Consider the following 99,408-nt stretch of genomic DNA (forward strand, 5'->3'; position numbering starts at 1 on the left):
TACTGATCGTCGCCTTGGTAGGCTTTTACCCCACCAACTAGCTAATCAGACATCGGCCGCTCCTGTCGCGCGAGGCCGTTACCGGTCCCCCGCTTTCACCCTCAGGTCGTATGCGGTATTAGCTAATCTTTCGACTAGTTATCCCCCACGACAGGGCACGTTCCGATGTATTACTCACCCGTTCGCCACTCGCCACCAGGGTTGCCCCCGTGCTGCCGTTCGACTTGCATGTGTAAGGCATGCCGCCAGCGTTCAATCTGAGCCAGGATCAAACTCTTCAGTTCAATCTCTGTGTGGACCCTCGCGGGTCCTCGCTCTTTCGAGCGGTCGCTCACTCTCAGAAAACTGACTGACCAGATCCGAAGACCCAGTCACGTTTTGCTGTGCGAGCACTGTATAACTTGTAAAGCTAAAAGACCGAAGTCTTCCGCATCCGTTATCAAGCGCCCACACTTATCGGTTGTTTGATTGTTAAAGAACCTGCCCTTTCGTTACCGATCCGGGCCGCATCCGGCTTTGCCGTTTGCGTTGCTGCGTTTTGTTTGCAGCGGAGAAGCAAGACTATAAAGAAGTTTCTGCGATTAATCAACCATTTTCGAGAAATTCTTTATTCTGGAAGGCACACTCTTTCGAATCGAGTTAATCCTTGCAGGTCTTTTCCCACCCCCGTTGCGCGGTGCCTTGCGAACGAGGGGGCGAATATTAATGCCTGGCTGCCTGCCTTGCAAGCGTTTTTGAAAAGAACTTGAAAGAGCCTCTTTTGTCACTTGGCCACGCCAACCCACGACCTGCGGGATGGATGATGCGAAGGCATGGCGTTTCCTCCTTGCTCGGATGTATGGCGGCCCGCTCAGCACCAACTACTTCACCGGCCTGAATTGACCTGGCAAGGTGTCGTGGCAGCCGGAATAGTCCTTCGCGATGAAATCACTCCAGACTTCCCTCACGGCACCTAGACTAGTGCAGTCGTACCTTTCTCGATGCGATCGTGCGAAACCCGGGGCCAATCAATGGAGGGCTGAATCATGCACTCTGTCATCAGAACCTATTCCGGAAGCGGCGCCAAGGAACTGTTCGACCTGCTGGAAAAGCGCACCCCTGAAATCGAATCCCTGATGCGTTCGGTCCAGGGTTTTGTCTGCTACACGCTGGCGCGGACTGCCGATGGCGGCTTCTCTGTCACAACCTGCAATGACAAGGCGGGCGTGGACGAGAGCATCCAGAAGGCAAAGGACTGGATCGCTGCGAACGCTGCCGGCACCAGCGCAAGCGCGCCGACGATCTCGGAGGGGACCGTCATCCTGCACGCAAAATAGCCGCATGGCCTGGCATCGTTTCCGCGCATTGCCTCAGCCGCCGCTGCGCGAGTAACTTGCGTCAGTACCCTGGGGCCCTGCCGACGAGGGCGAACGCCTCATTGCGCTTGCCGGCGCTGCAACTCGGACAGGATCTGTTCAGCGAGGAAGTCACAAGGCGGCCGCTTCGACTTTGCGCTGCGCGCCAGCACCAGCTCCAGCCCGGCTAGCTCGGGCAGCCCCTGGGCCTGGGCAAGGATGGTGAAACGGGCCGGAACGGCACATCGCGCGAGCGGCGCCACCGCCAGTCCCGCTTCGACCATGCTGAGCAGGCCGAGCAGGCTGGGACTTTCATAGGACATGCGATAGGCGATCCTGGCCTGCTCCAGGCTGCGGATCGCAATGTCGCGGGCGACGCTGCCCGACTGGAACACGGCAATGGGCAGCGGCCGCTCGTTCCAGATTTCGTGCGCCGCCGGCGATGCGGCCCACACCATCGGTTCCAGCCGGATGAACTCCCCGGACAACCCCTTCACTCGCGTTGCACAGACCAGGTCGACCGATCCGTCCTTGACCATGGGCGCCAGTGCCACGCTCGGCAAGCCAATGACCTGGATCTCGACCTTGGGATAGGTCGCCGAGAATTTCTTCAGGATCGCGGGCAGCAGGGATGAGGCATAGTCGTCCGGCATGCCGAGTACCACGCGCCCGGTCACGTCGGGGCGGACCACGGCCGCCCAGGCCTCGTCGCGCAGGGCCAGCATGCGGCGCGCGAAGCCCAGCAGTACTTCGCCTTCCTGGGTCAGCACCACGTTTCTAGGCTTGCGCACAAACAGTGGCTTGCCCAAAGCCTGTTCGAGCGCCTTGATCTGCATGCTGACCGCCGACTGCGACCGGTGCACGAGTTCCGCGGCACGGGAAATATTGCCCGTATCGGCAACCGCCACCATCATGGCCAGCACATCGAGGTCAAGGGCTTTCATTGGTATCAGAAAAACTGAAGCAACAGATCAATATTACGCGTTTTTCTTAATCGTTGGCTCGGGCATACTGGCCAAAAACGTTGACGACCTATGCCACAGCCGATCATGGACCACCCCTTGCGCGACAGCCTTGCGCGCGAACTGCATGCCCGCCCCTTCCTGCGCATCGGCGGCTCCGCCTCGCTGACGCACTTCGCCATCTATGCCGACGGCGATACCGCCGTCCACCATACCTTGCTGGCCTCCTTGTGCCGGCTGACCGGGCTGGAAGACCCGGCCGACGGCGTAACCCACTATTCAGGACGATGGGGCGATGACAAGCAACTGAAGTGGGAGCGGCACACCGAGTTCTCCACCTTCACGTTCGTGGCGCGGCGTGGTGACGCGGACTACTTCTCCGACCTGGCCACCTCCCATATCCCAGCCGACTGGTTCGACAGCTTCGCCGGCAAATGCCTGGTGGCGCTGCGCATGGAACTGGTCTCGGGCGAGGCCGCGGCCCATGCCCGCGACAACGTGAGGCAATGGATCGACGGCCCCATCCTGGCGGGCAGCCACGTGCTGGGCGGCGGTGAGGTGTTCTGCGACTGGACCATCCCGCCCGACGGCTTTTCGCGCTTCCTGGTCATCGACAACGGCTTCCGTGAAGTGCAAGGCGGACGGCTGCTGCAGCGGTTGTATGAAATCGAGACCTACCGGATGATGGCGCTGCTGGCCTTGCCGGTGGCGCGTGACCTGGGCCGCAGCGTGGACAACCTGCAGCGCTCGCTCGCGCCGCTGATGCGCAGCATGGACACGAGCCAGGGCGGCCGCCACGATGCCGAGTTGCTGGAGCGGCTGACGCACCTGGCGGTCCGCATCGAAGCACTGGCGGAATCCGGCAACCGCTTCAGCGCGTCGCGCGCCTATGAGAAGCTGGTGCTGGCGCGCATCCAGGAATTGCGTGAAGAGCGCATCGAAGGCATACCGACCATCGCCGAATTCATGGAGCGCCGCTTCGCGCCTGCCATGGATACGTGCAGGTCGGTCTGGGCGCGGCACGAGCAGTTTGCCGGCCGCGTGGCGCGCGCGCTCGACCTGCTGCGCACGCGCGTCAACCTCGCGCAGGAGCAGGACACCACGCGCCTGCTCGAAGGCATGGACCAGACCGCGCGCAGCCAGCTGCGGCTTCAGCACGCGGTCGAAGGCCTGTCGGTCGCGGCCATTTCCTACTACGTACTGTCGCTGGCGGGTACGGGGCTCAAGGCGCTGCATGCGGTGCATCTCCCGCTGGACCCGGAACTGGTCAAGGGCGTGTTGATCCTGCCAGTGGTGCTGCTGGTGCTGCGTGCAACCCGGCGCAGCAAGCATGCCGGGCAAAAAGCGGCAACGCGGCAGCCGGCTGCGAATCAGGCTGCGTAGGGTCACGTCAGGGGCCGCTAGCCGGCTGCCCCGCCCCGCCCCGCAGCTGCCGCCGCCGCTCGCCGCAGGAGACGCATCGGGCCAAGGCCCTCAATGGTCCGCATCTGCGCCGCATCCCGGACAAAAAGCGAACCGGCGAACGCCAGCGCGTTGACCGATATGCCTTCCACGCACTCCCTGGATCTCGGCACCAGCAACAGCCCTGCGGGCATGACCAGCAGGTTGTACGGCGCCGACTGGCGCAGCCCGCCCTCGACCTCGACCGCCCGCACCCCAACCGCATCAAGCAGCGCGCGGTAGCGCTCGCACGCCGTGCGCGCCACCTCTTCGATGGGCCCCGCAAACAGATCCAGCGGCGCGAACGCATGCGCAAATGCCAGGCCGGGAACGGCGCCGATGGCGCCGGCGATCCGTGCCGACGCCAGCAAGGGGTCAATCGGCAGCGGCGGGCCAGTCTCGGCGAACGGCAACGGCACGATCTGCAGGTGTTTGTGGCCCTGGCTCGCCCCCGCGGCTGCCCCGCCATTGTAGAAACCCAGGCTCGGGAACTCCGCCATGCAGGCCAGCAGCGCTTCAAAGTCCGCCACGGTCAGCAAGGATTCCTGCGCTTCGAAGCGGCGGGTGACGATGAGCAGGTGATGCTCGATGACATTGAACTTGTTGAGCAAGGCAACATGGGTGTCGGAGATATCCGCAACGAACAGTTCCGGGTCACAGGGCAGGAATGGATTGCTCCCGGCACTGCTCGTCGTGCGTGCCTTGTCCTTGCGAGCCAGGCTCGATACCTTGCGGACCAGAAACGGCACGCCACCGTCCTCGATCACCGCCTCGGTGGTTTCGATCGGGCACAACGCCCCACTCTGCAAGGCGTGCGCCGTCCGCTGCAAGATCGCCGGCCACAGCGTGCCGGGCTGAAGGTGTCGATGGTGCATGGTTGGCTGTCACCAGGGTCAAGCCTGCTCGCGCAAGAGCATCGCCACGTTACGCTCCGCGAGCGCGGCGATGGTTCGCGAAGGGTTCAGGCCGAGCGGACGCGGGACGATCGCACCGTCCATGACATACAGTCCCTTGTAGCCAAACACCCGGCCCCATGCATCGACGACTCCGTCTGCCGCGCAGGTCCCCATGTTGCAGCCTCCCAGCGGGTGCGGTGTGATCAGGTTGTGCCACCGTCGCCAGGTGAGCGGTATCCACGGATCCCCGCCGGTCGCTGCCGAGAGCTGCGTATGCGCTGCAATCATGGCCTCGATGACGGCCACCGATGCCTGATAGGACCAGTCGAGCCGCAGCACCCGACGCCACGGCGCGTACCACGTGCGGCCCAGCCTCAGCTGGCCATCGCCAGGGTCCACGCCTTGCCCGAACCAGGGCATCATCCGCTCGACCGGATCGCCGTCATCAAACAGTCCTCCGATCTCCTTCCACACAGCGCGCAGCTTGCGGGAACGCGTTCTCTTCATATGGCGCCGGATGAAGTTGCCCGCGAGGTTCGGGATTCCGCCGTCCTCCACGAAGAGCGCCTGTCCGTTCGGGCCGCTGTGGTCCAGCAGGTCGATCGCGGCGGAGATGGTTACGCCATGAGAAGGAGAGATCGTCCTGTGGCCATAGTAGGCTGGCGTCACGAAGTCGCCATTGTGCGCCCACCCGTATCCCAACCGTGGCGAAAGCCTGGGAAGCGTGCGATGTTCGTCCCGGCAGCGCAGCAGAAGCTCGGTGCTGCCGATAGAGCCGGCGGCCAGTATCACCCTGGCGGCCGTGACTGTGCCAGGGCTCGTCGTTTCGTTTTCCGGGTCGATTTTCCTGAAGCATACCTGCCAGCCCTGCTGCAGCGGCTCGAGCCGGTCTACCAGGTGCAACGGAAGAATCTCGGCGCCATTGTCTTCAGCCACCGCCAGGTAATTCAGGTCCAGCGTATTCCTGGCCGATACCTGGCACCCCACGTCGCAGTTGCCGCAATGGACACAAGTGCCCTGCCATCTGCCGTGCTGGTTCAGAAATCTCTCTGAATGACGGTCATTGCGGGCGTCGTGCCGTGCGGGGTCCCAATGCTCGGAGAATGTCACCGCCAGCGGCAATTTGCGGAAGCGCCCGCCCCATCCGCAGGCTTGCGCCCCCTCGCGCAATAGCCGGGTCCGCTCGCTCAACTGATTATCCGGCACCTCGCTCACTGCGAGCATGCGCCCGACCTCTTCATAGTGCGCCTGCAGGTCGGCATAGGTAACCTCTTTCGGCCAGCCCTGCTCGAAGGCTTCCGGCTTCGCCTCCACGGAAACGTTGGCGTAAATCAGCGAGCCGCCACCGACTCCGGCCCCGGCGATGACCCATACATCAGAGAATGTCCGGATATCGGCCCAGCCATTGAAGCGATTGGCGCGCTCCTGGTTCCACAGCCAGGGGTCACTCTCGTCGCGCGGGTAAGTCGCGGGGCTCCAGCGCCGGCCGCGCTCCAGCACCAGCACTTTGCGGCCCGCCTTCGCGAGCCTGCAGGCCGAGACCGCACCACCAAAGCCGCTGCCGATGATGACGACGTCGTAGGCAAGCGCATTGCTCATCATGACGCTCCCTGTCGTTGGATGATGATTGCCTTCTCCTCAATCATCCGCACCGCCTCCGGCGGCGATACCTGACCGTCTGCCGGCACGAAGCGCGGGCCGCTCGCACCGGGCTGGGCGCGCACGCGCCAGGTGTTGCTGACCTTCGCCAGTTGCCTGACGCCCTCGCCCAGCTTCCAATGGCGGCAAACCTTGTCCAGCTTGAGCGGGTAGATCGTCAATTGCCCACCCTCGAACCGCATCCGCAGGAAGCACTTGTAATCGGCGATGCGCTGGGAAGAGAACACCTCCTCGGCGTGCAGACGCCACAGGGCGTTGCCCAACACCATCCAGACGCCACACAGCAGGCCGCCAAGGGCGCCGCCCAGCAGCATGGCCTCGACCACGAACAGCAAAACAGGGGGCGCATTGTCCGCGCCAAAGACCTGGAAGTTGACGCGCAGAATGAGCCATAGCAGCGCGACCGCCAGTGCCAGGTGCAGCAGCCCGTGCAGCGCGCCGACAACACACGCCAGCCGGACGCCGCGCCTGACATCCCTGGTCGACAGCGCAGCACAGCAAAAGACAATGGCCGCAGCGAACACCACCGACGCCGGACTGTGCGCCATGACCCGGAACAGTTGGTGAATCATCTCGCCGATATTCCCGAATGTCACGTCGAGGTCGGCCAGTCTGTCCACGAAGCTGCGTTGATCGCGCCCGGGAACAGATACCAGGCTCGCGCTTTGAATGATCCAATCGAACAGCAAGTACAGGATCGCCACCAGCGCACAGAATGAGAGGTTGCGCACAGGCAGTTGCCACGCGCGATTGCGCAATTGCCGCGAGGCCGCCATTTCCGGATACGCTGACTTCAGCTCGTAGCACTGTTTGGACGGGCCCACCACGATAGGCCTCGGCGGATCTGGCAGCAGGTGTGTGCCGTGAAGAAATGCACCACCGCCGCCGCAGGTGATGCGATGCGGTCCCGCCGTTCCCTCTCGCGGCACGTAGTGCGCGTAATGGTGCGAGTTGCCGGCGAGCACCACTGCGAGCCGATCGCCAAGCATCCCCTCGATCTCGCTCAGGCTTCGAAAGCGCGGCGTCTTGGTCTCGATCGAAGGCATGGCCCGCCGCTCGCCGCGGCGCACACGCTCCATCTCGTCAATCCAACTTGCCTCGGGCGCGCACAATACGACGCGGTCACCGGGCTGCAGCGCCATGCACATCTTCTGGAAGTACTCGCGCTGCGGCCGGTCGATTTCCGACTCCAGTTGCAGGTCCAGGCCCCAGATCCACCAGCCGCCGGGCAACTGCAAGGCATAGTAGCCGGTGCGCTGGCGTGTCTCCCAGCCGCCCACGGGCTTGCCGCTGCAGAACAAGCGGGCGAAGCCGCGCAAGCCATCGTACCAGTCATGATTGCCCGGCGTGGCGACCATCCACGGCGCATCCGCCAGCTTGATCGGCTGGTCGCTGTATACGGGGTGCACGGTCTCGACTGGCGCAGGAAACGCCGCCCGGAAAGGATCGACGAAGCGAGTCCGATAGCCATCATGAGCAGGTGTCGGATACACCTGGTCGCCGCCGAGCAACAGCACCTTTGCGCGCGGCAGCGTCATGCCTTGCTCGCGCAGCGTCACTGCGTGGCTGACGCACAACGCCATGGAGTAGGTCGAGTCCCAGCCGTCGCCCGTGTCGGCCATATAGTCGACCCAGACACCGCCGTGCTCGTCAGCGGGCACCGGGAGCGCAGGGTTCGGATTCAGTGTGGTGAGTGCCGCCTGCACCATGCGCTGGTCGGCAAAGGCGCCGATTGCCATCGCCACGGCAACGCGCATGGCGGTGAACGGCAGCTGTAGCGGGCTCAGCCAGTTCACCATGGTTCTTTGGGTGTAGAGTTCCACGCGCCCGGTCGCAGCAGACGCGGAAGGGATCGCCGCCGAGCCTATCGTATCGGTCGCAGCTTGCGAACCACCCGGATATAGCGACTCTGGTGCTGACCCGGAATGTTTCATTGCCTCACCCCCTCAACATCGCCGCCGCTTCCGCAATCGCCCGCCTGATCCGCGTATACGTGCCGCACCGGCAGATCACGCAGCTCATCTGGTCGGCGATCTCCGTCTCCTTCGGATTCCGTGTGCGCTTGAGCAGTGCGCTCGCTGCCATCAGTTGCGCGCTCTGGCAGTAGCCACACTGCACCACCTCGTGCTTCAGCCAGGCCGCCCGCAGCGCGCTCACCTCCGGGCCGTCGAGTCCTTCGATGGTGACGATCTTCTTCCCTTCCATCTCGCTCGCCTGGTGCTGGCACGACAGCACCATCTTGCCATTGACATGCACCGCGCAGGCGCCGCACACCCCCACGCCGCAGCCGAACTTGGTGCCCGTCAGCTTGAGCTCGCAGCGCAGCACCCACAACAAGGGCGTGCAGCCGTCAGAGCGGACTTCGACGCTGTTACCGTTGACACTGATCTGATTGTCTGGCATCGCAGGCTCCGGAAGGCGGCAGGGTCTTCAGCAGCGGCAGGTCGCGCAGGCGCTCGCCGGTCGCATGGAACAAGGCGTTCGCCACCGCCGGCGCGATCGGCGGCGTGGTGGACTCGCCCACGCCCTGTGGCGGGCGCATCGAGGGCATCACGTGTACCTGGATGTCCGGGCAGTCGCGCAGGCGCATGGCCGGAAAGGCGGTGTAGTAGTCCTCCTGCACCTTGCCTTCTTTCAGCGTGATCTTCTGCCACAGCGCCGCCGACAGCCCGAACACGATGCCGCCCTCGACCTGCTGCTCGATCAGGGTCGGGTTGACCGGGATGCCGCAATCGATGGCGCAGAAAACGCGATCCACGCGGACCTGCCCCGCGTTGTCCACCGACACCTCGGCGACCTGCGCCACCACGCTGCCGAACGACTCGTGCAGGGCCACGCCGCGCCCCACCTTCACCACGCCGGGCTTCTTGCGCAAGGGCTGGCCCCAGCCCGACATCTTCCTTGCCTGCTCCAGCACCGCACGCTGGCGATCATCCCTGAGCAGGCTCATGCGGTAGTCGAGCGGGTCCGCCCCGACCGCCGCCGCCAGCTCATCGACGAAGCTCTCCATGAAGAAGGCGTGGTGCGAGTGCCCCACCGAGCGCCAATAGCCCACGGGGATGGCGAGGTCCACGGTCTGGTGGCCGACCCACACGTCCGGCCAGTCATAAGCCTGGTCGAAGGCCCCTTCCACCGTGGACTTGTCCAGCCGCGACAGGAAGATGTCGGGCAGGCCAAAGTTGCGTTTCGCGACGCCCTCCAGCACTGACTGGCTGGCCGAAATATTGCGCACGGCGATGACCTTGCGGCTACCGTCGAGCCAGGCCTCGAAGCGCGACACACTGGCCGGGCGGTAGAAGTCATGCCGCATGTCCTCGGGGCGCGACCAGATCGTCTGCACCGGCACGCCCTTGCGCTTCGCGGCAATGGCGGCCGCCTGGCAGATGAAATCGACTTCGAGCCGGCGCCCGAAGGCACCGCCGATGGATTGCTGGCGCAGTTCGACCTTGTCCGTGTCCAGCCTGAGCGTCTTCGCCACGCAGTGACGAGCCAGCCCGGGCATCTGCGTGGCTGCCCACACGATGGCGCGGTCCTCCTGGACCAGTACCGTGCAGTTGACCGGCTCCAGCGCGGCGTGTGCGAGATAAGGCGCCGTGTACAAGACCTGGATGGCGGGCTTGCCCTGCTTCATGGGGCGCCCGGCACCATGCTCGTACCAGACGCGTGGGTTGGAGGCGTCAAGCGCCTTCACCAGCGTGTCGCGGATGCCGTCGCTCGACAGCTTCGCCGCCTGCCCCTCGTCCCACTTGCACTGGACCTTCTCCACCGCCTGCATCGCGATCCACGCATCGCTGGCGATCACCGCCACGCCGCCGCTGCCGCCCTGGAGCGCAGGCAGCGCGACCAGGTCGAGCACGCCGGGCAACTTCCTGACGTCGTCGGGCGGAGATCCCTGCAGCGTGCCGCCCAGCGTCGGACACATCTGCACGCTGGCGTAGACCATCGCGTCCGCCACCACGTCGATACCGAAACTGGCTGTGCCGTGGAGCTTGGCAGGGGCATCAAGGCGCGCGGCGCGGGTGCCGACGAGCGTGTAGCTGGCCGGATCCTTCAGCTCGGGCTTGCGTGGCAAAGGCTCGCGCGCGGCGGCCGCGGCCAGTTCGCCGAAGGTGGCACTGCGCCCCGACGGATGCACCACCTTGCCGGCCTGCGCGCGGCACGCTTCGGCCTTGACGTCCCACTGCTTCGCCGCTGCCGCGCACAGCATCATGCGCGCAGCGGCGCCGGCCTCGCGCATCGGATTCCACAGGTCCCTGATGCTGGTAGAGCCGCCGGTGAACATCAGGCCCGCCTCGCGCACGCCCTTGCGCGTGAACCATTCCGCGGCGCGCCTGGGCCACCCCTTGTCGTCCGGCCGGAACGGCAGGTTGGCGACCACGCCCTCGATGTTGTTGTACAGGTTGTCGACGGGCGACGGCTCGACGCGGATCTGCGACCAGTCGGCCTCCATCTCCTCGGCCAGCAGCATGGCCGCGCCGGTATGCACGCCCTGCCCCATCTCGGCCTTGCTCATGACCACCGTGACGGTGTTGTCGGACGCCACCTTGACCCAGCCGTTCAGCGCGAACTGCCCGTCGCGCGCTGCCAGCGGCCCGCCGCCCTCCAGGCGCTGGCGCGGCGGCAACCAGGCCCATCCGATCACCAGCGCACCGGCAGCGCCCGCACCGCCGAGCAGGAAGGCTCTGCGCGTCAACATGGCAAGACTGGCGGATCGATCATCATAGGAAGGCCCCGTGCCGCCGATGGCATGGCCTATATTAGGTCGGGAAGTGCCGCAGCGCGAATGCGAACACGTGGTTGGCGCTATCGCGCAACACTTGCCCCGCTTCCCCGGGCGCCATCGCGGGTCCGGCACCAGGATTGGCTGTGCAACGAATCAGGCCACCGACGTTCGTGTCGATGCTCGCGCGACGGCGCACGCTGGCAGCGCCGTCCGGCGCGTCAGGTTGGTGCGGCGCCTGCCGTAGACGTATCGGCGCGCTTGCCGGTCGGGCCGTGCCAGCCGCCGCCCAAGGCCTTGTACAGGTTGACTTCGCTGGTCAGCTGCTCGAGCCGCGCCTGGATCAGCAGTTGCTGCGCGTTGTAAAGCGAGCGCTGCGCGTCCAGCACGGCAAGGTAGCTGTCGACACCCGTGCGGTAGCGTCGGTCGGCCAGCCCATAGGCGTCCTGGGCGGCTTCCACGAAGCGGATCTGGGCCTGGAGCTGGCTGGTGTAGGTGCCGCGTGCCGCCAGCCCATCGGCGACCTCGCGGAAGGCGGTCTGCACCGTACGCTCGTACTGGGCGACGTTGACGTCCTTCTGGATGGTGGCGAAGTCCAGGCTGGCCCGCAGACTGCCGGCGGTAAACAGCGGCAGGTTGATCTGCGGCTGGAACAGCCACGTGCCGGAGCCTGCCGCGAACAGGCCCGAAAGCTGCCTGCTGGCGGTGCCCGCCGATGCGGTCAGGCTGATACTGGGGAAGAACGCCGCACGCGCGGCGCCGATGTCGGCGTTGGCGGAGCGCAGCCGGTGCTCGGCCGCGAGCACGTCCGGACGGTTCTGCAGCAGGTCTGAGGGCAATCCGGCCGGCACATCGGCAAACAGCTTCTGCTCCAGCGGCAGGCCTTCCGGCAGGTCCGCGGGCGGGGACGTGCCGAGCAGCAGCACCAGCGCATTCTGGTCCTGTGCTACCAGCCGGGTGTAACGCGCAAGGCTCGCGCGTGCGGTTTCCACGGCGGTCTGCGCCTGGCGCAGGTCCAGCCGGGAAGCGATCCCTTCCTCGTAGCTGCGCCGGGTCAGGCCATAGCTGCGCTCGTAATTGGCCAGCGTTTCACGGGTGAGCTGCAGCAGGGCTTCATCGGCGCGCTGGGTCAGGTAGGCGCTGGCAACGCTCGCCACCAGCGAGATCTGGGCGCTGCGGCGCGCCTCATCGCTGGCGAAATACTGCTCGAGCGCGGCTTCGCTAAGGCTGCGCAGGCGGCCGAACAGGTCGATCTCCCACGCCGTGGTGCCCACCGACACGCCGTACTGGCTGCCGATCGTCCGCTGCCCGGTGGAGGACAGGTCGGCGGGAATGCGCTGGCGCGTGCCCTGTGCGGCCACGCCGACGGCGGGAAACAGGTCGGCGCGCTGGATGCGGTATTGGGCACCGAACGCTTCCACGTTGAGCGCGGCCACGCGCAGGTCACGGTTGTTCTGCAGCGCCAGTTCGATGAGACGGCGCAGGCGCGGATCGGCGAAGAAATCGTGCCAGCCCAGCTCGACCGCGGGCACCTGGCCGGCATCGGCGGCGGCATCGGCAGGCAGGTAGGCCGGGCCCTGCGGGTAGGCTGCCTCCACCGGCGAGGCCGGCCGCTCATACCTGGGGATCAGGCTGCAGCCGGCCAGCATGGCCATGGCGGCAGCGCAGAGCAAGGTCTTCTTCATTCCAGCGCCTCTTCTTCCAGGGAGGCCACATGCGGCCCCGGCGGCTCCGGCCTGCGCTTGCGCCCGAACATGGAGGTGACGACGACGAAAAACAGCGGCACCCAGAAGATCGCCAGTACCGTGGCAGTGATCATGCCACCGATCACGCCGGTGCCGATGGCGTGCTGGCTGCCGGCACCGGCGCCGGTCGACACGGCCAGCGGAAACACGCCGAGCATGAACGCCAGCGAGGTCATCACGATGGGGCGCAGGCGCATGCGGCACGCCTCCACGGTGGCCTCGACCAGGCCCCTGCCCTGTTCGTACTGGCTCCTGGCGAATTCCACGATCAGGATGGCGTTCTTGGCGGACAGGCCGATGGTGGTCAACAGGCCCACCTGGAAGAACACGTCATTGGACAAGCCACGCCCCAGCGTGGCGAGCAGTGCGCCGATCACACCAAGTGGCACCACCAGCATCACCGAGAACGGGATCGACCAGCTCTCGTAGAGCGCTGCCAGGCACAGGAACACCACCAGCAGCGAAAGCGCATAGAGCGCCGGCGCCTGCGAGCCCGACAGCCGTTCCTCATAGGACAGGCCGGTCCAGGCATAGCCTACGCCCGGCGGCATCTGCTTCATGATCTCCTCGATCGCCGCCATGGCCTCGCCGGAGCTGCGCCCGGGCGCGGGCTCCCCCAGCAGTTCCACCGCCGCCACGCCGTTGTAGCGCTGCAGCTTGGGCGAGCCATAGGCCCACTTGCCGTCGGCAAAGGCGGAGAACGGCACCATCTCGCCCTTGTCGTTGCGCACGAACCACTTGTCGATATCGTCCGGGTTCATCCGGGAATCCGCGCGGCCCTGCACGTAGACGCGCTTGACCCGGCCGCGGTCGATGAAGTCGTTGACGTAGCTGGAACCCCAGGCGATCGACACCGTGCTGTTGATGTCAGCCAGCGAGACGCCAAGCGCGCGCGCCTTCTCATCGTCGATCACCAGCTGGTACTGCGGCTGGTCATTCAGGCCATTGGGGCGCACGCGCTGCAGCACCGGGCTTTGCGAGGCCAGCGCCAGGAACTTGTCACGCGCGTTCATCAGCGCCACGTGACCAATGCCGGCCTGGTCCTGCAGGTAGAGGTCAAAGCCGATGGCATTGCCCAGTTCCTGCACCGCGGGCGGGGCGAACGCGAATGACATCGAATCGCGGAAGCTCATGAACTTGCGCTGCGCGCGCGCGGCCAGGTCGAACACGCTGGTGCTGTCCCCGCTGCGCTGCTCCCATGGCTTGAGCAGGATGAAGGCCAGGCCCGAATTCTGGCCGCGGCCGGCAAAGTTGAAGCCGTTGACGGTGAACAGCGACTCCACCACGCCGCCCTCTTCCTTCAGCAGGTATTCGCGCATCTGGTCGAGTACCTTCTGCGTGCGCTCGGCCGTGGCGCCGGCCGGCGTCTGCACCTGTGCGTACAGCACGCCCTGGTCTTCTTCCGGCAGGAATGATGTGGGGATGCGCGTGAACAGGAAGCCCATCCCCACCAGGATGGCCACGTAGAGCAGCAGAAAAGGCAGCCGGCGCTTCAGGATGCCCGACACGCTGCGCTCGTAGCCCTGGGTGCTCGAGATGAACTTGCGGTTGAACCAGCCAAAGAAGCCGCCCTTGTTCTCGCCATGATCGCCCTTTTCGATGGGCTGGAGCATGGTGGCGCACAGGGCCGGCGTCAGTATCAGCGCGACCAGCACGGACAGCACCATGGACGAGACAATGGTGATGGAGAACTGCCGGTAGATCACGCCGGTCGAGCCACCGAAGAACGCCATCGGCAGGAACACCGCCGAGAGCACCATGGCAATACCCACCAGCGCGCCCTGAATCTGGCCCATGGAGCGCCTTGCGGCCTCCCTGGGCGGCAGGCCTTCCTCGGCCATCACGCGCTCGACGTTCTCCACCACGACGATGGCGTCATCCACCAGCAGCCCGATGGCCAGCACCATGCCGAACATGGTCAGCGTGTTGATGGTGTAGCCGAACGCCGCCAGCACGCCGAAGGTGCCCAGCAGCACCACCGGCACGGCGATGGTGGGGATCAGCGTGGCGCGGACGTTCTGCAGGAACAGGTACATCACCAGGAACACCAGCACGATGGCTTCCATCAGCGTCTTCACCACTTCGTGGATGGAGCCCGCGATCACCGGCGAGGTGTCATACGGGAAGACCACCTTCATCCCGGGCGGGAAGAAAGGCTCCAGCCCGTCCAGCGTCTTGCGGATGGCGCGCACGGTTTCCAGCGCGTTGGCCCCCGCGGCCAGCCGCACGGCAATGCCCGAGGCCGCCTGGCCGTTGTATTGCGCATTGATGTTGTAGTCCTGCCCGCCCAGGCCCACCTGGGCCACGTCCTTCAGGCGCACCTGGGAGCCGTCGGGGTTGACCTTGAGCAGGATGTTGCCGAACTGCTCGCTGGTCTGCAGCCGGGTCTTGCCGATCACGCTGGCATTGAGCTGCTGGCCGCGCACCGCCGGCAGGCCGCCAAGCTGGCCGGAGGCCACCTGGACGTTCTGCGCCCGGATGGCGCTGCTCACGTCCAGCGGCGTGAGCTGGTAGCTGTTGAGCCGGGCCGGATCGATCCATACCCGCATCGCATACTGGGCGCCGAACACTTGGAAGTCGCCCACGCCGTAGGTGCGCGAAAGCGGGTCCTGGAGATTCGAGACGATGTAGTTCGACAGGTCTTCCCGCGTGACCTTGGGGTCAGTGGAAATCAGGCCCACGATGACCAGGAAGTTGCGCACCGACTTGGTCACGCGGATGCCTTGCTGCTGCACTTCCTGCGGCAGCAGGGGCTGCGCCAGTGCCAGCTTGTTCTGCACCTGCACCTGGGCAATATCTGGATTGGTGCCCTGCTCGAAGGTCACCGTGATCGTCATGCTGCCATCGGCGTTGCTTTCCGAGGAGATATAGCGCAGGCGGTCCAGGCCGTTGAGCTGCTGCTCGATCACCTGTACCACGGTGTCTTGCACCGTCTCAGCGGAGGCGCCGGGGTAGTTGACCGAGATCGCGATGGTGGGCGGCGCGATGGCCGGATACTGGCTGATGGGCAGCGCGCGGATCGACAGCACGCCGGCCAGCATGATGACCAGGGCGATCACCCACGCGAAGATGGGCCGGTCGATAAAGAAATTGGACATGGCTACTCCCTCGCCCTGGCGGTGTGCTCAGGGCTTGGCCGCGGTCGTGGCGGACGGGGCGGACGCGGCGGCCGCCGGCGCGCCGGCGCCGGTCCCGGCCTGGGCTACGCGCACTTTCGCCCCGGGCCGCACGAACTGCAGGCCCTCCACGATGACGCGGTCGCCGGCCCCGAGCCCCTCGGAAACCAGCCACTTGTCGCCAACGGCGCGGTCGGTGCGGATCTGCCGCAGTTCCACCTCGTCCCTGGCATTGACCACCAGCGCCGTGGCCTGGCCCTTGAGGTCGCGCGTCACACCCTGCTGGGGCACGAGCAGGGCATCGGTCTTCACGCCTTCACGCAGGCGGGCATGGACGAACATGCCCGGCAATAGGTCATGGCGCGGGTTGGGAAACACCGCGCGCAGCGTCACCGAGCCGGTGCCCTGGTCCACGGCCACTTCGGAGAACTCAAGCCGGCCGGTTTCGGGATAGCGGGTACCGTCTTCCAACACCAGGCTGACCTGGGCCGCGTTGACGCCGGCACTTTGCAGTGCACCATTGGCCAGTTCGCGCCGCAGCCGCAGCAGGGACGACGAGGGCTGGGTCACGTCGACGTAGATCGGGTCAAGCTGCTGCACCACCGACAGCGCGGTAGCCTGGCCATTGGTGACCAGCGCACCTTCCGTCACATTCGAGCGCCCGATGCGCCCGGAAATCGGCGACAGCACCCTGGTATAGCGCAGGTTGATCTGGGCGCGGTCCACCGCCGCCTGCGCCTGCAGCCAGGCGGCCCTGGCCTCGTCATACTGCTGCTTGCTGACCGCCTCGTCACCGACCAGGCGCCCGTACCGCTCTGCCAGCAGGCGGGTGGATTCCAGCGTCGCCCTGGCGCTCTTGTAGGTGGTCTCGTAGGTGGATGGGTCGATCTGGTAGAGCTGCTGGCCCTGCGTGACGTCGCTGCCCTCCTTGAACAGGCGGCGCAGGATGATGCCGTCCACCTGCGGCCTGACTTCGGCAATGCGGAACGCCGTGGTGCGCCCGGGCAGTTCGGTATCCAGCGTCAGTTGCTCGGTCTTGAGCGTGACCACGCTCACTTGCGGTGGCGGCGGCGCTGCGGCCTCTTTCTTGTGACCGCATGCGGCAAGCATTGACATGGCGATGGCCAGCGTGACCGGAACCCAGGCGCTGCAGCCGCGTGATCGTTGCATTGCGATTTCCTGCGTAAGAATCAAGGCCGAGTCAAAATGTCACCGGCAAGCCGGTTGACCTGTGCCAGCGCGGAGCAGCAGGATGAAGCAAGGGCCATGCCCGCCGTCGCGCTAGCGCCAGTTGCGGAAGACGTAGCCGAGGAAGTCTATCCCGACTCGAAGAAATGGTTCGGCCGATTATCGGCTACCCATATTTCAAGAACTTACATCGCGATCCGACGTGAGCCGCGCAACCCGGGAAAGCGCAGGCACGAGGCGCTCCGCGATCACGGCACACCCAGCGCCCGGCTATTGCGGGAACAGCGACGTCTGCCCAGCCAGCAGCGTCTCGAAATCATCGTCCAGGAACGGCAGGATCGCATCGGCGATCGGCTGCAACTGCTTGTTGACGTAGTGGTCATAGTCGATCGGGGCCGACCGGGTCTCAAGCGGCTCCGGCCCTGAAACGGTCATCACATAGCTGATCCAGCCGCCGTGCTGATACTGGCGCGGACGCCCCTGGCGCTCGTTGTAGGCATCGGCGATACGGGCGGCGCGGACGTGCGGCGGCACGTTGCGCTGATAATCATCGAGCTTGCGGCGCAGCCGCTTGCGATAGACCAGTTGCTCGTCGAGCTCGCCGGCCAGGGTGCGGCGCACGATGTCCCGCACATAATCCGCGTACGGTTCGCGGTTGAAGATCTTTTCGTAAAGGGTCTGCTGGAAACACTGGGCGAGCGGTGACCAGTCCGTACGCACCGTCTCAAGCCCCTTGAACACCATCTCGACCGTCCCGCCAGGCCGTTCGACCTGGCCGGCATAGCGCTTCTTGCTGCCAAGGTCCGTGCCGCGGATGGTCGGCATCAAGAAGCGCCGGAAGTGCGTTTCGAACTGGAGTTCCAGCGCGCTTTCCAGTCCATAGGTCTGCCAGAGGTGGTCGCGCCACCAGTCGTTGACGCAGGCGACGAGGCTGCGGCCGATCTGGCTGGCATCGGCTTGCGTTCGCGCGCGGCGCAGCCAGACGAAGGTGGAATCCGTGTCGCCATAGATCACCTCATAGCCGCGGGCCTCGATCAGCGCGCGGGTCTGTCGCATGATTTCGTGCCCGCGCATGGTGATCGACGACGCCAGCCGCGCATCGAAGAACCGGCAACCGCTGGACCCGAGCACGCCGTAGAACGCGTTCATGATGATCTTGAGCGCCTGGGAGAGCGGCTGGTTCCGGTCACGCTTGGCGGCCTCGCGGCCTTGCCAGACCCTGGCGACGATCGCCGGCAGGCAGTGCTTGGTCCGGGAAAACCGCGCACCGCGGAAGCCGGGCACCGAATCGGCATCGTCCGGCTGCGCAAGGCCCTCGACCAGGCCGATCGGGTCGATCAGGAAGGTCCGGATGATCGACGGGTAGAGGCTCTTGTAGTCCAGCACGAGCACCGATTCGTAGAGCCCCGGCCGCGAGTCCATGACGAAGCCGCCAGGGCTGGCCTCGGGCGCCTTCTCGCCGAGGTTGGGCGCGACATACCCCTGGCGGTGCATCAGCGGCATGTAGAGATGCGTGAAGGCGGCGACCGAGCCGCCGCTGCGGTCGGCCGGCAGGCCCGTGACCGTGGCGCGCTCCAGCAGGAACGGCAACAGCTCCGTCTTTTCGAAGATCCGCGTCACCAGTTCGCAATCGCGCAGGTTATAGCGGGCCAGCGCCGGCTTGTCCTGCTCGAACATGCGATCGATGGCGTCCATGCGGTCGTACGGGTTGTCGACCGCCTTGCCCTCGCCGAGCAGGGTCTGCGCCACCGATTCCAGGCTGAACGAGGGGAAGCTCCACGTGGCGGAACGCAGCGCCTCGATGCCGTCGATGATCAACCGGCCTGGTGCGCTGGCGAAATAGTGCTGCTGGGCGTTGTGCTCGCGCCATTCCATCTCGGCTCCGCCGCGGCCGAGACGCAGCGGAATCTGGAACTTGCGCGCATGCTCGTGCAGCACGCGCAGGTCGAACTGAACCAGATTCCAGCCGAGGATCGCGTCGGGATCATGATCGGCCAGCCACCGGTTCAACTGCTCCAGCAACTCGGGCCGCGTGGCGCAGTATTCGAGCGAGAAATCGACGTCGGCGGGCATTTGCGGCGCCGCGCCCAGCATGTAGACCTGGCGCTGACCGCAGCCTTCCAGCGCAATCGAATAGAGTTCGCCGAACGCGTTGGTTTCGATATCGAGCGAGGCCAGGCGCAGCGTGGGCCGGTAGTCCACCGACGGCTTCATCTGGGCATTGCGCAGCACATCGCCGGGGCCCGGCCCACCTTCGAACCAGACCGGGGCGGTGATGAAACGCTCCATCAGGTAGCGTTCGGGCGGGCGGATATCGGCTTCGTAGACATCCACGCCGGCGTCGCGCAATGAGCGGCTGAGCTGGATCAGCTGCCGATGCTGGCGGCAGTACAGGCCGAGTACGGGCCGGCGCTGGAAATCCCGGAGCTTGAGCGGGCGCAGCTCGACATTGCGCTCGCGGCACAGCAGCGCCTCGGCACGCTCACGCTGGGACTCGGGGATAAACGCGACTGACGGCTGACAGGACAGGTGCAGGTGGCGCGGACCATTATCGGTCGCCAGCCAGAATTCGACTTCGGTGCCGGCCGGCGTATCGCGCCAATGTCGGGTCAGGATGAAACCCTGCTGAAGTGCCACGTTAAGAACATTGGGAAACGGCTACCGGCCGGGATTCTAGCGCAGACATGGGCCGGGTGCGTGAGCCGCGTAAGCCACCCCGAGGCATCTCCGGTTCACACAAAGCGGTCGTGCAGGATGGAGGCGGTCAATTCGCGCTTCTTCCAATACATATGGTGGATGCGCTCCTGCAATTTGCCCAGCACCATGACGTCGAGGTTGCCATAGGTCAGCAGCACGGCAGGCTGCGAGCCATCGCCTTCCTCGTGTTCGAGGCTGTCGAACGGGGGGAAGCCGTACTTTTCCAGGAAGGCCGCGATTTCCTCGTCCGAGGTGCCAGGTTCGATGTTGCCGAGCAGCAAACGACTCATGATTGTCTCTCCCAGTCGATGGAGAAGTGGCCCTGCCCCAGCCCCCATTGAGGTTGGCACTGAGACACGTTACATCAATTCTAGGATGGGCTGCTGCCCTGCCGTGCCGCCTCTATCGCGGCGATATCAATCTTTTTCATCGTCATCATGGCGTCGAATGCGCGCTTGGCCGCCGCGCGGTCGGGATCGGTTATCGCCGCGCTGAGCGCGCGCGGGGTAATCTGCCATGACAGTCCCCACCGGTCCTTGCACCAACCGCATTCGCTTTCCTGGCCGCCATTGCCGACGATCGCATTCCACAAGCGGTCGGTTTCGGCCTGGTCGTCCGTCGCAATCTGGAAAGAGAAAGCTTCGTTGTGCTTGAAATGCGGGCCGCCGTTCAGCCCGAGGCAGGGAATGCCGGCGACGGTGAACTCGACCGTCAGGACATCGCCCTGCTTGCCGTCGGGATAATCGCCCGGCGCACGGTGGACGGCACTGACAGCGCTGTCGGGAAATGTTTCGGCATAGAAGTTTGCGGCATCAAGGGCGTCGTGGTCGTACCACAAGCAGATCGTGTTCTTGCTATGCATAATGTGTCTCCTGGAAAGTCGAGCACCGGGATTCCATCACCATCAAGACAACGCCAATCGTCCACATCGCCTGACCTTGGTCTGTCGGATGCACCGGATGCCGTCGTCGGACTCCAATGTCTCACATTCCGGTGGCGGGCGCAGGCTGCGCAAAGGGTGAACTGAAGCCGCCTGCGGCCGCTGTCACATGGACTCGAACCGGACATGCTGCAGCGCGTCAGCCTCGACTTTTCCGTGGCGACGGACCTGGCCGACGGGCTTGTGGCCGAGGCAGGACTGTCGCGAGCGTCTCACTGGGCCTGCGCCGCACGCACGAACGCGTCGCGCGCAGTAATCCGCTTGATGTAGTCCTGGATGCGCGGGCTCTCGCTGATGCGGGGCGCGCCGAATCGCCCCGCCCATGCCAGCGAGGCACCAAGATAGACATCCGCCGCGCTGAAGGTCGCGCCGAGCACGAAGGGGCCGGGAGTCAGGGCTTGCTCGATGGCCTCGATCACATCGTCATAGTCGCCCCAGCCGACCGCCTGCTTCGGCAGCGGCGCCTCTTTGCGCATCATCCGGTCGGTCAGCGCGGGTTCGAAGCAACCGCCGCAGAAGAACAGCCACCGCAGCACCGTGGCGCGCGCGGACGAGCCTGCAGGCGGCATCAGCCCGGCCTGCGGAAAGGCATCCGCCAGCCAGGCGATAATCGCGCCGTTCTCGGTCAGGACCGTGCCGTCCTGCAAGACCAGCGTTGGAATCTTCCCCATCGGATTGATCGCCAGGAACTCCGGCGAGCGGCTCTCTCCCTTGGTGAAATCGATGTGCTGCAACTTGTAGTCAGCCCCGACCTCCTCCAGCATCCAGCGCGCCACCGAGGCGCGGCTTTGGGGGTTGTAGTAGAGCGTCATGGTCATACTGTCCTCCTGCCGCGTTCGGCCGTGTGGTTTCGACCGCAGCAGGATAGCATCCGCCGGCTGCCACAAACCGCTTCCGTTGTGGGAACCCTCACCCGGCCCGCGCAACCGCCCGCGCGAGCCGTGCGACGCCCTCGCCGATCTGCGTCAGGTTCGCGCTCGCGAACGACAGCCGGAGTGCGGCGCGCTGGCGCCGCTCCACATAGAATCCGGCACCCGGGACGAACAGCACCTTTTCCGCGATCGCGTGCGGCAGTAGTGCGGCGGCATCGTCGATGCCATCCAGCGCGGCCCAAAGGAACATCCCTCCCGCCGGCGATGCGAAGCGGATGCGCTCACCAAAGGCCTGGCGCAGCGCCGCCGCCAGCAGGTCGCGCTTGTCACGATAGGCCGCGACTTCCCGCGCGACCTGTGCCGGCAGCCGGCCCGCTTCCAGGTACTGCGCCGCGGCCAGCTGGATCCACGGCGGCGTGCAGAGGTCGGATACCTGCTTGGCAATCACGGCGCGGCGCACGATCTCGGGCGCGGCGACCATCCAGCCGATCCTCAGGCCGGGGGCCAGCGTCTTCGACAGGCTGGCCAGGTGAACGAGCCACGGCCGCGCCTCGGGTACCGACGCGCAAAGCGCCAGCAGCGAAGGCGGCGCTGCGCCATCGAAGCTCAGCGCCCCGTAGGGATCGTCCTCGACCAGCACCACGCGGTGCCGCGCTGCCAGCCTCAGCAGCTGCAGCCGGCGTGCGGGCGACAGCGTTGCACCAGTGGGATTGGCGAAGGTTGGCACCGTATAGATCAGCCGGGGGCGCAACGATGGCTCGGCCAGCATGGCTTCGAGTGCTGCCACGTCCATGCCGTCGTGATCAGACGGCACGCCGCGTATGTCGGCGCCGGCCAGCCGCAAGGCCTGCAGCGTCGCGGAATAGGTCGGCTCCTCGACCAATACCACGCTGCCGGGTTCGACCAGCGCACGCACGAGAAAATCGAAGCCCTGCTGCGAGCCGCTGGTCACGAGCAGCTCGTCCTGGGTCACCGGCGCGCCGCGCCCGGCCATCAACGACGCCAGGGCATGGCGCAGCGCCGGCGCGCCTTCGGTAGCGCCGTACTGCAGGCATTCGGCAGGCCGCTCGCGCAGCACGCTTGCCGACGCTGCGCCAATGCCGTCGACATCGAACAGCGTGGGGCACGGATAGCCGCCGGCGAACGAGATCATCGCGGGATCGGACAGGTACTTGAACAGTTCCCGGATCGGAGAGCCCGCCGGGTCGCGCAGCGCGGGAACGAAAGGATAGGCGGCGTCGGAAATCATGAGCGGATGCAGCGCGTGCTGGACATGGGAAAGGGCTGGCGTGCTTCAGTCCACCGAAGCACCGGACAGGCGAACGATCTCGCCCCACTTCTGGCGATCCTTCTTCAACACGTCGGCAAACGCCTCCGGTGAACTGGGCGCGGGCTCCGCGCCCAGTTCGCGCATTTTTGCCTGCACGCCTGGCTCGCTGAGCACGCGCGTCAGGTCCTGGCTGATTTTCTGCGCCACTGCGGCGGGCACCCCGCGCGGCGCCAGCAGGCCGAACCATGGGCTTGCATCAAAGCCGGGGACGGGGCCCGCGGCGGCGACCGTCGGCACATTCGGCAGCGCCGACGAGCGCGCCGGCGTGGTCACGGCCAGCGGCTTGAGCTTGCCCGAGCGGATAAACGGCAGCGACGCCGGCAGGTTGTCGAACATCACGTCAACGCTGCCGCCCATCAGGTCGGAGATGGCCGGGCTGCTGCCCTTGTAGGCGACGTGGCTCATCTCCGTGCCGGTCATGCGCTGGAACAGCTCGCCCGCGAGGTGCGTGGACGTGCCGTTTCCGGCCGACGCCATGTTGACGCGCTTCGGATTGGCTTTCAGGTAGGCGATGAACTCGGGCAGCGTCTGCACGCGGGCGCGTTCCGCAAACGCCGGCGAGAGCACCACCACGTTGGGTACGCGCGCCACCATCGCGACCGGCGCGAAGTCGGCGTCGGCATCATAGGGCAGCTTCTTGTACAAGGCCGGGTTGATGCCGAACTCGCCCACCGAGCCCATCAGCAAGGTGTAGCCGTCCGCCGTGGACTTGGCGGCCGTGCCGGTGCCGACGATGCCGCCCGCGCCGGGGCGGTTGTCGACCACCACCGATTGCTTCCATTGCGTGGCAAGTTGCTCACCGATCAGCCGGGCCACCATGTCAGTGGTGCCGCCCGGCGGGTATGGCACGATGATGCGCACCGGCTTGGCCGGGAACTCGAGTGCACCGGCGATGCCGGGCATGGTCGCGCCGAATGCAAGGGTGCCGGCGGCGAGCGCGCTGAACAAGCGTTTCATGCAGTCTCCTGTCTACCTGATGGTTGTCGTTATGAGGTTGTCGTTATGACGATGCCGGGAAGGGGCGGCAACGCAAGGATCGAATCATTTCTCATCAACTCCAAGCTTTCAAGCGAGATTTCCGTATAGGATGATGACCTAAAATCATCAACTCAGCCCTCCCCCCAATGCGGCAACGACTCCCCAGCCTGTCCAGCCTGCGCGCCTTCGAGGCGGCCGCGCTGCACCTGAACCTGCGCCGTGCGGCGGCGGACCTGTTTATCACTGAGAGCGCGGTGTCGCGCCAGATTGCGTCGCTGGAAGGGCTGCTGGGCGTGCAGCTGTTCCACCGCGCCAACCAGCGCATCACGCTGACGGCGGCCGGCTCGCTCTACAGCGGACAGGTGCGGGAGTTGCTGCGCAAGCTGCAGCGCGACACGCTCGACCTGATGGCGCACGAGGGCGCGGGCGGCACCGTCGAGCTGGCCTGCGTGCCCACGCTGGCGGTCGAGTGGCTGATACCGCGGCTGCCGGCCTTCTATGCACGCCATCCGGGGATCGTCGTCAATATCAGCGCGCAGTCAGACATCTTCCTGTTCGATGGCACGCCCTACGACGCGGCGATTCACTTTGGCGAGGCCGTCTATCCCGGCGCGCGTGCCGACCGGATGTTTGACGAAGAATCAGTGGCGGTCTGCCATCCGGACTATTTCGGCGGCAGAAAACGGATCACCCCGCATGACATCGCCCTGTCCCCGCTGCTGCACCTCGCCACGCGCATTCTCGGCTGGAAGCAATGGATGGAAGCGGCCGGCATCGACGACGTCAACGCCATGCGCGGTGCACGCTTCGACCACCATTCCATGGTCATCGCCGCCGCACGCACCGGGCTGGGCGTTGGTCTCGTGCCGCGCTTCCTCGTGGGGGAATACCTGGCAAACCGCCAACTGGTAATGCCCCTCGCCCATTCGCAGCGCTCCACGAGCGCATATCACCTGGTCTCGCCGGATACACGGCCGATGAGTGAGGCGATGCAGCGGCTACGCGAGTGGCTACTGGAAGCCGCGGGCGAGTTTGCGACAAGGCAGGCTGCGCCTGCGGACGATGCCGCCAAGCAGCAAGCCGGCGCACGCCGCGGATGACGTCCGACTCGGCCGGCCAGCACGGCGGGCCACGTCGACCGCGATCATGGATCCGGGCTAACCGAACTCACACCACCATTTCCAGATCCGGCGTGGGCCGGCGTTCCAGCAATGCCGCCAGCCTGCGCAGCGCAGCCGATAACTGCGCGCGGTCCTCCACGCCACCGAGCGAGATGCGGATGGCATTCGGCGCGTTGGGCCCCTCCCAGAAGGCGTCAGATGGCGTCACGCGCAGGTCCTCCGCCAGCGCGGCCCTGGTGAGCTGCTGCGCCGACCAGTGCTCCGGCAAGCGATGCCATGCGTGGATGGCGCTGGGTGGGAGCTGGCCGATCCCGCTCAGCCATCGGCTTGCCAGCGCGCATCTCGCCAACGCTTCGGTCCTGATGCCGTCGAGCAACTGCATGGCCGAGCCATCGTGGATCCATTGGGTCGCCAGGGCGGCGGTCATCGGTGCCGCCATCAGGGCGAAGGCCCGCAGCGATGCCAGCAGATCGTCGCCGCGCCTGCCCTCGGGCAGCATGACATACGCGGTACGCAGCCCCGGACTGAGCGTCTTGGACAGGGTCGAGACATAGTACGTGCGCTCGGGAGCGAAGCTGGACAGCGGCGGCGGCGCTGACGGCGTCAGCAGCCAGTAGGGATCATCCTCCAGCAAGGTGACATCACAGTGCGCCGCGGCCTTGGCAATGGCCTCCCTGCGTGAGGCCGGCATGGTGTGCGTAGTGGGATTCTGGGCGGTCGGATTGAGGTAGGCCAGCGTTGCACCGTCGGAGCGGGCCGCTTCGAGGGCGTCGGGGAGCATCCCGTCGGCATCGACCTGCGCGATGATCACACGCCGTCCGAGTTGTGCCGCGGCCGCGCGAATACCGGGGTAGGCCAGCGGCTCGCTCACGATCGCATCGCCCGGCCGGGTCCTGGCCAGGATCACGGCGGCCAGCGCAGCCTGGGCGCCCGGGCACACCACCAGCCGCCCAGTGGCGATGGGCCCGAATATCTGCGCGAGCCAGAGTGTTCCGGCCGATCGGTCGGCAGCACTGCCGCCGCCGAGCTGGTAGGTCATCAGCAGGTGCGGGTCGCTATGCAGCAACACCTGCGACAGGCCGCGCCGCAACAGGTCCTGGAAATCCAGCCGCGCCGGTGGCGGCGGCACGTTCATGCTCATGTCGATCACCCGCGCCAACTCCGCCCGCGGCGCGGCAATGAAGGTGCCGAGCGCCCCGCGGGCATCGATCAGGTGCCGCCGCTTGGCCTCGTTGTAGGCACGCGTGACCGTGGTCAGGTCCACGCGGAGGGTTTTGGCCAGACTGCGCTGCGGCGGCACGCGGTCGCCCGCTACCAGCCGGCCTTCGCCGATCGCGCGCTCGATAAAGTCCACGATCTGCAAGTAGCGCGCACCGCTACCTGTTGTGATCTCCAGATCCCATTTAGCACTTTCTTCGGCGCCGACATCGATTCCTTGCATGGATTTCATCGGGTAGATTTCTTCGATGTATGGGTTTTGTCTTGCATTAGCATGCCAGACATCACCGAGGGAATCCATACAAACCACTCCCGCGCGGAGCTGAGCCAGCACTTGAATCGGAGCGCGTGGCCGGAAACCTTCGGTGATCCGTAACCAAGGTGTCCGAAATGCTCAAACCTATTGCCGGGCCGGCAGACAAGAATCAACAAGGCCCGCTCCCCCGCCCATCCCCCGGCCCGAAGCGCCGCCTTCCCACACTGTTGCTGTGCGCCTGCCTGACCGCCCTGCTGAGTGGCTGCAACCTGGAACTGCTCAACCCCAAGGGCAGCATCGGGGAACAGGAAAAGTCACTGATCCTGATTTCCCTGTTCGTCATGCTGATGGTCGTCATCCCCGTGATCGTCCTGACGCTGTGGTTCGCGTGGCGCTACCGTGAAACCAATACGAGCGCCACCTATGCCCCCAAATGGGCGCACTCCACCAAGATCGAGGTCGTGGTCTGGGGCATACCCTGCGTGATCGTGGCCTGCCTGGCGGTGCTGATCTGGGACTCGACGCACAAACTCGATCCCTATCGGCCCCTGGAATCGCAGGTCAAGCCGATCCAGGTCGATGTGATCGCCCTGAACTGGAAATGGCTGTTCATTTATCCGGACTACGGCGTCGCGTCGCTGAACCAGCTTGCGATCCCGGTCGGCACGCCGGTCAATTTCCGGCTGACCGCGGAATCGATGATGAACTCGTTCTTCATCCCGCAGCTCGGCAGCATGGTCTACGCCATGGCGGGGATGCAGACGCGCCTGCACCTGATCGCCGACACCCCCGGCATCTATCTCGGCCAGTCCGCCGCCTACAGCGGCCCGGGCTTCTCGGACATGCATTTCAAGACCCTGGCCACCTCGCGCGAGGAGTTCGATGCCTGGATCCAGGTTGCCCGCGCTTCGTCCCAGGCGCTCGACCTGAACACCTACCGCACGCTTGAACTGCCCAGCAGCAAGGACCCCGTGACGCTGTATGCCACCGTCGCGCCGAAGCTGTTCGACCAGGTCGTCGACAAATACATGCTGGCAAACGGCCAGATCTGCCGCGCGGACACCCCCGAATCTCTGCAGGCCTTCCAGCGCGTCCCGTCGGCGCCCGCTGGCCGCATGGAGCAATAAGAATGCTTGGAAAACTCAACCTGGACGCCATCCCCCTCCATGAGCCGATCATCATGGGGACGCTGGCCGCCGTGATCGTGCTGGGCATGGCACTGATGGGCGCCATCACGTACTACGGCAAGTGGAAGACCCTGTGGAGCGAATGGATCTGCTCGGTCGACCACAAGAAGGTCGGCGTGATGTACATCATCCTGGCGCTGGTGATGCTGCTGCGCGGCTTTGCCGACGCCATCATGATGCGCGCCCAGCAGGCGATCGCCTATGGCGATGCCGCGGGCTACCTGCCGCCGCACCACTACGACCAGATCTTCACGGCGCACGGCGTGATCATGATCTTCTTTGTCGCGACGCCGCTGGTGCTCGGCCTGATGAACGTGATCGTGCCGCTGCAGATCGGCGCGCGCGACGTCGCCTTTCCGTTCGTCAATTCGCTGAGCTTCTGGATGTCGGCAATGGGCGCGGTGCTGGTGATGATGTCGATGTTCGTCGGCGACTTCGCGGCCACCGGCTGGGTCGCCTACCCGCCGTTGTCCGAGCTCGGCTACAGCCCCACGCCCGGCGTTGACTACTACATCTGGTCGCTGCAGATATCCGGGCTTGGCACCACGCTGACGGGCATCAACTTCATCGTCACCATCCTGCGCATGCGCGCGCCGGGCCTGAACCTGATGAAGATGCCGGTCTTCACCTGGACCGCCCTGATCACCAACATCCTGATCGTGGCGATCTTCCCGGTACTGACCGCCACGCTCGCCCTGCTCACCGCCGACCGCTACCTCGGCATGCATTTCTTCACCAATGAACTCGGCGGCAACGCCATGATGTACGTGAACCTGATCTGGATCTGGGGCCACCCGGAGGTCTACGTGCTGATCCTGCCGGCGTTCGGCGCCTTCTCCGAGATCATCGCCACGTTCTCGCGCAAGCCGCTGTTCGGCTACAAGTCGATGGTGTACGCCACCTCGTCGATCGGCGTGCTGTCGTTCTTCGTCTGGCTGCACCACTTCTTCACCATGGGCTCTGGGGCGAACGTCAATGCCTTTTTCGGCATCATGACCTCGATCATCTCGATCCCCACCGGCGTGAAGCTGTTCAACTGGCTGTTCACCATGTATCGGGGCCGGATCCGCTTCCATACCGCGACCATGTGGACTATCGGCTTTATGGTGACGTTCGCGGTCGGCGGCATGACCGGCGTGCTGCTCGCCATTCCCGGGGCCGACTTCGTGCTGCACAACAGCCTGTTCCTGGTCGCGCACTTCCACAACGTGATCATCGGCGGCGTGCTCTTCGGCTGCCTGGCCGCGATCAGCTTCTGGTTCCCGAAGGTGTTCGGCTTCAGCCTGAACGAGTTCTGGGGCAAGGTCTCGTTCTGGTGCTGGCTGACCGGCTTCTTCCTGGCCTTCATGCCGCTCTACGTGCTGGGCTTCAAGGGCATGACCCGCCGGATGAACCACTATGCCAATGTCGACTGGCATCCCTACCTGGTGGTGGCGCTGGTGGGTGCCTTCGTCATCGGCGCCGGCATCCTGGCGATGATGGTGCAGTTCGCGGTCAGTATCCGCGACCGCAAGCAGAACCAGGACCTGACCGGCGACCCGTGGGATGGCCGCAGCCTGGAGTGGTCGACGGCCTCGCCGGCGCCGTTCTACAACTTCGCCCACGTGCCCCATATCACCTCGCTGGAGCAGCACTGGGACGACAAGGAAGCCGGGCGCGCATGGCGCCAGCCCGCCCGCTACGAAGACATCCACATGCCCCGCAACACCTCGGCTGGCTTCATCGTGTCGGCGTTCGGGCTGCTGTGCTGCTTCGCACTGGTCTGGCACATGTGGCTGGTTGCCGTCGCCGGCCTGGTCGGCGCCATCGCGACCTTCGTCGTGCGCAGCTATGACCGCGATGTCGACTATTACGTGCCGGCCGCCGAAGTCGAGCGGATCGAACGCGCGCGCTTTGCACAACTGCAGGAAGCTGCCTGACCATGACTCCGACTCTCTCCCCTACCCTGCACCATCCCGGGCACGAGGCGGCCCATGACGCCGCGCACCACCATCACGAAGCCGGCGCGCACACCCCGCTGGGGTTCTGGCTTTACCTGATGAGCGACTGCCTGATCTTCGCGGTGTTGTTCGCCACCTTCGGCGTGCTGTCCGGAAACACAGCCGGCGGCCCCGGCGGGCGGCAACTGTTCGAGCTGCCGTTCGTGTTCGCCGAAACCATGGTGCTGCTGCTGAGCAGCTATACCTTCGGCCTGGCCATGCTCAGGCAGGGCGCCGACGACGCGCCGCGGATGATCCGCTGGCTGGCGCTAACCTTCGCGCTCGGCGCCCTGTTCATCGCCATGGAGGTCTACGAGTTCGCGCACCTGCTGCACCAGGGCGCGGGTCCCGGTGTCAGCGCCTACCTGTCGGCCTTCTTCACGCTGGTCGGCACACACGGGCTGCATGTCACGTCAGGCCTGCTGTGGCTTGCGGTGATGATCCACCAGATCAGGCATTTCGGGCTGGACGATATCGTGCGCCGCCGGCTGGCCTGCCTGAGCCTGTTCTGGCACTTCCTGGACCTGGTCTGGATCTGCGTCTTTACCTTCGTCTACCTGCGGGAGTTCGCATGAAATCGTCCCATCTTCATTCGGTGCATGCGGACCAGACCGCCGCGCACGGCAGCGTGCGCGGCTACACCATCGGACTGCTGCTGTCGGTCGCGCTGACGATGGCGTCGTTTGCGGCAGTGATGCCCGGATCCCTGCCAACGCAGGCCGCGATTGCGCTGGTGGTCGGCCTTTGCGTCGCGCAACTGCTGGTGCAGCTGGTGTACTTCCTGCACCTGGGCACCGGTCCCGGCCAGCGCGGCAACACCGCCATCTTTGCCTGTACCGGCTTCCTGATCGCCATCGTCGTGGCCGGCTCGTTGTGGGTGATGCACAACGCCGACATCAACATGATGCCGACCGACATGTCCGTCGAACGGGCACGGGCAAAAGACTAGCGCTCGCGCGCAAGGAGACTTTCCACCATGTATGTCTATGACGCCATTGACCAGAAGCTCGTCGACGAACGCGTCGTGCAGTTCGCCGACCAGACCCGCCGCTTCCTGAACGGCCAGCTCAGCGAGGATGAGTTCCGCGTGCTGCGGCTGCAGAACGGCCTCTATATCCAGCGCCATGCGCCCATGCTGCGCGTGGCGATTCCCTACGGCATGCTGGCGTCGCGGCAGTTGCGCAAGCTCGCGGGAATCGCGCGCCGCTGGGATCGCGGCTACGGGCACTTCAGCACGCGCCAGAACCTGCAGTTCAACTGGCCGCGGCTCGAGGATGCTCCCGCCATTCTCGCCGAACTGGCCACGGTGCAGATGCACGCGATCCAGACCAGCGGCAACTGCATCCGCAATACCACCACCGACCACTTTGCCGGCATCGCGCCCGACGAACTGGTGAACCCGCTGGTGTGGTGCGAGATCGTCCGGCAATGGTCGATGCTGCATCCCGAGTTCGCCTTCCTGCCGCGCAAGTTCAAGATTGCCATCAGTGGCGCGCAGACGGACCGGGCCGCGGTCGGGGTCCATGACATCGGGCTGCAGGCCGTTGCACAGGACGGCCAGGCCGGCTTCAAGGTCTGGGTCGGTGGCGGCATGGGCCGCACGCCGATGGTGGGCAAGCTGATCAACCCCTTCGTCCCCTGGCAGGACCTGCTGACCTACCTGCAGGCCACGCTGCGCGTCTACAACCTGCACGGCCGCCGCGACAACAAGTACAAGGCGCGCATCAAGATCCTGGTGAAAGACCTGACCCCGGAAGTGTTCCGTGAGCAGGTGGCAGAGCAATGGCAACGCATCCGAGGCGGCCCGGACACCGTATCCGAGGACTTTGTCGCGTCCATCGCCGGGCGCTTCACGATCCCGCCGTATGACCCCGCTGCCGCGGACGAGCCGGAGGTGTCAGCCGAACTGGCGAAGACCGACCGCGCCTTCCGCCTGTGGCTGAAGAGCAATGTGCATCGGCACCGGGTGCCTGGCTACGCTGCCGTCACGGCATCGCTGAAAGCCACGGGACCGGCGCCCGGCGACATCACTGCCGACCAGATGGAAATCATGGCCGACCTGGCCGAGCGCCACGGCTTCGGCGAGCTGCGCGTGTCGCATGAGCAGAACCTGATCCTTGCCGACGTCCGCCGCAGCGGCCTGCACGCCTTGTGGCAGGAGCTGGACGCCGCCGGGCTGGCCACGCCGAACGTGGGCCTGATCACCAACATCATCGCCTGCCCCGGGGGCGACTTCTGCTCGCTGGCCAATGCCGTCTCGATCCCTCTGGCGCAGGCCATCCAGGAGCGCTTCGACGACCTCGACCACGCGCACGACATCGGCGAACTGGACCTGAACATCTCCGGCTGCATCAACTCCTGCGGCCACCACCATGTCGGCCACATCGGCATCCTCGGCGTCGACAAGGCCGGCGAAGCCTGGTACCAGATCACCATCGGTGGCCGGCAGAACGGCGGCGACAGCCCGGGCCGCCTGGATGGCGTGGCGGCCGGGGGCGCTGCCATCGGCCGCATCATCGGGCCGTCATTTGCCCAGGAGCAGGTTCCGGATGTGGTCGAACGACTGATCGAGACCTACTTGCTGCATCGGGACAGCGACGCCGAACGCTTTGTCGACGTGGTCGGCCGAATCGGCATCGAACCATTCCAGCGCGCTGTGTACCCGGATCCTGTCACCGGTGCGCGGCGAGCTCGCCAGGAGACGGCGCATGCCTGACCAAGACCATTCCGCCGGACCTGACCGGCGCAACGTCATCCGCGACGGACAACTGATCGCGGACAACTGGCTCACTCACACCGGCGATGCGCAAGACGCCGGCAAGGCCTGCCCGCCTGACGAGCCCGGCTACCTGGTAACCCTGGAGAACTGGACCGCCCACCGCACGCGGTATCGGCTGCGCCGGTATCCGCTCGCGGTCTACCTGTCGCCGGATGCGGAGCCTCAGACCCTGCTCGAACCTGGGGCCACGGTCATGGATCCGACCGGCATCGCGATGATTGCCATCGATTTCCCGGTCTACACGGATGGCCGTGGCTATTCGATCGCACAGCTGCTCCGGCACCAGCTAGGCTGGACCGGAGAGCTGCGCGCCGTGGGTGACGTGATGATCGACACCGTGCACTACCTGGCGCGTTGCGGTTTCAACAGCTTTGCGCTCAAGCCCGGGCACGACCCGGCAGCGGCATTGCGCGCCCTGTCCACGTTCTCATCGTCGTACCAGCGCAGCTATGGCCCCGCAAGCCGATAGCAAGAGCTGCCTGGCGCCGATGCGAAAGATGCCCGTCCAGCCCTGCGCAAAGCCTGATAGCTTGTGGTCCGCTATCGCCGAACTCTCGGGCGGGCAGCTGCATACGATTATCGATATCGCGCACAGCTCACCGAAGGCGACGACAGATATGGCTTCGTTCAGGGCTCGCATTCTCGGTGTCTTCGCAGACGTCGCCGGTTTTGAAATCACCCCGCCTTCAGAATCCATTCTGCAAGAGCTCTGGGAACGGTATCGCTCCACCCTCTCCTCGTTCCAGCACCGCTGATCATTCGAAGTATCTGGATACAGCCGAACCGGCCTGGAGCGACACCGCGTGCTCAAAAGTTGGCTTCAATGGCCATCCTGGCGCCCTCCGGCACCTCGTTCGGAATGACCCGGTGCGCAAGAATCGCGTAGCTCCGGGCAGCCGCTACCGCCGTGGGATTCACCAGCCGCTTCGGGCCGCCCAGCCAGGCAAAATGATCTCTCCCGTCGTCGCTACGGAACCAGGCAAAGTCGCCGATGGCGTCAAGGCCGCGCTTCACCATCTTCAGCAGCGCCAGCGCTTCCTCGGAAACCCCCAGGTGCCGCCCTGTGTCATGAATGACCGTGGCCAGATTGCGGAGCTTGTTGGTCGAGGTGGCCTCGCCGTTCGCCTGGTCAGGTAACAACTCGACGACCAGAATCCCCCTGTGCGCGGTGATGCGTGCATGCTGCATAGATCCTCCCGACTGATGGATGTCGCCTTGCGACCTTACGCATTGACCAAGCAAGTTCCTGGCCAGGCCATGCCGGAAGTGCAGCGTACAGCCCGCTTATGACATTTCGCCCGGCATTGGCTGCGGGAGCGGCAGTTGAGCGCGGGCGCCGCTGTGGCGCCAATGCTCCGGTGTTGGTACCGGCCCGGCACTTCCCGCGGACGGTTGGACCGCAGGCGACTCGCGAGCCCCAATCGCATGCACAACCCGCCACTCCCAGGGCAAGGCGCTGCCCTATCCTTGCTATTGGGACGCTCAGCGCGGCAATCCTGCCGTCGGGCATGGGCATAGGCTGTTAGTCAGTCCAGGCGGGTGGGTGGCATGCGCGCGTTGGTCTTCTGCTCTGTGCAGTTGCTGTTGGCGGTGACGTGGACCCTCTATGTGGCCTTCCTGCCGCAGCTGGCCGCGCAGGCCGGCATCGCGCGCGCGCACGTCGCCTTGATCCTGCTGATGGACCAGGTGATCTTTGTCGTCATGGACTTCACGGTGGGCGTCGCGGCCGACCGTGTCGCCAATGCGATGCGCAGGCTGGGGGGCTGGATGCTGGGGCTGTCGGCCATCTCCGCACTGGCGTTCCTGTTGTTGCCCCGGGTAACGTCACCGGCGCTGCTGCTGGGCCTGACCGCGCTCTGGGCGGCCACCTCTTCGGCGTTGCGCGCGCCGCCCATGGTGATCATTGCCCGGCGACTGCCTGCGACCGCGTCGTCGTTCCTGGTGGGATGCTCGCTGCTCGGCATCGGCCTTGCCGGGGCCGTGGCGCCGCTGCTGACCGCCCGGCTGCGCGATGCCTCGCCCATGCTGCCGTTCCTGGCCGCCAGCGCGGGGCTGGTGGTCGCCGTGGCCGCGCTGCGATGGATGGAATCCGGCCCGGCGGCGCGCCACGATGCCCAAGCCGTGCCCGCGCCGGCAGCCGGCGTTGCGCTCAAGCGCGTCTGGCTGCTCTTTGCCGCGGTCTGGGTGCTTGCGCTCGGCTTCCAGATCCACACCACGGTCAACTCCGCGCCGGCCTACCTGCGCTTCGTCACGGCTGTCGAGCTGGAGCGCGTGACGCCGGTGTTCTGGATCGGCTTCGCGGTGGGCGCGCTGCTGCCCGCGACGCCGTTGCTGCGGCGCTATCCGCCCTATACGCTGCTGTTGACCGCTGCGGCCCTTGGCGCGCTGTCGTTGTTCGGCTTCACCGTTGCGGGCTCGCTCCAGGCCATCCTCGCCGTGCAATGTCTTGCCGGCGGCCTGTGGGGAATCATGTTCGCCACGACGGCCAATGCCGCGCTCGACGCCGGTCATGTCGGCCGCGAAGGGATGTACACCGGGCTCGTATTTGCCGCTTTGGCTGTTGCCGCGTTCATGCGCATTGCCCTGGTGTCATCGGGCGCCGGCAAGACCGCCGTGCTGGCAAGCCTGCTGCCATGGCTCCCTGCCGTCGCCTGGAGTGCCGGTGCCTTGCTGCTGGCGGCTTTCCTGTCAGCCAACCTGACCTACCTGATGGCGCGCAGACAGGTGCTGCGCCAGCAGGTCGATTCCAGTTAGAGGGGCGTTCCCTTTCCTGGTCCGCTGACTGCATACCTGGAGAATTTGAATGAAGACCGCTAACGCAATTTCCGCTCCGGTGGCCGGGGCCTTGATATGTCTGTGCATTGGCAATGCACACGCCGTGGGCATGCAGGTGTCGTCCACTTCGTACGCCGAGGGAGCCACGATCGCTTCGCAGTATGCGCATGATGGTATTGGCGGCGACCAGAAGCCCTGCGGCGGCAAGGGCGTGTCGCCGCAGGTCTCGTGGTCGAAGCTTCCCGCGGGCGCGAAGTCCGTCGCCATCCTGATGTATGACATGGACGGCGTCGCCGGTCTCGGGGTCTCGCATTGGGTCGCCTACAACATTGCCGCGCATCGCGGCCAGCTGAAGGAAGGCGAAGGCAAGGCGGACGGGCCTGGCATCACGGTCGGCAAGAACGTGCGCGGCGAGGCGGCGTACCGCGGTCCCTGCGCGCCAACCGGCGAGACGCCCCACCATTACGTCATCACGGTCATCGCGACGGATCTGGCGCCGAACCTGCCTGCGGGCATGACGCGCGACGAACTGATGGCAGCGCTCAAGGGGCATGCCCTGGAGGCACAGAGCCTGGTCGGACGGTTTGGACGTTGAAGGCCCGTTGATGCCCGGCCGGCCTCTACCTCTGATCACAACAACTGGAGCGCGATTGTCCGTGGGCGCGCGCCTGCCAGTGCCTAGTCCGAAAACAACCCGATGAACTGGTCGCGCAGCCACTGATTCGCCGGATCGCGATGACATCGGGTTCCGGCGTGAACCCTTAAGCACTCCGAATCCTAATCATTGGAGCTGCCAAGGCAGGCGTTATGTCTATTTTTTTCCACATAACGACTCCTATCGAAGGCATTACATAACTGCCTCTTGACGTCGCAGTCTTGCTGACACATCATTCTTTTATGCCTGCCATATCAGGCACTACAATCAATATTATGACATTATGCCTGCCATTCGAAGCACATCGACAGGTGATGAGATCGCAGCGGAAATCGGTGTCCGTCTGCGTACAAAGCGCATGGAACGCAACATAACGATTGACGCACTCGCTAAACGCGCGGGCGTCGGGCGCTCTGCCGTCGGCGACCTGGAAGCCGGCCGCGACATCCGGATGTCCACCCTGATCAAGGTGATGCGCGCCCTGGGCGTGCTCAGCAACCTTGAAGCCGCTTTCCCCGATACGCTTCCCGGCGGCGAAGCGCTGAACGTGCGCGGCGAGGTGCGCCAGCGCGCCTACGCAAAGAAGGGGTAACGCTTGGCCACCAGCACGAACAAGAACCGCACCCGTCGCACGGCCGCCCGCTCAGGCCCCAGCGCCCTGGCAACGGCGAAGGTCATGATGCATGGCGAGAGGATTGGCGAAGTGTCCGAGTTCGACAACGGGCGGATCGGCTTCCAGTACGCGCCGGAGTACCTGGCGCGCGGCGGCCCCAGCATCTCCCCCGAATTCCTCCCGACCGAGAGCGGGACGTTCGAGTTTCCGGAACTGCTCCGGGTCGACGCCTTCCTTGGCTTGCCAGGCGCCCTTTCCGATGCCCTGCCCGACACCTTTGGCAACCTGATCATCCGAAAGTACTTCGAGGACCGCGGTGAGCCGGCGAAGGCCATGAGCCCGATCCAGCGTCTGCTATACATCGGCGATCGAGCGATGGGCGCGCTGCAATTCCTGCCTCGCATTGACCGGGCCGCGACCGCCGGCGAGGCCGAAGCCCTTGAGGTGAGCGCGCTGGTCGAGTCCGCCCGCAAGCTGATTGCCGGCGAGCAGGATGGCGCGATCCAGGAACTGATGCGCATCGGCGCGAGCGCCGGCGGCGCCCGGGCGAAGGCGCTGATCCTGTGGAATCGCGCTCAAAAGCAGATACGGTCGGCCTTCGTCAAACCGGCAGCTGGCGAGGAACACTGGCTCATCAAGTTTGGCGGCGTCGAGTCGGCCAACCCGAAGGACCACCACGCACAGCCTTTCAACCGAATCGAGTACACCTACGCGTTGCTCACGCAGAAGCTTGGCATCGAGATGGCGCCGGTGGATTTCATTGAGGAGCCAAACGGACGGTTCCACTTCCTCACCAAGCGGTTCGATCGCCCGGACAGCGGTGGCCGCGTGCACATGCATAGCCTGGCCGGCATCGCGCATGTCGACTACAACATCCCTGGCGCCTATTCGTATGAGCAGTACTTCCGCTGGATTCGCCGGCTCGAAATGCCGCACACCGCCCTGGAGGAAGCCTATCGCCGCATGATCTTCCGCATTGTCCTGCGCGATCAGGACGATCACGTGAAGAACTGGGCGTTCATGATGGACAAGTCAGGAACCTGGAGTCTTTCGCCAGCGTACGACATGACATTCTCCGCTGGCAATGGCTACACGGCGCGTCATCAGATGACGGTTGGCGGCAAGGCCGACGACTTCACGACCGACGACCTGGTGAGCTTCGGCAAGAAGTTCGACATCGCCCATCCCAAGCAGGTGATCGAGCGCACCGTCGAGGTGGCCAGCGGATGGGCGGACCTGGCTCGTGCGTGGCGCGTGCCGGACAACGAGGTCGACGCGCGCGCGGCGCGACTTCGCCTCTACCTCTGATCAAATACCTGAACAACAACTGGAGCGCGATTGTCCGTGGGCGCGCGCCTGCCAGTGCCTAGTCCGAAAACAACCCGATGAACTGGTCGCGCAGCCACTGATTCGCCGGATCGCGATGATACCGGGCATGCCAGAACTGGTTGATCTGGATTTCCGGCAACGCGAACGGATGCTTGACGTACCTGAGCCCGAAGTACTTGACGCATCGCTCGGCAAACGTCCGGGTCACCGTGGCAACCAGATCGGTGGTGGCAATGATGTCGGCCAGCGCAACGAAATGGGGCACACGCAGTCGAATCTTCCGCTGCACGCCAGCCTGGGCAAGGATCTCGTCGACCCGGGCATGCCCGGTCCCCGCCGCCGTGACCACGATGTGCTCCGCCGCTTCGAAGTCCCTCATGCTGACTGTCTTCTTGTCCATGGCATGACCGGGCCGGAACAGGCAGACGTATCGCTGGCGAAACAGCCGCCGCTGAAAGAACGTGGTACCGAGCTCAGGAAGATGGCCCACCGCGAGGTCGATCTTTCCCTGGCTCATCTCCGCCGCCAGGTCCACCGCCGTATTGCGCACGGTCGCTACCGTGACGCCCGGGGCGCGATCGCCAAGCGCGCCCATTAATGGCGGGATGAAGTGCACCTCGCCGATATCCGTCATGGCGATCCGGAATGCGCGCACGCTGCGCAGCGGATCGAACGACACCTTGTGGCTGAGCGCCGCCTGCAGCGACTCCAGCGCATAGGCAACCGGTTCCGCCAGTTCCTCTGCAAGGGGTGTCGGCAGCATGCCCTTGCTGCTTCGCACAAACAGCGGGTCACCGAACAAGGTGCGCAGGCGGGCCAGCGCATTGCTGACCGCGGGCTGGCTGAGATTCAGGGTCTTCGCAGCGCCGGAAACGGTGCCCTGCCGCAGCAGGTTATCGAACACGACCAGCAGGTTCAGATCGACGTCCTTGAGCTCCATGGTGCCGCCTCTTATTGATTTGGTGAATATTAACTATAGCCAGGATTCTATTGGTTAATTTTGCTCGGTGCACCATGATCCTTCCCATACGAAGGGACATCGCTGGAGACAAGCATGGCAATCGCCTCCCCGCAAGCCGGCCCGGTCTGGGCCGACGACAGCATCAGCCGCATCCCGTTCCGCGTGTACACGGATGCGCAGCTATACCAGCGTGAACTCGAACGCTGCTTCTACCGCGGTCATTGGAACTACGTCGGACTCGAGGCGGAGATCCCGAATCCCGGCGACTTCAAGCGCACCACGCTTGGCGAGCGTTCCGTGATCCTGGTGCGCGACCAGGACGGCGAGATCAACGTCGTGGAAAACGTGTGCGCCCATCGCGGCATGAAGTTCTGCCGGGAGCGCAGCGGCAACCGCAAGGATTTCCATTGCCCCTACCACCAGTGGAACTATGACCTGAAGGGCAACCTGCAAGGCGTGCCCCTGCGTCGCGGGGTCAAGCAGGACGGCAAGGTCAACGGCGGCATGCCGGCCGACTTCAGGCCGCAGGAGCACGGGCTCACGCAGCTGAAGGTCGCGGCGCGTGGCGGTGTCGTGTTTGCCTCGTTCGACCATGAGGTGCCCTCACTCGAGGAATACCTCGGGCCGGACATCCTCGGCTACTTCGACCGGCTGTTCAATGGCCGCAAGCTGAAGCTCCTCGGCTACAACAAGCAGCGCATTCCGGGCAACTGGAAGCTCATGCAGGAGAACATCAAGGACCCCTACCACCCCGGCCTGCTGCATACCTGGTTTGTCACGTTCGGCCTCTGGCGCGCCGACAACAAGGCACGCCTGGTGATGGACCCCCAATTCCGGCATGCCGCGATGGTGTCGACCCGCGGCCAGGGCGGCAAGAGCGACGTGACCTCCGGTGTGTCCAGCTTCAAGGACCAGATGGCGCTGCACGACGACCGCATCCTCGACATCGTCCACGAACCGTGGTGGGGAGAGCCTACCGCCGTGATGATGACGGTGTTCCCGAGCGTGATCTTCCAGCAGCAGGTCAACTCGGTGTCCACGCGCCATATCCAGCCCCATGGCCCGGATTCCTTCGATTTCGTCTGGACCCACTTCGGCTTCGAGGACGACACCGGGGACATGACGCGGCGCCGCCTGCGCCAGGCCAATCTTTTCGGCCCCGCCGGCTTTGTGTCGGCCGACGACGGCGAAGCCATCGAATGCTCGCAGGAAGGCTTCTCCCAGAAGCCGTGGCATCGCGTGATCGCCGAACTGGGCGGCAAGACCGCGGAGAACACGGACCACATGGTGACCGAGACCCTGATCCGCGGCATGTACGCCTATTGGCGCAAGGTGATGGAGGTCTGACGTCATGAACTTCGCTGACTACTACGACCTGCTCTCCCTGCACGCCGACTACACGTCCGCCGTGGACAACGGCGAATGGGACCGCTGGCCGGAATTCTTCACCGACGATTGCCTCTACCGGGTCCAGCCCCGCGAAAACCACGAGCGTGGCTTGCCGCTGGCAACGCTTTCGCTCGAAAGCAAGGGCATGCTCAAGGACCGCATCTACGGTATTCGCGAGACCCTGTTCCACGATCCCTACTACCAGCGCCACATCGTCGGCGCGCCGCTGATCAGAGAGGCCAACGCCGACAGGATCGTGGCCGAGACCAATTACGCCGTGCTGCGCACCAAGCCCGACCAGATGACCGATGTCTACAACGTTGGCCGTTACCTCGACACCATCGTCCGTACGCCGGCGGGCTGGCGCTTCGCGTCGCGCATCTGCGTATTCGATAGCGAAATGATTCCCAACTCGCTGATCTACCCCATCTAGTCTCTATCAGGAGTCATTCATGACCGAAACCTGGATCGAGGCAGCGCTGCTGTCCGACGTCCCGCAGGACGATGTCATCGCCGTGGCCGTGCAAGGCCAGGAGATCGCCTTGTACGGCGTGGACGGTGACGTCTACGCGACCGACAACATCTGCACGCATGGCCATGCGCGCCTGTGCGAAGGCTTCCTGGAGGGACACGAGATCGAATGCCCGCTCCACCAGGGCAGGTTCGATATCCGCAACGGCGCTGCGATGTGCGCCCCGCTGACAGAGAGCATCCGTACCTATCCGGTGCGGATCGAAGGCGACAAGGTGTACCTCGACCTCGGCTGAGAGGTCGCGTCACCAACCAGAGGAGACAGGCATGAATTCCGAGCGCTCAGACACTGCGACTGCCATATCGCAAACAATATCGCCAACTGCCACCATCGTCATCGTCGGCGCCGGGCAGGCTGGCGGCTGGGCCGCCCAGACGCTGCGCAACGAGGGCTTCACCGGTCGGCTCGTGCTGATCGGCGACGAGACCCATCCACCGCATGAGCGCCCGCCCTTGTCCAAGGCCGTGCTGGCCGGCGAGGCCGCGCCCGCCGGCACATGGCTGCTCAAGCCCGAGGCGTTCGCAGCGCTCGGGCTGGAGTGGTGGCTGGACACGCGCGTCACCCGCATAGACCGGGCCGCGAAGCGCCTGGAGATAGCCGATGGCGAGACGTTGTCTTACGACAAGCTGATCCTGTGCACCGGCGGCAGGGCCCGCGCACTCAACCTCCCGGGCGCTGGCACGGGCGCCGTGCATACATTGCGCACGATTGGAGATGCCCTGGCCCTGGCGCCGCAGTTGCGACCCGAGCGCAGCATCGTGGTGATCGGCGGTGGCTGGATCGGCCTCGAAGTTGCCGCCACGGCGCGCCGGAAAGGTGCCGAAGTCACCGTGCTCGAAGCCCAGAGCCGGCTATGCGAGCGCACCGTGCCGCCGGAACTCTCCGAGCACCTGCTCGGGCTGCATGCCTCGCATGGCACCCGTGTCATGCTCGGCGCCAACGTCACCGGCATCGCCCCCGGCACCGGCGGCCGGTCCGTCGTGACGCTGGCCGATGGCAGCACGCTGGCTTGCCACGCCATCGTTGCGGGTGTCGGTCTCGTGCCGAACGACGAGCTTGCCCGGGAAGCCGGGCTGGAGTGCGACGGCGGCGTGGTCGTCGACGCAAGTTGCCGCACGTCCGACCCCGACATCTTCGCCGCGGGCGACGTCGCGGTCACGCCCAACCCGTGGGCCGGCCGGCGCCTGCGGCTGGAATCCTGGCAGAACGCCCAGGAACAGGGCATTGCCGCCGCGCGCGCGGCGCTCGGTCTCGCCGTCGACTATCAACCGCTGCCGTGGTTCTGGTCGGACCAGTATGGCATGAACCTGCAGATCCATGGCATCCCCCTTCCCTCGCACCGCGTGGTGGCACGCGACACCCCCGGCGCGGACAGCTTCATGCTGTTCTACCTGGACGGCGATGTGGTCAAGGCCGCGCTCGGGTCCAACGCGGCGCGCGACCTGCGCTTCGCGCGCCGCCACATCGAGCAGTGCAAGCCGGTCGATGCCAGCCGCCTTGCCGACCTGAACGTGCCGATGTCAAAGCAGTAAGCCCAGCCATAAGAACAGACCGACCGGAGACAAGCCCCCATGCAGCAAATCGACATCCACAAGCTGGCCGACGCCGCCCGCTTCAACCGCTTCCATGCGCTCGTGCTGTTCTGGTGCGCACTCATCATCATCTTCGACGGCTATGACCTCGCGGTCGTGGGTATTGCGCTGCCTTCGATCATGAAGGACCTCGGCGTCGCCCCGACCCAGGCGGGGCTCATGGTCAGTTCCGCGCTGTTCGGCATGGTGTTTGGCGCGATCTTCCTCGGGACCATGGCGGACCGGATCGGCCGCCGCTGGACGATCGCAATATGCGTCACCCTGTTCAGCGTCTTCACCGCCGCGGCCGGCCTGGTCAAGGACCCGCTGCTGTTCAGCATGGCCCGCTTCCTGGCCGGGCTCGGCATCGGCGGCGTCATGCCGAATGTGGTCGCGCAAATGACCGAGTACGCGCCGAAGAAGATCCGGGCGACCCTGGTCACCGTGATGTTCAGCGGCTATGCCGTGGGCGGGATCCTGGCGGCGCTCCTCGGCAAGAGCCTGATAGAGGCCTACGGCTGGCAGTCGGTCTTCCTGGCGGCCGGCCTGCCCGTGCTCCTTATCCCTGTCATGCTCAGGTCGCTGCCCGAATCGATGCCGTTCCTGCTGGCCAGGGGCGACGACGAAGCGTTGCGGCGCATCGTCTCCAGGCTTGCACCGGACCAGCGGTGGTCGGCCACCGACCGCCTCGCCGTGCCGGCGCAGGACAAGGCAGCCAGCGCGCCGATCCGGCACCTGTTCCATGAGGGCCGCGGCTTCAGCACCATCATGTTCTGGATCGCGTTCTTCATGTGCCTCTTCATGGTGTACGCGCTGAGTTCATGGCTGACCAGGCTGATGGCGGGCGCCGGCTACAGCCTGGGTTCAGCGCTGACGTTCGTGCTGGTCCTCAACCTCGGCGCGATGATCGGTGCAGTGGGTGGCGGCTGGCTTGCCGACCGATACCACATCAAGTACGTGCTCGCCGCCATGTACGCGCTGGCCGCGGTCTCGATCACGCTGCTCGGAATCAGGATGCCGACCGGGCTGCTATTCGTCGTGGTGGGCCTGGCCGGCGCGTCGACGATCGGCACGCAGATCGTGGCCAATGCCTACACCGGGCAGTTCTACCCGACCGCCATCCGTTCCACCGGACTTGGATGGGCCCTGGGCATCGGCCGCAGCGGAGCGATCCTCGCGCCAATCGTCATCGGGGTACTCGTCGCCATGGAACTCCCGCTGCAGCAGAACTTCATCGCAATCGCCATTCCGGCCGTGATTGGCATGGGCGCGGTCCTGCTGATCGATCACAGGCGCTCAGCATCCGCCCGCTACGACGAAATGAGCGCCGGGATGCCTGCGTCACCGGTCGGGCTGTCCATCGCCGACCGGAACTGATTCCCCAAGCCGGCGCGGCCCGGCGGGCTGACGCTGCTGGGGGACAGACACGGGCACGGCTAGAATGTACCCATGGGAACCACGTCGGAATCACTTTCAGGTCCCGACCCTGGTTCAGTCAGAATCGAAGAGGTTGTCACCATGAAGGCAAGAGCCTCGATCATTGCGGTCGTATTGGTGGTCCTGGCCACCCCGATGGCGCACGCGAGCGTGGCCGAGGACGCGCGCGGGTTCAAGAACGGCGTCAAGTCGGCTGGCAAGCAGGCCGGGCATGCGGTGCGCGACGGCGCGCATGCCATTGGCCGCGGCGCGAAGGCGGCCGGCCATGCGATTGCCGATACCACCAAACAGGGCTATCACGCGACCAAGAAGGCCGTGAGAGGTCACGAGTAAGAACTCGTTCTACAGAGCCCGATCCTGCTGCGGTCGCTTACTCCCTTACCCCATTACGCCGACTGGCCTGGCAGCCGCGGCACGAAGCAGCTGCGCTCGATCTCGCCACCCCGGGCCACCAGGGTGGTCGCCTCGGGAATCTCCTCCCATACCCCCTGCACCTCGATCAGCGGCTCGGACAGCACCAGGAAGGCATTGTCGCCAGCGGCGATGATGCGCGGATCGTCCGGGTAAAGCGCGCGCAATTGCCGGAACGAGGTGCTGTGGAACAGCGAGCGCGAGTCCGCCTCGCTCGAATAGCGCACCGCCACGATCTGCTGGCCGTCGGTCACGCAAACGGTCATGTTGAGCGGAAACTGCACGTCGTAGCGGTGGCCAACGTCCTCGATCAGGCCGGCCATCTGCTCCAGCGCGCCGCCCGGGTCGCGCTCCAGGCCGAAACTCAGGGCCAGGAAGAACATCACCTCGGAATCGGTCGATCCCTCGATCCAGCGGAACAGGTGCGGCGCCACGGCCATCATCAGGTCGCGCCGCACCAGGGGGTATTCGCGGATCAGGCCGTTGTGAACGAACAGCCAGCGGCCGAAGCGGAACGGATGGCAGTTGGTCTCCTGCGTGGGGGTGCCGGTGGCTGCACGCACGTGGGCAACAAAAAGTGGCGCTCTCACCGCCCGCGCCGTCTCGCGCAGGTTAGTATCGCTCCAGGCCGGGTGCAGGCAGCGGTAGCGGAACGGCACCTCAGAGTGACGTCCATACCACCCGACGCCGAACCCATCCCCATTGGTCGTGGTATGACCCAGCCGCGAATTCAGGCTCTGGTCGATCAGCGAGTGTTCCGGCTGGAACAGCACCGTTTCCAGCGGAACGGATTTGCCCGAGTAAGCCAGCCAGCGGCACATGATGCTCCTCCTTGACCGGTGCGGCCCGGTGGCTTCCGGCCCACACTTCCAGTTGTAGGACGGCAACGCGCGAACGCAAAGCACGCGCAGGCTGTGATGGACCAGCTACCCTTAACCTTGCGCCGGGCCCACCTGGATACGGCGGGTTGGCGCCAGAACGCAGCAATGGCTGTAGAATACGCGTCCCCGATTCCAATGGTCACGGCGTCCGATATCGGCCCTCGCCGCACCGGTACCCTCACGAGCCTTGACAGCAGGCCCGATACCGCACGCAGAGCGTGCGCGCTGCTGTCGAAACGCGATTCACGAAGGAAACAGTAGTAAATGACAAGCGGCGTACAACGAACGGCAGCTAAGACACGAGAAGCAGGCATGGTCAAGGACCTTGGCCAGACCAGCGCAGGGTCAACGGCGCAGCCTGATCCATCGACGGAAGCCGCCGCGCGTAGCCAGCAATTGCGCGCCCTGATCCAGCTTGGCAGGCAGCGCGGCTACCTGACCCACGCGGATATCAGCGACCATCTGCCGGAGAACTTCACGGACACGGCGGCGATGGAGAGCATCGTCAGCACATTCGCCGAGATGGGCGTGAAGATCTATGAGCAGACGCCGGATGCCGAGACGCTGCTCCTGAGCGACGGCCCGGCGGTGGCCTCGGACGACCAGGCCGATGAGGAGGCCGAGGTAGCGCTTGCGACCGTGGACTCCGAGTTCGGCCGGACCACCGACCCTGTGCGCATGTACATGCGCGAAATGAGTTCGGCAACGCTGCTCACGCGCAAGCAGGAAGTCGAGATCGCCAAGCGCATCGAGGACGGCCTGAACAATATGGTGCATGCCATCTCGGCCTGCCCGTTCACCATCGCCGCGATTCTCGAGCTGTCGGGCAAGGTCGCCAGCAATGAAATCAGCATCGACGACCTGGTCGATGGCCTGAGCGACGAGAGTATTGCCGAAGCAGCCGTGGCGGCGGCAGCTGACGAGACCGACGACAGCGTCGATAGTGCCGACGAGGCCGATGACGATTCCGAAGACTCCGACGACGAAGGGTCGACCCAGCAAAGCAACGAAAAGGCCCTGGCCCAGCTGCGCGAAGAATGCCTGAAGCGGTTCGCGCGCGTCACCGGGCAATTCGAACTGATGTGCCAGGAAAGCGCCGCCAATGGCGCGGGCTCGGCAGCCTTCCTGTCCGCAAGGGATGCCGTGCGCGAAGAACTGCGCACGATCCGCTTTACCGCGAAAACCATCGAGCGCCTGTGCGCCAACGTCCAGGCCATGGTCGACGAGGTGCGCACGGTCGAGCGCCAGGTGGTCCAGCTGCTGGTCGAGCGCTGCGGGATGGAGCGTGAGGAGGTCATCGCCCGCTTCCCCGGCAATGAAACCAACCTGGCCTGGGGGCAGGAGCTTGTCGCCCAATCCCGTCCGTACAGCGCGGCGGTCGCGCGGGCCCTGCCGGACCTTGAGGCGCACCAGCAAAAGCTGATCGACATTCAGGCCCGGGCGGCGCTGTCGCTGCCCGACCTGAAGGGTGTCAACCGCAAGATGCTGGCTGCCGAGCGGCAGATGCGGCAAGCCAAGCATGAGATGACGCAGGCCAACCTCCGGCTGGTGATCTCGATTGCCAAGAAGTACACGAACCGCGGGATGCTGTTCCTGGATCTGATCCAGGAAGGCAACATCGGCCTGATGAAGGCGGTNGACAAGTTCGAATATCGCCGCGGCTGGAAATTCTCCACCTACGCGACGTGGTGGGTCCGCCAGGCCGTCACGCGGGCGATCGCCGACCAGGCCCGCACCATCCGCGTCCCGGTGCACATGATCGAGCAGATCAACAAGCTCAATCGCCTGTCGCGCGAGATCATGCAGCAGACCGGCAAGGAACCCGATCCGGCCGTGCTGGCCGAGCGCCTGGACATGACCGAAGACAAGGTTCGCTCGATCATGAAGATCGCGAAAGAGCCGGTCTCGATGGAAACCCCGGTTGGCGAGGACGGCGATACCAGCCTGGGCGACATGATTGCCGACTCGGACACGGCCACGCCCGCCGACGCCGCATTGCAGGCGGGCCTGCGCGCCGTCGTGCGGGAGATGCTCGATGAACTCACGCCCCGCGAAGCCAAGGTGCTGCGGATGCGCTTTGGCATCGATATGTCCACCGACTACACGCTCGAGGAAGTCGGCAAGCAGTTCGATGTCACGCGCGAGCGGATCCGCCAGATTGAAAGCAAGGCGATGAAGAAGCTGAGGCATCCCAGCCGGGCAGATCAGCTCATCACCTACCTGCGTGACGCCTGATACTCGCCGGCAACAGCAGCCTGGCCGACTGACACAGAGCAGACAGGAACTTTCGGATGACTGACTCGAACCTATCTTTCTTCGGCAGGGTCTCGCTTGCCATGGGCACCTTCTTCGCCATCCTTGGCAACCGCGAACTTGCAGCCGGCGTCAAGCGCCTGCGTGACGGTGAGGGATTCGCCCCGGCGCCGGCGCCGGCATCGGCGCCCGCGCCCGCCCCAATGGCGCAAGCTGCCGTACCCGTGCTGAAAGAAGCCAGCCCGGTGGCGGCGCTCCAGTTGCTGGGGCTGCTCCAGCGCGACGCTCGCTTCGTCGACTTCGTCGAGGAAGACATCGCACGCTATTCCGACACGGAGATCGGTGCCGCCGCCCGCCTGGTGCACGATGGCTGCCGCGGGGTGCTGCGCGAGCACTTCACCATCCGGCCGGTGCGCGAGGAGGCCGAGGGCAGCCGTGTCACGCTGGCCGACGGCTTCGATGCCACCGCCATCCGCCTGACCGGCAACGTGGTGGGCAGCGCGCCGTTCCATGGCAGCATCAGCCACCGCGGCTGGAAGGTCGAGGAAGTGCGCCTGCCGCGCGTGGCCGAACGCCATGACGCCACCGTGATTGCCCCCGCCGAGGTGGAGCTTTGATGAGCGAAGCACGCTATGCCATCGGCATTGACCTGGGCACCACCCACAGCGCGGTCTCCTACGTCGACCTGGCCGCCAGCGATGGCGAGAAGACCAGCCAGCGCGTCCTGCCCATCACGCAGCTGACCGCGCCGGGGGCCATCGAAGACCTGGACCTGCTGCCCTCCTTCCTGTACCTGCCGCACGCCAGCGAACTCGCCCCAGGCGACCTGGCGCTGCCGTGGAACGCCGAGCGCGACTTCGCCGTGGGCGAGCTGGCACGCAGCCGCGGCGCGGCCACGCCGATCCGCCTGGTGTCGAGCGCGAAGAGCTGGCTTTGCCATCCCGGCGTCGACCGCCGCTCGCCGGTCCTGCCCAACGACGCACCGCCCGAGGTGACGCGCGTGTCGCCGCTGGAGGCTTCCGTGCGCTATCTCACGCACCTGCGTGAAGCCTGGGACCAGGCCCACCCCGAAGCGCCGTTTGGCGAGCAGGACGTCACCGTGACGATTCCCGCATCGTTCGACCCGGCCGCCCGGGAGCTGACGGCCGAGGCGGCCGCCGCGGCCGGGTATGCCCGCATGACCTTGCTCGAGGAACCCCAGGCCGCGCTCTATAGCTGGATCCAGAAAAGCGGCGGCCAATGGCGCAAGCAGGTAAAGGTCGGGGACATCATCCTCGTCGTCGATGTGGGTGGCGGCACCACCGACCTTTCGCTGATCGCCGTGATCGAGCGCGAAGGCAACCTTGAGCTGCATCGCATTGCGGTCGGCGACCATATCCTGCTCGGCGGCGACAACATGGACCTGGCGCTGGCCCACGTGGTGGCGCGCAAGCTGGCGGCCCAGGGCACGCAGGCCGATCCGTGGCAACTGCGCGCGCTGACCTATGCCTGCCGCGCGGCCAAGGAAACGCTGCTCACCGACCCGGATACCGATACCGTGCCACTGGTCGTGCCCAGCCGGGGCTCCAGGCTGATCGGCGGCTCGATCCGCACGGACCTGACCCGCGCTGAGCTGACCCAGACCATCCTGGAAGGCTTCTTCCCGCAAGTCGAGGCCTCGGCCCGCCCGGTGAGCCGGGCACGCGCGGGCCTGACGCAGCTTGGCCTGCCCTATGCACAGGATGCGGCCATCACGCGGCACCTGGCCGCGTTCCTGGGCCGGCAGGTGGCGGCGCTGGCCGATATCGAAGGCTTGCAAGGCGCACAGCCGGAAGGCGCGACCTTCCTCCACCCGACCGCCGTCCTCTTCAATGGCGGCGTGTTCAAGTCCGGCCTGCTGGCGGACCGTATCCTGCAGACACTCAACGGCTGGCTCGCCGCGCAAGGCGCGGCCCCTGCCCGCCTGCTTGACGGCGCGGAGCTGGACCTGGCCGTGGCACGCGGCGCCGCCTATTACGGCTACGTGCGGCGCGGCAAGGGGGTGCGGATTCGTGGCGGCACCGCGCGCGCCTACTATATCGCCGTGGAATCGTCGATGCCCGCCGTGCCTGGCTTCGAACCGCCGATCCAGGCCCTGTGCGTGGCGCCGTTCGGCATGGAAGAAGGCACCGAGGCCGCGCTGCCGCCGCAGGAATTCGGCCTGGTGGTGGGCGAACCCGTGCACTTCCGCTTCTTTGGCTCGTCGGTGCGCCGCCAGGACCAGGTCGGCACCCTGCTGGACTACTGGGGGCCGGAGGAACTGCAGGAGCTGGAAGAAATCCAGGCGACCCTGCCAGCCGAAGGCCGCACCGCAGGCGAAGTGGTGCCGGTCAGGCTGCATGCGCGGGTGACCGAGGCCGGCACCCTCGAACTCGAAGCCGTGCCCGGCGGCAGCGGTGAGCGCTGGAAGGTCGAGTTCGATGTGCGCGGCAGCGCCGATGCCTGAGCAAGCGGCCGGGCCGACGACAAAGCAATACGTCGTCGGCATCGACCTCGGCACCAGCAACACGGTCGTCGCCTACGCCAAGGCCGGATCCGACGATATCCGCGTCTTCGATATCGATCAGCTGGTCAGCCCGGGCGAGGTCGCGGCCCGCCCCCTGCTGCCCTCGGTGCGCTACCACGCGGCACCGGGCGAACTCAGCGGCGACGACCTGCAACTGCCCTGGCAATCCGCTGCCAGCGCCGCCGCGCGCCGGACCGTGTTCGGCCGCCTGGCGGCCACGCTCGGCGCGCAGGTGCCAGGCAGGCTTGTGGCCAGCGCCAAAAGCTGGCTGTCGCATGCTTCGGTCGACCGCACCGCGGCCATCCTGCCATGGGGCGGGGACGACGATCTCGACAAGATCTCGCCGGTGGTCGCCAGCGCCAGCTACCTGGGCTACGTGTGCGCGGCATGGAACCACCGTTTTCCCGATGCCCGCCTCGAGGACCAGGACGTGGTCCTCACCGTGCCCGCCTCGTTCGACGAAGGCGCGCGCGCGCTGACGCTGGAGGCGGCGCGCCTGGCCGGGCTGCCCGCCCTGCGCCTGCTCGAAGAGCCGCAAGCCGCGCTCTACGACTGGCTGTTCCATCATCGCCAGAGCCTGGACACCGACCTGGCGCAAACCCGCCTGGTGCTGATCTGCGACGTGGGCGGCGGCACCACTGACCTCACCCTGATCCGGGTGGACATGCAGGACGGGCAGCCGCAGCTGACCCGCATCGGCGTGGGCAACCATCTGATGCTCGGTGGCGACAACATGGATCTTGGCCTGGCGCATCTGGTCGAGGCGCGCCTCGGAGCCGGCGGGCCAGCACCGTCGCGGCTGTCGGCGGCCGGCCTGTCGCAGCTGGTCGCGCGCTGCCGCGCCGCCAAGGAACAGCTGCTCAGCGCGCAGGCGCCGGACTCGGTCGCGGTGACGCTGCTGGGCGCGGGCGCCAGACTGATCGGCGGCGCACGCTCGGTGGAAGTGACGCGGCAGGAGGTTGAACAGCTGGTCGTCGACGGCTTCTTCCCCAAGGTGCCGGCCAGCGAAAGGCCGGGGCGCGCACGGGGCGCGATTGTCGAGTTCGGCCTGCCGTATGCGTCCGACCCGGCCGTTACCCGGCACGTTGCGGCGTTCCTGAGCCAGCACGCCGCGCAATCGCGGGCGGCACTGGACGCACCACAGGCGCCGTCCGATGCCTTGCCGATGCCCGACACCCTGCTCCTCAACGGCGGCGTATTCCGGGCGCAGGCGCTGGCCGCCCGCATCGCCGACACGCTGGGCGCGTGGCGCGGCGCGCCGCTGCAGGTCCTGCACAACGACAATCCCGACGTTGCCGTGGCCCGGGGCGCGGTCGCGTATGCCCGGGCACGTGCCGGGCAGGCCCCGCGCATCGGCGGTGGCTCGCCGCGCAGCTACTTTCTTGTTCTCGATGATGGCGCGTCGGGACAGCAAGGGATCTGCCTGCTGCCGCGCGGCACAGAGGAAGGCCACGAGATCCACCTCAGCGACCGCACCTTCGCCTTGCGCCTCGGCCATCCGGTGCAATTCCACCTGGTGTCCTCGGTCGCCGACACGGCCTATCAGCCCGGCCAACTGACCGATCTGGCGGCGGGCGACTTCATCCGCCTGCCGCCGATCGCCACTGTCGTGCAGCCGCGCGGCGCCAGCGGCGCGCGGGAAACGCCGGTGCAGATCACCACCTCGCTGACCGAGGTCGGCACGCTCGAGGTTCACTGCATCAACATTGCGGATGCCTCGCAGCGATGGCGCCTTGAATTCCAGTTGCGTGGCAACGACACCCAGTCGGTGGCAACCGCGCCCGATACGGCAAACCCGTCCCTGCCCCGGGCCCTGGAGGCGATCGACCGCACCTTTGGCGCGCGCTCGCAGGACGTCGGCCCCAAGGAAGTCAAGCGCCTGCGTGCGCAGCTGGAACAGTTGCTGGGTGCGCGCGAGCAATGGGACAGCGCCCTGCTGCGCGAGCTGTTCGGCGCCTTCTGGGAGCGCGCCCGGCGCAGGCGGCGCACTGCCGACCATGAACGCCTGTGGCTGAACCTGGCCGGCTATTGCGTGCGCCCGGGGTTCGGCTATCCGCTCGACGAATGGCGCGTCGGGCAACTCTGGTCGCAGTACGACCAGGGCATCCAGTACGTCAACGAAAGCCAGAACTGGTCGGAGTGGTGGACGCTGTGGCGCCGTGCGGCAGGCGGCCTGGACGAAAGCGCGCAACTGCGCCTGCTGGACGACATGGCCTTCTACCTGCAGCCACCCGGCAGCACCCGCTACAAGAAGCCCGCCGGGCCCGCCAGGTCCGGCTATGCCGATATGGTGCGCCTTGCCGGCTCCCTGGAGCGCATTCCCGCCGACGCCAAGATCGAGCTGGCCGAATGGCTGCTGGCCCGGCTGCGCAAGCCATCCGAAAACAGCCAGGGCTGGTGGGCCGTGGGCCGCATCGGCGCGCGCCGGCCGTTCTACGGCAGCGCGCACAGCGTTGTGCCGGCCGAGACCGCCGCCCAATGGGTGGACGCCATCCTGGCCCTCGACTGGAAAAAGGTCGAGCCGGCCGCGTTCGCCGCCGTGCAGATCGCGCGCATGACCGGCGATCGCAGCCGGGACCTGCCTGACGAGATCCGGGCAACCGTGGTGCGCCGGCTGGAAGCCGCCAACGCGCCGCCAAGCTGGATTGCCATGGTGCGCGAAGTGGTGGAACTCAATACCGCGGACGAGGGACGGGTGTTTGGGGAGGCGCTGCCCGCCGGCCTCAAGCTGATCGCGGGGTGAGGCTCGAAGTCACTGCGCTTCGAACCCTATTCCAAGTCTGCGGGGAGCAATCCGTCCTGAGCGCGCAAAGCGCGCACGCCGAACGATGTCATTACGCGCCTGCAAACGGAAATCCGGAAGGCGCTCCAGGCGCCCGACGGCAAGCGTGAACGGAATATCGGGCGTTCTCGCCATGCCGGACACATGCCTCCGCCAGAGCGCCGCGGCCGAGCAGCAAGAACGCGGCCTCGCCCACGCCGCGTGGCGCGGGACTATCGCGCCTCGGTCGATTCGCGCTCGAACTCCCGGATCACCGGGTTGCCAAGGATGGCATCCCTTCCCGCCTCGATCAGGCGATCGACGTCCCTCTCGGGCAGACGAAGTCTGGTCGGCAGATCGTTCAGACTTGCGGCACGCTCTTTGTCGAGGGCCTCAAACGAGATCCGCGTGACGAAGAATTCGACTTCATCGCACCGCCAGCCTGGGCGGCGTGCAGCAATCTCCTGCTGCCGAGACTGCGCCATCCCACACCGATACGCCACGAGGTCGTCGCGCCACTGCCGCATCATGGGAACGAAGGCGTCATAGCTCATTCGAACGTTGGTCGCCATTGCCGCGTCGATGGCCGCGCTGGCGACTTCGATTCCCGATGGGCCACCCTGGCTTCGGTTCCAATCGCCGCGCGGGCCCTGGCCGGCGTCAACAACGATGAAAAGCAGCCGCCGCACATTGATCGCGTCGTTCTCGCTCATGGGACCGTAAGCCGTGCCCAGCAGCAGGCGCGTTTGCAAAATGGTGGCCAAGCCGTAGTTGTCGGTCACCCCGCCGTCGACCAGCTTGATGTACTTTCCCTTTGAAGTGTCCCGGTGACCGCGAACGGCGGTTGCCAACGCGCCAAGCAGCAGCGATTGCCCAGGCCTCTGGGCGTGGTCAAGGTTCGGCAGCGGTGCACGACAAGCCTCAGGATATTTTTGAAGGACGATCGGTGCGAAGAAGAGCGGGACCGCCATGGATGCGGCGACGGCCTCGGAAACGGGAAAGCTCGCGAGATCACTGCATAGCGCATCGAATGCCAGCTGGCTGAACGGAAACGCGACCCGATAGTAGACATTCGTGGCGTTGATCCAAACGATTGGCTTGCCGCGCCGGAATATGTCGGCGTACGTCGCACCCTTGAACACGTCTTCGTCGAGCCATGTCCGGAGATCTTCCCGATCGTTGAGGCCCCCCGCGAAGAGGCGCGCAAGGTTGACCGGATTCAGCAGACTGAAGCGAAGTCCCGCCTCTCCGTCCTTCAAGAGCACTGATCGAAAGGTCGCCAGGCTGGTCTTGCCGTGCAGACCGTAGTACGCCGCAGTGATGGAGCCTCCGGACACGCTGCTAATGAATGCGATGTCGTCGAGCAGGGACGCGCCCCCAGGACTTCTCATGGCGTCGAGCCCCTGCAGAGCGCCGAAGGCGAAGGCTGCGGCTCGCGTGCCACCGCCAGAGAACGACATGGCGACGGTTGTCTGGCCGGCGACATCGGTGGGTTCGCGCATGGCCGCGGATGCGCTGCCAGCCGCGGCCTGAGGCAGATTGCGCGGAGCATTGTGAGGAAGCGACCCGCAGGCACTGAGTCCCGCAAGTAGAAGCAGCATCAGAGTTCGGTAGGCCCTGCCGCAGGCGTGTCGCTCTCTCCGTGCCTCCCCCACTCGCCAAGGCAGGCCGCTCTTGCGGCGAAGAGTGTGGTCATGTTGAAACTTGCACATTGGACTAGGTAAGGAACGGGCTCGGCATGGTGGCGGCCCCAGGAAGGGAAGGTCGAGTTTCGTTGCCGCCGGGACCCGGTGTGTCCGGGTCCCTCGGAATGTTACGGCATCTCCATGGGGGCCGCACGCCCCGCGGATGGCGCCTGAGCAGCTTCGGGGGAAAGCAGGAGGGCGGACGAAGATCAATCAGGTACTGAATGCTAACTTGACCGACCTTGATTGGTTCGCCTGGTGCCACGCCGCTAGCGGTCATTTTTAATCGCCTCCAAGTTATCGGAGCCTCCACGCTCGCGAGTTCCAGGAATCAAGCCGCCCACCGGAGCCAGGGGTCTCACATAGCACCAAAACATCAAATTTTTTGAACCATATTTACAAGTCACGCTAGCTGTTTCCGCACTTTCTCTCGCTATAGTTCTTCAAATTGACGGCGCGACAACGCAACAGAGCGAACCAAGCGCCGCCATGCAAAAACTCAAGATTATTGAATAAATTTCATCGGAGAGAGCACCATGTCCAACGCCAAGCTGGAAGTCCTGACCCCGCGCAACAGCCAACTGATCATCATCGACCACCAGCCCCAGATGGCTTTTGGTGTGCAGTCGATGGACCGCCAGAGCATGAAGAACAATGTCGTGGGCCTGGCCAAGGCAGCGAAGATCTTCGACGTGCCGACCACCATCACCACGGTCGAAAGCGATTCATTCTCCGGCTATACCTACCCCGAACTGCTCGACGTCTTCCCCGGCAAGCAAACGCTCGAACGCACCTCAATGAACTCCTGGGACGACCAGAAAGTGCGCGACGCGCTGGCCGCCAATGGCCGCAAGAAGATCGTCGTGGCCGGCCTGTGGACCGAGGTCTGCAACACTACCTTCGCGTTGTGCGCGATGCTTGAGGGCGACTACGAAATCTATATGGTGGCCGACGCATCGGGCGGCACGACCAAGGATGCCCATGACTACGCCATGCAGCGCATGGTCCAGGCAGGCGTGGTGCCCGTGACCTGGCAACAGGTCATGCTGGAATGGCAACGCGACTGGAAGAACCGCGAAACGTACGACGAGGTGATGGCCGTGGCCAAGGAACACTCGGGCGCCTATGGCATGGGGGTCGACTATGCCTATACGATGGTCCACAAGGCCGCGCAACGCACGGCAACCACGCACGAATCGCTGGCTCCCGTGCACGCGCCGGTCGTCGAGCGCTGATGCATGTCCGCCACCAGTCATCCCTCGGAGCGCACAAGATGATTCCAGGTCGAAGCGTGGCCAACGGCGCCCTGCTGCTGGGATGCTGGCTGGCCATCAGCACGTCCAGCGTAGCGGTGGCAGCGATCGTCGCCAACGCGCTGATCGCATGATCGCCCCCTCCGCGGGGGAAACCTTCCCCCGCGGGCATGCCCCTGCGAGACAAACAAGCGGCGAGCGTTTGCCACCCTTCGGCATTGCCGGATCGGCCGAGCGCCCGGAGTTGGGCGAGTGCAAGGGCCGCTGCACCCATTTACAGGATGGATCTCAACCATGAGCGCAAACGTCAACGCATCAAACAATACAGAAACAAACGAAAATCCCAGCCTCTGGGAAATATGCAAAGCGCCAATCCTCCTTACTATCGTGGGCGGCGCCATCGACACGATTGGCTTTATTGCGCTGCTGGGCTTCTTCACCGCACACGTCACCGGAAACCTCGTGCTCGCGGGAGCGGCATTCGTCAAAGGTGGGGCCGGCTTATGGATTAAGCTCGGCGCCATACCACTCTTCATTGTCACGGTCATCATCAGCAAGATGCTGATTGACCGCAACCAGCGGACCCACCAGACCCACCAGACCTTAGGTAGGCTGTTTGTTGCTGAAGCGACCTTCCTGCTGGGTTTCATGGTCGCCGGCCTGTATCTCGAACCGTTCGATAATCCGGATGGCGCGGGCCTTGCTTTGACTGGAGGCCTCGGCCTTGTCGCGCTTGCCGTCCGAAATACTGCCAGCAAGACACTGATCAAGTACATCAGCCCCAGCACCATGATGACCGGGAACACCACCCAGTTGGGTATCGATCTGTCGAATTACTTGCGTGCCAGGACACGCACCAATTTCCAGGATCTTCTCAAAAGCGCAAGTGTTGTGATCGGCTTTGTGATCGGGGCTTTCCTAGGTGCATCCCTCTATGTGACGATCGGATTCTGGAGTGTCCTTCCATTTATACTTCCCGTCGCATATATGGCGCGCATGGCATTTCGCAACCAATTCAGATGAGTGAATGACATCATGAGCATCAGCACAAACAGGCTTGAATCATTCAGCGATGGTGTCATTTCCGTAAGCTTGACACTCATGTTGTTTCAACTACAGGTTCCGGAAGGCTTTTCGCTTAAAGACATCCTTAATAATGCCTCTAATTTTTTCGGCTATGTGCTAAGTTTTGTTTACGTCGGAATATACTGGAACAACCATCATCACTTATTCAAAGTTGCCCGTGGAATTAACGGCAAAATTATGTGGGCGAACCTCCACCTGCTGTTTTGGCTAAGCATGATTCCATTCACCACCACCTGGACTGGAAAATCTGCCTTCGCGCAGACACCAACGGCAATGTATGCATTTGTCCTGTTCATGTGCGCCGTCTCTTACTCACTGCTCACAAGACTCATCATCAAGTATGACGGCGAACATTCCGCACTTGGGCAAGCCATCGGAAACGACCTCAAAGGGAAGCTCTCGATCCCTATCTACGCATTAGCGATCCTGGCCAGTTTTTTCAGCAGCGTAGCTTCGTTTTTCATACTGACCTTAATGGCTGGCGTATGGTTCGTTCCCGATTCTCGCATTGAAAAATATCTGCTCGTCAACAATACCCATGAACCCTGACGGCATGGGGCTCAGGATTGAGCCAGATGTACGAGCCCAGGACACTGGATTTCCCCCCCCGTGTCCCCGGACACGGTCACACCCTTAGGTTGATAAGGCCATGGCACGTTCCTCATGAATCGCTCAGTCAGGGTCTGGTTTGCGGTGTGTTTATTAGTTGAAATTTCTGCTCATCGGCGACCTGCTCGCTAACAGGTTGGTAAGCGCCCTTTTTGTCACTTACCTGCGCAACTCGGACCGATGGCCTACGATGACGGTAGGCTCTTTGCCTATCCCACCCGTGAAGCCATCTGCATCTCGTCCATCCATCCCTATCGCCACCATCGCGCTGGCCTTGTTCTGCTCGACCACCGCCGCCGACGACGCCCTTGCCCCACGGCGCGCCGACATGGTCAAGGAGATCGCCGAGGTCGCGGCAGCGGCCGCCGCCCAGAGCGGCAGGCATGCCATCGACGCGCGCGTCATGGCTGTGATGGGACAAGTGCCCCGCCACGAGTTTGTTCCGGACGAGCAGAAGCCGCACGCCTATGAAAACCGGCCGCTGCCGATTGGCCATGGCCAGACCATTTCGCAGCCGTATATCGTCGCGCTGATGACCGACCTGATGATGGTCAAGCCTGGCGACACGGTGCTTGAGATCGGCACCGGCTCGGGCTACCAGGCCGCGGTGCTGACCGGGCTGGCGCGTGCCGTCTACACCATCGAGATCATCGAGCCACTGGGACGGCAGGCCTGCGACCGCCTGAAGCGGCTGGCCTACCGGCAGGTCACGTGCAAGGTTGGCGACGGCTACTACGGCTGGGACGAGCACGCGCCCTTTGACGCTATCGTCGTCACCGCGGCGGCCAGCCATGTGCCGCCGCCGCTGATCCGGCAACTGAAGCCAGGCGGCCGCATGGTGATCCCGGTGGGCGCCCAGTTCCTGACGCAGTACCTGCTGCTGGTGGAAAAGTCCGCGGACGGCACCGTTTCCACCAGGCAGATCCTGCCGGTCAGGTTCGTGCCGCTGGTTGGCAAGCACTAAGAACCCGTTTCATGATGAAAAAGGGGACGTGTTCAAGCCAGGCGCGGCACATCAGCCCTGCCAGCTGACGCCATGCCACGCCCCCCGCTATTCGCCTTGGCCTTGCTCTCTGCCGCCGCGCTGGCTTACGAGATCCTGCTGATGCGGCTGCTTTCCATCATCCAGTGGCATCACTTCGCCTACATGATGATCAGCGTGGCGCTGCTGGGCTATGGCGCGGCGGGTGCGCTGGTGGCACTGGCGCAGCGAACGCTGGTCCGCCATTTTGTTCCCGTGTTCGCGGGCGGGGCCCTGCTGTTCGGCATCAGCGCGATGGCCTGCTTCGTCCTGGCCCAGCACGTGGCGTTCAATCCCCTGGAGATCCTGTGGGAGCCATCGCAGCCGCTGCGCCTGTTGCTGATCTACCTGCTGCTCTGGGTGCCATTCTTTTGCGCCGCCACCAGTATCTGCCTGAGCTTTTCCCGCTTCACCGGGCAGGTTCCCCGCATCTACAGCTTCGATATCCTTGGCGCCGGGCTGGGCTGCCTGGGCATCATCGTGGCGCTGTTCGCGCTGCACCCGGTCGATGCCCTGCGGCTGGTCGGTGCGGCAGGCATGGCGGCGGCGGCCCTGGCATGCGTGGAATGCCGCTGGCACCGGCCCTGGCTGCCGGCGCTGCTGCTGTTGGCGGCAAGCGTGCCGGCCGGCGTGCCAGGTGACTGGATTGCGCTGCGGCCGTCCGAGTACAAGGAGCTGAGCCAGGCCCTGCGCATCGGCAACGCGCGCGTGGTGGCGCAGCGCTCCAGTCCCCTCGGCCTGGTCACGGTGGTCGAGAGCCCCTCGATCCCGTTGCGGCACGCGCCCGGGCTGAGCCTGAATGCCAGCCAGGAGCCGCCAGCACAACTGGCCGTGTTTACCGATGGCGACGGGCTCAGTGCACTCAACCGCTATGACGGCCGGCGCGAACCGCTTGCCTACCTGGGCGACCTCACCTCTGCCCTGCCTTACCACTTGCTGCGGAACCCGAAGGTGCTGGTGCTGGGCAGCGGTGCGGGGGCGGACGTCTTGCAGGCGGTCTACCACCAGGCCAGCGCGGTCGATGCCGTGGAACTGAATCCACAGGTGATCGACCTGGTGCAGGGCCGCTTCGCTGCGTTTTCCGGCAAGCCGTACAGTGCGGCCGGCGTCCGTGTCTTTGCCGGCGAGGCACGCGGATTCCTGGCGGCCAGCACGGCACGCTACGATCTCATCCAGGTGGCCCTGCTGGATTCATTCAGCACGTCATCGGCCGGACTGTACGCGCTCTCCGAGAGCTATCTCTATACCGTGGAGGCCTTCCAGGGCTACCTGCGCCATCTTCGGCCCGGCGGCCTGCTTGCGATCACGCGCTGGGTCACGCTGCCGCCCCGTGACATACCCAAACTGCTCGCTACCGCCGTGGCCGCCATGGATGGCGCGGGCGTGCCCGAGCCATCCCGGCGGCTGGCGCTGGTCCGTGGCTGGAAGACGGCCACGCTGGTCGTCAAGAACGGGGAATTCAATGCAGCGGACCTTGCCGCCCTCGCCGGCTTCTGCCGCGCCCGTTCATTCGACGTCGAATACTATCCCGGCATCCGGCCCGGCCAGGCGAATCGCTATAACGTGCTGGACCAGCCCTACTTCTTCGACGCCGCGCAGGCCCTGCTCGGCCCCGAACGCGACCGGTTCCTGTCCCGCTACAAATTCGATGTGCGGCCCGCCACCGACGACAGGCCGTACTTCTTCCATTTCTTCAAATGGCGCACCCTGCCTGAACTGCTGTCGCTCAAGGCGCAGGGCGGCCTGCCCTTGCTGGAATGGGGCTATCCGGTGCTGGTGGCGACGCTGCTGCAGGCCACCGCCCTGGCATTGCTGCTGATCGTGGTCCCGCTCTGGATCCTGCGGCGGCGCCCCCGGCCGCAGCCCGCCGCTGGGCCTGGCGGCAACGGCGCGGCCGTGCGGCGGCTGTCCGAGTGGCGAGCCGGCTTCTACTTCCTGGCGGTCGGCCTCGGCTTCATGTTCGTGGAGATCGCCTTTATCCAGAAATTCATCCTGTTCCTGAGCCACCCGCTCTATGCGGTTGCGGTGGTGCTGTGCGCCTTTCTCTGCTTTGCGGGACTGGGAAGCCGATACGCCCAGCGCATGCCCGCGCGCGGTGGCGATGACCGCGGCAGGCGGCAGGCGGCGCTGGCCGTCAGCGGCATCTGCTTTGCCGCGCTGGTCTACCTGGCGGCGCTGCCGACGGTCTTCAGGCTGCTGATCGGGATACCGGACCCGGCCAGGATTGGCGTCTCTGTACTGCTGATCGCGCCGCTGGCGATCCTGATGGGAATGCCGTTCCCGCTCGGCCTGGCCCGGGTCGCCGCCCGCGACCCAGCGCTGGTGCCCTGGGCATGGGGCATCAACGCCTGCGCCTCGGTGGTGGCGGCGGTCCTTGCCACGCTGGTCGCGATCCACGTCGGATTCACCGCGGTGGTGCTGGTGGCGCTGCTCCTGTATGCGGCCGCCGCGCTTGCGTGCCCATGAGCCGGGGGCCGGGATCGATCCCGCATGCCATGGCTGCGGCTCACCCCGTGCTAGGATGAATGCCCGCCCGGCAGCAGCCCGGCAGACGCCCAATCGGCCCATGACCACCCTTTACACGACCCTCGGCGTGCAACCGGACGCCACCCTGGACGAGATCAAGCGCGCCTACCGCCGCGCCGCGATGAAGTGGCACCCCGACCGCAATCTTGGCCGCGAGACTGAGGCGCACGTGGCATTCCAGGAAATCCGCGACGCCTACGCCATTCTTTCGGATGCCGGGCAGCGCCAGATCTACGACGAGGTATTCGCGCGGGAGATGCGGCGCTGGCAGGCGGAGCGCGAGGCCCAGGAAGAGCAGGAGCGCGAGGCCCAACGCGAGAGCCAGCGCATCGCGCAGGAACACTACGAGAAAATGCTCGGTATCGCGATGCGCTTTGCCGACGACGGCCACAACCGCGACGTCATCTTCGGCGTGCTGCTTGGCCGGGACTGCGACGCGGACCTGGCGGCACGCATCGCGGACAGCATCTGGGCCCTGCAGGAGTCGCGGCGGGCAAGTGCGCGGGCCGCGCACACGCCGGACACCGAGGCCGCCCAGGCGCCCGCCGGGGCGGGAGCTTCAAACCCCGACGAGGCGACGCGGCCCAAGCGTCACGCCGGCGCCTTCGACTCGTTCTGGCACGGCTTGTTCGGCATCCGCTCGTAGCGGGGAGTATCCAACGCTGCACCCACTGGAGCGGAAGCCGACAACACCCCTCTAGATGTCGGGGGCGACCAGGAGCCCGCTTTTCACCGTGTGGATCAGCGCAAGGCGGTCTTCAACTGCCTTGCGCAGGACTTCGCGTCCCCTGAACGGATCCGTCAGGTAACTGGCGTACTGGCTCGCCCGAATCTGCACCTTGAGACGCATCGTCGTTGGTCCGCTCTCCGGCCATGTCACCAGGAACGCGGGATGGCTGTCCGCGCACTCAACGAAAGCAGCGTCAGGCGACGGGAAACAGGAGTCAGCGCCCTGGGCAAGGAACTGGAGATCCTTGTCCTTGAACTCGTAGGTTGCCATGTCTTTCTCCCATCGCGCGCAGAAGCCAGGCCCTCAGTGAATCTGCATCCCGCGCATGGCATGAATCCGGCCATGATGCTGCATCAACGCCTCATACTGGCGCTGCAGCGCCGCGCTGGCCTCTGGTGGCAGCGGCTTCATCATGACGGACTGATACTCGCGCCTGGCGGCATCTTCTTCGTGCTCGCACATTCCCATCACGGCGTCGTCGTTGTTCGGCGAGAGCATGTGGCGGAATGCCATCCAGCGGCGGAACAGCATGCCATTCATGCTGCCGCGGTCAGCTGGCGCGCCGCCCATGGCGCTGACCAGCAACTGCAATTCCTTCACCGACGCCCGGCACGATTCCGCGGTGCTGGTCAGAATGTCGCGCAGCGCTGCATCGTGCACTTCGCTGGCTCCGCTCATGCAGGCCAGTTCGCTGTCCTTGCCAGCCTCGATCAGCTGGTTGAGCGCGAGGACAGCTTGTTTCTGGTTGTCGCCCATGGAAGTCTCCCAACATGTATGCCGGCGGCGCGCGGCTTCGGCGCAAATCGCCAGGATCGTCAAAGGAGGAAGCGCCGCGGCGCAGCCGGCCGTGAGAACGTCATCAGAGACGCAATCAACATCAGTCAGCCGGGTCGCGCCGGACCCCATCTGCCTGCTCGTTAAGAGGCAAGGCGTGACTCCATGATAGGAGATGGCCGAACCCCCGTTCAGTACCCGGCGTTGAGCGCTCCTGCCGGCGGCTCCATGCTGGAATGGGGGGAGCGCAAGCGGACCATGCGCCACCCTGAACCGGCCGCTCACTTGCGCTCATCGGCATTCCCGGCCCCGAGCGCCTCAAGCAGCGGCCGCAAGGCATCGAGCTGTGCGCCGAAGCCACTCCAGTCCCCCGCCTTCAGGCGCTCGATGGCGCGGTCATAGTGCGCGAGTGCCTCGCGGGCGCGGGCGTTTGCTGCGCCCTGCGCCGGTATCCCCGCCGGGGCGGATTCCTTGAAGAGGGCCGCGAGGGCTGCGCCCAGGCTGTCCTCCATAACCACGCGATCGCCATAGGCGGCGATCACCCGCTTGAGTTCGGGCAACTGGCCGGACTCCGCGCGCAGGTAGAGCGGAGAGACATAGAGGATCGAGTTCTCGATGGGCACGACCTGGAGATGGCCGCGGATAACGCGCGAGCCCATCTGGTTCCACAGGGAAATCTGCTGCGAGATATCGGTATTCTGCTGGATGCGCGCCTCGATCTGGAACGGCCCGTAGACCAGCTTTTCCTTGGGGAAGGTGTAGGCAACGAGCTTGCCGTAGTTGGGGGGATCGGAGCGCGCCGCCAGCCAGGCGATCATGTTCTCGCGCTGGCTGGGCACCATCGGCAGCATGAGGACGAACTCGGCGCGCGCCTCGTCTGGCAGCCGCAGGATCATGTAGTAGGGCATCATCCGCGCGGCGGGCATGTTCCCTGTGCTCATGCCCGTCAGCTGGCGTGGAAACTCCCAGAGATCCTCGCGGTTATAGAAGACTTCCGCCGCTTCCATGTGGTAGGCGCGGTAGATCTGCGCCTGGATCAGGAAAAGGTCTTCAGGGTAGCGGATATGCCGCTGCAGGTCCTGCGGCATGGCGCCCAGCGGCCTGAACATGCCCGGGAAGATGCGCTGGTACACCTGCAGGATCGGATCGGCCGGGTCACTGGTGTAGAAGTCGACCGTGCCGTTGTACGCATCGATCACGATCTTGACGGCGTTGCGGATGTAGTTGGCGCCGCCGCCGTTGCGGGGCTGCGAATAAGGGAACCAGCGGCTGGTGGTGTAGGCGTCCTGGATCCAGTAAAGGCGCCCGTCGCTCGCGACGACATAGGGGTCATGGTCGAGGCTGAGGAACGGGGCAATCGTGCGCACGCGGTCCTGGATGTTGCGATGGAGCAGGATGCGGCTGTGCGGCGTGATGTAGCCGCTCAGCAGGATATTGGGATCGTCGAGCTGCCAGGCGAACAGGGTCCGGCGCGCCATGCCGCCGATTTCGATGCCGTCGCGCCCGCGGTAGGCCGTATAGACGTTGTCCTTGCCCTTGGGGTAGTCGAACTCGGGCACACTGCCTTTGACGATGACATAGCCCTTGCCGCCTTCACCGAAGTAGAGGCGCGGCTCCTGGATGGCCGGGCCGCCGTTGGAAAGCGGGGGAATGCCATGCAGATAGAGCGAGGGCAGGCCTTCGGCGGATTTCTCTGTGACCGGCGACATCACGACGCCATTGCCATGGGTGAACAAGAGATGCAGGTTCACCCAGGTCTGGGCATTGGCCGGAATCAGTGCCGGCTCCAGCTCCCGCGCCGACAGCATGACCTGCTGGTAGCCTGCGCTGAGCTGGTAGCGGTCGATGTCCGTCGCGAGGAACTTGTAATAGGTCCTGATCTCCTGCAGCTGCGCATAGGTATCGCGCAGCGGCTGCAGGTCCCACAGGCGGATGTTGTCGATGGTCGGGCGATTGGCCTGGAGCGCTTCGAGATTCAGGCCCTGTTCGGCCGGAAACGGCCTGGCCTCGATCTGCGTTACACCATAGGCCTCGCGCGTCAGCGCAATATTGTGTTCCAGATACGGCGTCTCCAGCTGCAGCTCGTTCGGCTTGACATAGAAACGCTGGAACAGTGCCGGCCAGATCGTGCCGAGCAGGAATGCGCTGCCGATCACCAGCAGCGCCGCGGCCGCAGGCACCCGATAGTCCCGCCAGCTTATATTGGCCCATGACACGGCGGCAGCCGCGGCAGCCAGGCCGACTTGCAGCCACAGGACCGGCAGCCCGACATGGACATCGGTATAGCTCGCGCCGACCACGACGCCGTTGTCGCCATAGAGCAGCATGAAGCGGTCGAGCCAGTAGGACCACGCCTGCAGCGCGAAGAACAGGCCGAGCAATGCCGATCCATGGGTAGCGGCCGCCGGTGAAAGCCCGCGCGGCGAACGGACCAGCGCGATGTCGCCGCGCAACCCGTAGACCACGCCGGCAATCACGGCGCTGCAGGACAGCAGCAGGAGCAGCCAGTTCCTGAGGGCAAGATACGCCGGCAGCGAGAAGACGTAGAAACCGATGTCCTTGCCGAAGATCGGATCGGCCTTGCCGAATGGCACCTGATGGATATAGCGCAGCGCAATGGCCCAGCTCGACAGTTCACCGACGGCTATCAGCAGCCCCACAAGGACGGCGGCGCCGGCAATGGCGGCGCGCCACGGAAGGCGCGCTGCAAGCTCGCCAACCGGCTGGCCCAGGACCTCCGGCCTCCAGGCCTGCGCCTGACTCGCGCAGCGGTGCGCCAGCCAGCCCGATAGCCAGAGCGCGCCTGCCGAAACAGCGAATACGGCAAGGAACAGAAGCGCCTGGGTAGCGAATACCGTGCGGAACACCCCGGCGTAGCCAACCGAGGCAAACCACAGCCAGTCAACAATGAGGTCGGTGACGCGATCGACAGCGACCAGCGCGACGATGCCGGCCACAACCCAGATCGCAAGGCGTCTCAGGCGCGTGGCGTCCCTCGCTGGCGAGCGCATCGATCATGCTCCTTTGCTGCACCGTCGTCCGTGACCCGGCCATTGTGGACGGCTGGCCTGCCGCAAGCGCGGCTGAACGGGCTGCCTGTTCATCTCAGCATATATGCCTTCGCTGCCCAGCGCACCCGGCACGGCCGTGGCGTCGTCGACGAGCACCCATTCACTCTATCCGATAGGATTCGAGCATAATTTTTTCCGAATTCATCAAATGCAGGAATAGGATTACAATCTCTGGCGACATTGAACGACAATTCGCATGTCTGTGCTCCGGCCCGCAAATATCATGGCTATGTACCCAGAACAAGACCAAGGTGCCCGCCATGACAACCGGATCTCCCCTGACTGCCGCAGCTCCGGCAGCGTTTGCGCATACCGCCCCGCCAGCCGCGCTGCTTGGCCAGCTGGCGCTCGACCTCGAGGCCACCTTCGCCCACAGCGCGCGCATGGTGGCCGGCCACATCGCGGTGCACCTGCCAGACACCGACACGCTGCTTGCAACACTGCCGCCAGGTGCCCTGCTCGGCAAGCCGGATACCTATGCCCGCCACCTGGTCCATGCCGACCCGCTGGAGCGCTTCTCGGCGATGGTGCTGGTCTGGCGCCCGGGCCAGACCAGCCCCGTGCACGGCCATCGCACCTGGTGTGCCTACCGCGTGCTGCGCGGCACGCTGAGCGAACAGCACTACCGGTGGGATCCCGCCAGCCGGCAGGCGCGCCATGCCAACGCCGTCTTGCGCACGGCCGGCGATACCTTCAGCGTGCCGGCCGGGCTGCAGCATATCCATGCGCTGGGCAATGCCAGCGACGATATCGCCGTGTCCCTGCACCTCTACGGCGTGCACCGCGACCACGTTGCCACTGGCGTGAACCTGCTGGTGCCGACCGCCGACGCCTAGCATCTGCCGCGCGTAGCCGCGCCGCGTGCGGGCGCCGGCCCACCCTTACCTGACCCGCTACGCACCATGGACCGCTACGACAAACAGATTCTCGCCATCCTGCAGGAAGACGCCACCGTGCCGGTGGCAGAGATCGGCGAACAGGTCGGCCTGACCTCGACGCCATGCTGGCGCCGGATCCAGAAGCTGGAAGAGGCTGGCCTGATCCGCAAACGCGTGGCGCTGCTCGACGCCGGGAAGCTCAATGCCGGGGTCACGGTCTTTGTCTCGGTCCGCACCAGCCAGCACAACGTGAAATGGCTGGCGCAATTCCACGGGCTGGTGGCATCGATCCCGGAAGTGACCGAGTTCTACCGTATGGCCGGCGATACCGACTACCTGCTGCGCGTGGTGGTGCCGGATATTGCCGCCTACGACCGCGTCTACAAGAAGCTGATCCAGGGCGCCGAGCTGGCCGACGTCAGCTCCAGCTTTGCGATGGAGCAGATCAAGTACACCACGGCGCTGCCGCTCGATTATGCGTAGGCCGGCACCGGCCCTTCATGCGCATTTGGCAACTAAGGACAGGCACGCCGGCCCCAGCGACACCGCCAGCCCTATCAGCGGCAGCACGGCGCCGTGCTCACGGCTCAGGGAGATCGCATCCGGCCCGGCGGACCAGCCGACGCATGCGACAAAGACCGCCAGGCCCAGGTCCTTCAGGATCTGCACGGCCGACCTCGGGAAGGTGCCGAGCGACGGCCTTCTTGAATTGATCGACGGAGCATTTCATAGGGGGCGTCGCATGCGGGCGGCATGATTGTCAGGGATTGAGCGCAGGCAGTGCGGGCACGGCTTGCCGATGCCGGCGCACCGGCGCCCTGGCGGCATGGCGGCGCAGGGCCTGGGCCAACGGGGTGCCATTCCAGGCGGCCTGGGCGGGCATCGCGCCGTAAAGGTGGCGTTGCAGGCCGGTCACGGCATCGGCAAGGGCGGCATCGCCAGCTGACTCTGCCCACGCTGCGGGGGTGGTGCCGTGGGCGGCGCGCGTCCATGCCCCCAGCGCCTGGCCGGCGCCAGCGGCATTGCCCGCCTGGCAGGCTTGCAGCGTTGCTTCCAGCTGTGCGTCGGCACCTTCGGCGCGGGCGCGCCTGTGCCCGGCCAGCCGCTGGCGCAGCCGGGCCAGCGCCGGCCGGATACGCCACCACAACAGCCCGGCTGCCAGCACAGCCAGCAGCCCCGCTGCCCCCCACAGCAACGTCCGCCATGGCAAACCGCCCTCGCCCGGCAGCGCGCCGGCAGACGGACCGCCCGGGGCCAGCGCGCTGCCCGCGCGCGCGGCAGCCACCACCACCTTGACCGCGGGCGCTTCGGACTTTGCCGGCTTGCGTGTGGCCGGATCGACCCAATCCACTGTCACCGCCGGCAGCGTGTAGTTGCCGGTCCGCTCGAACACATAGGTGATGGCGTCCACGCGCGTGCCGCCCGGCCCGGGCGCGCCCTGGGCGTGGTCGGACAGCCGCGGATCGGCGCTGAAGACGCGCACCCCGCGCGGCGCCGCGGCGTGTGGCGGATGGATCATCATGGCCTGTGTCTGCGGCGCAAAGGTGGTGACGGTGCGCACCAGCGCATCGCCCGCGTGCAGCCGCACGATGCCTTCGTCGTACGCATGGTCCAGCGCCTGCGTCACGGTAAGCCGGGCCACCGGCAGCAAGGGCCGTCCCGCCCCGGCGCCGGCCTTGACCGCGCCGCCGGCGCCCGCGCGGATCCGCGTGGATGGAAAGGTGACACTGCCCTGGCGCGGTGCGCCGTCGTCGCCCGCATAAGTGAAGCGCACGGTCGCGGCTGGCAGCTCGAAGTCGCCGTCCTGCTCGGCGGTAAAGGCATAGGTCTTGCGGATGCCGGCGTAGGCCACCCCATCGATGGTTTCGGTCGAGTTCAGCGCGCGTTCGTCAGGCATGGTGACGACGGCACCCGGCACCTGGAGCAGCGGGAAGGCCGGCGCCGACATGAAGAAGTTGGGCGCCAGGATGGTGACATCGATGCTGACCTGCTGGCCGACCAGCACCGGCTGCTTCGCGCCCACTTCCACGCGCACGATGGGCTCGGCGGCGGCGCGCGCCAGCAACGGCAGCAGCAGCGCCGCCATCAGCAAGACCAGCGGCGCAAGCTGGCGCAGCCACCCGCACTGACACACGGCGCGGCCTCTCATCGCTGCTTCTGCTGCGGCGCGGCCTGCCCCCGCTGCAGGGCGAACTTGCGCTGCAGCAGGTCGGTCGGCGTGGTCTGGATCGCGCGCATCCACATTTCGGCGTCCTGCGTCAGGCCGATAGGCATGGACTGGCCGCCCTGCTCCGGCGGCTTCGCGGCGTCGTACTTGATTTCATCCGGCGCAAGGTCGGGGGGCTCTTCCTCGTCGTTGGGGTCTTGCTTGTCCTTCGGTTCCTGTTGCGCCAGCAGCTTCTCCATCAACGCCAGGTTGGCCGTTGCCGCCGGCCATTGCGGCTGGCGCCTGAGCGCCTGGCGGTAGCGCGCGGCGGCCTGCCGGTACTGGCCCTGCCGCGCCAGCGCATTGCCCTGGTTGTAGTCGGACTGCGGTGAATCGACCAGCGCAAAGCTCTGCACCGCCTGCGGGTACTGGCCGGCGCGATACTGGGCGATGCCGCGCCACATCGCATCGTCGAACAGCGTCGCGGCGCGCGCGAAGTCGCCCTGCTCGAAGGCGCGGCGGCCTTGCTGGTCGTGCGTCAGCCACAGGTCGGCAAAGCGCCACGGGCGCGCGGCATCGGCCTGCTGCGCGCGCAAGCCCGGCTGCGGCGCGGCAAGCGCAAGCGCCAGCAGCAGGCCGGCGGTCCAGCGCACGGTCCAGCCCTTGCGGAACCACAGCATCGCCAGCAGCGTGACCGGCAGCACCAGACACCAGCCTTCATCCTGCCAGCGCGTGCGGTCGCCGGCCTGCGTCTGTTCGAGGTGCGACTGCACATGGCGCTGCACCCACGCCACGTCGTCATCACTGCCCGGCGTAAAGGTGGCGACCGGTACGCCGCTGTCGTCGCCAAAGCGCTTGACCGCCGCCACATCCAGCCGCGCGAACACGCGTGCCCCGTCCTGTTCGACGAAGCCGCCCTCGGCACCCTCGACAGTACGCAGCGGCCCGCCCTGCTGCGTGCCGATGGCCAGCACCACCGGCTGGCTGCGGCCGCTGTGCGCCTGCTCGCGGAAGGCTTTGGCCGCGGCGGGTTCCACGCCGTCGGTCAGGAACAGGATGGTGCCGGGCACCGGCTCATGCGCCAGGTCGGCGTCGATGGTGTGCAGCGCCTGTGCCATGTCGCGCCCCGGCGCCGGCATGATGCGGGTCTGCAGCGCATCGGCAAAGGTCTGCAGCAGGCTGGTATCGTCCGTCAGCGGCAGCACCAGGTGCGTGGAGCCCGCATACGCATAGATCGCCGTGCGGCCGCCGTTGCGGCGCGCCAGCAGCGCCTTGATCTTGAGCTTGGCGCGCTCGAGCCGCGTAGGCGTGACGTCCACCGCGTCCATGGTGCGCGACAGGTCCACGGCAAGCGCCAGCGGCGCCTTGTCGTCAAGGAACGGCGGCCGCTCCTGCCGCCAGCTCGGCCCTGCCAGGGCGATGGCGCCGAGTGCCAGCAGCAGCGCGGTCAGGTGCACCGGGCGCAGCGCCACGCGGCGGCGTTCGCCGATCATCAGCGCGTCGAGCAGGTGCGGCGCGATGGTCTGGCGCCAGCGCCGCCGCACGTCGCCGCGGCGCTGCACCGCCGACACCAGCAGTGCGGCCGGCACCAGCACCAGCAGCCACCACGGGCGCAGGAAATGGAAGTGCGCAAGCGCGTCGGGCAGGGCCGGCATCACCGCCCCTCCCCGCCGGCATTCGCCATCTCGTCAGCCCCTGCAGCCGTGCCGCGCGGGCGCGACAGCCACGCCGAGCAGGTGAACATCAGCAACTGGTACCCCAGCACCAGCGCCAGCGCTGCCCCCAGCGGCCACATGAACAGCTCGCGCCGCGGCCGCCATGACAACGTCTTCTGGTTGTGCGGCGTGATCCGGTCCAGCGTGGCGTAGATGGTCTCCAGCGCGGCCTGGTCGGCACCGAAGAAGTAGCGCCCGCCGGTCTGCGCAGCCAGCCGCTGCAGCACGCCAAGATCGACTTTATCTTCGCCCGAAGCACTGGGGTCGCCGATGCCGATGGCATGCACCACCACCTTGCGCTCTTTTGCGATCCCCCCAGCGCGTTCGGGTGGCATCCGGCTGGCGGTGTCGTTGCCGTCGGTCAGCACGATCAGGACTTTCTCCGGCGCTTCGCTGCGCTCGAACATCTTGATGCCGAGGCCGATGGCATCGCCCAGCGCAGTGCTCGGGCCGGCCATGCCCGGTAGCAGGCCGGTGAGCAGCGTCTGCACCAGCTGGTGATCCAGCGTGAACGGTGCCAGCGGATACGGCGCGTCGCCAAACACGATCAGGCCGATGCGGTCGCCGGGGCGCTTGGCGACAAAACCGCTCACCACCTGCCGCACCGCCTGCACGCGCGGGATCAGCGCGCCGGACGGATCGCGGAAGTCGCGCGTGTCCATCGACTGCGACAGGTCCAGCGCGATCAGCAGGTCGCGCGCCGGCTGCACCTTCTGGATCGGCGCCTCCAGGAACTGCGGCCGCGCCAGCGCCGTCACCACCAGCACCCACGCCAGCGGCGCCAGCACCCATTGCAGCCGGTTGCGGCGCGGCACCACGGCACCGGTGGCCGGTGTCAGGCCGGCAGCGCTGGCCACCTCGCCAAAGAACGGCAGGCGCACCGACGGGCTTTCCTCGCGGTACGGCGGCAGCCACCACCATAGCGGCAGCGGCAGCGGCAGCAGCACGAAGAGCCAGGGGTATTCAAACTGGTACATGGTGCTCCGCGATCCAGCGCCGGCACGCCCCGGCCACGGCCTGCACCTGCGTCTCGGGCCATTGCGCCAGCACCGCGTCGTCGCGGTATTCGGCGTCCTGCACCAGCGCCGCCAGCAGCGGCGCGGCATCCTGTGCGCGCCCGGCATATGCCTGCAGGAATTCAGCCCAGCCGCTGCCGGCCAGACTGGCAACCTGGGCGCGCGGCCACGCGGCCAGCGCCGTGCGCTTGAGCAGCGCCGCCATCTGGCGCAGCGCGGCGACGCGATGCGCGGGGTCACTGCTCAGCGGCAGTCCCGCCAGTTCGGCCAGCGCCTCGCGCCGGTAGCGGTTGGCGCGGTAGCGCCGCCAGGCGCGCCAGCCGGCCCAGGCCAGGGCCAGCAGCAGCAAGGCGCCCGCGATCGGCCAGCCGATAGTCTGCGGCACCCACGATGGCGGCGGCGGCACGGCTACGTCGGCAAGGGTGGCCAGCGCAGCCACGCCCGTGCTGTCTTCGACGCCCGGTGCGGAGCTGTGCGTAAGGCTCATCGCGCCGCTCCTGCGCGTTGCCGCGCTGGTGCCTGCTGCAGCGGGCGGCCCAGCAGCCGGCGCAGTTGCAGCGCCGTTTCCTCTGCCGCCGACAGCGGCAGCAGCGGCACGCCGATGGCGTGGTGCCAGTCCAGCAACGCCTTGCCGTGCGTATCGACAAACTCCGCAATGCTGCGTCGCATGGCCGCGTGGCCGAAGCCCAGTTCCACCTGCAGTTCGCCGTCGCTGACCACCAGCTGGCCGGACTCCGGCAACTCGCTCAGGAAGGGGTCGTGGACCAGCATGGTCAGCACGTCGTTGCGCGCGGCCATTTCCAGCATCAGGTCGCGGGTACGGTCATCATGGCCGTCGAAATCGCTGATGACGATGACCAGGCAGTCGTGGCGCGCCATGCGCGCGGCGCGCTCCAGCGCCGCGTTCAATTGCCCCGCGGCACGCCGCGATGGCGCATCGGCGCGCAGGGCCTGGTTGAAGCGCGCGATGCCGCCCAGCAGCTGTTGCACGGCTTCGCGGCTGCGGCGCGGCGGGAACTCCTCGGTCTTCGCATCGCCGAACACGACGCCGCCGACGCGGTCGCCTTCGGCCAGCACGCGCCACGCGGCCAGCGCCGCCGCCTCGGCCGCGCTGACCGACTTCATCGCGCGCCGGCTGCCGAAGAACATATTGATGCGCTGGTCCACCACCAGCAGCACGGGACGGTCCTTTTCCTCGGTGTAGACGCGCACGTGCGGCTTGCCGGTGCGCGCGGTCACGCGCCAGTCCATGCTGCGGATATCGTCGCCGGGCAGGTACAGGCGCAGTTCCTCGAAGGTCAGCCCGCGCCCGCGCACCTTGGAGGCATGGCGGCCGGCCAGCACGCTGTGCACCGGCTGGCGCGGCAGGAAGTGGAAGTCGCGCGCGGCCACCTCCAGCGCGGCCAGCGCGGCAGCATCCACGCTGACGCCCGGAACCGCCTGCGAAGCCGGCCCTTGCACCGCTGACGGGGCGGCGCGGGCGATGGCACGGAACGGCAGACGCATCGGCATGCCTTCGCCGGCCCTCAAGCCACCGCTACCTGCTGCACCAGGCGGTCGATCGCGGCATCGGCACCGATGCCGGCCGCATGCGCCTCGTACGACAGGATCAGCCGGTGGCGGAAGACGTCGTGCACCACGGCCTGCACATCCTCGGGCGTGACAAAATCGCGCCCGTGCAGCCAGGCGTGCGCGCGCGCCACCTTGTCCAGGCCAATCGAGCCGCGCGGGCTCACGCCGATCTGGATCCACTTGTCGAGGTCGTCGTCCACCGGCTTGGGCGCGCGCGTGGCCTGCACCAGCGTCACGATGTAGCGCTCCACCGCCTCGCTGACATGGATGGCGTGGATCTCGGCGCGCGCGGTGAAGATCGCCTCTGGCGCCAGCCGCACGGCCTGCGCGCCACTACCCGCGGCGCCGCCCGCCTCTTCCTCGCGTGCCAGCTTCACGATGTCGGCCTCGGCCTGGGCTTGCGGATAGCCCACGCTGACATGCATGAGAAAACGGTCCATCTGCGCCTCGGGCAGCGGATAGGTGCCCTCCTGCTCGATCGGGTTCTGCGTGGCCATCACCAGGAACAGCGGCTCGAGCTTGTGCGTGGCGCCGCCGACGGTGACCTGGCGCTCTTCCATCGCTTCCAGCAAGGCCGCCTGCACCTTGGCTGGCGAGCGGTTGACCTCATCGGCCAGCACCAGGTTGGCGAACACCGGACCAGCCTGGAAGCGGAACTCGCCCTTGCCCCCTTCAGTGAAATACACCTCGGAGCCGGTGATGTCCGCGGGCAGCAAGTCCGGCGTGAACTGGATCCGCGACAGCCGCGCATCGAGGTTGCGCGCCAGCATCTTGATGGCGCGGGTCTTGGCCAGTCCGGGCAGCCCTTCCACCAGCAGGTGGCCGTCGGCCAGCAGGCCCAGCAGAAGGCGTTCGATCATGCGCTGCTGCCCCACAATCGATTCGCCCATGCGCTGCTGCAGGGCCAGGACGTCGTCGCGTGCGCTCATGGCGTGTTCCTTGGTTCCGCCGGTGCGCGGCGGGCCGGACGCGCGGATTGGCCGCCGACGAACCAGGCGTAGTAGGGATTGTCGGGATCGGCGCGCATGGCCTGCGTGATATGGCTGGCCCAGGCTTCGCGGTCGCCGCGGTAGGCATCCAGCCCGGCGCGGTAGAAGGTGTGCAGCACTTCCCGCTCGCGGCGCAGGTCGCGCCAGAACGCTTCATCGGCGCCGGCCAGCGGCGGATCGCTTTGCAGCGACAGCAGCCTGGACAGGGTTTCCGGGAAGGCGTCGCGGCGGACCCAGCCGGCGTACTCGATGCGCGGGCGGTCGTCGGTCACGGCCGGCGCGTCGGCCGCATACCAGTCCAGGCCGGCGCGGTCAGTGACCCAGGTCGCCATCAGCGCCGCCGGCGAGCGCACGCCCACGGCCCGCAGCGCGTCCGCTACCTCCGGCTGCTCGAAGCGAGAGCGGATGCGTGCGGCATCCAGCTCCAGCGGCGACAGCGAACCCACCAGCATCATTTCGTGCAGCTCGGTGGTCCACAGCATGGCGTGCGGAAATACGTCCAGGAAGCTGCGCACCAGCATGCGCGTGTCTTCGTCATTCTGCGTCGGCAGCGGCAGCCATTGCGCCACCAGCCCGCCGGGTTGCAGCCGCGAGGCCGCCAGGCGGTAGAAACCGGTCGAATACAGGTTGACCACGCCGGCCGCCGACGGCGGCGGCGGCTCCAGGGTGATCAGGTCGTACTGCTGCGTGCTTTGCAGCAGTTCACGCCGGCCGTCGCGCAGGCGGATGTCCATGCGCTTGTCGGTGGCCACGCCGAAATTGCCCTCGAACATGGGCACGGCGCGCGCCACCGGCGGCAACAGCTCCGCCACCACGCGGTATTCCAGGCCGGGCCAGGCAAGCGTGGCGCCCGCCGTGATGCCGGTACCCAGGCCGATCACCAGGGTGGACTTCGGCGTGCCGTTATGGACGATCAGGGGCAGCAGCGCCTGCAGGCGCATATAGCGCTGAGAGGTCATGGCATCGCCCGAATTGGAAACACCCTGGATATACAGGCGCCGGAAGCGATTGCTGGACGAAGACTGCTCCACCACCGCCACAGTCGCGCCACGGCCCTCCTCATAGAACACCAGTTCGCCACCGCGCGCCCGCGCCAGCAGCGTGGCAAGCCGGTCCGCCGGCGCCAGCGCGGCGGCAATCACCGCCAGCACGCAGATCATCGGCACCGCCCAGCGCGCCACGCGGCCCACGCCGCTACCCAGCGCCACTGCCACCACGCCGACCATGGCGGCCGTCACTGCCAGCAGCGACAGCGTGTGCACCAGCCCCAGGTACGGCACCAGCACAAAGCCGGCCAGCGCCGTGCCAGCGATGCCACCCAGCGTATTGAGTGCCACCACGGTGCCCACGCCGGCGCCGACGTGTCGGCTATCGACGCTCACGCGCAGCACGAAGGGGAACGCCGCGCCCAGCAGCAGCGTGGGCACGAACACGACCGACAGCGCCGCCAGCGCAAAGCTGGCACAGGCCGCCACCAGCGGGCTGGACATCAACCCCTGCACCCATGCAGACAGGCTGCCCTGCGCACGCAGCAGCCATTCGCCCAGCAGCACGAATTCAAGCAATGCCACCAGCCCCGCCCCCGCCACCAGCAGGCCGAAGGCGCCCCAGGGGTCGCGCACCCGGTCGGCATGGCGCGCCGCCAGTGCGCTGCCAATGGCCAGGCCAGCCAGGTAGGTCGCCAGTACCACGGTAAAGGCGAAGGCGCGCGTGCTGAGGAACTGCACGATGGCCTGCGACCAGACCACCTCGTAGCCAAGCGCAATGCCGCCGGCCGCGGCGTACAGCACCAGCGCCAGGCGACCGTTGGCGGCATCGCCGGTGGCCGCGCCTTGCATGGCGGAGGGCGCAACCGGAGCGGCCACGGCTTGCCGGCGCGCTGCCAGCAGCCACGCCACCAGCGCGGCGGCACCGTTAAGCACGCCCGCCGCGATGGCACTGCCGAGGATGCCCAGCAGCGCCACCAGCACAAAGCCGGCCAGCAGCGTGCCGGCAATCGCGCCGGCGGTATTGGCGGCATACAGCCGCCCGCCATGCACCCCCACACGGCCGGCGCCTGGCGTCAGCACGCGCATCAGCACCGGCAACGTACCGCCCATGGCGGCTGCGGGCAGGATCACCAGCACAAAGGGCATTGCCCACGCCAGCCATCCGGTGCGCTGCTCCAGCCAGGAGAACGGCGCCGCCGCATGGGCCAGCGCCACGGTCGCGCCGACGCCCAGCACCAGGACGCCGATTTCGAGCCACGCATACAAGCGCAGCGGATTGCCGTGGCGGTCGGCCACACGGCCGAACAGCCAGCCGCCCAGGGCCAGCCCGGCAAAGAAGGCGCTGACCGCGGTGGTGACCGCGTGCACGTCGACACCCACCACCAGCGACAGCTGGCGGATCCAGACGATTTGGTAAACCAGGCCGGCCATACCGGACACAAACAGTAGAACGGCCGCCCAGAGCCACGTCTGTTCGGCCGCATCGCCCCGCTGCGCCACGGCGGATGCAGGAAATCCGGTCTTCGCGGAGCGCCCCCGGCGCCCGTTGCCACCATTGCCGCCCGGGGCGGCATGAGATTCGATCATGAACTGGACCGTTGGCGCGAAGGCCCGCGCGTACGCGGGCCTGCGCCGGTTTCAACAGCCGTCACAGGTGGACGGCGCTGATGACTGACAGCTTTACTTCTTCTTCATCGCCTCTTCAATCTTCTTGTCGACCTGCTTGCGTACCTGGTCGATGCTGAAACTCGCCGGATGCTGGCTCGGCGGATAGTTGACGAACGTCTCCAGGAACATCGTCGCCTTCAGCGTTGCCATGCCGGTCAGATAGGCGTTCTTGGCCAGCCAGTCGTTGTACTGGTCAGACACGATATCCGCACGCTCGTACGGGTCCATGCGCAGGTTGAAGACTTTAGGCACCCGCAGGCACTTGAACGGGTCCTGCCATACCTGGAAACCGCCCGGCGTAGTCTGCTCGCAGAACACGACCTTCCAGTTGTCAAAGCGCATTGCCACCAGATCGCCGTCGTCGTTGAAGTAGTAGAACTCGTTGCGCGCGCTCTTGTTGGTCTGGCCGGTCAGGTACCCCAGCTGGTTGTAGCCATCGAGGTGCACCTTGGCATTCTTGCTGCCAACAGACGCGCCCTTGAGCAGCCGGTCCTTGATATCGCCATCGCCGGCGGCCGCCAGCAGCGTCGGGAACCAGTCCAGACCGGAGAACATCTCGTTGCTCACAGTCCCGGGCTTGATCTTGCCTGGCCAGCGGATCATCGCCGGGACGCGGAACGCGCCTTCCCAGTTGGTGTCCTTCTCGCTGCGGAACGGCGTGGTTGCCGCGTCCGGCCAGGACCACTGGTTGGGGCCGTTGTCGGTGGTGTAGATAACGATGGTGTTGTCCGCGACCTTCAGGTCATCGAGCGTCTTGAGCAGCTTGCCGACGTCGCCGTCGTGCTCGAGCATGCCGTCGGCATACTCGTTGCCGGACATCCCGCTCTGGCCTTGCATGGACGCACGCACATGGGTGAAGGCGTGCATGCGCGTCGTATTCATCCAGACAAAGAACGGCTTGTCGGCCTGCACCTGCCTGGTGATGAACTTCTGTGCGGCGTCGGTGGTCTCGTCGTCGATGGTCTCCATGCGCTTGGTGGTCAGCGGTCCGGTATCCTCGATCTTGCCGTCGGCCGTGGAGTGCAGCACGCCGCGCGGCGAGAAGTTCTTCACATACGGATCGTTCTTGTCCTTCGGCCAGTATGCGCGCTGCGGCTCTTCCTCGGCGTTCAGGTGGTAGAGGTTGCCGTAGAACTCGTCGAAGCCGTGCTTGGTCGGCAGGTACTCGTCACGGTCGCCCAGGTGATTCTTGCCGAACTGGCCGGTGGCGTAGCCAAGCGGCTTGAGGACTTCGGCAATGGTCACGTCGCGGGCTTGCAGGCCCACGGTCGCGCCCGGCGCACCCACCTTGGACAGGCCGGTGCGCAGCGGCGACTGGCCGGTGATGAATGACGAGCGGCCTGCCGTGCAGCTGTTTTCGGCGTAGTAGTCGGTGAACATCATCCCTTCGCGGGCAATGCGGTCGATGTTCGGCGTGCGGTAGCCCATCACGCCCATGCTGTAGGCGCTGATGTTGGTCTGGCCGATGTCATCGCCGAAGATCACCAGGATGTTGGGCTTCTTGCCCGACGTGTTGACGGCCGCAGGCGCGGAAGCGGCCTCGGGCGCAACCGGCAGATTGGACTGCGCCGGCGGCTGCGCCGGCGTCGCGGACGTATCCGGCACGGCTGCCGGCGCTGGCGTTGCCGGCTGCTGCGCGGCTGGCGCCTGCTGTTTCGGCTCGTCTGCCTTCTTGCAGCCGGCCATGGCCGCGATGGCAATTGCCATCGCGGCCACGGCAAAGCGCGCGCCGCGCCTTGCCTGGGTGGTCTCTGTCATTCGTTGCATTGCTGCTCCCGATAGTCAAACTGCTTCAACCCTGCGACCGGCACGCGTGGCATGCCGGCTTCCATTTCTGGCTACTTCGCACCAGCCGTGGGGTAAACCTGCTGCCAGTCCTGCTTCATGCTGACCACCGTCCAGCCCTTGGCACGGGCGGCGTCCAGCGCCTTGTCGAGCTTGCCCACCTTCGACTGGCGGTCATAGGCGAACTCGCGCTCGGCATCGTCGTGATGCACCAGCACGCCCATGCGCGGACCGTCGCCGCCGGTGGTGTACTCAAGCATCTGCAGGTCGCCGTCGGAGTTGCCCACGGCAAGGATCGGCCGACGGCCGATATGGCGGTAGATGCCGACCGGCTTGCCCGGCCCGTCATCCACGAACTCCAGCTTGGGGTCGCGCACCAGCACCGGCTCGCCGTCGCGCACCAGGTAGCGCACGACCTGCGAGGAGCCGATCACCTGCTCGGGCGGAATGCCGTAGACGGCCTGGCTCCATGGCCGCATGAACTCGATGGTGCCGCCCGAGACGATGTAGGTCTTGAAGCCGTTGGCGCGCAGGTAGGCCAGCAGTTCCAGCTGCGGTTGATAGACCAGCTCGGTATAGAGCCGGTTGAACTTGGGATGCCGCGATGTCGCCAGCCAGTCGCGGATGGTGCGGTCGTACTCGTCCACGGTCATGCCGCTGTTGGCCGTGGCGATCAGGCCGGCGAGCTGCTTTTCGTTGCGCATCAGGCCCTGCATGTCGTTGGCCATTAGCGCCTTGAACGCAGGGTTGTTGCGCCACTCCGGGTGTTGCGGCGCCGCGGCCCTGACCTGGTCGAGCAGGAAGAAGAACTGGAAGTACAGCGGCTGTTCGCTCCACAGCGTGCCGTCGTTGTCGAATACCGCGACGCGCTGCTCGGGCGGTACAAAATTCGGCGAACCGGGGCGGGTGACATCCCCGATGAACTTCAGCAGCGCCTGCCTGCTGGCGCCGTCGCGCCAGGAAGGGAGCGCCTCGGCGGCGCTTACCTGCGGCGCAGGGGCGTAGGACGGCTGCGCCGCCGTGCTGGCTGGGGGCGCCGTCGTACAGCCGGGCAGGCCCGCCCCCGCAAAAGCCAGGGCCATGGCGATGACGGCCAGGGCGGTTCGGGGCAAACGCAGCCACTGATGCGAGGCGGAGGTAGAAACGTCCATCGAGCACTCCTCCAGTCTGTCCGGCAGCCAGGAAATGACGACAGCGCCGGCGCTACCGCGCCAGCGCCAGCGCTTGCTGCCTGCGCACCTCCGCCCAGCGGCTGTCATCCATCACCAGGCGGAAGCCCAGGTGGGACATGCTGTTGTACGGATCCGTCCCGCGCCGGGCGCTGGGTCGGTAGCTCAGGCAATAGTCTTCATTGCAGAGGAATGAGCCGCCACGCGTGACGCGCTTGGGCGCGTTGACCGGCACGCCGGGTTCAGCGGGATCCCATGAGGCCATCGGACCAACCGGGTTTTCGATTGGCTGCGCCTTGCCGGCTTCGCGCCGGAACTGGTCCGCCCGGTACCAGTCCGCCACCCACTGCCAGGCATTGCCGGTCATGTCGGCCAGGCCGTAGCCGTTGGGCGGGAAAGTGCCGACCGGGCTGGTGCCAAGCGCCCCGCCAGCCTTGGGACTGACCACAGGAAACTGCTGGTTCTGCTGGCCTTGCCAGACATTGGCCATCTGCTTGCCGTCGGGGGCAAACTGCTCGCCCCAGGCATAGGTCGCCTGCTCCAGCCCGCCGCGCGCGGCAAACTCCCATTCCGCTTCCGTGGGCAGCCGCTTGCCGACCCACTTGGCATAGGCCTGCGCGTCTTCATACGACACCTGGACCACCGGGTGGTTGTCCTTGCCTTCGATCGAGCTGCCGGGGCCGGTCGGATGGCGCCAGTCAGCACCGGGCACATAGCGCCACCAGCGCGAGTAGTCCTGCAGCGGCACCGGTCGCGGCGTGCCCACGAAGACCATGCCGCCGGCCATCATGGCGCTGTCGGGCGGGCGCGGTGTGCCGGGCGGCAGCTGGACCCGCAGGGTTTCCCAGTCAGGTGGCCGTTCCGCGGTCGAGACATAGCCCGTGGCATCAACGAACTTGCGAAACTGCGCGTTGGTGACGTGGTGCTGGTCCATCCAGAACGCGTGCACGCGCACCTTGTGGGCCGGCTTTTCGTTGGGCTGCGCCATCTTGCTGTCGCTGCCCATCAGGAATTCACCACCGGGCACGCGCACCATGCCTGCCGGGCCGTTCTTGCCATCGCCAGCGACAATGGCCGGCGCGGTCGGCGTGCGCCCCTTCATATACCAATAGCTGCCGCCGAGGCCGGCAGCGAGCCCGAGACCGAGCAACGCCACGATCAACGCCTTTTGCCCGCTTCGCCGCCCCGCGGACAGTGCAACGGAGCCAGAACGCCCTGCGCCTGTGCCGGGATTGCTGCTCTCACGTCGTCCGCTCATTCACCCTGCCTCTTTGCATACAAAAGTCATGCTAATCCAGCGCAAACAATGATCGCAGATGGCTACAGCGATCAGAAGTCAGCCTTTTCCCGTTTCGGGGGCAGGTGAATTAAGTTTTTCTTTCGCGCCCTGCCGCTATGGCTCGTGCATCATCACAGCCCTTCTCATGGCTTCGGAAGTAAGTATTTGCGATGCCGTGATGAAGATTTTCCTCTGTTGGCGCGCTGGCAGTGACGGGGGTCTTTGCTGCTAGTATGCAATGTCGCAATAATATGAGGGTGAGGCAGCATTGCCTCAACGTGTGATTTCACTGCAGCTGGCGCGGACAGGCATACGCCTGGGGCCGGCATTCCGGCAAGCGCCTGGCCGGCCTTGCACTTCATGTTCCTTGCATATGTCAAAGACCATCGCAAACCGGCTGGCCATGGCTGCCCCCATCCTCTTTGCCTGTGCAGGGGCCCACGCGACCGAAGGCGCCCTGGGGCGACCCGTGACCGGCACCAGCGTGCTCCCCAATGTGGGGATCGTGTCGCCGGAACCCGCGCTCATCGTGAACGTCGGCGAAATCTACCTGGATGGCTCGATCAGCGGCAGCCGCAGCGTGCCCATCGCGGGCAAGGCAGCGCTGGGCGTGGACGGCAAGGTCGCGTTCACCCTGGCGACAGTGATGAAGGTCTGGGACACCGACACCGGCGCCTGGAACTTTGCCTCCAGCTTCACGCTGCCCTATGTCTGGACCAAGGTGACTGCCAACCTCAGCGTGGGCGGGCTGGGGGGCAAGACGCAGGACACCGCGTCGAATCTGTTCGACATTACCTTCGCGCCGATCATCGCGGGCTACCATTTCTCGAAGACCGAACACGTGGCGCTGAGCCTGAACGTGTGGGCGCCGACCGGCAAGTACGATCCCAATGCCCTGGCCAACCCGAGCCTGAACAACTGGACCTTCATTCCGCAAGTGGCCTACACCAAGCTGTTCCCCGAGCACGGGCTTGAGTTCGATGCCGTCGCCGGGATCCAGTTCTACACCCGCAACAACGCCACCGATTACCAGAACGCGCCGCTGTTCACGCTCGACACCATGCTGCTCAAGCGCTTTGCCAACGGCGCCGGCCTCGGGCTGATCGCGGGAACGACGCAACAGCTCGGCGACGACAGCGGCCCGCTGGCCGACCGCCTGAACGGTTTCCGCGGCCATGACTGGGCGGTGGGCCCGATCATCACCTATGACACCAAGATCGGCGCCAGGAGCATGCTGTCGCTGGGCTTGCGCTGGGTGCCGACGGTATCCAGCAAGAACCGCCTGAAGAGCACGAACACGTTCATGGGGACGGCGACTGTCGTCTTCTGAGGCCTGGGCGCTCCCCGGCGGCATGGCAGAATGCGTTCCATGCACCCCTTCCGGCAAGTTGAAGTACGCACGCAATAGTGCCTGCCTTGATCACGCGCAAGCCCTCAACCTTTGCAAGCCTGCAAACTGACATCCATGACCTCAGTTCCCTCCCCATCAACCGGTGCCACCGGCACCAATGCCTCAACCAGCCAGCCTCCCCCGCCTCGATCTCGCCGCCGTCCGGCTCCGGCTCCGGTGCCGCGCGGCCGCTTTGCGTGGCTGACCGGCATGCTCAGCTGGACACTGCTGATTGCCAGCACGCTGTTCTGGTGCGCGCTGCTGTTCCCGCTGGCACTGCTGAAGCTGGTGCTGCCGTTTGCCGCCGTCAGGCGCCGCATCGATCCGATGCTCAACGGCATCGCCACCGCATGGATCTCCGGCAATACCGGCTGGTTCGCGTGGATCCAGCGTGAGCCGTGGGACATCCAGGGCAATGAGGGACTGCGCTATGCCGACTGGTACCTGGTGAACTGCAACCACCAGTCGTGGGCGGATATCTTCGTGCTGCAGCGCTCGCTGAACCGGCGCATCCCGCTGCTGAAGTTTTTCCTGAAGCATCAGCTGATCTATGTGCCGGTGATCGGGCTGGCGTGGTGGGCGCTGGACTTTCCGTTCATGAAGCGCCATGGCAAGACGCAGCTGCGGCGCAATCCGGCGTTGCGGCGCCAGGACCAGGAAACGGCCAAGCGCGCCTGCGCGAAGTTTTCGCTGGTGCCGACCAGCGTAATGGTGTTTGCCGAAGGTACCCGTTTTACCGAGGCCAAGCGCGCGGCCCAGGACTCGCCGTACCGCCATCTGCTCAAGCCCAAGGCCGGCGGACTGGCGGTGGCGCTGAATGCAATGGGCAACAGGTTTCGCTCGCTGATCGACGTCACCATCGTGTACCCGGAAGGCGCGCCAGGCTTCTGGGACCTGGCCTGCGGGCGCGCCGGCCCGGTGCTGGTGCGCATGCGGCAGTTGCCGGTGCCTGCGGCCTTCTGCGAGGCCGACTACGGCAGCGACAAGGCCTTCCGTAAGGAGTTCCACAACTGGCTCGCACGCCAGTGGGAAGCCAAGGACGCGGAAATCGATGCGCTGACGCCGCCGCGCGAAGGCTGAAGCGCTGCTACCCCGGCAGCCGCTCGACTGCCCGCTTCCCCTGTCCCACCGCCGCGGTCAGCGAAGGGCTGCCGGCATTGTCGCTGTTGGCGATGCTGATATTGCCCACGCCGGCCAGCCCGGGCCATGCCGCATCGGGCGCCACGTTCTCACCCGCCAGGCTGTCGGGCATATAGCTGTAGCCGTGCGCCCAGCGGTTGACCGTGATGGCGCGGATCACATCCTTCGAAGCAAAGCCCTTGTGCCCGAGCATGCGGTCAAGCTGCGCGCGGATGTCGCGTTCCAGCGTGTCAAAGGGCGTGCCTAGCAGCAAGGCACGTCCCGCGCGGAAGCGCTCGCGTGCCTGCATACCGCTGTCAGGCACGGTCGGCACATAGAGCATGTGCAGCACGGCCGGATCGGAGGGCTGCCTGCCCGCCGGCGGCTCCAGCCACAGGTCGGTATAGGCCATGGCCGGCGCGTGGATGCGGCGCGTGCGCAGCGCGGCAAACGCCTGCCAGTGATCCAGCGCCACCTTGGTGTAGACCAGCGGCGCCTTGGCCTCGTTGTGCAGCACCTCTTTCTGCTTCGCGGGCAGCGACGGCAGCAGGTACGGGATCATCATGTTGTAGCCGGCCAGCACCACGTGGCGCGCCTCGACGCGATGCAGGTTGCCGCCGAACCCGTAGGTGACGCGCGTGATATTGCCGTCGGGCTCGACCGCGATCGCGGTGCTGTTCAGGCGCAGGCGCACCGGCTGCCCGTCACGGTCCAGCCGGCTGTAGTCGAACGCGGCCGATACCACGTCAGCCGGCCGGGCGATCGACGCCACGCCCGGGATCAGGCTCTGCACCAGCAGCCGTGCCAGCGAGGCATTGCCATCCGGAAACCACAGGCGCGAAGCCGGCGACTTGCCAAGCCGCGCATTGCCCGCCGGCGCGGGCATGTTGGCGCCGGCAGGCAGGCCGATGGCAATGGCGTCGGCAACCGAAATCCCGTCGGCATCGAGCGCATAGGCATCATTGCCGCGGCTGCGCAGGAAGCGCTGCCCGGCCAGGCCGATGCCGGCCTTGTCACGCAGGAAGCTGGCGTAACGCATGGCGCGCAGCGCTGCCGCACGCTCGGCGCCGGACAGTGCCGGCAGGTAGTCGGTGGTGCCGGCGGCCAGCCGCGCCAGCGCGGCGCGGTCCGCCGCGGGCAAAGGCGCGTTGTCCAGGAAGCGCGACAGGGCCGCCGCATCCGGGCCACCGGCCTGCTGCCCGCTGCGGGCATCGATCAGCTCGCCGAACGGATCGCCCGCCACCCACTGGTCGCGCCCGAAATGCTCGGCATCGAAGAACACGGCGCGGCCCATGCCGAGCGCCGCATAGGGATCCGCGGACGATGTGCCAGGCGCACGCGCGGCATCGAGTCCAAGCCCTGCCAGCAGTTCGCGCACGGCGGCGTCAGTACTGGCGCTCGCCGGCATCTCGGCGCTGCCGCCATAGGTCACAAGCCGCTTGCCGCGCACCGTGAACTCATTGCGCTTGGCATGGCCGCCGAAGTCGTCGTGGTTGTCCAGGATCAGGATGCGGCGGTTGGCGCCGAAGCGCCGCCGGTAGAACCAGGCCGCGGCCAGCCCGCTGAGGCCGCCGCCGACTACCACCAGGTCGAAGGCCTCGCGCGCCAGCACGACCGGGTATTTCGCGCCCTCGCGCGCCAGGCTGTGCGCCAGCGTGTAGGTGCCGGGATGGTTGCCGCGCAGGCCGGTCAGCGCGGGTGGGTACGTCACGCCTGCCCCACCCTGCTGCGCGTGCAGCAACTGCACGGGCGCAAGGCCGGCGGCAATGGTCAGGGCGGTGCCGTTGAGGAAGTCTCTGCGCGTAATCGTCATCGGGTGCTCATCGGGATGCGTCACCTGCCGCGGCCGGGCGCTGCGCGGCCAGCGCCTTGCGCCGTGCCGCCACGGCGGCTTCCGGCACCGGCGCGGCGCGGTTGCCCCAGCTGCCGCGGATAAAGGTCAGCACATTGGCCAGTTCCTGGTCGTCCAGCGTCCAGCCATAGCCGGGCATGTGGTAATCCGCTGGCGCGGTGCCCACGCGCGCGGTCACGGCGCCGTCGAGCAGCAGGTTCACCAGCGAGGCCGGGTCGGGATCGGCGACGGTCGGGTTGCCGGCCAGCGGCGGGAACACGCGGGCAAAGCCTTTGCCGTCGGCGGCATGGCAAGGCATGCAGAACACCGCGTACTGGCGCGCACCGGGCACATCGAAGCGGCCCTGCTGCAGTTGCTGCACGGTGGCGGCATCGTGCCGGAACGGCTTGTCGTCGCCGCGCGCACCGGGCAGGGATTTCAGGTAGGCGGCCACGGCATCGAGGTCTGGCGCGCTCATGTACTGGGTGGCGGTGGAGATCACCGTGGACATCGGCCCGAACGAGGTCGCGTGCCCGTTGCGCCCGGTACGCAGGAACTCGGCGATATCCGCGCGCGACCACGCGCCCAGTCCGGTGACCTGGTCGCCGGTCAGGTTGGTCGCGGACCAGCCCTCCACGCTCGCCCCGGACAGGAAATGGCGGCTGCGCTCGTCCAGCCCCTTCTCGGCCAACAAGTTGCCGCGCGGCGTATGGCAGGCGCCGCAGTGCGCCACCGCCTGCACCAGGTAGGCACCGCGGTTCCAGGCTTCGCCGCGCGCGGGGTCGGTGCGGACCGGGCCGTCATCGAGGAACAGGGCGTTCCACGCGGCCAGCAGGCTGCGCATGCTGAACGGCCAACGCATCTGCGGCGCGGGGTTGCGCCGGGTGACCGGCGCCACCTCGGCACGCAGGTAGGCGTACAGCGCCGCCACGTCCTCGGCGCGCATGCGCGCGTACGAGGGATACGGCATCGCCGGATAGAGCCGCTTGCCGTCGCGCGCCACGCCATGCCGCAAGGCGCGGTCGAACTCGGCCAGCGTATAGGCGCCGATGCCGCTGCCGGCATCGGGCGTGATATTGGTCGAATGGATCGTGCCGACCGCGGTGCGGATCGGCAGCCCGCCGGCGAATGGCTTGCCGCCTTCGCTGGTATGGCAGGCGGCGCAGTTGGCGATGCGCGCCAGGTAGCGGCCGCGTTCGATCTGTTGCGTGTCGGTGGCGGCCAGCGCCATGCCCGCGGGCAGCAGCGCCAGCGTCAGGCAGGCCAGCTTGCGCAGCGCGCGGGATGTGGCGATACCAAGTCCTTGGGGCAGGAGAAGCATGAGAGCAGGTTCAGGTCAGGCAGCCGACACCGCCCAGTTTGCCGCCAGCACCAGGCACACCACCAGCCCGGCGGCCACGGCCACGCCGGTCAGGATCAGCGGCACCGGGCGCAAGGTGTCCAGGTCGCGCTGGTGCTCCTGCCCCTGGCGCAGGCCAAAGAAGCCCCACAACACGGTCCGCAACAGCCTCAACGGGTTCATGGCATCTCCTTGCACAACGCCTTTGTGTACGAGAACCGATTATGGGCCGTCCGCGCCAGCCATAACAGCATCAGATAACAGGAAAATTTACGTATCAGTTTGCCTGCCCGGGAGATAATGCGCTCACCCGCCCCGCCCCCCGCCAACCCGCCATGAAACGCTACGAAGCCCTCGCCGAGACCCTGGCCGCCGATATCCGCAACGGCAGCCTGCCGCCGGGCACGCGCCTGCCGTCGATCCGCAAGACCGTAGCCCAGTATGGCGTCAGCCCCTCGACCGCGTTCCAGGCCTATTACCGGCTGGAAGAGCGCGGGCTGGTGCGGGCGCGCGAGCGCTCCGGCTATTACGTGGCGGGACCGGCGCGGCGCGAGCTGCCCCAGCCGCAGGCGCGGCCGTCGCGCCAGGTGTCGACGCAGGTCGACATCTCCAAGCTGGTGTTCGCCGTGCTGGAAGGCGCGCGTGACCGCGAACTGGTGCAGTTCGGCTCGGCCTTTCCCTCGCCCGAGCTGTTCCCGTGGGAGCGGCTGGGCAAGTCGCTGGCGCGCGCCGGCCGCGCGCTCGATCCGTGGTACTCGGTCAACGACCTGCCGCCGGGCAATACCGCGCTGCGCCGCCAGATCGCGCTGCGCTACCTGGGCGCGGGCGCGCCGCAGCCGGCCGAGGACCTGGTCGTCACCAACGGCGCGCTCGAGGCGCTCAACCTGTGCCTGATGGCGGTGACGCAGCCGGGCGACGTGGTGGCGATCGAATCGCCCGGCTTCTATGCCTCCCTGCAGGCGCTGGAGCGGCTGCGGCTCAAGGCCGTCGAGATCCCGGTCGACCCCGCCGAAGGCATCGACCTGGGCGCGCTCGACACCGCACTGTCACGGCACCCGGTCAAGGCGTGCTGGTTCATGACGCAGTTCCAGAATCCGCTCGGCGCCAGCATGTCGGAAGACAAGAAGAAAGCGCTGGTGGCCTTGCTGGCGCGCCACCAGGTGCCGCTGATTGAGGACGATGTCTATGGCGAGCTCTACTTCGGCAACCGCTGCCCGCTGCCGGCCAAGGCCTTCGATACGCAGGGGCTGGTGATGCACTGCAGTTCGTTCTCGAAGACACTGGCGCCGGGCTTCCGCATCGGCTGGGTGGCGCCGGGCCGCTTTGGCGAGGCCATCCAGCGGCTCAAGCTGATGACCACGCTGTCAGCCGGCGTGCCCACGCAGGTGGCGCTGGCCGAATACCTGCAGCACGGCGGCTACGACAAGCACCTGCGCAAGCTGCGCCATATGCTGGAGACGCAGCAGGGCCGCATGATCGATGCCATCGGCCAGCATTTCCCGGAAGATGTGCGCGTGTCCCGGCCGGAGGGCGGGTATTTCCTGTGGGTCGAATTTGCGCCCGGCTTCGATGCATTGGCATTGCACCATGCCGCACTGGAAGCCGGCATCGGCATAGCGCCGGGTCCGATCTTTTCTGCGCGGCAGGGTTACCGCAACTGCATCCGGCTCAACTACGGGCACCTGTGGAGCGACGAGGCCGAGGCTGCTGTCGCCACCCTCGGCCGGCTCATCGCGCAGCAGCAATCCAGCTAGTCGCGATGGCGGCGCAGCGCCCACTCCAGTGCCTCGAATGCGACTTGCACCACCAGGGCCAGCACGGCCGCCGGGATCGCGCCGGCCAGCAGCAGCGCGGTGTCATTGAGCGCCAGCCCGGTGGCAATGCGCTCGCCAAAGCCCCCCGCCCCGACAAAGGCTGCGATGGTCGCCGTGCCCACGCTGATGATGGCCGCCGTCTTGACGCCGGCCAGCAGCACTGGCAAGGCCAGCGGCAGCTCCACATAGCGCAATACCTGGCCGCCCCGCAGCCCGAGCGCCCGCGCCGCATCGCGCATGCCCTGCGGCACCTGCTCCAGCCCGGTCGCGGTATTGCGCACGATCGGCAGCAAGGCATAGAGAAACAGCGCCACCATGGCCGGCCAGACGCCGATGCGGCCCAGCAGCGGGATCAGCATCGCCAGTAGCGCCAGCGACGGCACCGTCTGCAGCACGTTGACCACGCCCAGCACAGCCTGGCCGGTGCGGCGCCGCCGCGCCGCCAGCATCCCCAGCGGCACGCCGACCAGCGTGGCCGCACCGACCGCGCCCGCCACCAGGCCGACATGACGCCGCGCCAGGCGCGTGGTGTCGGGCCCGAACAGCGCGGCAAACAGCCGGCCGCGCGGTTCGGCACCGACATGCGTTGCCGTTTGCCCTGCAGTGCCGGCCAGGAACGCGCGCGCGATCGCGTCGAATGACTGGCCATCGATCTCCGCCGCAGCATTCATGGCAATCATGTCGTCGGCATTGACGCGCCCGGCCAGCCGCTCCAATGCCTGCCAGGCCTGCGGGAAGCGCTGCGGTACGTCGAGGCGGTAGACCACGACCGCGTCGTAGCGCGGGAAGTAGTGCCTGTCGTCTTCCAGCACGCGCAGCTTGTACTTGCGGATCTTGGCGTCGGTGGAATAGATGTCGATGGCATCGACCTGCCCTGCGGCCAAGGCCTCATAGGCGACGCCGTGGTCCAGGCCGACCGGGCGTTGCGGCAGCCCGTAGCGGCTGGCCAGCCCCGGCCAGCCGTCGGCGCGCCCGAGAAACTCATGGGACAGGCCAAGCCTGAATTGCGGCTGTGCCGCCAGGTCGCCCAGCCGGCGCAGATTGCCGGCGCGGGCATCGGAGACGGCCAGCGCATAGGTGTTCTCGAAACCAAGCGGAATCGCGGCGCCCAGGCCCATCGGCGCCAGCGCGCGCCGGATGGCGTCGAGCCCGGCGCCGGGCGGCAGCTTCAGGATCTCCGCGGCCAGCGTGCCGGTGTAGTCCGGATAGAGGTCGATGCTGCCGGCCTTCAGCGCCTCGAAAACGATGGCGGTATTGCCCAGCCCTGGCTGGTGTTGCGCCGTGCCGGGCGGCCCCGCGGCCTGGGTCAGCAGCTCGCCAAGGATGTATGACTCGGTGAAGCGCTTGGAGCCGACGCGCAGCGGGTCGGCCGCGCGCGCCGGCATGATGCCCGCGAGTGCCGCGGCCAGCACCCAGGCCCATGCATGCCACAGCGTGCGCCCTGCACTCCCTTTCTGGCGACTGCCACGGATCCAAGCCAAAGCGTCTGTCCCGATGGTGGGCCGGTGTGCGCCCGGCATCGCTACATCATAGCTGCCGCATGTCCTTATCCAGAAATAGTATTTGCCATATGCATGCTTAAGGCTTCAAAATCCAGATTACACATACATAGCCCCCAGCGCCCGCCCCCATGGAAATCCGGCAACTGGAAGCCTTCGCCGCGGTGGTCACCACCGGCAGCGTCACCGCTGCGGGGCGGCTGCTCGGCCGCTCGCAGCCGGCCATTACGCGGCTGATCCAGGAACTGGAGGCCGAGCTAGGCTTTGCCCTCTTCACCCGCAGCGGCCCGCGCGTCAGCCCGACCGAGCAAGGCTTCCTGCTCTACGACGAAGTGGAGCAGACACTGGCCGGCATGCAACAGATCCGCACACGCGCCGCGGCGCTGGCGCGCGGCGATGGCCGGCCCTTGCGCATTGCCGCAACCCCGGCGCTGGCGGCCGGCCTGCTGCCGCCGGCACTGGCGCTGGCCTTCGAGCGCGGGCTGTGCGCGCCCGAGCGCGTGGCCGTGCAAAGCATCTCCCCGGAACAGGTGGTGCACGCGGTGCTGACCGGCGCTGCCGATATCGGCCTGAACAGCCTGCCGCTGGAACACCGCGGCGTGACCGTGCACTGGATCGGGCAGTCCGCCTGCGTGGCGGCCGTGCGCGCCGACGACCCGCTGGCTGTACAGCCGGCCATCGCGCTGCAGGACTGCCGCGGACGCCGCATCGTCACCATGCAGAACCCGTATCGGCTGCGGCGCCGTGTCGATCGGGCACTGGCCAGCGCCGGTGTGCCGGAGGCTGGCGTGATCGACACCAACACCTCGATCAGCGCGCTCACCCTGGTGCGCGCCGGGCTGGGCATCGCCGTGCTGGAACCCGTGACCGCGCGCGGGCTGCCGCTGACCGATATCGCCGTGCGGCCCATCGATGCCGATATTCCCTTCTACTTCGGCGTGATCACGCCGCAGGCAAGGCCGGCCAGCACAGCGGTGCTGGGGCTGGTGCAGGCCGTGGCCGATGCCGCCGCGGGGCTGCTGCCCGACCTGGTCCGGCGCGAGCCCGCCGAACATGGCGCGCTGCTGCAATCGCTCTATGGGGATGCCGGCGATGCCGGCGACGACAACGACAAGCTCACACAAGACGCCGGACTCCCAAGCCATGACTGACCTCTCCTCTCCCACCCCCACGGGCCTGGCCGCGCTCGAAGCGCGTTTGCGCCAGGACCTGTCCTGGCTGGAACTGCCCGCCAGGGCCTGGACCGTGCCGCGCATCCAGGACGGCCAGGAAGTCCTCGACGTGGCCGTCATCGGCGGCGGCATGGCCGGGCTGGCTGCTTGCGCCACGCTGACGCAGCTCGGCATCCGCGTGCGGGCCTTCGACCGTGCACCGGCGGGCCTTGAAGGGCCCTGGGCCACCACCGCGCGCATGGAAACCCTGCGTTCGCCCAAGCAACTGACCGGCCCCGCGCTGGGCATGCCGGCGCTGACCTTCCGCGCCTGGTTCGAAGCGCAATTCGGCGAAGCCGCCTGGGAGGCGCTGGACAAGATCCCCCGGCTGCAATGGATGGACTACCTGCGCTGGTACCGCCAGGTGCTGGCGCTGGATATCCGCAACGACCACCAGATCGATGCCATCGTGCCGCGCCCGGACGGGCTGGTGGCGCTGTCGATGCAGACCCCGGACGGCCCGCGGACTGTGCTGGCCCGCCGCGTGGTGCTGGCCACCGGCCGCGATGGCCTGGGCGGTGCCTATGTGCCGCCGATGGCGGCCCACCTGCCGCGCCACCTGTGGGCGCATTCGTCCGACGAGATGGACTACGCCTTGCTGCGCGGCAAGCGCGTGGGCGTGGTCGGTGCGGGCGCATCGGCCATGGACAGCGCGGCAACCGCGCTGGAAGCCGGCGCCGCCAGCGTGGAAATGTTGATCCGCCGCGCCGACATCCCGCGCGTCAACAAGGGCAAGGGCGCGGGCAGTCCCGGCCTGGTCCACGGCCATCCCATGCTGTCCGATGAATGGAAATGGCGCATCCGCCATTACATCAACGCGCAGCAGGTGCCGCCCCCGCGCGGCAGCACCTTGCGGGTCTCGCGCCATGCCAATGCGCGCTTCCACCTGGGCTGTCCGATCGAAGCGATCGAAGCGATCGAGCCGCATGGCGACGGCCTGCGCGTGCTGACGCCCAAAGGCGTGTTCGAGCTGGACTTCCTGGTGTTCTCCACCGGTTTCCGCATCGCACTGCAAACCCGGCCCGAGTTCGCCGCCTTCGCCGCGCAGGTCCGCTACTGGCGCGACCGCTACAAGCCCCGCCCCGGCCAGGAAGACCAGGAGCTGGCCGACTCGCCAGACCTGGGCCCTGCGTTCGAGTTCATCGAGAAGACGCCCGGCGCCTGCCCCGGGCTGTCGCGCATCCACTGCTTCTGCTATCCGGCCGCGCTGTCGCACGGCACGGTGTCGGGCGACATCCCGGCCATCAGCGACGGCGCGCGCCGGCTGGGCCAGGGCATTGCCGGGCTGCTGTACCAGGAAGACGTGGAGATCCACTACGCCAACCTGGAAGCCTATGCCGAGCCCGAAGTGTTCGGCGACGAATGGACGCCGGCGCCATGAGAACCCTGAGGGGCGCCCTCACCCGCTGGCCCTGGCGCTGGCTGCTGCGCCGCCTGTTGCAGGCCGCCGTGGTGGTGCTGGTGATGACGGTAATCGTCTTCGCCGGCCTGCACGCCATCGGCAATCCGGTCGACATCCTGATCGGCCAGGACGTTGACCAGGTCGACCGCGCCCGCATCATCGCCGCGCTGGGGCTGGACCAGCCGTTGTGGCGCCAGTACCTGGGCTTTCTCAACGGTGCGCTGCACGGCAACCTGGGCAACAGCTTCGTCTACAACGTGCCGGCGATCCAGCTGATCCTGCAGCGGCTGCCGGCCACGCTGGAACTGGCGGTGGCGGCACTGCTGCTGGCCGTGTTGGTGGGCGTGCCGCTCGGGCTGTTCGCCGGGCTGTATCCCGAGCATCCGCTGTCGCGCGTGCTGATGACCGGCAGCATCGTCGGCTTCTCGCTGCCCACGTTCTGGGTCGGCCTGATGCTGATCATGGCCTTCAGCGTGCGGCTGGGCTGGCTGCCCTCGGGCGGGCGCGGCGCCACCGCGGAATGGCTGGGCGTGCCCTGGTCCTGGCTGACCGCCGACGGACTGCGCCACATGATCCTGCCGGCCATCAACCTGTCCTTGTTCAAGGTCTCGCTGGTGCTGCGCCTGACGCGCGCCGGCGTGCGCGAGGTGCTGCCGCAGGACTGGGTCAGGTTCGCGCGCGCCAAGGGCCTGTCGCCGCTGCGCGTGGTGCTTGGCCACGTGCTGCGCAACACCATGATCCCGCTGGTGACGGTGCTGGGCCTGGAGTTCGGCTCCACCATCGCCTTCGCGGTGGTGACCGAGAACATCTTCGCCTGGCCCGGCGCGGGCAAGCTGATCCTGGACAGCATCAACGCGCTGGACCGGCCGGTGATTGTCTCCTACCTGGTGGTCGTGGTGTGCCTGTTCGTCACGCTTAACCTGATCGTCGACGTGCTCTACAAACTGCTCGATCCGCGCGTGCGGCTGGAGGGCGCGGCATGAACGCCAGCGACAAGCCAACTGCCATCCCGGCCGCAGAGTTTGTCCCGTCCGCGGCGCCAGCGTTGCGGCGCGAATCGCCGTGGCGCCGCCTGGTGGCCGATTTCCTCGCCTCGCGCACCGCCGTGTTCGGGCTGGCGGTGCTCGTGCTGCTGGTGCTTGCCGCACTGCTGGCGCCGTGGATCACGCCGCAGAACCCCTATGACCTGCTGCAACTGGACGTGATGGACGCGCGCCTGGCGCCCGGCAGCGCCAGCGGTGCCGGCACCTACAGCTACTGGCTCGGCACCGACGGGCAAGGCCGCGACATCCTGTCAGGCATCCTCTACGGCCTGCGCATCAGTCTGGTGGTGGGGGTCGGCTCGGCAGCGCTGGCCGGCGTGCTCGGCACCCTGCTGGGGCTGCTCGCGGCCTATGCCGGCGGGCGCGTGGACAGCCTGATCATGCGCACCGTGGACCTGCTCCTGTCGTTCCCGTCCATCCTGGTGGCGATGATGATCCTGGCCTTCCTGGGCAAGGGCGTGGGCAACGTGGTGCTGACGCTGGTGATCCTGGAGTGGGCCTACTACGCCCGCACGGCGCGCGCCCAGGCGCTGGTGGAAAGCCGGCGCGAATACGTGGAAGCCGCGCGCGGCCAGGGTATCGCGCACTGGCGCATCGTGGTCGGGCACATCCTGCCCAACTGCATGCCGCCGCTGATCGTGATCGGCTCGCTGCAGGTGGCGCGCGCGATCACGCTGGAGGCCACGCTGTCCTTTCTAGGCCTGGGCGTGCCGGTGACCGAGCCCTCGCTCGGCCTGCTGATCGCCAATGGCTATCAGTTCATGCTGTCCGACGAGTACTGGATCAGCTTCTTCCCGGGCATCGCACTGCTGCTGACCGTGGTGGCCATCAACCTGGTGGGCGACCGCCTGCGCGACGTCCTCAACCCGAGGCTGCAGAAATGAGCGCGCGCACCACGCCATCGGCTGCCCCCACGCTGGAAGTGCGCCACCTGCGCACCCACTTTGACACCCGCAACGGCGCGCTGCGGGCGGTGGACGATGTCTCGTTCACCGTGGCCCGCGGCCGCATCCTGGGGCTGGTGGGTGAATCCGGTTCGGGCAAGTCGGTCACCGGTTTCTCGATCATGGGGCTGGTGGATGCGCCGGGGCGCGTCGCCGGTGGCGAGATCCTGTTCCAGGGCCGCGAGCTGACCCGCATGCGCCCGGCCGAGTTGCGCCAGCTGCAGGGCAACCGCATCGCCATGATCTTCCAGGATCCGATGATGACGCTGAACCCGGTGATGCGGATCGACGCGCAGATGATCGAGGCGGTGCGCGCGCACGGCAAGGCCAGCCACCGGCAGGCGCGCGAGCTGGCCCGCGACACGCTGGGCATGATGGGCATCCCGAGCCCGGACGAACGGCTGCTGGCCTACCCGCACCAGCTCTCCGGCGGCATGCGCCAGCGCGTGGCCATTGCCATCGCCATGCTGCACCGGCCCGACCTGATCATTGCCGACGAGCCCACCACGGCGCTGGACGTCACCATCCAGGCGCAGATCCTCTCGGAAGTGCAGGCGCTGGCACGCCAGCACGGCACTGCGCTGATCTGGATCACGCACGACCTGTCCGTGGTGGCGGGCCTCGCCGATGAAGTGGCGGTCATGTACGCCGGCCGCATCGTCGAGCAAGGCCCCGTCGACGACGTGCTGGACCACCCGCTGCACCCTTACACCACCGGCCTGATTGCCAGCCTGCCGAGCCTGAACCAGCGCGGCCAGCGCCTGCGGCAGATTCCCGGCATGACGCCCGACCTGGCCGCGCTGCCGCCCGGATGCGCGTTTGCCGCGCGCTGCCCGCGCGCCAGCGCCGCGTGTGCCGAAGCGCCCGCCATCAGCACCCCCGCGCCGCTGCGCCAGGTGCGCTGCTTCCACCCCGGCCAGCTGGCCGCCAGCATGGAGCCGGCATGACCGTCAGCGAACTCGAACTGCATCCCGCCCAGGCGGGCCACGCGCAATCGGTGCCTTCGGCAGCAAGCGGCAGGCCGCCGCTGGTGTCAGCGCGCGCGCTGGCCAAGCGCTTCGGCGAGCGCAAGCCGGGGCGCATCGGCCAGGCGCTGGAACGCCTGGGCTGGTCCGAACCCGCGCGCATCACCCACGCCGTGGATGGCGTGGACCTGGAACTGAAGCACGGCGAAGTGCTCGGGCTGGTGGGCGAGTCCGGCTGTGGCAAGTCCACCCTGGGGCGCATGATCGCAGGCCTGCTCGACCCGTCCGCCGGCGAGATCCGCATCGACGGGCGCAGTCCCGCCAGCCTGGACCGCGCCGCGCGGCAGGCGCTGCGGCTGAAAATCCAGATGGTGTTCCAGGACCCCTACGCCAGCCTGAACCCGCGCCTGCGCGTGGACCGCATCGTTGGCGAGGGCGCGCGCCTGCAAGGGCTGGTGGATGCGGCCGGCTTCGACGACTACGTCAGCGCGCAGCTGCAGCGTGCCGGACTGGACCCAAGGCTGCGCCAGCGCTACCCGCACCAGTTCAGCGGCGGCCAGCGCCAGCGCATCGGCATCGCCCGCGCGCTGGCGGTACAGCCGGAACTGCTGGTATGCGACGAGGCAGTGGCGGCGCTGGACGTCTCGATCCAGGCCCAGGTGCTGAACCTGTTCATGGACCTGCGCGAGCAGCTCGGCCTGAGCTACCTGTTCATCAGCCACGACCTGGGCGTGGTCGAACATATCTCCGACCGCGTGATGATCATGTACCTGGGCCGCGTGGTGGAGAGCGCGCCGACCACCGAGATCTTCCGCCGCCCCAACCACCCGTACACGCAGGCGCTGCTCGCTGAAATCCCGCGCCTGGACGCACGCCACAAGACCTTCACCGCGATCCGCGGCGAGATCCCCAGCCCGCTGGCGCCGCCGGCCGGCTGTCATTTCCACCCGCGCTGCCCGCACGCGATGCCGCGCTGCGCGGTGGAGGTGCCCAGGCTGCGCGGCATCGCCGTCAACCATTTGAGCGCCTGCCATCTCAACGATGGCTGACGCCGTATTGCCCTCTTTTTGCCCCGCCCATTCCAGAAACCGCCCCGAGGAATCGCCCCATGAAACGCTCGCTGTCCTTCTCCTTGCGCGCCACCGTGGCCGCCGTGCTTTGCGCCGGCGCGACAGTGGCATCCGCGCAGTCACTGACGATCGGCTTTGCCGACCCGCTGTCGTCGCTGGACCCCCAGCTGAACAACCACGCCGGTGACCGCTCGGTGGACCTGCACTTCTGGGACCTGCTGGTCGAAAACAAGGACAACAAGCTGCAGCCTGGGCTGGCGCTCTCATGGAAGGCCCTGGACGACAAGACCTGGGAGTTCAAGCTGCGCCGCGACGTCAAGTGGCAGGACGGCAAGCCCTTCACCGCCGAGGACGTGGTCTTCTCCTACCAGCGCGCACGCAACGTGCCGGGCAGCGTGGCTTCGTTCTCGGGCTACCTGCGCACCATCGAATCGGCCACTGCAAAAGACCCGTACACGCTGCTGGTCAAGACCACCATCGCCAACCCCGACCTGCCGCTGAACCTGGCCTCGGTGCATATTGTCAGCAAGCACGTGGGCGACAAGGCCAGCACCGAGGACTACGACGCGGGCCGCGCAGTGGTAGGGACCGGCCCCTACAAGTTGGTCTCGTACACGCCGGGCGACCGCGTGATGATGGTGCGCAACGACGGCTACTGGGGCGGCAAGCCGACCTGGCAACAGGTCAATTACCGCTACATCAACAACGGCCCGGCGCGCACGGCGGCGCTGCTGTCCGGCGACGTGGACGTGATCGACAAGGTCTCGGTGTCTGACCTTGCCAAGCTCAAGCAATCGCCCGGCGTCAGCGTGTTCCCCTACAACGGCCTGCGCGTGATGCTGCTGCAGCCGAGCTTCAAGCCGGGTCCCAACCCCAACATCACCGACAACGCCGGCAAGCCGCTGGACAAGAACCCGCTGCTTGACGTGCGCGTGCGCCGCGCGCTGTCGCTGGCCATCAACCGCGAGGCCGTGGTGGGCCGCATCTTGCAGAACACCGCCACCGTAGCCAATCAGTGGATGCCCAAGGGGACGTTTGGCTACAACCCCGAGGTCAAGGACATTGCCTATGACCCCGCCCAGGCCAAGAAGCTGCTGGCGGAGGCCGGTTTTCCCGACGGTTTCAAGCTGACCATCCATGCCCCTAACGACCGCTACCCGCAGGGGCCGGAAACGGCGCAGGCCGTGGCGCAGTTCTGGACCCGCGTGGGCGTGAAGACCCAGGTGGAGGTGGTGCCCTGGTCGGTCTACTCCGGCCGCGCCAACAAGAACGAGTACGCGGTCAGCATGCTGGCCTGGGGCAACGGCACCGGCGAGGCCAGCTATGCGCTGGTCAACGTGCTGGCCACCGTGGACGCGAAGAAAGGCCTTGGCGCCTCCAACTGGGGCCATTACAGCAACCCGGCCGTGGACCGCGCGCTGGAGGAATCCACCGCCGAGTTCGACATAGGCAAGCGCGAAGCCATCCTGCGCCGCTCGGTCAGGCTGGTGTCCGATGACGTGGGCGTGCTGCCGCTATACCACTACCAGAACATCTGGGCGGCGAAGAAGGGCCTGAAGGTAGCGCCGATGACCAGCGACCGCACCGCCGCCATGATGGTGACGCGCACGGGCAAGTGAGCATGGCCACGATGACCGCCCCCACCCTTGCCGTCACTCCTGCGGATGCGCTCATCGACGTGCCGCGCCGGATCGCCATCACCGGGCTGCAACCCGGCGAGACCGTGGCCGTGAGCACGCGCACCGTGCGCGGCCGCGACGTCGCCTGGGCCAGCCAGGCCGAGTTCATTGCCGCCAGCGACGGCAGCGTGGACCTGGAGCGTGACGCGCCGGTGCGCGGCAGCTACAGCGGCGTGGCGCCGATGGGCCTGCTATGGGCGCAACGCCCGGTGGCATCGGACAGCCGCGAACTGTTCCATGCGGATGCCACCCGGCCGCTGGTGACCGGGATCACCGTCAGCGCCGCCGGCGGCGAAGCGCGCGGCGAGCTGGTGCAGCGGCTGGCCACGCCAGGCGTGGTGCGCGAGGACATCCGCGCGGACGGGCTGGTCGGCACGCTCTACCGCCCGCCAAGCCCCGGCCCGCATCCGGCGGTGATGGTGCTCAACGGCTCCGGCGGCGGCATCAACGAACCGCGCGCCGCGCTTTATGCCTCGCATGGCTATGCCGCACTGGCGCTAGGCTACTTCAAGGCGCCGGGCCTGTCGGACTACATTTCCAACACGCCGCTGGAATACTTCGAGCGCGGCCTGCAATGGATGCATCGCGAACTGCAACCCGCGCACGGCTTCATCGCGCTGTCCGGGCAGTCGCGCGGCGGCGAACTGGTGCTGCTGCTGGGCGCGACCTTTCCCGCGCTGGTGTCGGCGGTGGTCGGCTACGTGCCGGGCGCGGTGGTGCATAGCGCGCAGAATGCCGCCGACCCGGCCATCGGCCGCGAGGGTGCGGCCTGGCTGCACCAGGGCAAGCCGCTGCCACATGTGTGGGAGAACAACCCCGACGCCAGCTGGGCGCCGTTCGATGAAGGCCCGGCGCCACACCGGCACGAGCGCGCCATCCTGACCGCGCTGAAGAATGCCGACGCCGTGGCGCGCGCCCGCATCCGGGTGGAGCAAATCCGCGGGCCGGTAATGCTGCTGTCCGGCACCGACGACGGCTCATGGCCGTCCAGCCTGTATTCGCGCATGGTCGCCGACAAGCTGGCCGATGCCGGCCATCCGTATCCGGTCGAGCACCTCGACTTCGAAGACGCCGGCCATGCCATCCTGTTCCCCTACGTGCCGACCACGCAGGCGGTCTACGCGCATCCGGTGTCCCGCCGTATCAGCACCACGGGTGGCACGCCCGCGGCCAATGCCGGTGCCGACGAGGTGTCCTGGCGCGGCGTACGCGCATTCCTGGCGCGGGCCGTGACCGCGCGCCAGCAGGCCGCCGGGGACTGAAGCTCACGGCCGAGCCAACACGACAACACACCCTTCGACACTCCGGGAGTCCTCGCATGACCCAAGCCAACGCTGCCGCCACCGACGTGGTGGATCAAGTCGCCGGCCTAGGAGACTGTCGGATTTTCGGGATCCCCGGTCGTCCGGCGGGACGGGNTGGGCGTTAATAAATTAACAAGTTTCTGAGAGAGTCCATAGGTGAGTCGCTTCGTGCCCGTTGATCGTCAGACCGACTATCTGTTGCCGCCGTCAGTGGAGGACTGGTTGCCCGAAGGTCATCTGGCGCGGTTCGTGGTGGAAGTCATCGAGCAGATGGACCTGTCGGAGCTGAGCGGGGCGTACGCGGGTCGCGGCATGGCGGCGCATCACC

At 66.5% G+C, this 99,408-nt stretch carries 80 protein-coding genes, 1 rRNA gene and 2 pseudogenes; 44 read left to right on the forward strand and 39 right to left on the reverse strand.

The window, feature by feature from the left end:
- Positions 1-284 (reverse strand): 16S ribosomal RNA (locus tag A3A5_RS0113055); the annotation flags it as partial.
- 741 nt (positions 285-1,025) lie between these two features.
- Here A3A5_RS0113055 and A3A5_RS0113060 point away from each other — a divergent pair.
- Complete coding sequence (locus A3A5_RS0113060; RefSeq protein ID WP_018311014.1) at positions 1,026-1,316, forward strand: hypothetical protein; 291 nt, start codon at positions 1,026-1,028, stop codon at positions 1,314-1,316.
- A gap of 98 nt (positions 1,317-1,414) precedes the next feature.
- On the opposite strand, the gene A3A5_RS0113065 is transcribed toward A3A5_RS0113060, so the two are convergent.
- Positions 1,415-2,278: a LysR substrate-binding domain-containing protein gene (locus tag A3A5_RS0113065; RefSeq protein ID WP_018311015.1), complete on the reverse strand. Its 864-nt coding sequence runs from the start codon at positions 2,276-2,278 to the stop codon at positions 1,415-1,417.
- 105 nt (positions 2,279-2,383) lie between these two features.
- Here A3A5_RS0113065 and A3A5_RS0113070 point away from each other — a divergent pair, with 105 nt between their 5' ends.
- On the forward strand, positions 2,384-3,679 hold the full coding sequence (locus tag A3A5_RS0113070) for a DUF3422 family protein (protein WP_018311016.1): 1,296 nt from the start codon (positions 2,384-2,386) through the stop codon (positions 3,677-3,679).
- A 17-nt stretch (positions 3,680-3,696) separates the two neighbouring features.
- Here A3A5_RS0113070 and A3A5_RS0113075 read toward each other — a convergent pair whose 3' ends face one another.
- The 14 genes from A3A5_RS0113075 to A3A5_RS0113140 all read right to left on the reverse strand — a co-directional run bounded on the left by A3A5_RS0113075 (position 3,697) and on the right by A3A5_RS0113140 (position 23,856).
- Entirely contained in the window at positions 3,697-4,611 is a 915-nt protein-coding gene (locus A3A5_RS0113075) for a phosphorylase (RefSeq protein ID WP_026200731.1), read from the reverse strand.
- 18 nt (positions 4,612-4,629) lie between these two features.
- Positions 4,630-6,234 carry a GMC oxidoreductase gene (locus tag A3A5_RS0113080; protein ID WP_018311018.1) on the reverse strand — a complete coding sequence of 535 codons (1,605 nt, stop codon included), beginning with the start codon at positions 6,232-6,234 and terminating at the stop codon, positions 4,630-4,632.
- Positions 6,231-8,114 carry a preprotein translocase subunit YajC gene (locus A3A5_RS0113085; protein ID WP_232431336.1) on the reverse strand — a complete coding sequence of 628 codons (1,884 nt, stop codon included), beginning with the start codon at positions 8,112-8,114 and terminating at the stop codon, positions 6,231-6,233. Before A3A5_RS0113085 ends, A3A5_RS0113080 begins: the two co-directional genes overlap by 4 nt.
- A 115-nt stretch (positions 8,115-8,229) precedes the next feature.
- A complete protein-coding gene (locus A3A5_RS0113090) occupies positions 8,230-8,694 on the reverse strand; it encodes a (2Fe-2S)-binding protein (protein ID WP_026200733.1) in 465 nt (154 codons plus the stop codon).
- Positions 8,663-10,987: a xanthine dehydrogenase family protein molybdopterin-binding subunit gene (locus A3A5_RS0113095; RefSeq protein ID WP_018311021.1), complete on the reverse strand. Its 2,325-nt coding sequence runs from the start codon at positions 10,985-10,987 to the stop codon at positions 8,663-8,665. The genes A3A5_RS0113090 and A3A5_RS0113095 overlap by 32 nt, the downstream gene beginning before the upstream one ends.
- 245 nt (positions 10,988-11,232) lie before the next feature.
- A complete protein-coding gene (locus A3A5_RS0113100) occupies positions 11,233-12,696 on the reverse strand; it encodes an AdeC/AdeK/OprM family multidrug efflux complex outer membrane factor (RefSeq protein ID WP_018311022.1) in 1,464 nt (487 codons plus the stop codon).
- Entirely contained in the window at positions 12,693-15,854 is a 3,162-nt protein-coding gene (locus tag A3A5_RS0113105) for an efflux RND transporter permease subunit (RefSeq protein ID WP_018311023.1), read from the reverse strand. The genes A3A5_RS0113100 and A3A5_RS0113105 overlap by 4 nt, the downstream gene beginning before the upstream one ends.
- A 27-nt stretch (positions 15,855-15,881) precedes the next feature.
- A complete protein-coding gene (locus A3A5_RS0113110; RefSeq protein WP_018311024.1) occupies positions 15,882-17,042 on the reverse strand; it encodes an efflux RND transporter periplasmic adaptor subunit in 1,161 nt (386 codons plus the stop codon).
- Positions 17,043-17,330: 288 nt separating this feature from the next.
- Positions 17,331-19,697: a DNA polymerase II gene (locus tag A3A5_RS0113115; protein ID WP_018311025.1), complete on the reverse strand. Its 2,367-nt coding sequence runs from the start codon at positions 19,695-19,697 to the stop codon at positions 17,331-17,333.
- A 95-nt stretch (positions 19,698-19,792) separates the two neighbouring features.
- A complete protein-coding gene (locus A3A5_RS0113120; protein ID WP_026200734.1) occupies positions 19,793-20,047 on the reverse strand; it encodes a hypothetical protein in 255 nt (84 codons plus the stop codon).
- A gap of 80 nt (positions 20,048-20,127) precedes the next feature.
- Positions 20,128-20,619, reverse strand: coding sequence for a VOC family protein (locus tag A3A5_RS0113125; protein WP_018311027.1), 492 nt, complete (start codon positions 20,617-20,619; stop codon positions 20,128-20,130).
- A gap of 290 nt (positions 20,620-20,909) precedes the next feature.
- On the reverse strand, positions 20,910-21,515 hold the full coding sequence (locus A3A5_RS0113130) for a glutathione S-transferase family protein (RefSeq protein WP_018311028.1): 606 nt from the start codon (positions 21,513-21,515) through the stop codon (positions 20,910-20,912).
- Positions 21,516-21,606: 91 nt separating this feature from the next.
- The gene (locus A3A5_RS0113135) at positions 21,607-22,818 is read right to left on the reverse strand and encodes a PLP-dependent aminotransferase family protein (protein WP_018311029.1); all 1,212 of its coding nucleotides are present in this window, start codon (positions 22,816-22,818) and stop codon (positions 21,607-21,609) included.
- Positions 22,819-22,863: 45 nt separating this feature from the next.
- Positions 22,864-23,856, reverse strand: a complete 993-nt coding sequence (locus A3A5_RS0113140) for a tripartite tricarboxylate transporter substrate binding protein (RefSeq protein ID WP_018311030.1) — start codon at positions 23,854-23,856, stop codon at positions 22,864-22,866.
- A 167-nt stretch (positions 23,857-24,023) separates the two neighbouring features.
- Here A3A5_RS0113140 and A3A5_RS0113145 point away from each other — a divergent pair, with 167 nt between their 5' ends.
- Positions 24,024-24,977 (forward strand): LysR substrate-binding domain-containing protein, encoded by a 954-nt coding sequence (locus A3A5_RS0113145; RefSeq protein WP_018311031.1) that lies wholly within the window; start codon positions 24,024-24,026, stop codon positions 24,975-24,977.
- 67 nt (positions 24,978-25,044) lie between these two features.
- On the opposite strand, the gene A3A5_RS0113150 is transcribed toward A3A5_RS0113145, so the two are convergent.
- The gene (locus tag A3A5_RS0113150; RefSeq protein WP_369797776.1) at positions 25,045-26,439 is read right to left on the reverse strand and encodes a PLP-dependent aminotransferase family protein; all 1,395 of its coding nucleotides are present in this window, start codon (positions 26,437-26,439) and stop codon (positions 25,045-25,047) included.
- A 167-nt stretch (positions 26,440-26,606) separates the two neighbouring features.
- Here A3A5_RS0113150 and cyoA point away from each other — a divergent pair, with 167 nt between their 5' ends.
- The 7 genes from cyoA to A3A5_RS0113185 are packed head-to-tail and all read left to right on the forward strand — an operon-like array spanning position 26,607 to position 33,172.
- On the forward strand, positions 26,607-27,599 hold the full coding sequence (cyoA, locus tag A3A5_RS0113155; RefSeq protein WP_026200736.1) for a ubiquinol oxidase subunit II: 993 nt from the start codon (positions 26,607-26,609) through the stop codon (positions 27,597-27,599).
- A gap of 2 nt (positions 27,600-27,601) precedes the next feature.
- Positions 27,602-29,578 carry a cytochrome o ubiquinol oxidase subunit I gene (cyoB, locus tag A3A5_RS0113160; protein WP_018311034.1) on the forward strand — a complete coding sequence of 659 codons (1,977 nt, stop codon included), beginning with the start codon at positions 27,602-27,604 and terminating at the stop codon, positions 29,576-29,578.
- A 2-nt stretch (positions 29,579-29,580) separates the two neighbouring features.
- The gene (cyoC, locus tag A3A5_RS0113165; protein WP_026200737.1) at positions 29,581-30,213 is read left to right on the forward strand and encodes a cytochrome o ubiquinol oxidase subunit III; all 633 of its coding nucleotides are present in this window, start codon (positions 29,581-29,583) and stop codon (positions 30,211-30,213) included.
- Positions 30,210-30,587, forward strand: coding sequence for a cytochrome o ubiquinol oxidase subunit IV (gene cyoD, locus A3A5_RS0113170; RefSeq protein WP_026200738.1), 378 nt, complete (start codon positions 30,210-30,212; stop codon positions 30,585-30,587). The genes cyoC and cyoD overlap by 4 nt, the downstream gene beginning before the upstream one ends.
- A gap of 27 nt (positions 30,588-30,614) precedes the next feature.
- Entirely contained in the window at positions 30,615-32,354 is a 1,740-nt protein-coding gene (locus A3A5_RS0113175; RefSeq protein WP_018311037.1) for a nitrite/sulfite reductase, read from the forward strand.
- Positions 32,347-32,886, forward strand: coding sequence for a DUF934 domain-containing protein (locus A3A5_RS0113180; RefSeq protein ID WP_018311038.1), 540 nt, complete (start codon positions 32,347-32,349; stop codon positions 32,884-32,886). The genes A3A5_RS0113175 and A3A5_RS0113180 overlap by 8 nt, the downstream gene beginning before the upstream one ends.
- Positions 32,867-33,172: a hypothetical protein gene (locus A3A5_RS0113185; RefSeq protein WP_018311039.1), complete on the forward strand. Its 306-nt coding sequence runs from the start codon at positions 32,867-32,869 to the stop codon at positions 33,170-33,172. Before A3A5_RS0113180 ends, A3A5_RS0113185 begins: the two co-directional genes overlap by 20 nt.
- A 52-nt stretch (positions 33,173-33,224) precedes the next feature.
- Here A3A5_RS0113185 and A3A5_RS0113190 read toward each other — a convergent pair whose 3' ends face one another.
- Complete coding sequence (locus tag A3A5_RS0113190) at positions 33,225-33,605, reverse strand: hypothetical protein (protein ID WP_018311040.1); 381 nt, start codon at positions 33,603-33,605, stop codon at positions 33,225-33,227.
- A 360-nt stretch (positions 33,606-33,965) separates the two neighbouring features.
- On the opposite strand from A3A5_RS0113190, the gene A3A5_RS0113195 reads away from it, so the two are divergent.
- The 4 genes from A3A5_RS0113195 to A3A5_RS0113210 all read left to right on the forward strand — a co-directional run bounded on the left by A3A5_RS0113195 (position 33,966) and on the right by A3A5_RS0113210 (position 37,768).
- Complete coding sequence (locus tag A3A5_RS0113195; protein ID WP_018311041.1) at positions 33,966-35,171, forward strand: MFS transporter; 1,206 nt, start codon at positions 33,966-33,968, stop codon at positions 35,169-35,171.
- A gap of 49 nt (positions 35,172-35,220) precedes the next feature.
- The gene (locus A3A5_RS0113200) at positions 35,221-35,787 is read left to right on the forward strand and encodes a YbhB/YbcL family Raf kinase inhibitor-like protein (RefSeq protein WP_026200739.1); all 567 of its coding nucleotides are present in this window, start codon (positions 35,221-35,223) and stop codon (positions 35,785-35,787) included.
- A 343-nt stretch (positions 35,788-36,130) separates the two neighbouring features.
- Positions 36,131-36,439 carry a helix-turn-helix transcriptional regulator gene (locus A3A5_RS0113205; protein ID WP_026200740.1) on the forward strand — a complete coding sequence of 103 codons (309 nt, stop codon included), beginning with the start codon at positions 36,131-36,133 and terminating at the stop codon, positions 36,437-36,439.
- A 3-nt stretch (positions 36,440-36,442) separates the two neighbouring features.
- On the forward strand, positions 36,443-37,768 hold the full coding sequence (locus A3A5_RS0113210) for a type II toxin-antitoxin system HipA family toxin (RefSeq protein WP_026200741.1): 1,326 nt from the start codon (positions 36,443-36,445) through the stop codon (positions 37,766-37,768).
- 58 nt (positions 37,769-37,826) lie between these two features.
- Here the strand turns inward: A3A5_RS0113210 and A3A5_RS0113215 are convergent, their stop codons facing one another.
- Complete coding sequence (locus A3A5_RS0113215; protein WP_018311045.1) at positions 37,827-38,729, reverse strand: LysR family transcriptional regulator; 903 nt, start codon at positions 38,727-38,729, stop codon at positions 37,827-37,829.
- A gap of 114 nt (positions 38,730-38,843) precedes the next feature.
- On the opposite strand from A3A5_RS0113215, the gene A3A5_RS0113220 reads away from it, so the two are divergent.
- The 6 genes from A3A5_RS0113220 (at position 38,844) to A3A5_RS0113245 (ending at position 44,012) form a co-directional block, all read left to right on the forward strand.
- The gene (locus tag A3A5_RS0113220; protein ID WP_018311046.1) at positions 38,844-40,097 is read left to right on the forward strand and encodes an aromatic ring-hydroxylating dioxygenase subunit alpha; all 1,254 of its coding nucleotides are present in this window, start codon (positions 38,844-38,846) and stop codon (positions 40,095-40,097) included.
- A 4-nt stretch (positions 40,098-40,101) separates the two neighbouring features.
- Entirely contained in the window at positions 40,102-40,572 is a 471-nt protein-coding gene (locus A3A5_RS0113225) for an aromatic-ring-hydroxylating dioxygenase subunit beta (RefSeq protein WP_018311047.1), read from the forward strand.
- A gap of 19 nt (positions 40,573-40,591) precedes the next feature.
- Entirely contained in the window at positions 40,592-40,906 is a 315-nt protein-coding gene (locus tag A3A5_RS0113230) for a non-heme iron oxygenase ferredoxin subunit (RefSeq protein ID WP_018311048.1), read from the forward strand.
- 31 nt (positions 40,907-40,937) lie between these two features.
- Positions 40,938-42,203, forward strand: a complete 1,266-nt coding sequence (locus A3A5_RS0113235; RefSeq protein WP_018311049.1) for an NAD(P)/FAD-dependent oxidoreductase — start codon at positions 40,938-40,940, stop codon at positions 42,201-42,203.
- Between the two features lie 39 nt (positions 42,204-42,242).
- Positions 42,243-43,619 (forward strand): MFS transporter, encoded by a 1,377-nt coding sequence (locus tag A3A5_RS0113240; RefSeq protein WP_018311050.1) that lies wholly within the window; start codon positions 42,243-42,245, stop codon positions 43,617-43,619.
- A gap of 141 nt (positions 43,620-43,760) precedes the next feature.
- On the forward strand, positions 43,761-44,012 hold the full coding sequence (locus A3A5_RS0113245) for a hypothetical protein (protein ID WP_026200743.1): 252 nt from the start codon (positions 43,761-43,763) through the stop codon (positions 44,010-44,012).
- 53 nt (positions 44,013-44,065) lie between these two features.
- On the opposite strand, the gene A3A5_RS0113250 is transcribed toward A3A5_RS0113245, so the two are convergent.
- A complete protein-coding gene (locus A3A5_RS0113250) occupies positions 44,066-44,911 on the reverse strand; it encodes a class II glutamine amidotransferase (RefSeq protein WP_018311052.1) in 846 nt (281 codons plus the stop codon).
- 324 nt (positions 44,912-45,235) lie between these two features.
- Between A3A5_RS0113250 and rpoD the strand changes: the two genes are divergently transcribed.
- The 4 genes from rpoD to A3A5_RS0113270 are packed head-to-tail and all read left to right on the forward strand — an operon-like array spanning position 45,236 to position 52,491.
- On the forward strand, positions 45,236-47,206 hold the full coding sequence (gene rpoD, locus A3A5_RS0113255; RefSeq protein ID WP_026200744.1) for an RNA polymerase sigma factor RpoD: 1,971 nt from the start codon (positions 45,236-45,238) through the stop codon (positions 47,204-47,206).
- A 56-nt stretch (positions 47,207-47,262) separates the two neighbouring features.
- Positions 47,263-47,841 (forward strand): DUF2760 domain-containing protein, encoded by a 579-nt coding sequence (locus A3A5_RS0113260; protein WP_018311054.1) that lies wholly within the window; start codon positions 47,263-47,265, stop codon positions 47,839-47,841.
- Positions 47,841-49,688 (forward strand): Hsp70 family protein, encoded by a 1,848-nt coding sequence (locus A3A5_RS0113265; protein ID WP_018311055.1) that lies wholly within the window; start codon positions 47,841-47,843, stop codon positions 49,686-49,688. Before A3A5_RS0113260 ends, A3A5_RS0113265 begins: the two co-directional genes overlap by 1 nt.
- Positions 49,663-52,491 (forward strand): Hsp70 family protein, encoded by a 2,829-nt coding sequence (locus A3A5_RS0113270; protein WP_018311056.1) that lies wholly within the window; start codon positions 49,663-49,665, stop codon positions 52,489-52,491. Before A3A5_RS0113265 ends, A3A5_RS0113270 begins: the two co-directional genes overlap by 26 nt.
- 251 nt (positions 52,492-52,742) lie before the next feature.
- Here the strand turns inward: A3A5_RS0113270 and A3A5_RS0113275 are convergent, their stop codons facing one another.
- On the reverse strand, positions 52,743-54,011 hold the full coding sequence (locus tag A3A5_RS0113275) for a patatin-like phospholipase family protein (RefSeq protein ID WP_018311057.1): 1,269 nt from the start codon (positions 54,009-54,011) through the stop codon (positions 52,743-52,745).
- Positions 54,012-54,730: 719 nt separating this feature from the next.
- Between A3A5_RS0113275 and A3A5_RS0113280 the strand changes: the two genes are divergently transcribed.
- The 6 genes from A3A5_RS0113280 (at position 54,731) to A3A5_RS0113310 (ending at position 61,335) form a co-directional block, all read left to right on the forward strand.
- Positions 54,731-55,429, forward strand: a complete 699-nt coding sequence (locus tag A3A5_RS0113280) for a hydrolase (RefSeq protein WP_018311058.1) — start codon at positions 54,731-54,733, stop codon at positions 55,427-55,429.
- Between the two features lie 312 nt (positions 55,430-55,741).
- On the forward strand, positions 55,742-56,470 hold the full coding sequence (locus tag A3A5_RS0113290; RefSeq protein ID WP_026200747.1) for a YoaK family protein: 729 nt from the start codon (positions 55,742-55,744) through the stop codon (positions 56,468-56,470).
- Between the two features lie 12 nt (positions 56,471-56,482).
- A complete protein-coding gene (locus tag A3A5_RS0113295) occupies positions 56,483-57,082 on the forward strand; it encodes a TMEM175 family protein (RefSeq protein WP_026200748.1) in 600 nt (199 codons plus the stop codon).
- 250 nt (positions 57,083-57,332) lie between these two features.
- Positions 57,333-58,106: a protein-L-isoaspartate(D-aspartate) O-methyltransferase gene (locus A3A5_RS0113300; protein WP_026200749.1), complete on the forward strand. Its 774-nt coding sequence runs from the start codon at positions 57,333-57,335 to the stop codon at positions 58,104-58,106.
- 72 nt (positions 58,107-58,178) lie between these two features.
- Positions 58,179-60,629 (forward strand): spermidine synthase, encoded by a 2,451-nt coding sequence (locus A3A5_RS0113305; RefSeq protein ID WP_018311064.1) that lies wholly within the window; start codon positions 58,179-58,181, stop codon positions 60,627-60,629.
- Positions 60,630-60,729: 100 nt separating this feature from the next.
- A complete protein-coding gene (locus A3A5_RS0113310; RefSeq protein WP_018311065.1) occupies positions 60,730-61,335 on the forward strand; it encodes a J domain-containing protein in 606 nt (201 codons plus the stop codon).
- Between the two features lie 51 nt (positions 61,336-61,386).
- Here A3A5_RS0113310 and A3A5_RS0113315 read toward each other — a convergent pair whose 3' ends face one another.
- The 3 genes from A3A5_RS0113315 to A3A5_RS0113325 all read right to left on the reverse strand — a co-directional run bounded on the left by A3A5_RS0113315 (position 61,387) and on the right by A3A5_RS0113325 (position 65,204).
- The gene (locus A3A5_RS0113315) at positions 61,387-61,689 is read right to left on the reverse strand and encodes a hypothetical protein (RefSeq protein ID WP_018311066.1); all 303 of its coding nucleotides are present in this window, start codon (positions 61,687-61,689) and stop codon (positions 61,387-61,389) included.
- A gap of 33 nt (positions 61,690-61,722) precedes the next feature.
- Entirely contained in the window at positions 61,723-62,175 is a 453-nt protein-coding gene (locus A3A5_RS0113320) for a PA2169 family four-helix-bundle protein (protein WP_018311067.1), read from the reverse strand.
- Between the two features lie 299 nt (positions 62,176-62,474).
- Complete coding sequence (locus A3A5_RS0113325) at positions 62,475-65,204, reverse strand: UPF0182 family protein (protein ID WP_018311068.1); 2,730 nt, start codon at positions 65,202-65,204, stop codon at positions 62,475-62,477.
- Between the two features lie 320 nt (positions 65,205-65,524).
- Between A3A5_RS0113325 and A3A5_RS0113330 the strand changes: the two genes are divergently transcribed.
- Complete coding sequence (locus A3A5_RS0113330) at positions 65,525-66,100, forward strand: cysteine dioxygenase family protein (protein WP_018311069.1); 576 nt, start codon at positions 65,525-65,527, stop codon at positions 66,098-66,100.
- 66 nt (positions 66,101-66,166) lie between these two features.
- Positions 66,167-66,625 carry an Lrp/AsnC family transcriptional regulator gene (locus tag A3A5_RS0113335; RefSeq protein WP_018311070.1) on the forward strand — a complete coding sequence of 153 codons (459 nt, stop codon included), beginning with the start codon at positions 66,167-66,169 and terminating at the stop codon, positions 66,623-66,625.
- A gap of 33 nt (positions 66,626-66,658) precedes the next feature.
- On the opposite strand, the pseudogene A3A5_RS41470 reads toward A3A5_RS0113335, so the two are convergent.
- The 11 genes and pseudogenes from A3A5_RS41470 to A3A5_RS0113395 all read right to left on the reverse strand — a co-directional run.
- A pseudogene (locus A3A5_RS41470) lies at positions 66,659-66,856 on the reverse strand (aspartate-alanine antiporter); the annotation flags it as partial.
- A gap of 46 nt (positions 66,857-66,902) precedes the next feature.
- Positions 66,903-68,291, reverse strand: a complete 1,389-nt coding sequence (locus tag A3A5_RS0113345) for a BatD family protein (RefSeq protein ID WP_018311072.1) — start codon at positions 68,289-68,291, stop codon at positions 66,903-66,905.
- Entirely contained in the window at positions 68,288-69,943 is a 1,656-nt protein-coding gene (locus A3A5_RS0113350; protein WP_018311073.1) for a VWA domain-containing protein, read from the reverse strand. The genes A3A5_RS0113345 and A3A5_RS0113350 overlap by 4 nt, the downstream gene beginning before the upstream one ends.
- A complete protein-coding gene (locus A3A5_RS0113355) occupies positions 69,943-70,980 on the reverse strand; it encodes a VWA domain-containing protein (RefSeq protein WP_018311074.1) in 1,038 nt (345 codons plus the stop codon). Before A3A5_RS0113355 ends, A3A5_RS0113350 begins: the two co-directional genes overlap by 1 nt.
- Complete coding sequence (locus A3A5_RS0113360; protein ID WP_018311075.1) at positions 70,967-71,506, reverse strand: DUF4381 domain-containing protein; 540 nt, start codon at positions 71,504-71,506, stop codon at positions 70,967-70,969. Before A3A5_RS0113360 ends, A3A5_RS0113355 begins: the two co-directional genes overlap by 14 nt.
- Positions 71,503-72,525 carry a DUF58 domain-containing protein gene (locus tag A3A5_RS0113365; protein ID WP_026200750.1) on the reverse strand — a complete coding sequence of 341 codons (1,023 nt, stop codon included), beginning with the start codon at positions 72,523-72,525 and terminating at the stop codon, positions 71,503-71,505. Before A3A5_RS0113365 ends, A3A5_RS0113360 begins: the two co-directional genes overlap by 4 nt.
- A gap of 20 nt (positions 72,526-72,545) precedes the next feature.
- Entirely contained in the window at positions 72,546-73,520 is a 975-nt protein-coding gene (locus A3A5_RS0113370) for a MoxR family ATPase (protein WP_018311077.1), read from the reverse strand.
- Positions 73,517-76,156, reverse strand: coding sequence for a fused MFS/spermidine synthase (locus tag A3A5_RS0113375; protein ID WP_018311078.1), 2,640 nt, complete (start codon positions 76,154-76,156; stop codon positions 73,517-73,519). Before A3A5_RS0113375 ends, A3A5_RS0113370 begins: the two co-directional genes overlap by 4 nt.
- Before the next feature lie 93 nt (positions 76,157-76,249).
- Positions 76,250-77,995 (reverse strand): sulfatase-like hydrolase/transferase, encoded by a 1,746-nt coding sequence (locus tag A3A5_RS0113385; protein ID WP_018311080.1) that lies wholly within the window; start codon positions 77,993-77,995, stop codon positions 76,250-76,252.
- Positions 77,996-78,075: 80 nt separating this feature from the next.
- Complete coding sequence (locus A3A5_RS0113390) at positions 78,076-79,104, reverse strand: HAD family hydrolase (RefSeq protein ID WP_157637222.1); 1,029 nt, start codon at positions 79,102-79,104, stop codon at positions 78,076-78,078.
- A gap of 121 nt (positions 79,105-79,225) precedes the next feature.
- A complete protein-coding gene (locus A3A5_RS0113395) occupies positions 79,226-80,449 on the reverse strand; it encodes a formylglycine-generating enzyme family protein (RefSeq protein WP_026200753.1) in 1,224 nt (407 codons plus the stop codon).
- 394 nt (positions 80,450-80,843) lie between these two features.
- Here A3A5_RS0113395 and A3A5_RS0113400 point away from each other — a divergent pair, with 394 nt between their 5' ends.
- Complete coding sequence (locus A3A5_RS0113400) at positions 80,844-81,800, forward strand: transporter (RefSeq protein ID WP_018311083.1); 957 nt, start codon at positions 80,844-80,846, stop codon at positions 81,798-81,800.
- Between the two features lie 237 nt (positions 81,801-82,037).
- Positions 82,038-82,940 carry an acyltransferase gene (locus A3A5_RS0113405; RefSeq protein ID WP_018311084.1) on the forward strand — a complete coding sequence of 301 codons (903 nt, stop codon included), beginning with the start codon at positions 82,038-82,040 and terminating at the stop codon, positions 82,938-82,940.
- Between the two features lie 7 nt (positions 82,941-82,947).
- Here the strand turns inward: A3A5_RS0113405 and A3A5_RS0113410 are convergent, their stop codons facing one another.
- Genes A3A5_RS0113410 through A3A5_RS0113420 form a run of 3 tightly spaced genes read right to left on the reverse strand, consistent with a single transcriptional unit; the run spans position 82,948 to position 86,332 of the window.
- Positions 82,948-84,792, reverse strand: coding sequence for an FAD/NAD(P)-binding protein (locus A3A5_RS0113410; RefSeq protein WP_018311085.1), 1,845 nt, complete (start codon positions 84,790-84,792; stop codon positions 82,948-82,950).
- A 7-nt stretch (positions 84,793-84,799) separates the two neighbouring features.
- The gene (locus A3A5_RS0113415) at positions 84,800-86,131 is read right to left on the reverse strand and encodes a cytochrome c (RefSeq protein WP_018311086.1); all 1,332 of its coding nucleotides are present in this window, start codon (positions 86,129-86,131) and stop codon (positions 84,800-84,802) included.
- Positions 86,132-86,146: 15 nt separating this feature from the next.
- Positions 86,147-86,332 (reverse strand): DUF2970 domain-containing protein, encoded by a 186-nt coding sequence (locus A3A5_RS0113420; RefSeq protein WP_010811552.1) that lies wholly within the window; start codon positions 86,330-86,332, stop codon positions 86,147-86,149.
- A 152-nt stretch (positions 86,333-86,484) separates the two neighbouring features.
- Here A3A5_RS0113420 and A3A5_RS0113425 point away from each other — a divergent pair, with 152 nt between their 5' ends.
- The gene (locus tag A3A5_RS0113425; RefSeq protein WP_018311087.1) at positions 86,485-87,903 is read left to right on the forward strand and encodes a PLP-dependent aminotransferase family protein; all 1,419 of its coding nucleotides are present in this window, start codon (positions 86,485-86,487) and stop codon (positions 87,901-87,903) included.
- Here the strand turns inward: A3A5_RS0113425 and A3A5_RS0113430 are convergent.
- The gene (locus tag A3A5_RS0113430; RefSeq protein ID WP_232431340.1) at positions 87,900-89,348 is read right to left on the reverse strand and encodes a glycine betaine ABC transporter substrate-binding protein; all 1,449 of its coding nucleotides are present in this window, start codon (positions 89,346-89,348) and stop codon (positions 87,900-87,902) included. The two genes, A3A5_RS0113425 and A3A5_RS0113430, sit on opposite strands and share 4 nt — an antisense overlap.
- A 245-nt stretch (positions 89,349-89,593) precedes the next feature.
- On the opposite strand from A3A5_RS0113430, the gene A3A5_RS0113435 reads away from it, so the two are divergent.
- From A3A5_RS0113435 to A3A5_RS43300, 9 genes and pseudogenes are all read left to right on the forward strand, one after another.
- Positions 89,594-90,613 (forward strand): LysR family transcriptional regulator, encoded by a 1,020-nt coding sequence (locus tag A3A5_RS0113435; protein ID WP_018311089.1) that lies wholly within the window; start codon positions 89,594-89,596, stop codon positions 90,611-90,613.
- Positions 90,606-92,054, forward strand: coding sequence for an FAD/NAD(P)-binding protein (locus A3A5_RS0113440; protein WP_018311090.1), 1,449 nt, complete (start codon positions 90,606-90,608; stop codon positions 92,052-92,054). Before A3A5_RS0113435 ends, A3A5_RS0113440 begins: the two co-directional genes overlap by 8 nt.
- Positions 92,051-93,058: an ABC transporter permease gene (locus A3A5_RS0113445; RefSeq protein ID WP_051108521.1), complete on the forward strand. Its 1,008-nt coding sequence runs from the start codon at positions 92,051-92,053 to the stop codon at positions 93,056-93,058. The genes A3A5_RS0113440 and A3A5_RS0113445 overlap by 4 nt, the downstream gene beginning before the upstream one ends.
- Positions 93,055-94,002, forward strand: a complete 948-nt coding sequence (locus A3A5_RS0113450) for an ABC transporter permease (RefSeq protein WP_018311092.1) — start codon at positions 93,055-93,057, stop codon at positions 94,000-94,002. The genes A3A5_RS0113445 and A3A5_RS0113450 overlap by 4 nt, the downstream gene beginning before the upstream one ends.
- The gene (locus tag A3A5_RS0113455) at positions 93,999-95,009 is read left to right on the forward strand and encodes an ABC transporter ATP-binding protein (RefSeq protein ID WP_018311093.1); all 1,011 of its coding nucleotides are present in this window, start codon (positions 93,999-94,001) and stop codon (positions 95,007-95,009) included. Before A3A5_RS0113450 ends, A3A5_RS0113455 begins: the two co-directional genes overlap by 4 nt.
- Positions 95,006-96,076, forward strand: a complete 1,071-nt coding sequence (locus A3A5_RS0113460) for an ABC transporter ATP-binding protein (protein WP_018311094.1) — start codon at positions 95,006-95,008, stop codon at positions 96,074-96,076. The genes A3A5_RS0113455 and A3A5_RS0113460 overlap by 4 nt, the downstream gene beginning before the upstream one ends.
- Before the next feature lie 59 nt (positions 96,077-96,135).
- The gene (locus A3A5_RS0113465; RefSeq protein ID WP_018311095.1) at positions 96,136-97,716 is read left to right on the forward strand and encodes an ABC transporter substrate-binding protein; all 1,581 of its coding nucleotides are present in this window, start codon (positions 96,136-96,138) and stop codon (positions 97,714-97,716) included.
- An 11-nt stretch (positions 97,717-97,727) separates the two neighbouring features.
- Positions 97,728-99,038, forward strand: coding sequence for an acyl-CoA thioesterase/bile acid-CoA:amino acid N-acyltransferase family protein (locus A3A5_RS0113470; protein WP_035812549.1), 1,311 nt, complete (start codon positions 97,728-97,730; stop codon positions 99,036-99,038).
- A gap of 198 nt (positions 99,039-99,236) precedes the next feature.
- Positions 99,237-99,408, forward strand: a pseudogene (locus tag A3A5_RS43300) (IS5/IS1182 family transposase); the annotation flags it as partial.

This window comes from Cupriavidus sp. UYPR2.512, from assembly GCF_000379565.1.
In the GTDB taxonomy this organism is placed as follows: Bacteria; Pseudomonadota; Gammaproteobacteria; order Burkholderiales; family Burkholderiaceae; genus Cupriavidus.

Coding starts and splice junctions, on each gene's coding strand:
- A3A5_RS0113060 (WP_018311014.1), top strand. CDS start 1,026: ATGCACTCTGTCATCAGAACCTATTCCGGAAGCGGCGCCAAGGAACTG.
- A3A5_RS0113065 (WP_018311015.1), bottom strand. CDS start 2,278: ATGAAAGCCCTTGACCTCGATGTGCTGGCCATGATGGTGGCGGTTGCC.
- A3A5_RS0113070 (WP_018311016.1), top strand. CDS start 2,384: ATGGACCACCCCTTGCGCGACAGCCTTGCGCGCGAACTGCATGCCCGC.
- A3A5_RS0113075 (WP_026200731.1), bottom strand. CDS start 4,611: ATGCACCATCGACACCTTCAGCCCGGCACGCTGTGGCCGGCGATCTTG.
- A3A5_RS0113080 (WP_018311018.1), bottom strand. CDS start 6,234: ATGATGAGCAATGCGCTTGCCTACGACGTCGTCATCATCGGCAGCGGC.
- A3A5_RS0113090 (WP_026200733.1), bottom strand. CDS start 8,694: ATGCCAGACAATCAGATCAGTGTCAACGGTAACAGCGTCGAAGTCCGC.
- A3A5_RS0113095 (WP_018311021.1), bottom strand. CDS start 10,987: ATGTTGACGCGCAGAGCCTTCCTGCTCGGCGGTGCGGGCGCTGCCGGT.
- A3A5_RS0113100 (WP_018311022.1), bottom strand. CDS start 12,696: ATGAAGAAGACCTTGCTCTGCGCTGCCGCCATGGCCATGCTGGCCGGC.
- A3A5_RS0113105 (WP_018311023.1), bottom strand. CDS start 15,854: ATGTCCAATTTCTTTATCGACCGGCCCATCTTCGCGTGGGTGATCGCC.
- A3A5_RS0113110 (WP_018311024.1), bottom strand. CDS start 17,042: ATGCAACGATCACGCGGCTGCAGCGCCTGGGTTCCGGTCACGCTGGCC.
- A3A5_RS0113120 (WP_026200734.1), bottom strand. CDS start 20,047: ATGAGTCGTTTGCTGCTCGGCAACATCGAACCTGGCACCTCGGACGAG.
- A3A5_RS0113125 (WP_018311027.1), bottom strand. CDS start 20,619: ATGCATAGCAAGAACACGATCTGCTTGTGGTACGACCACGACGCCCTT.
- A3A5_RS0113130 (WP_018311028.1), bottom strand. CDS start 21,515: ATGACCATGACGCTCTACTACAACCCCCAAAGCCGCGCCTCGGTGGCG.
- A3A5_RS0113135 (WP_018311029.1), bottom strand. CDS start 22,818: ATGATTTCCGACGCCGCCTATCCTTTCGTTCCCGCGCTGCGCGACCCG.
- A3A5_RS0113140 (WP_018311030.1), bottom strand. CDS start 23,856: ATGAAACGCTTGTTCAGCGCGCTCGCCGCCGGCACCCTTGCATTCGGC.
- A3A5_RS0113145 (WP_018311031.1), top strand. CDS start 24,024: ATGCGGCAACGACTCCCCAGCCTGTCCAGCCTGCGCGCCTTCGAGGCG.
- A3A5_RS0113150 (WP_369797776.1), bottom strand. CDS start 26,439: ATGCAAGGAATCGATGTCGGCGCCGAAGAAAGTGCTAAATGGGATCTG.
- cyoA (WP_026200736.1), top strand. CDS start 26,607: ATGCTCAAACCTATTGCCGGGCCGGCAGACAAGAATCAACAAGGCCCG.
- cyoB (WP_018311034.1), top strand. CDS start 27,602: ATGCTTGGAAAACTCAACCTGGACGCCATCCCCCTCCATGAGCCGATC.
- cyoC (WP_026200737.1), top strand. CDS start 29,581: ATGACTCCGACTCTCTCCCCTACCCTGCACCATCCCGGGCACGAGGCG.
- cyoD (WP_026200738.1), top strand. CDS start 30,210: ATGAAATCGTCCCATCTTCATTCGGTGCATGCGGACCAGACCGCCGCG.
- A3A5_RS0113175 (WP_018311037.1), top strand. CDS start 30,615: ATGTATGTCTATGACGCCATTGACCAGAAGCTCGTCGACGAACGCGTC.
- A3A5_RS0113180 (WP_018311038.1), top strand. CDS start 32,347: ATGCCTGACCAAGACCATTCCGCCGGACCTGACCGGCGCAACGTCATC.
- A3A5_RS0113185 (WP_018311039.1), top strand. CDS start 32,867: ATGGCCCCGCAAGCCGATAGCAAGAGCTGCCTGGCGCCGATGCGAAAG.
- A3A5_RS0113190 (WP_018311040.1), bottom strand. CDS start 33,605: ATGCAGCATGCACGCATCACCGCGCACAGGGGGATTCTGGTCGTCGAG.
- A3A5_RS0113195 (WP_018311041.1), top strand. CDS start 33,966: ATGCGCGCGTTGGTCTTCTGCTCTGTGCAGTTGCTGTTGGCGGTGACG.
- A3A5_RS0113200 (WP_026200739.1), top strand. CDS start 35,221: ATGAAGACCGCTAACGCAATTTCCGCTCCGGTGGCCGGGGCCTTGATA.
- A3A5_RS0113205 (WP_026200740.1), top strand. CDS start 36,131: ATGCCTGCCATTCGAAGCACATCGACAGGTGATGAGATCGCAGCGGAA.
- A3A5_RS0113215 (WP_018311045.1), bottom strand. CDS start 38,729: ATGGAGCTCAAGGACGTCGATCTGAACCTGCTGGTCGTGTTCGATAAC.
- A3A5_RS0113220 (WP_018311046.1), top strand. CDS start 38,844: ATGGCAATCGCCTCCCCGCAAGCCGGCCCGGTCTGGGCCGACGACAGC.
- A3A5_RS0113225 (WP_018311047.1), top strand. CDS start 40,102: ATGAACTTCGCTGACTACTACGACCTGCTCTCCCTGCACGCCGACTAC.
- A3A5_RS0113230 (WP_018311048.1), top strand. CDS start 40,592: ATGACCGAAACCTGGATCGAGGCAGCGCTGCTGTCCGACGTCCCGCAG.
- A3A5_RS0113235 (WP_018311049.1), top strand. CDS start 40,938: ATGAATTCCGAGCGCTCAGACACTGCGACTGCCATATCGCAAACAATA.
- A3A5_RS0113240 (WP_018311050.1), top strand. CDS start 42,243: ATGCAGCAAATCGACATCCACAAGCTGGCCGACGCCGCCCGCTTCAAC.
- A3A5_RS0113245 (WP_026200743.1), top strand. CDS start 43,761: ATGAAGGCAAGAGCCTCGATCATTGCGGTCGTATTGGTGGTCCTGGCC.
- A3A5_RS0113250 (WP_018311052.1), bottom strand. CDS start 44,911: ATGTGCCGCTGGCTGGCTTACTCGGGCAAATCCGTTCCGCTGGAAACG.
- A3A5_RS0113260 (WP_018311054.1), top strand. CDS start 47,263: ATGACTGACTCGAACCTATCTTTCTTCGGCAGGGTCTCGCTTGCCATG.
- A3A5_RS0113265 (WP_018311055.1), top strand. CDS start 47,841: ATGAGCGAAGCACGCTATGCCATCGGCATTGACCTGGGCACCACCCAC.
- A3A5_RS0113270 (WP_018311056.1), top strand. CDS start 49,663: ATGTGCGCGGCAGCGCCGATGCCTGAGCAAGCGGCCGGGCCGACGACA.
- A3A5_RS0113275 (WP_018311057.1), bottom strand. CDS start 54,011: ATGCGCGAACCCACCGATGTCGCCGGCCAGACAACCGTCGCCATGTCG.
- A3A5_RS0113280 (WP_018311058.1), top strand. CDS start 54,731: ATGTCCAACGCCAAGCTGGAAGTCCTGACCCCGCGCAACAGCCAACTG.
- A3A5_RS0113290 (WP_026200747.1), top strand. CDS start 55,742: ATGAGCGCAAACGTCAACGCATCAAACAATACAGAAACAAACGAAAAT.
- A3A5_RS0113295 (WP_026200748.1), top strand. CDS start 56,483: ATGAGCATCAGCACAAACAGGCTTGAATCATTCAGCGATGGTGTCATT.
- A3A5_RS0113300 (WP_026200749.1), top strand. CDS start 57,333: ATGACGGTAGGCTCTTTGCCTATCCCACCCGTGAAGCCATCTGCATCT.
- A3A5_RS0113305 (WP_018311064.1), top strand. CDS start 58,179: ATGCCACGCCCCCCGCTATTCGCCTTGGCCTTGCTCTCTGCCGCCGCG.
- A3A5_RS0113310 (WP_018311065.1), top strand. CDS start 60,730: ATGACCACCCTTTACACGACCCTCGGCGTGCAACCGGACGCCACCCTG.
- A3A5_RS0113315 (WP_018311066.1), bottom strand. CDS start 61,689: ATGGCAACCTACGAGTTCAAGGACAAGGATCTCCAGTTCCTTGCCCAG.
- A3A5_RS0113320 (WP_018311067.1), bottom strand. CDS start 62,175: ATGGGCGACAACCAGAAACAAGCTGTCCTCGCGCTCAACCAGCTGATC.
- A3A5_RS0113325 (WP_018311068.1), bottom strand. CDS start 65,204: ATGCGCTCGCCAGCGAGGGACGCCACGCGCCTGAGACGCCTTGCGATC.
- A3A5_RS0113330 (WP_018311069.1), top strand. CDS start 65,525: ATGACAACCGGATCTCCCCTGACTGCCGCAGCTCCGGCAGCGTTTGCG.
- A3A5_RS0113335 (WP_018311070.1), top strand. CDS start 66,167: ATGGACCGCTACGACAAACAGATTCTCGCCATCCTGCAGGAAGACGCC.
- A3A5_RS0113345 (WP_018311072.1), bottom strand. CDS start 68,291: ATGAGAGGCCGCGCCGTGTGTCAGTGCGGGTGGCTGCGCCAGCTTGCG.
- A3A5_RS0113350 (WP_018311073.1), bottom strand. CDS start 69,943: ATGCCGGCCCTGCCCGACGCGCTTGCGCACTTCCATTTCCTGCGCCCG.
- A3A5_RS0113355 (WP_018311074.1), bottom strand. CDS start 70,980: ATGTACCAGTTTGAATACCCCTGGCTCTTCGTGCTGCTGCCGCTGCCG.
- A3A5_RS0113360 (WP_018311075.1), bottom strand. CDS start 71,506: ATGAGCCTTACGCACAGCTCCGCACCGGGCGTCGAAGACAGCACGGGC.
- A3A5_RS0113365 (WP_026200750.1), bottom strand. CDS start 72,525: ATGCGTCTGCCGTTCCGTGCCATCGCCCGCGCCGCCCCGTCAGCGGTG.
- A3A5_RS0113370 (WP_018311077.1), bottom strand. CDS start 73,520: ATGAGCGCACGCGACGACGTCCTGGCCCTGCAGCAGCGCATGGGCGAA.
- A3A5_RS0113375 (WP_018311078.1), bottom strand. CDS start 76,156: ATGATCGAATCTCATGCCGCCCCGGGCGGCAATGGTGGCAACGGGCGC.
- A3A5_RS0113385 (WP_018311080.1), bottom strand. CDS start 77,995: ATGACAGAGACCACCCAGGCAAGGCGCGGCGCGCGCTTTGCCGTGGCC.
- A3A5_RS0113390 (WP_157637222.1), bottom strand. CDS start 79,104: ATGGCCCTGGCTTTTGCGGGGGCGGGCCTGCCCGGCTGTACGACGGCG.
- A3A5_RS0113395 (WP_026200753.1), bottom strand. CDS start 80,449: ATGAGCGGACGACGTGAGAGCAGCAATCCCGGCACAGGCGCAGGGCGT.
- A3A5_RS0113400 (WP_018311083.1), top strand. CDS start 80,844: ATGTCAAAGACCATCGCAAACCGGCTGGCCATGGCTGCCCCCATCCTC.
- A3A5_RS0113410 (WP_018311085.1), bottom strand. CDS start 84,792: ATGACGATTACGCGCAGAGACTTCCTCAACGGCACCGCCCTGACCATT.
- A3A5_RS0113415 (WP_018311086.1), bottom strand. CDS start 86,131: ATGCTTCTCCTGCCCCAAGGACTTGGTATCGCCACATCCCGCGCGCTG.
- A3A5_RS0113420 (WP_010811552.1), bottom strand. CDS start 86,332: ATGAACCCGTTGAGGCTGTTGCGGACCGTGTTGTGGGGCTTCTTTGGC.
- A3A5_RS0113425 (WP_018311087.1), top strand. CDS start 86,485: ATGAAACGCTACGAAGCCCTCGCCGAGACCCTGGCCGCCGATATCCGC.
- A3A5_RS0113430 (WP_232431340.1), bottom strand. CDS start 89,348: ATGCCGGCGCGCGCGGCCGACCCGCTGCGCGTCGGCTCCAAGCGCTTC.
- A3A5_RS0113435 (WP_018311089.1), top strand. CDS start 89,594: ATGGAAATCCGGCAACTGGAAGCCTTCGCCGCGGTGGTCACCACCGGC.
- A3A5_RS0113440 (WP_018311090.1), top strand. CDS start 90,606: ATGACTGACCTCTCCTCTCCCACCCCCACGGGCCTGGCCGCGCTCGAA.
- A3A5_RS0113445 (WP_051108521.1), top strand. CDS start 92,051: ATGAGAACCCTGAGGGGCGCCCTCACCCGCTGGCCCTGGCGCTGGCTG.
- A3A5_RS0113450 (WP_018311092.1), top strand. CDS start 93,055: ATGAACGCCAGCGACAAGCCAACTGCCATCCCGGCCGCAGAGTTTGTC.
- A3A5_RS0113455 (WP_018311093.1), top strand. CDS start 93,999: ATGAGCGCGCGCACCACGCCATCGGCTGCCCCCACGCTGGAAGTGCGC.
- A3A5_RS0113460 (WP_018311094.1), top strand. CDS start 95,006: ATGACCGTCAGCGAACTCGAACTGCATCCCGCCCAGGCGGGCCACGCG.
- A3A5_RS0113465 (WP_018311095.1), top strand. CDS start 96,136: ATGAAACGCTCGCTGTCCTTCTCCTTGCGCGCCACCGTGGCCGCCGTG.
- A3A5_RS0113470 (WP_035812549.1), top strand. CDS start 97,728: ATGACCGCCCCCACCCTTGCCGTCACTCCTGCGGATGCGCTCATCGAC.